Source organism: Bacteroidota bacterium (assembly GCA_005882315.1).
GTDB lineage: Bacteria > Bacteroidota > Bacteroidia > Chitinophagales > Chitinophagaceae > VBAR01.
In genome coordinates this window covers 57,672-156,369 of record VBAR01000005.1, presented here as the reverse complement: position 1 = coordinate 156,369, position 98,698 = coordinate 57,672, and the positions used below count along the sequence as shown (strand labels likewise).

The 98,698-nt window shown below is 38.5% G+C and carries 93 protein-coding genes, 1 tRNA gene and 1 riboswitch (1 of these 95 running past the window's edge); of the genes, 42 read left to right on the top strand and 52 right to left on the bottom strand.

Annotation, left to right across the window (positions count from 1 at the left end):
- The first annotated feature begins 433 nt into the window (after nt 1-433).
- Nucleotides 434-1,759 carry a DEAD/DEAH box helicase gene (locus tag E6H07_18385; GenBank protein TMI61864.1) on the top strand — a complete coding sequence of 442 codons (1,326 nt, stop codon included), beginning with the start codon at nt 434-436 and terminating at the stop codon, nt 1,757-1,759.
- A 14-nt stretch (nt 1,760-1,773) separates the two neighbouring features.
- On the opposite strand, the gene E6H07_18380 is transcribed toward E6H07_18385, so the two are convergent.
- Nucleotides 1,774-1,920: a hypothetical protein gene (locus E6H07_18380; protein TMI61870.1), complete on the bottom strand. Its 147-nt coding sequence runs from the start codon at nt 1,918-1,920 to the stop codon at nt 1,774-1,776.
- Nucleotides 1,921-2,064: 144 nt separating this feature from the next.
- The gene (locus tag E6H07_18375) at nt 2,065-3,252 is read right to left on the bottom strand and encodes a class I SAM-dependent RNA methyltransferase (GenBank protein TMI61863.1); all 1,188 of its coding nucleotides are present in this window, start codon (nt 3,250-3,252) and stop codon (nt 2,065-2,067) included.
- 120 nt (nt 3,253-3,372) lie between these two features.
- On the opposite strand from E6H07_18375, the gene E6H07_18370 reads away from it, so the two are divergent.
- Genes E6H07_18370 through E6H07_18340 form a run of 7 tightly spaced genes read left to right on the top strand, consistent with a single transcriptional unit; the run spans nt 3,373 to nt 6,971 of the window.
- Nucleotides 3,373-3,696, top strand: a complete 324-nt coding sequence (locus tag E6H07_18370) for a winged helix-turn-helix transcriptional regulator (GenBank protein TMI61862.1) — start codon at nt 3,373-3,375, stop codon at nt 3,694-3,696.
- A 5-nt stretch (nt 3,697-3,701) separates the two neighbouring features.
- Nucleotides 3,702-4,166 (top strand): ATPase, encoded by a 465-nt coding sequence (locus tag E6H07_18365; protein TMI61861.1) that lies wholly within the window; start codon nt 3,702-3,704, stop codon nt 4,164-4,166.
- A 6-nt stretch (nt 4,167-4,172) separates the two neighbouring features.
- Nucleotides 4,173-4,577 (top strand): DoxX family protein, encoded by a 405-nt coding sequence (locus E6H07_18360; GenBank protein TMI61860.1) that lies wholly within the window; start codon nt 4,173-4,175, stop codon nt 4,575-4,577.
- A 59-nt stretch (nt 4,578-4,636) separates the two neighbouring features.
- A complete protein-coding gene (locus tag E6H07_18355; protein TMI61859.1) occupies nt 4,637-5,281 on the top strand; it encodes a DUF998 domain-containing protein in 645 nt (214 codons plus the stop codon).
- Nucleotides 5,282-5,286: 5 nt separating this feature from the next.
- The gene (locus tag E6H07_18350; GenBank protein ID TMI61858.1) at nt 5,287-5,772 is read left to right on the top strand and encodes an ATPase; all 486 of its coding nucleotides are present in this window, start codon (nt 5,287-5,289) and stop codon (nt 5,770-5,772) included.
- Nucleotides 5,773-5,805: 33 nt separating this feature from the next.
- The gene (locus tag E6H07_18345) at nt 5,806-6,384 is read left to right on the top strand and encodes a hypothetical protein (GenBank protein ID TMI61857.1); all 579 of its coding nucleotides are present in this window, start codon (nt 5,806-5,808) and stop codon (nt 6,382-6,384) included.
- A gap of 20 nt (nt 6,385-6,404) precedes the next feature.
- The gene (locus tag E6H07_18340) at nt 6,405-6,971 is read left to right on the top strand and encodes a DUF4256 domain-containing protein (protein ID TMI61856.1); all 567 of its coding nucleotides are present in this window, start codon (nt 6,405-6,407) and stop codon (nt 6,969-6,971) included.
- Between the two features lie 99 nt (nt 6,972-7,070).
- On the opposite strand, the gene E6H07_18335 is transcribed toward E6H07_18340, so the two are convergent.
- From E6H07_18335 to E6H07_18325, 3 genes are all read right to left on the bottom strand, one after another.
- Nucleotides 7,071-8,381 carry an OmpA family protein gene (locus E6H07_18335; protein ID TMI61855.1) on the bottom strand — a complete coding sequence of 437 codons (1,311 nt, stop codon included), beginning with the start codon at nt 8,379-8,381 and terminating at the stop codon, nt 7,071-7,073.
- Nucleotides 8,382-8,463: 82 nt separating this feature from the next.
- On the bottom strand, nt 8,464-9,054 hold the full coding sequence (locus E6H07_18330; protein ID TMI61854.1) for a septal ring lytic transglycosylase RlpA family protein: 591 nt from the start codon (nt 9,052-9,054) through the stop codon (nt 8,464-8,466).
- The gene (locus tag E6H07_18325; GenBank protein TMI61853.1) at nt 9,051-10,817 is read right to left on the bottom strand and encodes a hypothetical protein; all 1,767 of its coding nucleotides are present in this window, start codon (nt 10,815-10,817) and stop codon (nt 9,051-9,053) included. The genes E6H07_18330 and E6H07_18325 overlap by 4 nt, the downstream gene beginning before the upstream one ends.
- Here E6H07_18325 and E6H07_18320 point away from each other — a divergent pair.
- Complete coding sequence (locus tag E6H07_18320; GenBank protein TMI61852.1) at nt 10,779-11,801, top strand: hypothetical protein; 1,023 nt, start codon at nt 10,779-10,781, stop codon at nt 11,799-11,801. The two genes, E6H07_18325 and E6H07_18320, sit on opposite strands and share 39 nt — an antisense overlap.
- A 2-nt stretch (nt 11,802-11,803) precedes the next feature.
- On the opposite strand, the gene E6H07_18315 is transcribed toward E6H07_18320, so the two are convergent.
- From E6H07_18315 to E6H07_18265, 11 genes are all read right to left on the bottom strand, one after another.
- On the bottom strand, nt 11,804-12,103 hold the full coding sequence (locus tag E6H07_18315; GenBank protein ID TMI61851.1) for a DUF952 domain-containing protein: 300 nt from the start codon (nt 12,101-12,103) through the stop codon (nt 11,804-11,806).
- Entirely contained in the window at nt 12,103-13,095 is a 993-nt protein-coding gene (locus tag E6H07_18310) for a chorismate synthase (GenBank protein ID TMI61850.1), read from the bottom strand. Before E6H07_18310 ends, E6H07_18315 begins: the two co-directional genes overlap by 1 nt.
- Nucleotides 13,092-14,393 carry a 3-phosphoshikimate 1-carboxyvinyltransferase gene (gene aroA / locus E6H07_18305; protein ID TMI61849.1) on the bottom strand — a complete coding sequence of 434 codons (1,302 nt, stop codon included), beginning with the start codon at nt 14,391-14,393 and terminating at the stop codon, nt 13,092-13,094. Before aroA ends, E6H07_18310 begins: the two co-directional genes overlap by 4 nt.
- Nucleotides 14,394-14,424: 31 nt before the next feature.
- Nucleotides 14,425-15,444 carry a 3-dehydroquinate synthase gene (aroB, locus tag E6H07_18300; GenBank protein TMI61848.1) on the bottom strand — a complete coding sequence of 340 codons (1,020 nt, stop codon included), beginning with the start codon at nt 15,442-15,444 and terminating at the stop codon, nt 14,425-14,427.
- 109 nt (nt 15,445-15,553) lie between these two features.
- Nucleotides 15,554-16,621 (bottom strand): 3-deoxy-7-phosphoheptulonate synthase, encoded by a 1,068-nt coding sequence (locus E6H07_18295; protein ID TMI61869.1) that lies wholly within the window; start codon nt 16,619-16,621, stop codon nt 15,554-15,556.
- A gap of 173 nt (nt 16,622-16,794) precedes the next feature.
- On the bottom strand, nt 16,795-17,502 hold the full coding sequence (locus E6H07_18290) for a hypothetical protein (protein ID TMI61847.1): 708 nt from the start codon (nt 17,500-17,502) through the stop codon (nt 16,795-16,797).
- A gap of 6 nt (nt 17,503-17,508) precedes the next feature.
- Nucleotides 17,509-18,357 carry a prephenate dehydrogenase gene (locus E6H07_18285; GenBank protein ID TMI61846.1) on the bottom strand — a complete coding sequence of 283 codons (849 nt, stop codon included), beginning with the start codon at nt 18,355-18,357 and terminating at the stop codon, nt 17,509-17,511.
- A 57-nt stretch (nt 18,358-18,414) separates the two neighbouring features.
- Nucleotides 18,415-19,605: an aminotransferase class I/II-fold pyridoxal phosphate-dependent enzyme gene (locus tag E6H07_18280; GenBank protein TMI61845.1), complete on the bottom strand. Its 1,191-nt coding sequence runs from the start codon at nt 19,603-19,605 to the stop codon at nt 18,415-18,417.
- Nucleotides 19,596-20,423 (bottom strand): chorismate mutase, encoded by an 828-nt coding sequence (locus E6H07_18275; GenBank protein ID TMI61844.1) that lies wholly within the window; start codon nt 20,421-20,423, stop codon nt 19,596-19,598. The genes E6H07_18280 and E6H07_18275 overlap by 10 nt, the downstream gene beginning before the upstream one ends.
- A gap of 197 nt (nt 20,424-20,620) precedes the next feature.
- Nucleotides 20,621-22,315 (bottom strand): DEAD/DEAH box helicase, encoded by a 1,695-nt coding sequence (locus E6H07_18270; protein ID TMI61843.1) that lies wholly within the window; start codon nt 22,313-22,315, stop codon nt 20,621-20,623.
- 246 nt (nt 22,316-22,561) lie between these two features.
- Nucleotides 22,562-22,744: a hypothetical protein gene (locus E6H07_18265; protein TMI61842.1), complete on the bottom strand. Its 183-nt coding sequence runs from the start codon at nt 22,742-22,744 to the stop codon at nt 22,562-22,564.
- Between the two features lie 135 nt (nt 22,745-22,879).
- On the opposite strand from E6H07_18265, the gene E6H07_18260 reads away from it, so the two are divergent.
- Nucleotides 22,880-23,449, top strand: coding sequence for a sigma-70 family RNA polymerase sigma factor (locus E6H07_18260; GenBank protein TMI61841.1), 570 nt, complete (start codon nt 22,880-22,882; stop codon nt 23,447-23,449).
- Complete coding sequence (locus E6H07_18255; protein ID TMI61840.1) at nt 23,449-24,564, top strand: trypsin-like peptidase domain-containing protein; 1,116 nt, start codon at nt 23,449-23,451, stop codon at nt 24,562-24,564. The genes E6H07_18260 and E6H07_18255 overlap by 1 nt, the downstream gene beginning before the upstream one ends.
- A 52-nt stretch (nt 24,565-24,616) precedes the next feature.
- On the opposite strand, the gene E6H07_18250 is transcribed toward E6H07_18255, so the two are convergent.
- Nucleotides 24,617-25,510, bottom strand: a complete 894-nt coding sequence (locus tag E6H07_18250; GenBank protein ID TMI61839.1) for a nucleotidyltransferase — start codon at nt 25,508-25,510, stop codon at nt 24,617-24,619.
- 43 nt (nt 25,511-25,553) lie between these two features.
- Here E6H07_18250 and E6H07_18245 point away from each other — a divergent pair, with 43 nt between their 5' ends.
- Nucleotides 25,554-26,450: a pyridoxal-phosphate dependent enzyme gene (locus tag E6H07_18245; protein TMI61838.1), complete on the top strand. Its 897-nt coding sequence runs from the start codon at nt 25,554-25,556 to the stop codon at nt 26,448-26,450.
- A 75-nt stretch (nt 26,451-26,525) separates the two neighbouring features.
- Nucleotides 26,526-27,230: a hypothetical protein gene (locus tag E6H07_18240; protein TMI61837.1), complete on the top strand. Its 705-nt coding sequence runs from the start codon at nt 26,526-26,528 to the stop codon at nt 27,228-27,230.
- 33 nt (nt 27,231-27,263) lie between these two features.
- Here the strand turns inward: E6H07_18240 and lipB are convergent, their stop codons facing one another.
- Complete coding sequence (gene lipB, locus E6H07_18235) at nt 27,264-28,001, bottom strand: lipoyl(octanoyl) transferase LipB (GenBank protein ID TMI61836.1); 738 nt, start codon at nt 27,999-28,001, stop codon at nt 27,264-27,266.
- A gap of 136 nt (nt 28,002-28,137) precedes the next feature.
- Here lipB and E6H07_18230 point away from each other — a divergent pair, with 136 nt between their 5' ends.
- The gene (locus E6H07_18230) at nt 28,138-29,196 is read left to right on the top strand and encodes an RluA family pseudouridine synthase (protein TMI61835.1); all 1,059 of its coding nucleotides are present in this window, start codon (nt 28,138-28,140) and stop codon (nt 29,194-29,196) included.
- A 99-nt stretch (nt 29,197-29,295) separates the two neighbouring features.
- Here E6H07_18230 and E6H07_18225 read toward each other — a convergent pair whose 3' ends face one another.
- Nucleotides 29,296-30,246 (bottom strand): hypothetical protein, encoded by a 951-nt coding sequence (locus E6H07_18225; protein ID TMI61834.1) that lies wholly within the window; start codon nt 30,244-30,246, stop codon nt 29,296-29,298.
- 14 nt (nt 30,247-30,260) lie between these two features.
- Here E6H07_18225 and E6H07_18220 point away from each other — a divergent pair, with 14 nt between their 5' ends.
- Entirely contained in the window at nt 30,261-31,046 is a 786-nt protein-coding gene (locus E6H07_18220; GenBank protein TMI61833.1) for a tetratricopeptide repeat protein, read from the top strand.
- 5 nt (nt 31,047-31,051) lie between these two features.
- On the opposite strand, the gene E6H07_18215 is transcribed toward E6H07_18220, so the two are convergent.
- The 5 genes from E6H07_18215 to E6H07_18195 all read right to left on the bottom strand — a co-directional run bounded on the left by E6H07_18215 (nt 31,052) and on the right by E6H07_18195 (nt 35,433).
- The gene (locus E6H07_18215) at nt 31,052-31,630 is read right to left on the bottom strand and encodes a peptide deformylase (protein TMI61832.1); all 579 of its coding nucleotides are present in this window, start codon (nt 31,628-31,630) and stop codon (nt 31,052-31,054) included.
- 57 nt (nt 31,631-31,687) lie between these two features.
- Nucleotides 31,688-32,101: a Holliday junction resolvase RuvX gene (gene ruvX / locus E6H07_18210; protein ID TMI61831.1), complete on the bottom strand. Its 414-nt coding sequence runs from the start codon at nt 32,099-32,101 to the stop codon at nt 31,688-31,690.
- A gap of 8 nt (nt 32,102-32,109) precedes the next feature.
- Nucleotides 32,110-33,036: a 4-hydroxybenzoate octaprenyltransferase gene (locus tag E6H07_18205; GenBank protein TMI61830.1), complete on the bottom strand. Its 927-nt coding sequence runs from the start codon at nt 33,034-33,036 to the stop codon at nt 32,110-32,112.
- A gap of 39 nt (nt 33,037-33,075) precedes the next feature.
- Nucleotides 33,076-33,600, bottom strand: coding sequence for an RNA methyltransferase (locus E6H07_18200; protein TMI61829.1), 525 nt, complete (start codon nt 33,598-33,600; stop codon nt 33,076-33,078).
- A 111-nt stretch (nt 33,601-33,711) separates the two neighbouring features.
- On the bottom strand, nt 33,712-35,433 hold the full coding sequence (locus E6H07_18195; protein TMI61828.1) for a DUF4139 domain-containing protein: 1,722 nt from the start codon (nt 35,431-35,433) through the stop codon (nt 33,712-33,714).
- 88 nt (nt 35,434-35,521) lie between these two features.
- Between E6H07_18195 and mutS the strand changes: the two genes are divergently transcribed.
- Nucleotides 35,522-38,155 carry a DNA mismatch repair protein MutS gene (gene mutS / locus E6H07_18190; protein TMI61827.1) on the top strand — a complete coding sequence of 878 codons (2,634 nt, stop codon included), beginning with the start codon at nt 35,522-35,524 and terminating at the stop codon, nt 38,153-38,155.
- A gap of 78 nt (nt 38,156-38,233) precedes the next feature.
- Here mutS and E6H07_18185 read toward each other — a convergent pair whose 3' ends face one another.
- Nucleotides 38,234-39,451, bottom strand: a complete 1,218-nt coding sequence (locus tag E6H07_18185) for a DUF1624 domain-containing protein (GenBank protein TMI61826.1) — start codon at nt 39,449-39,451, stop codon at nt 38,234-38,236.
- A gap of 139 nt (nt 39,452-39,590) precedes the next feature.
- Here E6H07_18185 and E6H07_18180 point away from each other — a divergent pair, with 139 nt between their 5' ends.
- Nucleotides 39,591-40,094 carry a CHRD domain-containing protein gene (locus E6H07_18180; protein TMI61825.1) on the top strand — a complete coding sequence of 168 codons (504 nt, stop codon included), beginning with the start codon at nt 39,591-39,593 and terminating at the stop codon, nt 40,092-40,094.
- Nucleotides 40,095-40,140: 46 nt separating this feature from the next.
- On the opposite strand, the gene E6H07_18175 is transcribed toward E6H07_18180, so the two are convergent.
- Complete coding sequence (locus E6H07_18175; protein TMI61824.1) at nt 40,141-40,524, bottom strand: SET domain-containing protein; 384 nt, start codon at nt 40,522-40,524, stop codon at nt 40,141-40,143.
- A gap of 84 nt (nt 40,525-40,608) precedes the next feature.
- Here E6H07_18175 and mgtE point away from each other — a divergent pair, with 84 nt between their 5' ends.
- The 3 genes from mgtE (at nt 40,609) to E6H07_18160 (ending at nt 46,267) form a co-directional block, all read left to right on the top strand.
- Nucleotides 40,609-41,994 (top strand): magnesium transporter, encoded by a 1,386-nt coding sequence (gene mgtE, locus E6H07_18170; GenBank protein TMI61823.1) that lies wholly within the window; start codon nt 40,609-40,611, stop codon nt 41,992-41,994.
- Between the two features lie 106 nt (nt 41,995-42,100).
- Entirely contained in the window at nt 42,101-43,939 is a 1,839-nt protein-coding gene (glmS, locus tag E6H07_18165) for a glutamine--fructose-6-phosphate transaminase (isomerizing) (GenBank protein ID TMI61822.1), read from the top strand.
- A 123-nt stretch (nt 43,940-44,062) separates the two neighbouring features.
- A complete protein-coding gene (locus tag E6H07_18160; protein TMI61868.1) occupies nt 44,063-46,267 on the top strand; it encodes a DUF4954 family protein in 2,205 nt (734 codons plus the stop codon).
- Between the two features lie 4 nt (nt 46,268-46,271).
- Here the strand turns inward: E6H07_18160 and E6H07_18155 are convergent, their stop codons facing one another.
- The 6 genes from E6H07_18155 to E6H07_18130 form a co-directional block, all read right to left on the bottom strand.
- Entirely contained in the window at nt 46,272-46,790 is a 519-nt protein-coding gene (locus tag E6H07_18155) for a hypothetical protein (GenBank protein TMI61821.1), read from the bottom strand.
- 221 nt (nt 46,791-47,011) lie between these two features.
- Nucleotides 47,012-49,645: a hypothetical protein gene (locus E6H07_18150; GenBank protein ID TMI61820.1), complete on the bottom strand. Its 2,634-nt coding sequence runs from the start codon at nt 49,643-49,645 to the stop codon at nt 47,012-47,014.
- Between the two features lie 176 nt (nt 49,646-49,821).
- The gene (locus E6H07_18145) at nt 49,822-50,019 is read right to left on the bottom strand and encodes a hypothetical protein (protein TMI61819.1); all 198 of its coding nucleotides are present in this window, start codon (nt 50,017-50,019) and stop codon (nt 49,822-49,824) included.
- Between the two features lie 172 nt (nt 50,020-50,191).
- Complete coding sequence (locus E6H07_18140; GenBank protein TMI61818.1) at nt 50,192-51,499, bottom strand: ribosome biogenesis GTPase Der; 1,308 nt, start codon at nt 51,497-51,499, stop codon at nt 50,192-50,194.
- A gap of 11 nt (nt 51,500-51,510) precedes the next feature.
- Nucleotides 51,511-52,377 (bottom strand): GTPase Era, encoded by an 867-nt coding sequence (locus tag E6H07_18135; GenBank protein TMI61817.1) that lies wholly within the window; start codon nt 52,375-52,377, stop codon nt 51,511-51,513.
- A 118-nt stretch (nt 52,378-52,495) separates the two neighbouring features.
- Nucleotides 52,496-52,570, bottom strand: a tRNA-Met gene (locus tag E6H07_18130).
- A gap of 189 nt (nt 52,571-52,759) precedes the next feature.
- On the opposite strand from E6H07_18130, the gene E6H07_18125 reads away from it, so the two are divergent.
- On the top strand, nt 52,760-53,179 hold the full coding sequence (locus E6H07_18125; protein TMI61816.1) for a lipocalin family protein: 420 nt from the start codon (nt 52,760-52,762) through the stop codon (nt 53,177-53,179).
- Nucleotides 53,180-53,232: 53 nt separating this feature from the next.
- On the opposite strand, the gene E6H07_18120 is transcribed toward E6H07_18125, so the two are convergent.
- The 3 genes from E6H07_18120 to E6H07_18110 are packed head-to-tail and all read right to left on the bottom strand — an operon-like array spanning nt 53,233 to nt 55,445.
- The gene (locus E6H07_18120) at nt 53,233-53,961 is read right to left on the bottom strand and encodes a DUF2807 domain-containing protein (GenBank protein ID TMI61815.1); all 729 of its coding nucleotides are present in this window, start codon (nt 53,959-53,961) and stop codon (nt 53,233-53,235) included.
- Between the two features lie 20 nt (nt 53,962-53,981).
- Nucleotides 53,982-54,701, bottom strand: coding sequence for a DUF2807 domain-containing protein (locus tag E6H07_18115; protein ID TMI61814.1), 720 nt, complete (start codon nt 54,699-54,701; stop codon nt 53,982-53,984).
- A gap of 24 nt (nt 54,702-54,725) precedes the next feature.
- Nucleotides 54,726-55,445 (bottom strand): DUF2807 domain-containing protein, encoded by a 720-nt coding sequence (locus E6H07_18110; protein ID TMI61813.1) that lies wholly within the window; start codon nt 55,443-55,445, stop codon nt 54,726-54,728.
- Nucleotides 55,446-55,560: 115 nt separating this feature from the next.
- Nucleotides 55,561-55,664, top strand: a riboswitch (TPP riboswitch).
- Nucleotides 55,665-55,747: 83 nt separating this feature from the next.
- On the opposite strand from E6H07_18110, the gene E6H07_18105 reads away from it, so the two are divergent.
- A complete protein-coding gene (locus E6H07_18105; protein ID TMI61812.1) occupies nt 55,748-57,916 on the top strand; it encodes a TonB-dependent receptor in 2,169 nt (722 codons plus the stop codon).
- Between the two features lie 53 nt (nt 57,917-57,969).
- On the opposite strand, the gene E6H07_18100 is transcribed toward E6H07_18105, so the two are convergent.
- The 4 genes from E6H07_18100 to E6H07_18085 all read right to left on the bottom strand — a co-directional run bounded on the left by E6H07_18100 (nt 57,970) and on the right by E6H07_18085 (nt 60,761).
- Nucleotides 57,970-58,284: a rhodanese-like domain-containing protein gene (locus E6H07_18100; GenBank protein TMI61811.1), complete on the bottom strand. Its 315-nt coding sequence runs from the start codon at nt 58,282-58,284 to the stop codon at nt 57,970-57,972.
- 10 nt (nt 58,285-58,294) lie between these two features.
- Entirely contained in the window at nt 58,295-59,101 is an 807-nt protein-coding gene (locus E6H07_18095; GenBank protein TMI61810.1) for a PASTA domain-containing protein, read from the bottom strand.
- Between the two features lie 14 nt (nt 59,102-59,115).
- Nucleotides 59,116-60,093, bottom strand: a complete 978-nt coding sequence (locus tag E6H07_18090; GenBank protein TMI61809.1) for a D-alanine--D-alanine ligase — start codon at nt 60,091-60,093, stop codon at nt 59,116-59,118.
- 320 nt (nt 60,094-60,413) lie between these two features.
- Entirely contained in the window at nt 60,414-60,761 is a 348-nt protein-coding gene (locus E6H07_18085; GenBank protein ID TMI61808.1) for a 4Fe-4S dicluster domain-containing protein, read from the bottom strand.
- 59 nt (nt 60,762-60,820) lie between these two features.
- Between E6H07_18085 and E6H07_18080 the strand changes: the two genes are divergently transcribed.
- The 3 genes from E6H07_18080 (at nt 60,821) to E6H07_18070 (ending at nt 64,864) form a co-directional block, all read left to right on the top strand.
- Nucleotides 60,821-61,819, top strand: coding sequence for an acyl-CoA reductase (locus tag E6H07_18080; GenBank protein ID TMI61807.1), 999 nt, complete (start codon nt 60,821-60,823; stop codon nt 61,817-61,819).
- Nucleotides 61,820-61,994: 175 nt separating this feature from the next.
- Nucleotides 61,995-63,518 carry a PDZ domain-containing protein gene (locus tag E6H07_18075; protein ID TMI61806.1) on the top strand — a complete coding sequence of 508 codons (1,524 nt, stop codon included), beginning with the start codon at nt 61,995-61,997 and terminating at the stop codon, nt 63,516-63,518.
- Between the two features lie 119 nt (nt 63,519-63,637).
- Nucleotides 63,638-64,864, top strand: a complete 1,227-nt coding sequence (locus tag E6H07_18070; GenBank protein TMI61805.1) for a 4-hydroxy-3-methylbut-2-enyl diphosphate reductase — start codon at nt 63,638-63,640, stop codon at nt 64,862-64,864.
- 4 nt (nt 64,865-64,868) lie between these two features.
- On the opposite strand, the gene E6H07_18065 is transcribed toward E6H07_18070, so the two are convergent.
- The 3 genes from E6H07_18065 to E6H07_18055 form a co-directional block, all read right to left on the bottom strand.
- Entirely contained in the window at nt 64,869-65,564 is a 696-nt protein-coding gene (locus E6H07_18065) for a hypothetical protein (GenBank protein ID TMI61804.1), read from the bottom strand.
- A 48-nt stretch (nt 65,565-65,612) separates the two neighbouring features.
- On the bottom strand, nt 65,613-67,268 hold the full coding sequence (gene glgP / locus E6H07_18060; protein ID TMI61803.1) for an alpha-glucan family phosphorylase: 1,656 nt from the start codon (nt 67,266-67,268) through the stop codon (nt 65,613-65,615).
- Between the two features lie 142 nt (nt 67,269-67,410).
- Complete coding sequence (locus tag E6H07_18055) at nt 67,411-68,388, bottom strand: hypothetical protein (GenBank protein ID TMI61802.1); 978 nt, start codon at nt 68,386-68,388, stop codon at nt 67,411-67,413.
- 96 nt (nt 68,389-68,484) lie between these two features.
- On the opposite strand from E6H07_18055, the gene E6H07_18050 reads away from it, so the two are divergent.
- From E6H07_18050 to E6H07_18040, 3 genes are read left to right on the top strand one after another with little or no spacing between them, the layout of a single operon-like run.
- Complete coding sequence (locus E6H07_18050) at nt 68,485-69,150, top strand: metal-dependent transcriptional regulator (protein ID TMI61801.1); 666 nt, start codon at nt 68,485-68,487, stop codon at nt 69,148-69,150.
- Nucleotides 69,140-71,026: an iron/manganese transporter gene (locus E6H07_18045; protein TMI61800.1), complete on the top strand. Its 1,887-nt coding sequence runs from the start codon at nt 69,140-69,142 to the stop codon at nt 71,024-71,026. The genes E6H07_18050 and E6H07_18045 overlap by 11 nt, the downstream gene beginning before the upstream one ends.
- 3 nt (nt 71,027-71,029) lie before the next feature.
- Nucleotides 71,030-71,344 carry a hypothetical protein gene (locus E6H07_18040; GenBank protein ID TMI61799.1) on the top strand — a complete coding sequence of 105 codons (315 nt, stop codon included), beginning with the start codon at nt 71,030-71,032 and terminating at the stop codon, nt 71,342-71,344.
- A 1-nt stretch (nt 71,345) separates the two neighbouring features.
- Here E6H07_18040 and E6H07_18035 read toward each other — a convergent pair whose 3' ends face one another.
- From E6H07_18035 to E6H07_18025, 3 genes are all read right to left on the bottom strand, one after another.
- Nucleotides 71,346-71,951 carry a Crp/Fnr family transcriptional regulator gene (locus tag E6H07_18035; GenBank protein TMI61867.1) on the bottom strand — a complete coding sequence of 202 codons (606 nt, stop codon included), beginning with the start codon at nt 71,949-71,951 and terminating at the stop codon, nt 71,346-71,348.
- Nucleotides 71,952-72,024: 73 nt separating this feature from the next.
- A complete protein-coding gene (locus E6H07_18030; GenBank protein ID TMI61798.1) occupies nt 72,025-72,642 on the bottom strand; it encodes a Crp/Fnr family transcriptional regulator in 618 nt (205 codons plus the stop codon).
- 17 nt (nt 72,643-72,659) lie between these two features.
- Complete coding sequence (locus E6H07_18025) at nt 72,660-73,250, bottom strand: Crp/Fnr family transcriptional regulator (protein ID TMI61797.1); 591 nt, start codon at nt 73,248-73,250, stop codon at nt 72,660-72,662.
- Between the two features lie 171 nt (nt 73,251-73,421).
- On the opposite strand from E6H07_18025, the gene E6H07_18020 reads away from it, so the two are divergent.
- From E6H07_18020 to E6H07_17995, 6 genes are all read left to right on the top strand, one after another.
- On the top strand, nt 73,422-74,654 hold the full coding sequence (locus tag E6H07_18020) for an isocitrate dehydrogenase (NADP(+)) (GenBank protein TMI61796.1): 1,233 nt from the start codon (nt 73,422-73,424) through the stop codon (nt 74,652-74,654).
- 433 nt (nt 74,655-75,087) lie between these two features.
- Complete coding sequence (locus E6H07_18015; protein ID TMI61795.1) at nt 75,088-78,099, top strand: glycoside hydrolase; 3,012 nt, start codon at nt 75,088-75,090, stop codon at nt 78,097-78,099.
- A gap of 173 nt (nt 78,100-78,272) precedes the next feature.
- Nucleotides 78,273-79,574, top strand: a complete 1,302-nt coding sequence (locus E6H07_18010; GenBank protein ID TMI61794.1) for a pyridoxal phosphate-dependent aminotransferase family protein — start codon at nt 78,273-78,275, stop codon at nt 79,572-79,574.
- 340 nt (nt 79,575-79,914) lie between these two features.
- Nucleotides 79,915-80,400 carry an RNA polymerase sigma factor gene (locus tag E6H07_18005; GenBank protein ID TMI61866.1) on the top strand — a complete coding sequence of 162 codons (486 nt, stop codon included), beginning with the start codon at nt 79,915-79,917 and terminating at the stop codon, nt 80,398-80,400.
- Complete coding sequence (locus E6H07_18000) at nt 80,390-81,712, top strand: hypothetical protein (GenBank protein ID TMI61793.1); 1,323 nt, start codon at nt 80,390-80,392, stop codon at nt 81,710-81,712. Before E6H07_18005 ends, E6H07_18000 begins: the two co-directional genes overlap by 11 nt.
- A gap of 59 nt (nt 81,713-81,771) precedes the next feature.
- Complete coding sequence (locus E6H07_17995; protein TMI61792.1) at nt 81,772-83,583, top strand: hypothetical protein; 1,812 nt, start codon at nt 81,772-81,774, stop codon at nt 83,581-83,583.
- Nucleotides 83,584-83,636: 53 nt separating this feature from the next.
- Here the strand turns inward: E6H07_17995 and E6H07_17990 are convergent, their stop codons facing one another.
- The 4 genes from E6H07_17990 to E6H07_17975 all read right to left on the bottom strand — a co-directional run bounded on the left by E6H07_17990 (nt 83,637) and on the right by E6H07_17975 (nt 88,180).
- Nucleotides 83,637-84,191, bottom strand: coding sequence for a UbiX family flavin prenyltransferase (locus E6H07_17990; GenBank protein TMI61791.1), 555 nt, complete (start codon nt 84,189-84,191; stop codon nt 83,637-83,639).
- A gap of 347 nt (nt 84,192-84,538) precedes the next feature.
- Complete coding sequence (locus tag E6H07_17985) at nt 84,539-86,716, bottom strand: S9 family peptidase (protein TMI61790.1); 2,178 nt, start codon at nt 86,714-86,716, stop codon at nt 84,539-84,541.
- A 68-nt stretch (nt 86,717-86,784) separates the two neighbouring features.
- Nucleotides 86,785-87,234, bottom strand: coding sequence for an MmcQ/YjbR family DNA-binding protein (locus E6H07_17980; protein TMI61789.1), 450 nt, complete (start codon nt 87,232-87,234; stop codon nt 86,785-86,787).
- Nucleotides 87,131-88,180 carry a serine hydrolase gene (locus E6H07_17975; protein TMI61865.1) on the bottom strand — a complete coding sequence of 350 codons (1,050 nt, stop codon included), beginning with the start codon at nt 88,178-88,180 and terminating at the stop codon, nt 87,131-87,133. The genes E6H07_17980 and E6H07_17975 overlap by 104 nt, the downstream gene beginning before the upstream one ends.
- Before the next feature lie 193 nt (nt 88,181-88,373).
- Here E6H07_17975 and E6H07_17970 point away from each other — a divergent pair, with 193 nt between their 5' ends.
- Together E6H07_17970 and E6H07_17965 are read left to right on the top strand one after the other, a co-directional pair.
- The gene (locus E6H07_17970) at nt 88,374-88,733 is read left to right on the top strand and encodes a hypothetical protein (protein ID TMI61788.1); all 360 of its coding nucleotides are present in this window, start codon (nt 88,374-88,376) and stop codon (nt 88,731-88,733) included.
- Nucleotides 88,734-88,947: 214 nt separating this feature from the next.
- A complete protein-coding gene (locus E6H07_17965) occupies nt 88,948-89,409 on the top strand; it encodes a hypothetical protein (GenBank protein TMI61787.1) in 462 nt (153 codons plus the stop codon).
- Nucleotides 89,410-89,453: 44 nt separating this feature from the next.
- On the opposite strand, the gene E6H07_17960 is transcribed toward E6H07_17965, so the two are convergent.
- A complete protein-coding gene (locus tag E6H07_17960; protein ID TMI61786.1) occupies nt 89,454-90,254 on the bottom strand; it encodes a DUF1080 domain-containing protein in 801 nt (266 codons plus the stop codon).
- Complete coding sequence (locus E6H07_17955; GenBank protein TMI61785.1) at nt 90,251-90,682, bottom strand: hypothetical protein; 432 nt, start codon at nt 90,680-90,682, stop codon at nt 90,251-90,253. The genes E6H07_17960 and E6H07_17955 overlap by 4 nt, the downstream gene beginning before the upstream one ends.
- Before the next feature lie 72 nt (nt 90,683-90,754).
- On the opposite strand from E6H07_17955, the gene E6H07_17950 reads away from it, so the two are divergent.
- Complete coding sequence (locus E6H07_17950) at nt 90,755-91,531, top strand: zinc-dependent peptidase (GenBank protein ID TMI61784.1); 777 nt, start codon at nt 90,755-90,757, stop codon at nt 91,529-91,531.
- 66 nt (nt 91,532-91,597) lie between these two features.
- Here the strand turns inward: E6H07_17950 and E6H07_17945 are convergent, their stop codons facing one another.
- The gene (locus E6H07_17945) at nt 91,598-92,005 is read right to left on the bottom strand and encodes a DoxX family protein (protein TMI61783.1); all 408 of its coding nucleotides are present in this window, start codon (nt 92,003-92,005) and stop codon (nt 91,598-91,600) included.
- A gap of 688 nt (nt 92,006-92,693) precedes the next feature.
- On the opposite strand from E6H07_17945, the gene E6H07_17940 reads away from it, so the two are divergent.
- The 5 genes from E6H07_17940 to E6H07_17920 all read left to right on the top strand — a co-directional run.
- Nucleotides 92,694-93,077, top strand: coding sequence for a hypothetical protein (locus tag E6H07_17940; protein ID TMI61782.1), 384 nt, complete (start codon nt 92,694-92,696; stop codon nt 93,075-93,077).
- A 246-nt stretch (nt 93,078-93,323) separates the two neighbouring features.
- Nucleotides 93,324-96,596, top strand: a complete 3,273-nt coding sequence (locus E6H07_17935; protein ID TMI61781.1) for a peptidase S41 — start codon at nt 93,324-93,326, stop codon at nt 96,594-96,596.
- A gap of 77 nt (nt 96,597-96,673) precedes the next feature.
- The gene (locus E6H07_17930) at nt 96,674-97,963 is read left to right on the top strand and encodes a serine hydrolase (protein TMI61780.1); all 1,290 of its coding nucleotides are present in this window, start codon (nt 96,674-96,676) and stop codon (nt 97,961-97,963) included.
- 156 nt (nt 97,964-98,119) lie between these two features.
- Nucleotides 98,120-98,341 carry a YtxH domain-containing protein gene (locus E6H07_17925; protein TMI61779.1) on the top strand — a complete coding sequence of 74 codons (222 nt, stop codon included), beginning with the start codon at nt 98,120-98,122 and terminating at the stop codon, nt 98,339-98,341.
- A 26-nt stretch (nt 98,342-98,367) separates the two neighbouring features.
- On the top strand, nt 98,368-98,698 hold the 5' portion of the coding sequence (locus E6H07_17920) for a hypothetical protein (protein ID TMI61778.1). It continues 38 nt past the right edge of the window; only the first 331 of its 369 coding nucleotides appear in the window; its start codon is at nt 98,368-98,370; the stop codon falls past the right edge of the window.

Sequence of the window (98,698 nt, the reverse complement as noted above, 5' to 3'; positions counted from 1 at the left end):
GCAGGCTTTCAGTGAAGCTTGTTGAACTGTTCAGCATCGGGTAAGAAAAAGAGCGGGGACTATCATGTTGTAATGGCTTTTAGCCAATGCGGTTTTACGGTCTTATTCCGCTCTTTGTTCTTTCTGAATCCGTTCTTATATCTGTAACTAAATTTATTGAATTGTAAACATAGGACGCAGTTTTGCGTCAGCCGGGCTGACTGGGTCGAGCCCAGCTTCTGTACTACTATCGGCTTCGGTTCGGGCTCGACCCAACGCAACTCATCGACAAAATATGTTCTCAACTTCAGTAACTTTATTCAGCTTCAGTTCCGGGCAGGACATTTTTCAAATGCCCTGCCGAACGCAAAGCTGTGACCGTTGAACTAAATGATTCATCTGTTGCGGAAGATTGCCTCCTACGGGCAAACACAACTAGCTTACTTTTGCCATTATGCCCACAACAAAAATTTCCACAAATAGTATCTTATCAAAACTAAAGATCAAGTCACTTAATGAAATGCAACTTGCTTCCATAGAAGCCATTGATAAAAACAATAATGTACTGCTCTTATCAGCTACCGGGTCTGGCAAAACATTGGCCTACCTTTTACCGCTGCTCAAATTATTAGACCCGGCGAATACAAACACACAAGCCATAATCATTGTGCCATCCCGCGAACTGGCTTTGCAGATCGAATCTGTATTTAAAAACATGGGCACTGATCTTAAAGTTACCTGTTGCTATGGCGGGCACAAAAGAGAAACAGAAGAAAATAATCTAAAGCAGCCCCCGGCATTACTGATAGGCACACCCGGCCGATTAGCTGATCATATAAGAAGAGGAAATATCACTACTGATACAATTGAAACATTGGTGCTGGATGAATTTGACAAATCATTAGAGCTGGGTTTCCAGGATGAGATGTCTTTTATAATAGGTTCCTTAAGATCATTAACAAAAAGAGTACTGATCTCGGCTACTGAAGCATTGGAAATTCCTGGATTTATAAATACAGATGACCTGGTAAAGTTGGATTTTCAAAATGATAAGGATGCTGATACAGGACTTGCGGTTAAGATATTAATGAGTGGTGGAAAAGATAAATTAGAAACACTTTTCCGGTTGATCTGTATGCTTGGTAACCGCTCCACAATAGTTTTCTGCAATCATCGCGAATCAGTAGAACGAACCAGCAAATGGCTGAAAGAAAAAGATATTGTCAATGTATTTTATCATGGAGCCTTGGAGCAACAGGAAAGAGATGCTGCCCTGTGTAAATTCAGAAATGGAACGTCCAATGTATTGGTAACAACTGACCTTGCATCAAGGGGACTTGACATTGCTAATATCCGTTACATCATTCATTATCACTTACCGGGCAGCGAGGATATTTTTACTCACCGCAATGGAAGAACTGCACGGATGGATGCAAGTGGCACTGCTATTCTTATTTTATCCCCCGAGGAAGAATTGCCGGAATATATTGATGCAGAATCAGAAAAGATAGAACTACCGGAAACCAGCACCCTCCCGGATAAACCACAATGGTCAACTTTATTTATTGCTGCCGGTAAAAAAGATAAGGTGAATAAAATTGATATCGTTGGATTTCTATCCAATAAAGGCCAACTAAAAAAAGAAGATATTGGTTTGATCGAAGCAAAAGATTTTTTTTCTTTTGTAGCAGTGAAAAAAATAAAGGTCAGCCACACACTGCAACTGATAAAAGACCAGAAAATAAAGAATAAGAAAGTAAAGATCGCAGTAGCTAAGTAGGGAGAAACTGTTGGCTATTTTGACGGAAGTTTTCTGGGGTTATTTAGATACTCTTTGATAACATCTTCCATATCCACATTCAGCAGATTTGCTAAGGTTAATAACCACATCAACACATCTCCCAGTTCTTCTTTTGCATTTTGATTATCGCCACTGGCTATTGCAGCCGAAAGCTCCCCACTTCTTCATGAAACCATAAGGCAGTGTGATAGATGCCCCTTTCATTATCTGTTTTAAAATACCTGTCTCTTACAATTTTTTGCAATGCTGAAATTTCCATGTTGATATGTTATTTCAATTTATAATTACTGTTCTTCTTTTATTTCTTTTGGCGCTGCCCGGCTTCCGCTATATAATTCATATTCCAGCAAGCGGCAGTCAATTGTACTGGTATAAAATTCTATCCGGCGTTTGGCTTTCAATCCTATTTTTTTAGCGAGGTCAAGGTTACCGGTAAAAACATAACCGAAATATCCACCGCATTTCTGTTTCATAAAATCACCAATACGGCTATAGGTTCCTTCCAACTTATCAACTTCGCCCAATCGTTCACCATATTCTGGGTTTACATAAAAAACACCAGGAACATTTTGTGGTATTTCGGTATCGGCAAAATCACAAACAGCAAAATCGATCAGACCGGCAACACCTGCCGCAATTGCATTCTTCCTTGCATTTTCAATTGCCTTTGCGCTGTAATCTGTAGCAATGATACGGAAACCGGGTACATCAATAATTTGTTTTTCCAATAAAGCATCCTCCTGCAAATAAACCGATTCATCATAACCCTGGAGGTGCATAAAAGCATAATTGGTTCTGAATAACCCCGGTCGCCTGTTAGTGGCGATCATAGCTGCTTCAATGGCAACAGTACCCGAACCGCACATGGGATTTATAAAGGGTGATCTTTTATCCCATTGCGTAGCATAGATAGTGGCTGCAGCCAACGCTTCCAACATAGGAGCCTGGCCCGGTATTTTCCTGTAACCATGCCTGCCTAAAGAATCACCGGATGTATCAATAAATATTTCAGCATTTTCATTCTTCCAAAACAGGTTGATAACAGCACCGATAAGCGCTGAACCCGTTGATGGACGTGTGCCTCTTTTTTCCCGCAACCTGTCCACTATTGCATCTTTAACACGCAGGTTTGCAAACATGCTATTATTAATAGTGGGATTATTTACATTGCTCGTAATGGAAAAATAACCCGGATTGGGTAAAATATTTTCCCATGGATAACTAACAAGATTATCATAAATAGCATCCGCATTTTCTGCTTCAAATTTTTTCAGGCTATAAAGTACCTGGCTGGCACAACGAAGATTCAGGTTTAGTTTTATACAATCGTTAATAGTGCCATAGATGCGTACACCTGTTACAAATGTTTCTTCGGTTATAAATCCAAGCTCCTTTACTTCCTGCTCCAGGAAAGGTGCCAGTCGTTTGGGACAAGTAATAATAATAACCGCTTTGTCTTTAAATAAATTCATGTAGATGCTAAAGATAAATCTTCCTGAATGATACGGGTTTATAATACCTTTTCTTTTAGATTAGAAAAAATTTGTGTAGTTAAATGACTTCATGTATATTTGTAGTCAAATAGCTACACAATGAATTTAAGACGAGACGTATTCCAGGCGATTGCAGACCCTACAAGAAGAGCCATATTACTATTGGTTGCTTCACAATCCCTCACAGCAGGAGCCATAGCTGCAAACTTTGACACAGCAAGACCGACTGTTTCAAAACATCTGCAAATACTTACCGAGTGTGAATTGCTTGAACAAGAATATAACGGTAGAGAAGTTTACTATCACATCAATCCAAAAAAAATGAAAGAACTATCCGACTTTATTGAAGCATTCAGCAAACTGTGGGATGATCGATTTAATAAATTAGAATCCGTCATGAAAAAATACAAATCAAAAAAATAAATATCATGGAACGAAAAACAAAGATCCATGCCGAAGATGGCAAACAGGAATTAACGATCACCAGGGAATTTGATTTGCCGTTAGAATTATTATTTAAAGCATATGAAGAACCCGAAATTGTTGAGCAATGGATGGGAACGAAAGTGCTGAAACTGGCCAATAGAAAGCATGGCAGTTATCAATTTGAAACAACCGATCCTAAAGGAAACAAACACGGGTTCAATGGAACAATTCATGAGTTTGTTCCGAACCAGAAGATCACACGGACATTTGAAATGGAGAATACACCTTTTGGTGTTCAGCTTGAGTTCCTTGAATTTGAAAAACTCTCTGATGATACCAGCAGACTCAATATGCATGTAGTGTACAAATCAGTTGCTCTCCGGGATCAAATACTGAAGTTACCTTTTGCCCAGGGCATAAATATGGCACATAACAGAATACAAGAAATTTTAAACAAATTAAAATAACACGTTATGTCAAAGAGAAATAAGATCATCTATTGGATCGCCACTATTTGGCTTTCGCTAGGAATGGTATCTACCGGCACAGTACAGATACTCAAACTAAAAGGTGAAAGCCCAGGAGGCTTAGATAGTATGGTACATTTAGGTTATCCTGTTTATTTTGTAACACTTTTAGGTATTTGCAAAATATTGGGAGTTATAGTATTGCTTCTACCTAAATTCCCTTTACTAAAAGAATGGGCGTATGCCGGCTTTTTCTTTATGATGTCAGGAGCAATATTTACACATATCGCTGCAGGTAATTCCCCGAGTGAAATATTTCCTTCGTTATTGCTTTTGATCCTGACCGTGATATCATGGTACTTCAGACCAGTTGATAGAAAATTACTTGCCTACCGGCAGGCAGGATTTTAGCTAATCAATAAAAGAATAGAATGAGCCTAAGGTTAATATTTAAGTAAAGCCAGGAAGTAATGAAAATATTTTCTACCAAATTATCCATATTAATGGCCGTGACATACCAGGTATTGTTGCTTATTTTAATTTTCCTGCGACCCGACATTCACCCCTATTCGAACACCATCAGTGAGTGGGCAATAGGAAAATTTGGATGGCTAATGCAAGTTGCTTTTTTCTGCTCGGCATTAAGTTACCTGTTTTTATTTCTTTCCTTAAAAAGAGATATTGATGGCACCTGGGGGAAAATTGGTTTGATTTTACTCTTCATTTGCTTTATTGGAACTATTGGAGTTGGAGCGTTTGTAACCGATCCTTATCCGCCAGACTTTACCATCGCCACAACTTTTATACATACAATCTCAGGAGCGTTGGCAATGGTATTACTTCCGTTTGCAGCACTATTTATCAATCGTAGTCTGATGAGAAATGAGCACTGGAAAGCTGCAAAAAATATTTTAAAATGGACAGCTTTCCTACCGTTGCTCGCATTCATTGGTTTTATTGCCCACTTCAATCTTTTCGTTGCTCCATTGGGAGAAAATGCGGTTGGTGAAAACGTACCTATAGGCTATCCACCAAGAATAATGTTTCTCGTTTATCATATCTGGTTAATCATAATTGCATTAGGTATATTAAAATTTAATAAATCAAAAACTTAATAATCATGAAAGAAAAGACTCGGGTTATTACTGAAAATAACAAACAGGAATTATTCATTATCCGGGAATTTGATATTCCAAGAGAAGATGTTTTCCGGGCATTTTCCGATCCGGATATACTGGTTCAGTTTTTTGCTCCTTTCGATCATACTATGCATTTCAATTATCATGACTACAGAAGCGGCGGTAGTTACAGTTGGTGCAACAAAAACAAAGAGGGAAAGACTCTTTGTACCTTTAACGGTGTAATTCATGAACTCTCCTCCCCCGAAAGAATAATACAAACCTCTGAGTTTATGGAACTCCCGCAAAGGGGAAATGCTATTTTAGAGATCATTAAATTTGAAGAACTTCCTGACAATAGAACTAAGATAACTATTCATGATATTTGTCCTTCGGTGGCTATAAGAGATGCAATGATTAACAGTGGAATGGAAAAAGGTTTAGTAGAAATTTTTAACAAGCTGGACAAGCTATTGAGTAAGTCTTAACTTAACATTTCAGCATATCAATAAAAGAATAACATGAACCCAAAGGTTGATTGGTTTTTTGCCAAAGACACAAAATGGCAGAAGGAATATGAGAAGTTGAGAACGATCATTCTTGACTGTGGCCTGATGGAAGAATTGAAATGGGGTTGTCCTTGTTACACTTTTGAGAACACAAACATTGTATTGATACATGGATTTAAAGAATACTGTGCTCTTTTGTTTTTCAAAGGTGCCTTGCTTAATGACGCCAATGATATTTTGATCCAGCAAACAAAGAATGTACAATCTGCCCGACAGATCAGGTTCACTAATGTTAAGGAAATAGTTAAACTGGAAAAAGTTGTGAAAGCTTATGTTTATGAAGCCCTTGAAGTTGAAAGAGCTGGATTAAAAGTCAAATTAAAAAAGACCTCAGAATTCAAAGTCCCGGAAGACTTTCAAAAAAGATTAGATAAGAACAAAGTTTTGAAAAAAGCTTTTGGTGCATTGACACCGGGACGGCAAAGAGCATACATTTTTTATTTTTCTCAAGCCAAACAACCCAAAACCCGTGAAGCAAGAGTTGAAAAATACATCAAACAAATTCTCAGTGGAAAGGGATTAGATGATTAATCTTTTCTGTTAATCAATAAATTAATAGCATGAAAAAGAAATTATCTCCAGACCAACATTCAACATTACTCAAAACATTGAAAACCCGTTTTGAGAAAAACATGAATCGTCATAAAGGTCTTGATTGGGCTAAAGTACAAGCAAAGCTGGAAGCGAATCCTGAAAAACTGTATTCACTTAACGAAATGGAAATAACCGGCGGTGAGCCAGATATTGTTGGTCATGATAAAAAGACCGGTGAATATATTTTTTATGATTGTTCAGCTGAAAGTCCGAAAGAAAGAAGAAGTCTTTGTTACGATCATGAAGCTTTGGAGAAAAGAAAAGAACATAAACCAGCAGATAGCGCTATTAATATGGCAACTGACATGGGCATTGAACTTTTAACAGAAGAACAATACCAGGACTTGCAGAAACTTGGAAAGTTCGATACCAAAACCTCGAGCTGGTTGAAAACACCTCCAGATGTCCGAAAACTCGGTGGATCCATTTCTGGTGAATTCCGCTTTGGCAGAGTCTTCATATATGCCAACGGTGCAGAATCTTATTTTGCTGCCAGGGGATTTCGTGGCTCAATAAGGATTTAATCCCGATAGCTATCGGGATTACAGTGGCCTCCATAAAAAAATCCCGCCTCAGCAGCGGGACTTTTTTTATAAGATTATTCATTATTAAGTATCAATTCTCTAATCTTTGATCTTAATTTCTATTCGGCGGTTCTTTTTACGACCTGCAGCTGTTTTATTATCTGCTATAGGTTGTTTTGATCCAAAGCCTGATGTGATCATACGGTTGGCATCAACTCCTTTACTTACAATGTATGCTTTAACGGCTTCTGCTCTTTTCAACGAGAGCGGATTATTTATCTTATCTGAACCTGTATTATCAGTATGGCCATCAATAGTAACTATAACACCTTCATTTTTCTTCATATAAGTTACTACTGTATCCAAAACATCTTTTCCTTGCTGTAACAATACAGCACTGCCTGACTTAAATACAACTTCATGAAACTTAATTCCAATTACCGGGCAACCAAAATTATCTGCAGGACCGGCTGTTTTCGGGCATTTGTCTTCTTCATCATTTACACCATCACCATCGCCATCAGGAACAGGGCAACCCTGGTAACGGGCCACACCCGCAGCGTTAGGACATTTATCATCTTCATCATTCAACCCATCATTATCAGTATCCGGAATCGGGCAACCCTGGTAGCGGGCCACACCTGAAACGTTAGGACATTTATCATTATCATCATTGACGCCATCTTTATCTGTATCAGGAACAGGACAACCCTGATATTTTACAGTACCTCTTTCTGTAGGGCATTTATCATCTGCATCATTAATTCCATCGCCATCAGTATCTGCTGGTCTTGGTGGTGGAGGTGGCGGTATTACTACAGGCTCTTTCTTTTTAGTCAATGCACCTGCTACGCCAAAACTATAAAAGAAGTGATGCGCCGTTGTTTCATTTGTTACCGGCACACGATACTGGAAGGTTGAGAATAAATGTGCTTCATCAAATATGCTTATTTTTAATCCCACACCAAGTGGCATTACAGCACCCCAATATTTACCGTACCAGCTTGCACCAACACCTGCAGTGATATAAGGTTGTACAGTATGTTTTTCAGAAAGCATTTTCAGGTTCAGTGATGCATCTGCTTCCAGTAATAAGTTATCATTTGTGAAATTTTTTCCGGGCATGGGATAACGAAGAAATGATCCTGCAAGTGTACCGGCAAAATCAACATGCTTTCTCAATCCTTTGAAATAATGCACAGCAAGACCGCCTTTCATTTCACTAACGTTGGCCCATTTGCCATCACGTAAAATGCCGGCGACATTCGATGCTTTTATTCTCTCAGGGGTAACGAAGTCATTAAAGAAAAAGCTGATTCCTATTGCAGGCCTCCTGATTTCGTCGTCCTGTGCAAAAAGGGCAGATGAAAAAGTACAGAGTGCCAGGGCAACTGCTAAGATTTTCTTCATAAAGCGTAGTTTGGTTTAGTCAGTAACAAAAATAACGGGTTGCTTCTATTTCCGAAAATAAATTATTCCTTTCATATTCACGTCATTGGGCAGGTTTCTTTTTGCCCAAAACCTCCACTTTGACACGGGTCAACCCAGCATTGATATAACCCAACTTTGAGGCTGCAGCCCTTGACAGGTCTACGACACGCTTCATTTTGGTATGAAGCCGGTCATTTGTCTTCACTAGTACCGATTTCTTATTTCGAAGATTAGTTACCCGAATCCATGTACCCAGTGGCAGTACATTACAGGCAGCAGTCATTTTTTTCTGATCGAAAATTTCACCATTAGCGGTCTTTTTTCCATGGAAACTATTGGCATAAAAACTGGCAGTGCCGTACAAAATCCGGTTGGAGGTTTTCTTTTTGTCCTCGTCCTTTTCTTGTTTCTTCTTTTCTTTTTCTTGTTTCTTCCTTTCCTTTTCTTGTTTCTCCTTTTCCTTTTCTTGTGAATACGCAGAATTGATGGTGAATAGCCCTGCAAGAAGGAACAGTATACTGAATTGAAGTGTTTTTTTCACGATACCGGCAACATAACCTTTTTTAAGCACAGGTTGCATCGCAGTCCTTTCATCGTTCCGGGTTCTGTTCAGCATTAATTGAGCCCCCTGTTTTTGAAGCATAGCAATCATTTATGTGAATAATACTTCTGTCGCAGCAATGCATCTTCGCCATAAATATCATCATAAAAAATTATAGTTCCGTTTTTTCCTTCGCAGGAAAAATACCTGAAAAAAACAGGTACTTTATTTTTAAACGAAACCGTATGTTTCTCTTTTTTCTGAAGCCAGACTACAATAGAATCCCTTACGGCCTGCAGGCTATCAGGGTTTTTATAGCGGGTACTATCATTGGAAAGAAAATAATTTGACATTTTACTCCATTCCTGTACACGAACACATCCATGACTCAACGACCTTGCATCACGACTGAATAAATACCTTTCGTTTGTGTCATGCATATACACCTGGTATTTGTTATAAAAATTAAATTTCATTATGCCCAATGCATTTGCATCACCGCTACCCTGTACTACGTTGTAAGGAAGACCTTTCGTGTATTTATACCAGTCAACAGAATCAGGACTTATCTCCTCTCCCTCTTTATCGAACAATGAGTATCCTTTTTTAGCAAGATAGCTGCTGTCACGCCTCATACCGGGTATAATATCTTTTATAACAATGCTGTTTGGTATCGTCCATTTTGGATAAGTGATCATTTCATACACTGAGCTGGTAAGTACCGGGGTTCTTGTCAATGGTTTTCCCACTACTACTTTCGAGCTGAGTTTTACTGTGTCATTTTCAATGATCCGCAATTGATACGATGGAAGATTGACCCAGATATATTTTTCCGGCATTTTCTCCGGCAACATTTTAAACCGATCGAGTGTGATCGCAATACGATGAAATTTTACGTCATCATTATTGTTCAGTAGCCGTATCGTTTCACCACCGGCTTTTCCATCTGCCGTAATTTTTTTATTTAACTGAAACCTTTTTACTCCAGCACGGATCTTTGAAGTATCAGAACCAATAGAGTCGGTGGCGAAATATCCGCCTTCGATCAACCGCTTCTTTAATAACTGCCTGAACTTAACGGTATCGTAGTAAGGAAAAGGCAATTGAGTGAATGAGCGAAAATCTGCGCTGTCTAAAAAATTTTTTAACCCTGCTTTTAATTCATAGTACCCTTTGTGCTGAGGCTCTAATGACTGCAGCACCTCAGAAAGTGATTTTGTTTGTAATACCTCATTCAGTTTTTCATTGATAAATTCATTGGTCAAAACCGAATCCGTTCTTTTCATAACGCTATCATTCTGCAAACGGCCCAATTTTACATCTGAAAAAACTTGTGCTAATGCATCGGTCAATAGAATGTCCGACACAGCCCAGAGGTTAGCATCACTTTTTGAACCTTTACCTGAGGTATCAGCAATAAATAATTGGCGTATAGAATCGAGATCTTTGAAATGATAATTTTGAGGAAACAAACCCCATTGTTTTGCATCACGTATAAAATCAAACAATGAATCACCAATTGGCAACCAGTTTTCTTTACTGCTCCAAAGGGGTTCATTCTTTCTTTGTTCGTATATAAACTCAACCGTTTTTTCCTGGTTGAGTTGTATTGAATCATTCAGCAAGTTTTTATCGTGAATGGCAGATTGAATAAAGTCACTCATCAGCTCAGTTACTTTTTCATCCATCTTTTCAGGATTGTCTACTATTACTGGTTTTGCAGGGCCCTTGCTTCCACAGGAAGCAATAAACAGGCAAAAAACAAAAAATCGGAAAATGTTGAAGGGAGTGTGTGGTTGCATATTCAGCTTTTGCCGTACATTCATTTTACAGCTATGATATATCTGCTCAACAAAATAACTAAAGGATTTCATTATCGGTTTGCAGGGTTGCTTATTTTATTCACATCTTTCACTATTGTAGGTTTTTCACAACCGTTGCCCGGTTTTAAGACGACGGGCAGCTTTGCAGAGCAGGAATTTTATTCTGAAAGTTTTGCAAAAGATGTTATACTAAGTATCAATGCACCGGAAAAGTTTAACAAAAAAGGAAAAACCTACGTCGTATTGTTTGCTTTGCCAAATGGAAACAGCATTGAATGGACAAAAGGGAAAAAGATGAAGCCGGGTGATGACTGGCATTTTGATATTCAGCATATCGCTGCACAAACACGGTTTGTCCGCAATCTTGATAAAAAAAATAATTACATCGTAGTTTACCTGATGGCTGCACAAAAAAGCTGGCCGATGTGGAAAAGAACGACCCCCGATTCAAAAAGAATTATTAAAAATATTGTTGACAGCCTTACCGGAATGTTTTATGCATATGATCCTCAAATTATATTAAATGGACATAGCGGTGGTGGCAGCTTTATCTTTGGGTACCTTGATATTGTTGAGAAAATTCCTGCAAATGTTGAACGAATAGCCTTTCTCGACAGTGATTATGGTTATGAAGACAGCTTGCATACAAAGAAATTTACAGACTGGCTACAGCAAAAGAAGAATAGCAAATTAATTGTGCTTGCTTATAATGATAGCCTGGTAATTTTTAATGGCAAACCTTTAGTAAGCCCTACAGGTGGTACATGGTACCGCAGCCGGTTGATGCAACGAAAACTGGCTGAAACATTTCAGTTCAAAACAGGATCTGATACTTCAATGATAACACATGAAGCATTTAAAGAAAGAATAAAAATTATACTGAAAGAAAATCCCCGCGGCCTTATATATCATACTGTACAGGTAGAAAAAAACGGTTTTATACTTTCATTGCTTTCTGCAACGAAGTTTGATAAAAGAAAATACTTTACCTATTTTGGAGAAAGAGTTTATACTGAACTGATAAGTGAAGAATAAAACTAAATGTTCACCACTTCAACAACTGCATCTGTATTAATAGGGCCGTAAATATGGGGAAATGTATCTTCAACAGAAGATGACCATTCAAAAACAAATCTGCTGCTGAGTTTATCTGTGTCAATAACCAGTTTGACCAGATCCTTTTTACCGCAAAAATATCTTTCAAGCACACCAGCCACCTGGTTTTCTTGTGAGCAATGAATAAAACCTTCTTCAGCTAAAGAAGTTGATTCATAAAACCCTTGTTTTGCAGCATTCGTCCATTCCTGTTTTGTAGTAACGTGGTAAATAATTGGCATTAGAGTATTCGTTGTATTTTATTTTCAAGCATCATAAAATCTGCAAGCACTAAAGCTGTAACCGCTTCTACGATCACCGGAGCTCTTAATGCAACACATAGATCATGTCGTCCTTTAATAGAAAATTTTTCAAGCTTTTCTGTGTCCCAGTTCAAACTTTCCTGTTCTTTAGGAGTTGATGAAGTTGGTTTAATTGCCAAACGAAATACTAATTCATTTCCATTTGTGATTCCGCCGACAACTCCACCTGCATGATTAGTTTTTGTTTTGCCTTCCATATTTTCAATAGCATCATTATGTTGGCTGCCGAACATTTTTGCGGCAGCGAACCCAGTTCCGAATTCAATGCCTCTTACAGCAGGTATAGCAAAAACAATATGGGCTAAAGCTGATTCAACAGAATCAAAATAAGGTTCACCCAAACCAAGCGGCAAACCATTAACACGACATTCAATAACACCGCCAACAGAATCTTTTGCATCAATTGCATTCTGCAATCCTTTTTCAAGATCTTTTTCACCACCGATCTCTACAACCTCCGCATGAATGCGGAGGCCAGTCATCAGCATTTTTGCAATGGCGCCTGCTGCAACGATTCCTGCTGTTAATCTTGCACTGAAATGTCCACCTCCGCGATAATCCTCATTGCCGCCAAATTTCTGATGAGCAACCCAATCAGCGTGACCCGGTCTTGGTATGCTTCTTTGTTTATTATAATCTTCGCTGCGGGTATTTTTATTTTCAAAAAGAATTGTGATCGGGAAACCTGTTGTCTTTCCATTAAAGATGCCGCTTTTAAAAATGGGATAATCTTCTTCTTGTCTTGGTGTAGTTCCTTTATGCTTGCCACCTTTTCTTCTTTCGAGGTCAGCTGCTAAATCTTCCGGCGATAATGATAAACCTGCGGGACAACCATCAATAGTTATGCCTACGCATTCACCATGTGATTCTCCAAAAATGGAAACTCGGAATATTCTGCCGAAACTATTCATGATATTTTGAACTTATTATCTAAAGATACATCAGCACCCAGCATTTTCAAGTGTTCATAAAAATCAGGATAGGATTTATTCACCGCTTGTGCTTCATCAATCACCGTCATATCGTTTGCTTTTAATGCAGCGACGGCACAAGCCATAGCTATGCGATGGTCATGATGCGAATGTACATCGGCGCCTTTTACAACATCACCGCCATGAACGATCATTATATCATCTTCTATATCTATCTGCACTCCCATTATATCAAACTCATCCTGCAATGTAACAGCACGGTTACTTTCTTTATGCACCAATCTTGAAACACCTTTGATAGTTGTCTTTCCTTTACAATAAGCCGCTAATGCAACTAATGGCGGAAAAAGATCAGGACAATCCGTTGCATCAAAATCAAATGCAGTCATAGGAGCCGGATGCAATTTGATCCCTTTTGCTTCTATTGCAATTCCTGCATTTGCTTTTATCAAAGCATCTACAATTACTTTATCTGCCTGTGTACTCATCATATCCAAACCTCTTACCGTTATCGGACCTGCAATAGCACCTGCAACCAATAAGAATGCACCACCGCTCCAATCACCTTCTACTGTGTAAGCCCCCCCGCCCCCCAAAGGGGGATTCTGAGAAGAGTCATTATAATTGAAAATAAATTCTTCATAGTTTTTGTTTTCAGGAACTCTCATCCCAAATTGTTTCATTACATCAAGTGTCAAATCGATATAGGGCTTGCTTTTTAAATCCTTTACTTTAATTGAAACAGTTTTTGCACCTGCTGCTGCATAAGCCATCAGCAGGCCTGTAAGAAACTGTGAACTCAGCGAACCATCCATTTCAATATTCTTTGGTTGCAATGGGCCTTGAATGACAATTGGCAACTTTCCTTTGTTACTTTTGATCTTTACATCTAACTGTGGCAATATCTCATCAAAAAAATCCATTGGCCTTTTAATTAAACTACCACTGCCATTGATGGTAATTTCTTTATCACTTAATGCAACGATCGGTGTAAACATTCTGATGCTTAATCCTGATTCGTCACAATTGATCGAATCTAAAATAGGGTTTACTCCCCCGCTTTCCACTTTCAATTCTCCATCTGCCATTTCAACCCATGCACCTAATGCTTTTATAATTCCAATTGCTGCTTTATCATCATTACTATGACCGGGATTATTTAAAACTGTTTTTCCTTTTGTGAGTAATGCTGCCGCACAGGCTCTTTGCATAGAGCTTTTCGAAGCATTTGCTTGAATTGTTCCCGATAAATTTGACGGATGTATTGTTACTTTCATACCCCTATCCCCTAAAGGGGAATATTAGTTTTTATAGATTTGAAATAATTTTTTCTAATTGAGTCAAGGAAATGCTTTTTACAACTCCCTTTCCTATTTTTTCCAATAACACATAATTCATTTCTTTTCTTTCTCTTTTCTTATCCATCTTCAACACATCAAATACTTTTTGTTTGTTGAAAGATGCATAAGTGGGTAGCCTGTATTTTTCCAGTAGGCTTACTACTTTTTCTGTTTGCTTAAAACCAGTAAGCTGTTCAGAAATATGACAAGCATAGGTCATTCCGATAGAAACAGCCTGGCCGTGTGATAGCTCATACTGATTTTCCAATGCATGCCCAAGTGTGTGACCGAAATTGAGTAAACGCCTTTCGCCTTTTTCAAACTCGTCCCGTTTTACAACTGCAGCTTTTATCATTGCATTTCGCTGTACCAGTTCACAAATCGATTTCTGCCTGCTTTGATAATGCTTCAGTGATCTTGTTTCCAACTCGCTGAACATCGCTGCATCTTTTATACAAGCATGTTTAATGACCTCAGCAAAACCATTTTCCCATTCTGAATCCGGCAAAGAATTCAGAAAAACCATATCATGCAAAATAAAAGATGGCTGGCGAATAATGCCTACTAAATTTTTATAAACTCCCACATCAATTCCATTCTTGCCTCCAATACTTGCATCTACCATTCCCAAAATGGTTGTAGGAATAAAACCAAAACGGATACCACGCATATATACAGAAGCCGCATAGCCGGTAAGGTCTGTAATCACCCCGCCACCTACTCCTACCAGTGTTGTCTTGCGGTCAGCTTCCATTGCTATTAGTTGCTGAACGATATTATCAATGGTTGGCTGTATTTTAAATTCTTCACCAGCCTGCAGCACCATTGTGTTCCAGTTTTTAAACCGCTTTTCATGTGCATTGTAAATATTTTCATCAGTGATGATGATAGTATTTGCAGGATCAGCTATTTTTTTCAAATGGCTGATACCATAAGCGAGGTAAAAATCAGTGGATGAACTGCCAAACTTATAAGTGAGTTTCTTCATACCCCTATCCCCTAAAGGGGAATTTTGATTTTATTATTATCGAACAATACTATTTCACACAAAGCAAAGTAGTCACCAACCTAAATCTCCCCTTTAGGGGGCAGGGGGTTTAACTATCCAACACCTTCTTCTGATGATTGATACTTTCCATATGCACAGCATCAAAATATTTTGTCACAAACTCTTTGCTTAATCCCAGCTTATCACCTTTTATAAATGCCCTTTCAAGAATTTCATTCCAGCGGTTGGTTTGCAGGATGGTGATATTGTTATTCTTTTTATACTCACCGATCTTTTCTGCCAACTTCATACGCTGACTTAGTATCTGCATCAGCTCATCATCCAAATGATTGATCTGCTGGCGTAGTTTTTCCAATGCTGCATGATATTCTTCGCTGCTCACATCTTCCTTGCGCCATATTATATGTTCAAGTATTTCCTTCAAACGTTCCGGCGTCACCTGTTGCTTTGCATCACTCCAGGCATTATCAGGATCGATATGACTTTCGATAATGAAACCATCCATATCAAGGTCGATAGCACGTTGTGCAACATCGGCCAATATATCACGACGGCCACAAATATGTGAAGGATCATTGATCATCATCAGTTCCGGGTTGCGGCGTTTCATTTCAATTGCCAGTTGCCACATCGGCGCATTACGATATTCAGTATTACCATAGCTGCTGAAGCCGCGATGTATCAAACCGATTTGTTTGATACCTGCACGGGCCACTCTCTCCACAGCACCGGTCCAGAGATCCAGGTCAGGGTTCACAGGGTTTTTGATCAACACAGGCACATCAACACCACGCAATGCATCCGCTACTTCCTGTACACTAAAAGGATTCACTGTCGTTCTTGCACCGATCCATAAAATGTCAACATCAAAAGTCAGCGCATCCTGTACTTGTTTACCAGTTGCAACTTCAACAGTCACCGGCAAACCCGTCAGTTTTTTTGCCTGCTGCATCCAGGGCAATCCTTTTGCACCCACACCTTCAAAGCCACCGGGTTTTGTCCGCGGTTTCCAGATGCCGGCACGCAATACATCCACCATGCCTGTTGCGGCAAGACGTTGTGCCGTTTGCAATACCTGTTCTTCAGTTTCTGCACTGCAAGGGCCCGAGATGATCATCGGCCTTTTATTCCATGCCTGTTGTGTGATTTCTTTCATTGTTTGTTCTGCTGTTTGCATTGTACAAATTTAAACCCCCGGCCCCTAAAGGGGAGCAAAGAGGCAGTTTTTAATTTATTTTTTATTTAATGCCCTGCATTACTACTATTTAACTTTTGTTGCGACGCTCCGTTCAGGGTTCTGTTCACTATCGAGCATAATATTTATAATAATTACGCAAGAAAACTCTTTGCTAATACAAAAAAAGTAACCCCAAATAATAAAAAAGACATCACATAAAGCACAAGACTCAATCTTAAACACCTCCTCATCCAAATTCCATATTTTCCAAAATAGTTTTGAGGTACATCTTTTTCTTTTACCGAATAAACAGTCTTAATAACTTGACTTATATCTTCGATAGCCAACTCATACTCCCCAGCGGACCACTGAGCCATTTCCTTATATAACTCTCTGGCCTTTTCATGCTCTTGTTTTTTGGCAAACTCGTCAAACAAATTGTATTCTTCTTGTGTTTGCTCTGGGAAATCTTCTCTAAAAAAATGTGATACCATTTCCGCAGTTTCATCCCCATGAAGTTCTCTAATATGTATTGGATGGAGATATTTATCCAACATGATATCAAGTACTAAACTCAATCGAAGAGCCAAAAATTCTGAAATCAAATAAATTATTCTTCCGAAAATGCCTGATAAAATTGAAGCAGTAAGAAATACAACTACATATTTTTTTGTGCTATCATTTAAAAAAGCGAGTCTATCAGAATTAGTTAACACAAATGCTAAACTTCCTATTGAAAAACCAATTAGCCATACTATTACTTTACTCACATTTTCTGAAAGACGATTGGCTAAGTCTTGGCTGGCCGATAAGGCATTCTTATATGACTCGGCAATTAATTGGTGATGGTTTTTTTTCATAACGTTCTATTTTATTATCCTCCTTATCTTATTCGCATCCTCAATCAACCGCATCAGGTATTTATCATCTTCCTGTTCGATACTTTCTTTAAATCTTGTCAGCTGTGCAATATGCTCTTTCAACACATCCAGCACATTTACTTTATTCTGTAAAAAGATCGGCACCCACATGGCCGGGTTACTTTTTGCCAACCTCACTGTACTTTCAAAACCGGCTGATGCCAGTTCAAAGATTGCGTTCTCTTCTTTTTCTTTTTCCAAAACTGTATTCGCTAATGCAAAAGATGTGATATGCGAAATATGACTTACATAAGCCGCATGCAGGTCATGCGATACCGCATCCATTTCCAGTAAATGCATGCCAATCTTTTTATACATATGTTTTGTCCACTCGAGAGCATCAGTATCACTCTCTTCAGCATTGCAGATAATTACAGCTTTATTTTCATAGGCGCCACGCACTGCCGCTTGTGGTCCGCTGTATTCGGTACCCCACATCGGATGCGTGGCTACATATCTCCCCCTTTTGGGATGATTTTTTATGAGTTCCATCAATTGCGATTTTGTTGAGCCCAGGTCTATTACGATTTGCTTATCAATTTTATCGAGTATGGCAGGCACAACTTTCAACATTACGTCAACAGGTATTGCTAATACAATGACATCTGATTGGTCAATTGCTTCATCGAGGTTCATTGTTTCATCTACCAGTTCCAGTTCTACTGCTTGCTGTGCATGTTCCGGATTTGCATCTACGCCAATTAGTTTCGATGAAAGCTTTTTCTCATGCAATTGAATTGCAAGTGAACCGCCGATCAAACCAACTCCTACTATTGCTATTTTCTTTCTTTCCATAAACCTTTATTTTTTATCTCCAGCCTAAAGGCTGGAGCAAGTCATGACAAACCTCCATCACAAATTAGATTCACTTTTTATTCTTTCGATTGCTTCTTCAAATTTTTCTACAGGGCTGCACAGGCTTACTCTTATATAATCATTTCCTGCACTACCAAAAATTCCTCCGGGTGTAATAAACACAGCACATGTATAGAGTATCTCATCGCTTAGTATTCCACCTCTTCCTAATTGATGACTCTTAAGCCCCTCCTTTGGAGGGATTGGGGAGACCTTTGCCCATACAAACATGCCCGCTTGCTGTTTTGAATATTTACATTTTAATAGATCCAGCAATTCAAAAACTCTTATCCTTCTTTCATTGTAAACTTTATTCACTTCATCGTGCCAGTCTTTGCCTAGTGTCAGAGCTTTTGCAGCAGCGAACTGTACCGGTAAAAACATGCCGCTATCCATATTACTTTTAAACCGCAGCACTTCTTCAATTCGTTCTTTTGCTCCGCAGAGCATTCCTACCCGCCACCCAGCCATGTTCTGTGATTTGCTCAATGAGTTCAACTCAATCACACAGTCTTTCGCCCCATCAATACTCAACAAACTCATGGGATTTTCATTTAATATAAAACTGTAAGGATTATCATGAATGATCAGGATTTTATGTTTACTTCCAAATGTTACTAATTTTTCAAATAATTCTTTTGATGGTAACTGGCCAGTTGGCATTTGCGGATAGTTGACAAACATCAGTTTCACTTTCTTCAGTTTGCTTTTTTCCAGTTTATCAAAATCAGGTTCGTAATTGTTCTTAGCCCTTAATTTATACTCCACGCATTTGCCACCTGCTAATTTCACAGCACTTGTATAAGTTGGATATCCGGGATTTGGAACCAGCACTTCATCACCCTTATTTAAATAAGTCATGCAGATATGCATAATACCTTCTTTGCTTCCTATCAATGGCAGCACTTCCGTATCTGGATTCAAATCCACTTCATACCATTTCTTATACCAATCACTCATTGCCTTTCTCAGCACAGGGGAGCCTTTGTAAGATTGATAAGCATGAACATTTGGTTTTGCAGCTTCGTCCTGCAATGTTTTTATCACATCGGGGTGTGGCGGCAGATCAGGGCTACCAATACCGAGGTTAATGACATTCCTGCCTTGTTTATTCAGCTCATCTATTTCTCTCAGCTTTTGAGAGAAATAATATTCAACAATACCTTCTAATCTTTTTGCTATTTCCATAAACCTCTTTTATAAACTCCATAAATTTTTATTCCTGCTGTTAATGGTTTTATTTCTTCGATCACTTTATTAAACTGTTCTGCTGATTCAAATTCCATATCTGCATGAAAACTGTATTTGAAATCACTACCTGGAATTGGAAAGCTTTGCAGTTTGCTTAAGTTGATTCCACCCTCGGCAATTTTAGTCAATACCTTTGCCAGGCTTCCTCTTGAATGGTCTGTATGAAAATTCACTGATGCTTTATCCGCATTTGCAACAGCCTGCACGACATCTTCCCGCTGCAAATACAAGAACCTTGTATAATTGTTTTTCAGTGTATGAATATTCGGCGCAATTACATCAAGGCTATATAACTCAGCAGCCAGTTTACTTGCAATGGCTGCAATATGTTTGCTCTTATGCTGGTGAACATGTTTTGCACTCAAGGCCGTATCATCAGTTTCTACCAGTTTCCATTTATGTTTATCCAAGAAATCATAACACTGCTGTAAAGCCATCGTATGCGAATGCACTTCACGGATATCTTCCAGCTTCACCCCCGGGTTTACTAATAAGTTTTGCCTTATTTGTAAATAAATTTCACCGATAATTTTAAGATTACTTTTCTGCAGCAAATTATAGTTGGCAAGAATGCTTCCAGCAATTGAATTTTCAATTGCCATTACGCCGCCATCACTTTCTTTCTTATTGGAAGCGATCTTTACTACATCCCTGAATGTATCACAGCAGATCACCTGCACTTCTTTACCAAAGAAAAGTTGCGCAGCCACCTGGTGAAAACTGCCTTCATAACCTTGTATTGAAACTTTTGCCATAATATAAAAAAAGAGTCCCGGCGTTTTGCCGGGACTCTTTATATTGATTTTGGTTTACCTTATCTATTAATCAACAAAAGCATTCCCGGCTTCTTTCCAAAAAAGAAGTAATAAAAATAATAACCGAAATATGCTCTTCCTGTGTTCATGCTTCAAATGTAATCAGCAAATGCTGAGATTCAAAATTTAAATTGAGATTAATTACGACGGCCACCACCTGATTCAGCATCATTCATTCTTATTTTTCTGCCACGGTAATTCTTACCATCAACGGCTTTGATCATTTTCTTAGCTGCACTTGCCTCAATCTCTACCCAACTATTCATCTCCTTCATATCTATTTTTCCCAATACTTCTTTCTTCAAGTCACTCATATCAAGAATGAATTGCAGGAAACTTGCTTTATAAAATCCATCCTTCGTTCCAAGGTTTACAAACAAACGTTGATAATTTCCGTTGCCGGCAAATGATCTTCTGCCTGATTCTCTTGAAGAAGAATCTTCTCCACGACTTGATCTTTCCCTTCTATCTCCGCGTTCGCCTTTTCTATCTCCACGTCTGTCCTCCCGGATATTTAAGTCAGCTGCATTTTCATAATATCTTAAGAACCGATCAAACTCCAATGCCGCCACACGTTGCAATATTTCTTCTTTCTCAACGCTTGCAAATTTTTCTTTCAGATCAGGTAAGTATGTTTCATAATCACCGTGACTGATATCTGCTTTCAGCATTTTCTCTATAAAATGGAAAAACTGTTTACGGCAAACATCTTTACCGGCAGGTATATCCATTTTGTGAACCCTTGAATTCAATATTCTTTCTATCTGCTTCAGCCTGTATGTTTCTTTTGGTGTAACAATTGAAACAGATATACCGCTTTTACCAGCACGGCCGGTACGACCACTACGATGTGTGTACACTTCCACATCATCAGGCAATTCGTAATTTATAACATGGGTAATACCCGTTACATCAATACCACGTGCCGCTACATCCGTAGCGATGAGCAATTGGATGCTTTTATCACGGAACAAGCCCATCACTTTATCACGTTGCTGCTGTGTCAGGTCACCATGTATCGCATCGATATCATAACCTTCTCTTGTTAAACGTTCAGCTATATCCTGTGTATCCATTTTTGTCCGGGCAAATACGATTCCGTAAATGCCGGGATTAAAATCAATAATTCTTTTTAAAACCTCGTACCTGTTATGATGTTGTGTTGCGTAATACTGGTGATCGATGTTGGCAGCTCCTGCATTTGTCTTACCAATTGTAATTTCAAAAGGTTTATCCATATACCTTTTGCTTACATTCCTGATCTCCGGTGGCATGGTAGCGCTAAAGAGCCAGGTGCTTTGACGGTTAGGTGTATTCTTTAATATAAATTCTATATCATCTTTGAAACCCATATTAAGCATTTCATCTGCTTCATCCAGTACTACGTAATGAATCTGGTCAAGATTAATTGCTTTACGTTCGATCAGATCAATTAAACGGCCAGGGGTAGCGACAATAACATGCGTTCCTTTTTTCAGGCTTCTTATTTGTTCGCCGATAGATGCGCCGCCATAAACTGCGGTATTAGCAATATGGTCTTTCTTGTTTTTAAATGAATCCAGGTCTTTGGTGATCTGGAGGCAAAGCTCACGGGTGGGGCAGACAACTAATGCCTGCGGAAAGCGGTTTTGCTTATTTATTAATTGTAAAAGCGGTAAGCCGAATGCGGCTGTTTTGCCGGTACCGGTTTGTGCCAATCCTACAAAGTCTTTTGTCCCTTGTAATAAAACCGGGATTGATTTTTCCTGTATCGGTGTGGGTTGTGTAAATCCTAAAGCTGAAATGGAATGTAAGAGCCCTTCTTCAATTCCTAATGACTCGAATGTGATCACTTATTATTGTTTTAATTGATTTCGCTGGTAGCTGGCAAAGGTAGCCAGATTTGCCTGTATGACTAGAAAGTAATTATGAAATGAATAAGCCCAGCTAAATCCTTATTAATCCGATAATCAGTGAAAAAAAATAGTCACCCCGGAAAACCGGGATGACCTCTAACGATTGCTTGCCATATAGAAATTCTTACCGGTTGTGCTAAATAGTTGCAAGCCCCTATTAAGCCCGACTCAATACAGTACTAATTACTTCTTAGTAGTATCAGTTGTAGTTTTGATAGTTGTATCTGTGATAGTTGTTACAGTATCAGAATTTGGAACTGTAGTAACAGTAGTATCAGATTTTGTTTCAGTCGTAGTTGCTTTTTCATCGTTGTTACAAGCTGCAAATACGCAGGCAACTGCCATAGCTAAAAGAAGTTTTTTCATGTTTTTTGTTTTAAAAGTTTAAAATCGATTTGGAGTTAATACCCGGTCCCCTGAAAAGTAACCCCAGATTTAAATATTTTTTTTAGAGCCGTGCCGGGTTACTATTTTTAGAAAAAAGTATAAAACTCAGGATAAGTGAAAGAAGAGATCAACGAAAAGAGCCTTTTGCAAGGATTGGCCCGAAACGAAAGGATTGCTGCTGAAACCATTTACCGCGACAACTTTAATATGGTTCAGTCGTTGGTTATCAATAACAATGGCACGTCCGAAGATGCCCGTGACATTTTCCAGGAGGCGATGATAGTTCTTTATGAGAATGTAAAAAAGAGTGATTTTGAGCTAAATTGCCAGATCAAAACCTATGTTTATTCGGTATGCAGGCGGCTTTGGCTCAAGCGTTTGCAACAAATTGGCCGGTATTCAATAGATGTGAACAGTATGGATAACCTGGTTCCGGTGGAAGAAGATGTAGAAAATCACGAAAAACGAAATACCGAGTTTGAAATGATGGATATAGCCATCAGTAAACTTGGCGAGCCTTGTAAGAGTCTTATTGAAGCATTTTATTTACAAAAGAAGAATATGCAGGAAATAGCAGATGACTTCGGGTACACCAATGCAGACAATGCAAAGAACCAGAAGTACAAATGCCTGATGCGGTTGAAAAAAATATTTTTTACTCATTATAAAAATAGTGATCAGTGATGAATGAAGTAACGACTTTAGAAACGATTGAACGCTATCTCCGCGGTGAAATGACCCCGGATGAAAAAACATTTTTTGAGAATCTGCGTAAAACTAATCCTGAAATGGATCAGCTCGTGGTGGAGCATACACTTTTTCTTCAACAGATCGACAGTTTCAGCGATCGGAAGAATTTTAAAGCAGATCTACAGCATATTCATATAGAGCTTACCGAAAAAGGTGATATAAAACCAGCGAAACTTGTGGGCAAGGCAAAAGTTGTTTATTTATGGAAACGCTATAAGAGAGTTGCCGCTATTGCAGCAAGCATTGCCATCATTACTACGTTGGGAGTTTCTTTACTGGTGAATTCACTTATGCCACGAGCTAATAAATCAGAACTGCAGGACCTGAGCAGGGATGTGAATAAAGTAAAAGAAGAGCAAAAAGTTCAGGGACGTGAAGTAAAGAACCTTAAGGACAAAATGAAAGATGAAACGGTTGGAACAAAAATACCTTTCCGCACTGCCGGTACCGGTTTTATGCTTGACGGAAAAGGGTTTTTGGCTACTAATGCACATATCGTAAAGAATTCAAGAAATATATTTGTCATTAATAGCCAGAACCAGCAGTTCAGAGCAATTGTAGTTTTTACTGATCTGGCAAAAGACATTGCTATATTGAAAATATCGGATGATGATTTTAAACCGATGACCAATATCCCTTATGGAATTCGCAAATCATCAACAGATGTGGCTGAAGCAATTTATACCCTTGGATTTCCGAGAAACGATATTGTATACAGCGAAGGTTACCTAAGTGCTAAAACAGGTTTCAATGGTGATACCCTTAGTTGCCAGTTAGGCATTGCAGCTAATCGAGGAAACAGCGGTGGGCCCGTTTTTAATCATGATGGTGAAGTAATTGGTATACTCAGTACCAAAGAAGCAGATGCAGAAGGTGTAGCATTTGCCATTCAGTCAAAATATATCTTCAATGTAATTGAACAGTTGAAGAAAAATGATACAGCCTTTCAGCGTATAAAACTGCCGGCAAAATCATCCCTGAACAGCATGAACAGGCAACAGCAGGTTAAGAGGATCGAGGATTTTGTTTATATGATCAAAGTAAATTGATAATTCGTACTATCAGCATAAAGAAAAGCCCCGCAATTGTGGGGCTTATTTTTTACCAAAGTCTTTCGGGATATTCTCCATCAGCGATCAGTTTATCGAGACTTTGCTTTACACCCGGTGCATCTTCCTTATAGGTTACGCCAAACCATTGCGAAGTAGTTGGTATCACCTTTACGACTCCACCATCTTTGATAAATTGGTCGGCTACAATTGGAATAAAGAATTCTGATTTAGGTAAATGAATATTTTCTGCAAGAAATTCAGTGAACATTTTTTGAGTATAACCAAATACTGCGGGATGAAAACACCAGAAATTCATAGAAACACTTGTATCTAATGAAAGCTCTTTAGGTTCCCATTCATCATCACATAAGATCTTCCCATTTTTCATTGAGATATTAATCCGCTCCTTAATGCCTGTGAGATTTCCTTTACCGTCTTCTGTACATACACCCCTGTTTACTGTTCCATGGGGTGAAAGTGTTTTCAGCAAGCTATACCCAATTATGGCAAAAAGATCTTTAGATGCATCATTGCGGAGAAATGCGGCAGCTTTATCAAATGCATCATATCCATAAAAATCATCCGCATTAATTACAGCAAAAGGCTCATGCACGGCAGGTCTTGCACATAGAACAGCATGTGCTGTGCCCCATGGTTTGCTTCTTTCCTTGGGTATATTAAAGCCCTCTGTAAACGCATTCATTTCCTGGAAAACATAAGCAGTTTCAATTTTCCCTTTCAGTTTGGGCTCGAATATTTCTTTAAAGTCAGCAGCAAATTCTTTGCGAATAATAAAAACAACTTTAGTAAACCCGGCGCGGATTGCATCATAAATAGAATACTCCATTATCGTTTCTCCACCGGGACCAAAACCCTGTACCTGCTTCATACTGCCGTATCTTGAAGCCATGCCAGCCGCTAATATTACCAATGTTGATTGCATCTGTTATAATTAAGGACACGAAAATAAATAAATTCGCAGTTGAATGCGGGATTTAAACTTCAATAATATTAAAACACAACCAGTCGTTAATGAATTATTCAGCGCCAAAAACATTTTTACTTTTGTGTTAAGACTCGATAGCCTGCACCCTGTGATCTCCGGTAATAAATGGTTTAAGCTGAAACATTATATTGAAGAGGCAAAAAAACAGAATAAAAAGACAATCGTTACTTATGGTGGGGCATGGTCTAATCATATTGTTGCCACCGCCTGTTCCTGTTCACTTAATAATTTAAAATGTATTGGCATCATACGGGGAGAAGAGCCTTTAGTTTATTCTGACACTTTGAAAGCTGCGCAGGAATATGGAATGCAGTTTTATTTTATCAGCCGCAATGATTACAGAACTAAAGAACTTCCTGCTGGCATAAATGCTGAAGATGTTTATATTATTCCTGAAGGCGGGTATGGAGAAAAAGGAGCAGCCGGTTTTGCAACTGCACTTGAATACTGTGATAAAAACAACTTCACTCATTTTATTTGTGCTGTTGGCACCGGCACCATGATGGCCGGAATTATTAAAGCCGTTTCAGACAAGCAGGAAGTAATTGGCATTCCTGTTTTGAAAAACAATCCTGAACTGTCACCTGCAATAACTCATTTACTTACCAGCGAAGAAAAACAGAAGAAATTTAAATTGATTGAAGGTTATCATTTTGGTGGTTATGCAAAACAAACACCGGAGCTGACAGGGTTTATGAATTCGTTTTACAACGAATCAGGTATTCCGACCGACTTTGTTTATACCGGCAAATTATTTTATGCAGTGGATCGGTTGATACAGGAAAATTACTTTGGGCCGGGAAGTAAAATACTGATCATTCATAGCGGTGGTTTGCAGGGAAACGCATCTTTACCGAAGGGAACGTTAATATTTTGAGAATGGTTTTGCCAGAGCCTTATCTTTGCGGGCAATAAGAAAAGAAATCCAATACTGAATCCGTTATTATCAGATATGAAAAAATTAGTACCTGTTATTCTTTTACTCATCATTTATTCATCCGTTACTGCGCAGGATACGTTGCCAAAATTTACTGTAAGGAATATTGGTTCCAATAAAATTGTGATCAGTTGGGTAAATACTTTTAAAAATATCCGCCAGATAAGTATTCAGCGTTCATTTGATAGCTTAAGAGATTTTAAGACCATAATGACTGTTCCCGATCCCACTGTACTTGAAAATGGTTTCCTCGACACCAAGGCATCAAGTGATAGAATGTTTTATCGCCTTTATATCATGCAGGAAAAAGGCGTTTTTTTCTTTGGCTCATCAAAACGACCTGTATTTGATAGCATGGCTGCAAAAAAAAGAATGACAACAAATGGAAAAATGGAAAAATCCCCTGGTACTGATTCTGTGTGGGGACCAAATCCTTCATTGAAAGAAAAAGACAAGGTAAATACGTTTGTAGCTTCCAAATATGTTTATACCCTGGGAGATGGTTATGTCCGCATTAATCTGCCTGAAGGAACAAAAAAATACAGCGTTAAATTTTTTGATGAGAAAGATGTTCAGGTTTTTGAAATAAAAGAAATACCGCTGAAGAATTCTAAACTGGATAAATCCAATTTTTATCACTCAGGCTGGTTCCGGTTTGAGTTATATGAAGATGGCAAGTTGTTTGAGAAACACAAGTTTTTAATACCGAAAGAGTTTTGATGGCGAGTGGCTAATAGCAAGTAGCTAGTGGCGCTAAATAATTTCTACGTCAAACACTTTTGCAAAGTTTTTCTTGACTTTTTCTTTTGCTTCTTCATAATCGATCTTGCGACCGAGTTCTTTTTCAATTGAAGTGACCTGCTTATCCTGGATGCCACAGGGAATGATATTACCAAAGAATGATAGATCAGTATTTACATTGAGTGCAAAACCATGCATAGTGATCCAACGACTGGTGCGAACGCCTATTGCACATATTTTTCTTTCCTTACCTTTTATGTCTGCATCGATCCACACCCCTGTTTCGCCGGGTGAACGGCCCGCTTCAATTTCATAATCAGCTAGTGTAAGAATAATTGTTTCTTCAATATTGCGGAGATATTTTCCAATATCTGTATAAAATTTTTCAAGATCCAAAATAGGATAACCAACGATCTGGCCGGGACCATGGTAAGTAATATCGCCGCCGCGATTGATCTTAAAATACTGAACTCCTTTTTCTTCCCGCTGATGTTCATCAATCAGCAGGTTGCTTTCATTACCGCTTTTGCCCAAAGTGTAAACAGAAGGATGTTCAACAAATAGCAAGTGATGCTCTGTCGTGAGACGTGAGTCGTGAGTCGTGAGTTCGGATTCGTCAACTCCTGACTCTTGACTAAAAACTAACGACTTCCTTTTCACATTTTCCTGCAATAACTTCTCCTGGTAATCCCAGGCAGTTTTATAGTCCATCTGGCCGAGATCCTGGAATATGACTTGCTGTTTTGACATACGAATCTGCAAATTTAAGATTGTAGCGGCACATGGTTACTTTTGCGGATTATGACGATAAGAATTACCGGAAGATGAACGGAGCGTCGCAAGGGACTTTCAATAGCAGCAATGCAGTTGACCTAACAAAAAAACTATGACAGACGAACTGAATAAAAATATAACTGAGGAAAACGACAGCAGCGATGATCTGTATGAACGATTTGCTTTTACGATCGATAGAGGACAGGAACCATTACGCATTGATAAATACCTGATGGCAAGAATTGAAGGGGCGACCCGTAATAAGATCCAGCAGGCCATCAATGCGGGTTTTGTAATGGTGAATAATAAAACGATCAAACAGAATTATAAGATCAGGCCCGCTGATTCAATTGTTGTGTACAGCGATATGCATCCCCATGAAACGGATGTAGTGCCGGAGAAGATGGACCTGAATATTTTTTTTGAGGATGCTGACCTGATGGTGATCAATAAACCAGCCGGAATGGTAGTACATCCTGGCAGTGGAAATTATAATGGCACTTTACTGAATGGCATAGCATGGTATCTGCAACAGCAAAACCCAGGTCTGAGTGAGGAACTATTGCCGCGGTTTGGATTAGTACATCGCATTGATAAAAATACAAGTGGCCTACTGCTGATCGCAAAAACAGATACGGCGATGCGGCACCTGGCTAAACAGTTTTTTGATCATACCGTAAGACGGCAATATGTTGCATTGGTTTGGGGTGATCTGAAAAATGATGAAGGAACCATCGTGGCACATGTAGGCCGTCATCTTCGCTTTCGAAAATTATTTGAAGCTTATCCCGAGGGTGATCATGGTAAAGAAGCGATCACACATTATAAAGTGATCGAACGTTTTGGATATGTAACGATGGTAAGCTGTATACTGGAAACCGGCCGTACTCACCAGATACGTGTACACATGAAATATCTGGGTCATCCATTATTTAATGATGATTTTTATGGTGGTGATAAAATTGTAAAAGGAACGGTGTATACCAAATACAAACAGTTTGTTGATAATTGCTTTGAAATTTGTCCCCGTCATGCATTGCATGCAAAAACATTGGGCTTTACCCATCCTACTTCAGGAGAAGAATTATTTTTTGAAACCGAATTGCCTGATGATATGCAGTTGATGATCGAGAAGTGGAGAAAATATGTGAGTGTGAAAGATAATAGATGATAACTGATAGTTATTAGTGCTCTCAATTCAAACTCTTATTAAACTATCAGAAGCATCCGGATTTAAAGAACTATCATCTATCATCTTTTCACTGTCATCTCATTCGCTGTTCTTAAAGTCAAAGAGAGTTGCAGTAAACACGCCTCTTTCTCTTTTCTTGAATGCAACATCCCATGTGCCGACATAACGCAGTGTTTTTGGTAAAAGATACTTACCAAAATGTGTCATCTGTACTTCCATATGTACATTAAAGTCATATACACCGGCATTATAACTCATATCGTATTTGCGGGCCACCACTTCCATCGTTCTTGCATTGAACCAGGTGATCATGGAGTCAATTACAATTTTATCCTTCTTGCCTGATCGTAACCCTTGTTTTGCTTTTATAGTAAAAACGTAACAGGCCTGTCCTTCATAATCATCATAATCGATCAGGAAATCATACAACTCAGCCCGATCAGGATCGAAGATGTCGATCTTATCTCCCATCAGCGGAATACCGGATATCTTTTTACCGGGATTAAAGAATAGCATTTTGAGCTGCTGCTTATGTTTTTCTATTCCTTTCTGCGATCTAGGATTGAGTTCAATGCCTTTTACTGTATTTGTTTCATTGCAGATCTTTCCATTGGTGAAAAATAAACCTGCATACAACTCAGCTGTATAATAGTTATAGTTTTTTTTACTATCATAAAAATTGCCGGTTGCTTTTTCATTCACCACTTCCATCGTCCTGCAATTATCCTTCCGGTGCTGGATGGTTTTACTTTGCAATGAGGCAATCACATTATTATTCTTATCCCGCATACGAATATCGTTGAGCGAGGTAAACCCTACAAGGTGAAGACTGCGGAATGCTTTGTAAAATGTAGTATCTGTTTTAACCCGTTCAATAAACTTTGCCACATTAATATCAGTGCGGACAGTTACCGGTGTCAGGGTCACCATTTTTGCAAGCCGTTCATTATCCAGTGAATCGTTCTGTGCACATAAAGCCCCTGTATAAACCACAAAAAATATAAATACCAACCGTTTACTCATTAGCATGCAAATTATACTAAATGAAATGCTTTTCAATTGCCGGAAATCTTATTTTTACTGAATACTCAACCAGCGTTATTATGAAAAAATATTTTCTGCTTTTTGGTCTCGTTGTTTTATCAGCTCATGCTTTTGCACAAAATGACAATCTGAAATCACATTACCTGAAAGTTTTTCATAATGCGATGGCCTATAATGACCCGGACGCAGCCATCAATGCATTACACGGATATATTGCTATTGATAGTAATGTTGCTTATAAAGACACATTGTCGCTTTTATACTTTGTACGTAAATCCTACTACAGTGCATTGATACTTGCCGAAGAAGTAGCAAAGACTGATAAATCGAATATAGAAGCCTATGCCAGGGCAGCAGAATGTTACCAACAGCTGGGCGATTTTAAAACAGCAGTAAATTATTTCGAACAGATCAGTGCCGCCACAAAAAACCCTTATCATTTTTATCAATTGGCCGTATCTCAATATAGCCTGAAACGAATAGCAGAATGTGAAGCTAATTGCAGAAAAGTTTTAGCTGACACCAACAGCAGCAAGATCGGGGTGACGTTTAATAATGGAGACGGTACAGAACAATTAGTTCCTGTAAGTGCAGCAGCATTGAACCTTTCAGGAGTGCTACAGATGGAAGCAAAAAATTATGTGGAAGCAACTAAATTATTCAAACAGGCTACAGCGATCTTCCCCAATTTTACAGGCGCCTTGCAAAACATAAAAGTGTGTGAAGAGAAAACTGCCAAACCAAAAACACAGGCTAAACCTCCAGCAACAAAACCCAAGACATAGTTGGCTTAACGCGGAAAAAGCATTTTATAATCAACTGTGATTTTGCCTTTGGTAATATCATTCAGTTTGCCCTTCATGAGTTTCCTTTTTAGCGGGGTGATGTAGTCAATAAATAATTTCCCTTCAATATGATCGTACTCATGTTGTATAACACGGGATGTTATTCCGTGATAGGTTTTAATATGCGAGTTGAATTCTTCGTCGAGAAATTTTATTGTTACTGATTCGGGCCGCATTATATCTTCCCTTATTTTAGGAATGCTGAGGCAACCTTCATTATAAGGCCATTCCTTTCCATTTTGTTCTACTACGTGTGCATTTATAAAAACCTGTTTGATACCCGGCACATCCGGATACTCTGCCAGCTCTTTTTCATCCATACCTTCGAAAATGCGATGACTGTCTACTACAAAAAGGCGGATATCCTTGTTTACTTGTGGCGCTGCAAGACCAACCCCATTGCTCATATACATCGTGTCCCACATATCGGCAATGAGTTTTTCCAGTCCCGGATGGTCAGGGAAAATATCAATACAAACCTTACGTAAAACTGGGTGGCCGTATGCTACAATCGGAAGTGTCAAATTATTAAATTATTTAAGTGTGCAAATTTAGCCCTAAACTGTCAATTGGCCAATGAACTAATCAAGAGACCGAAGGTATTCCTGCAGCATGATCGTAGCGGCAATTTCATCTACCAAAGCCTTATTGCGGCGCTGCATTTTTTTCATACCCATTTCCAGCATTGCGTCTTTAGCCATTTTAGATGTATAGCGTTCATCTACTCTTTTAATAGGAATATTAGGGAAATTCTTTTGAAGGTCTTTGATGCATTTTTCAACTAACGGGGTAGCATGTGTATCCGAATCATCCCAGTTCTTTGGTTCGCCGATGATAATAAGTTCAACCGGTTCTTTGGAAAAATAATCCTTTAAAAAAGGAATAAGTTGTTTTGATTCAACCGTGGTTAAACCGGTTGCAATGATCTTTAACGGGTCAGTAACTGCAAGTCCTGTTCGTTTGAGGCCGTAGTCTATTGAAATTATGCGGGGCAATTGAATAATTAATTATTAAAAAACAAATCAGCAATAACAAAGATGGCGAAAACGACTGATGCAATTCCATTAGTGGTAAAAAAAGCAAGATTTACTTTTTTTAGATCAGTTGGTTTTACAAGTGTATGTTGATAAACTAATAAACAAACAAATAGTGCTGCGCCGAAACAGTACAACAAACCAAAATTTCCATACCAGCCAGCAAATACAACACAGGCAGCACTCAGTAAATGCAGAATTCTTGAAACAGTAAGAGCTCTTGTTTTTCCCAAAGCAGCCGGTATTGAATACAATTTATTTTCTTTATCAAATTCTTCGTCCTGTAATGCATAGATGATATCAAAACCACTAACCCAGAATAAAACAGTAAATGAAAACAGAATAGGTAATAAAGCAAATTGACCCGTTACAGCTAAATAAGCGCCAATCGGCGCTAGCGATAAACCTAAACCAAGTATCAGATGACAAAGCGGTGTAAATCGTTTTGTATAGCTATAACCCAACACGACGAGCAAGGCAACTGGTGAAAGATAGAAGCATATTTTATTGATGAAAAAAGTACAGGCAACAAACATTATGCAATTCATAATTGTAAACAAAAGCACTTTGTCTGTTTTTAGTACACCAGCAGGAATTTCTCTTATAGCTGTTCTCGGGTTCCTTGCATCAAAACTTCTGTCGAGATAGCGATTGAAGGCCATGGCGGCACTGCGGGCAAAGACCATGCAGAGGATAACGAGAAGAAATAATTTTGCGCCATGCCCTAAATAAAGAATATCTCTTGTTTCCGCGTCTATACCGGGATTAGCGGATTTTATATTTAATTCAAAAAGCCCGGTTGACATACCAAGAAAAAACCCAATCATCGCAAAGGGCATTGCGAAAATGGTATGAGAAAATTTTATTAAGCTTAAATAACTCCTGACCTTACTCATTTAAAATAATTAATGTTCAATTCTTCCTTTTACCGGAGATTATTTAGTTCTGACCAATTCCCATAATACTACACCTGCAGCCGTTGCAATATTTAAGGAATGTTTCATTCCAAATTGAGGGATCTCGATACACCCTTCACATAATTGAATGGTTGATTGTTCTACACCCGTCACTTCATTACCAAAAACCACTGCTATCCTTTCATTTTGCTTAAAGCCTGCCGAATGCAGTTTGTAACTATTTTCTGCTTGTTCTACTGCATACACTTTATATTTTATGTTTTTTAATTCATCAATTGCCTCAGCTGTTGTTTTAAAATATTTCCATTCAACGGAGTCTTCTGCGCCCAATGCCGTTTTCTTTATTTCCTTATGTGGGGGTTTGGCAGAATAGCCAATGATATAAATAGCTTCAATTAAAAATGCATCGGCTGTTCGAAAGACAGAGCCTACATTATAAGCGCTGCGGATGTTTTCCAGCACAACAATGATCGGGTTCTTATCGGCCTGCTTGAATTCATCCACCGATTTACGGCCCAACTCTTCCATTGACAATTTTCGCATGTTTGCAAATGTAGGATAAGAGGATAAAAGAGAGAAGACCTGCCTGCCGGCAGGCAGGGAAAAGGAGGTCAGATTTCTCTTTATCTCCTTTTCTCTTTTAAATTCTTAGTCCTATTTAAGGTTTACGATCTTCTTATCCTTCGGATATTTCACCGAATAGGTAAATCTCACTTTCTTACTTTCTCCCGGTTTCAGGTTCAGCTTCCAGGTTATTACTCCTGTTTCTGAATTTACAATTGCATCACCACTGTCTTCAAGATTTACTTCCACTTCTTTTATCGTACTCATTGGAAATTGATCTTTCAGCAACAAGTTAATATCAGTTTGCTTGTTGTTTTTAATTACCAGTTCGTATGTAAAACTCTGTTTAGTTGTGCTGCCACTTGTTTTCAGGCTACTCAATTCTTTTACCAGCGAACGTTTTACTACTACTCTTTTATCTCTCCCTAAAGATAGATTCAGTGTATCTGCGATTGTATTAGGATCGATCAGCGATTTACCGATATAAGTATCATCCATTATAATGTTTGCATCGCCGGGTAACAGGTCAAGGTTTTGCCAATCGGCTACTTCTGCCATCAGATAAGTTTCTTTATCCATCCGCGGTACTGCATAGTTTTTAAGTGTACAGACAATTTCTTCTTCTTTAATTGCAATACTGTTCATTTTACCGTCGCTTTCGATATCATAAGGCAACTCAATTTCATAATTGGTATTAAGCTGACCTTCGTTCAATGTTGTATAGGCATTCATTGTACTCGGATCAATTGTTTGTGAATAGCCGAGTTCTTTAAATATTTTTTTCTCGCCAGGAGCAGTAGTCATTACTTCTTCTTTCATTGCATTATCATCATTCATTGACTGAATTGTATTCCGCTGTGCATTTATTCCTGCTGCTCTGCCTTGTAAATCCTTATATAACTCCGGTACATACAATTGCAAGAACCAGGGAGAAAGAACAGGAGCTGTCACGCCGAAATTGGGAGTACCTGTACTTAATGTGAGTTTTGCTTTCTTCCAGTCAACCCCGCTTGTTTGCGTAAGTGATGCTTTATAGATCAACTTTACTTTATTTGTTTTTGAATTCACCCGTATATCATATACAGGCACCCATCCTGCATTACGTGTATAGTAAGAAATGGATACCGGAATTTCTCCTGTACGCTTGGTAAATACCTGGAGGAATAATTGGCCGTATGATTTTTCTCTTATTACATTCACCGGCTGCAATGCAGCAATTCTTTTCCTGATCTCTTCTGCTTTCTTTGTCAATTTTCCTTTTGTCTGTTGATGATTATAAATATTGGTTTTTGTTTTTTCAATTTTTGCATTGTAATAGTCTACCAACTTTAACACTTCAGCGCTGAGTATTTGTTTGTTCCCGTTATTAGTCATTGCAGATTCTATCAGTGTTCCTGTTTTTTGTAAAACTTCTGCTTCAATTCCGATCAATGATTCCACTTTACCGATCTCTTCCCGGATCGATTCAATACTGTCTTCCATTAATACAGCTACTGGCGGCTTTACCCAAACCGGTGCTGGTGGAGTAAACAAACCAAAACGATGCGAAAGCAACGCTACATCCTCCGGCACACTTATCTGTAAACTGTTCAGGTCAATATTTGTTCCCAGCCGGTTAATGACAATGATCTTTGTATTGTTATTGAGCTTTACCTTGGATTGATGTGTCAATTCTGCGCCATAACCGAAATAGACGGTAGCATTGGAAATTTCCGCATCAGTACGGGTTGTATCCCCGTTATCACGGGACTGGCTCTGTGCATTTACGTAAATTGATAAAAGAAATGTTAAGGTGAATAATAACTTCTGCATAAATTAATTTTATTAGGGATGCAGAAGAAAGTAGAGTTACATAAACAGTTCCTTATTTTTGTCGCCTGCCGGTAAATCCGGGTGAACAATGGCAAAGACTACGACTTCTGATACCCCACTAATGCAGCAGCATAAGGCTATTAAACAAAAATATCCTGATGCCATTCTGCTCTTCCGTGTAGGGGACTTTTACGAAACCTTCGGGCCTGATGCAGTGATTGCTTCGCAGGTCCTGGGTATTACACTTACAAAAAGAAATAATGGCGCTGCGTCTTCTTCTGAACTTGCAGGTTTTCCTCATCATGCACTTGATACTTATCTGCATAAACTGGTAAAAGCCGGTTACCGTGTTGCTATTTGCGATCAGTTGGAAGATCCCAAGCTGGCAAAAGGAATTGTAAAACGTGGCGTAACGGAAATGGTAACTCCCGGCACTACTACAAATGACAAATTGCTTGAACATAATAGCAATAATTTTTTAGCCGGAATTCATTTTGGTGAAAACGATCAATACGGCCTGGCCTTTCTCGACATTTCAACCGGTGAATTTTTTATTGCCGAAGGCGACCGTGAATATGCAGACAAACTCATACAGGGTTTTAAACCGGCCGAAGTTGTTTTCCAGCGTCACAAGCAAAAAAATTTCAAAGAAAATTTTGGAGCAAAAGTTTATTCCTACACATTGGATGAATGGATCTTTACCGAAGCCTATGCAGAAGATACCTTACTGAAACATTTTCAAACGCATTCACTCAAAGGTTTTGGAGTGGATGAAATGAGAAAAGGGTTGATAGCAGCATCAGCGATCTTACATTATTTAAAAGAAACAGAGCACCCCAACCTGCAGCATATTATTGCGCTACAAAGAATCGATCGTGATGATTTTTTATGGATGGACCGATTCACCATCAGGAACCTGGAATTAATATCAAGAAATTCCGAAGCAGGACATACACTATTGGATGTTTTAGATAATACAGCTTCACCAATGGGTGCAAGATTATTGAAACGCTGGATCGTTTTTCCGCTAAAAGATATTCAGAAGATAAATGAACGACTTGATACAGTTGAGTTTTTTATAAAAGAAACCGACCTGCGCAATAAGATCTCACAACATATTCGCCAATGCGGTGATATTGAAAGATTGGTTTCAAAAATTCCATTAAAGAAGATCAACCCCCGTGAAGTATTGCAACTGGCAAGAGGTTTAAAACAGGTTGAGATCATCAAACAACTTTGTTTAAGTTCTTCCAATGAATATTTGAAACGTCTCGGCGATGCGCTAAATCCCTGCCCTTATATCGCAGAGAAGATTTTTAAAGAGATCATTGATAATCCTCCTGCATTGGCTGTAAAAGGCGGAATGATTAATAGTGGGATCAGCCATGAGCTGGATGAGCTACGAAATATTTCACATTCCGGAAAAAGTTATTTGGTCCAGTTGCAGCAGAAAGAAGCTGAAGCAACCGGCATTTCATCATTAAAGATCGGTTTCAATAATGTGTTTGGCTATTATCTTGAAGTAACACATGTACATAAAAACAAAGTGCCGGCCGAATGGATGCGCAAACAAACACTTACAAACGCCGAACGTTATATCACACCGGAATTAAAAGACTATGAAGAAAAGATCACCGGTGCTGAAGAAAAGATATTAAAATTAGAACTGGAATTATTTGAAGCATTGCTAAACGAACTAATGGATTACCTGCAACCGGTGCAGGCTAATGGAAATATTTTAGCTACGCTTGATTGTATTAGTTGTTTTGCCAATAATGCTTTGCAGTTTCATTACCGCAAGCCGCAATTACATAATGAACCTGAACTCATCATCAAAGAGGGCCGTCATCCTGTGATCGAAAGAAATTTACCGATTGGCGAATCATATATTTCAAATGATATTGAGTTAAATAAAACTGAACAGCAGGTTATTATTCTTACCGGGCCAAATATGAGTGGTAAATCTGCATTGCTTCGTCAAACGGCATTAATAACATTAATGGCACATATCGGGAGTTTTGTTCCTGCAGCTGAAGCAAAGATTTCTTTGACAGATAAAATATTTACAAGAGTTGGTGCTTCCGATAACCTCAGCGGTGGCGAATCCACTTTTATGGTGGAAATGAATGAAACAGCTTCTATCATAAATAACATCACAAGCAGGAGTTTGATCTTGCTGGATGAGATCGGAAGAGGCACTTCTACTTACGATGGCATTTCCATTGCGTGGAGTATTGTTGAACATTTGCACGCAACAGCTCATCAACCCAAAACTTTATTTGCTACTCACTATCATGAATTGAATGAACTTGAAGAAAAACTACCACGAGTAAAAAATTATCATGTCACCAATAAAGAAGTAGGCAATAAAATTATTTTCCTGCGCAAATTGGCAAGGGGCGGAAGCACTCACAGTTTCGGTATTCATGTAGCAAAAATGGCAGGTATGCCGCCTTCATTGATTGATAGAGCTAATGAGATTCTTAAATATTTAGAAGCAATACATGAAGTCGGGAGTTCGGAGTCGGGAGTCAAGAATACGGAGTCATTAGATAAAAAAATAAAGAACCTTTCGCTACCGCAAATGCAGCTTTCTATTTTTGATGCACATAGCGAAACATTTGACGAAATAAGAAAATTACTCGGCGATATTGATATCAATCGCCTTACCCCGGTAGAAGCATTGCTGAAGTTGCAAGAAATCAAGAGCAAACTGAAATAGATAATAGTGGATAGATGATAACTGACAATGATAAAACTCCCTAAACTATCATCTATCCACTATTATCTATCATCTAATCTATATATAACTCAGCCACCACTTCTCTTTTGCATGTGCAGTTTTATACTTGTCGTATTTTTTACAAACAGGATATAATATTGCAACTACAAAAATCCAGATTGCATAAACACCCAACAATCCAAAACCCAGATCCGGTGTCTTGAAATAAAAAGGAGCTCCTTTTGGAATAATCTCATTTGCCCCATGACCTTGCCTGTAAAATTCGACTACAAGGAGCAGATGAATAATATAAAAATGCAGGATATAGTAAAGCATCGGCACACGACCATAAACATTCATTATCCTCGTAAATCCGTTTTGTATTTTTTCAATAAATGCTAAAAATAAAATGCCAGGCCCAATGGTCATGCAAAGAAACAGCAATGATGGCGGGTATTTATTGAGGTTAAGAAATGATAAAAATGTATAAACACTTCCTCTCGGCTGCGAACTCCACGGAAGCGGGTCGCCATACAGATTACTGAAACGAAGAATTACAAACAATATCACCAACCCACCACCAATTCTAAGTAACATTTTTCTTCGCCATATTGCATCAACTCCCTGTTGATATAATTTTCCAAAACAATAACCCAGCAACATTACTCCTGTCCATGGAAGAAATGCATATACGATCAGGAAATAATGGCCATCCCAGAGTTTATAGATTGAAAAATTGGAGAAATAAAGCAGGTCGCCTAAAACCGTTCCCCTTAATCCCGAGCCAACTGAAGAAATATCTGTTAGATTATGCCCGGCAACTATCAATAAACCGATTGCAAAAATTATTTTGTAAGGCAGCAACACAAGAATGCCCATCAGGATCATGCTTACTCCAATTGCCCAAATGACTTGCATTATAAAAAGGTTGAAAAAAGGATTGAATGTCCATCCAAATGTTATAATAATGAGTTCAACAAAAACCAGCCAGAAGCCACGTTTAATTAAAAAGCTGCTGATCGCTGCTTTTGACTTTCGCTGACTCATTAGATAGATAGAAGTTCCAGCCAGGAAAACAAAAATGGGTGCACAGAAATGCGTTATCCAGCGGGTGAAAAAAAGTGCAGGATAAGTGGTTTCCATATTTGTTGGGTCCATTGCCGCATCGGCTGCCTTTCCCAGGTCTGCTTTGTAAAAAAAATCACGGACATGGTCAATTGCCATAATCACCATTACAAGCCCTCTTAATATATCAATTGATTGAATGCGACTACGGGAATCGGTCAGTTGATTCATAATAATTGGTTTTGGTAACCGTCAAGTTACGATTTTCATTTTCCCATCTTAAAAACCCTTTTTCCACAACCCTTAAACCCTCGTTTTAAAAATATTGCCATTTCAAAAAACTTCTTATTTTTACTCAAATTCTGCAACCATGACTAAAATGAGACTAACTGCATTTCCCATTATTATTATTGCTTTTATTATTACCCTTGCCTCCTGCCGTCGCGATGATGTAGAACATCAGAATCTGTACATGAAATCAGATATTGTAATGAGTGGAGCACAGGAAGTTCCTGCCAATCCATCTAGTGCATTGGGCAAGTTGAATGTGAGCTATAGCAGGCTATCCAAAACATTAACTTATAATTTTTCCTGGACAGGCTTAACTGGTCCGGTAACTATTTTTCATATTCATGGTTTGGCACCTGTTGGTTTTTCAGCTCCGGTATTTCAAACATTTACTGCCGCAAGTATCGTTCCTTGTAAAGTAAATGGCGTTGCTGGCCCTACTAGCTGCGGATCTTACAGCGGCACCTTATTTATCGACGGTGTGGCAATAAAAGAAGCGGATCTGTTAAATGGAATGTATTATGTAAACATTCATACTGCTACTTATGGTGGTGGCGAAATAAAAGGGCAGATCAAGTTTGAATAATAAATTTTATATAGAAAGTTGAGTCCCGGCCGAAATGCCGGGATTTTTATTTTGCATCAAACCAGATAGGTTTGGCATCATCCCAATCGCCATTGTAATTAATAAACAGTTCTTCGCCGGGTTCAATATCACGCATAGCTTTTACAGCAATGGTCTGTGCTTCAAAATCCATTTCATATTCACAGTTGGATAAATAGGAATGATTATATACTGGCACCCAACCCAACGCCATTGCACAATGTGTTCTGTCATCACCCCATTCAAAAATATAATCATGCAGCAATGTCTGATCAAGCAATTTTTTATTTGCCGCATTCATTACTATCACAGGAGCAATTTCTATCACAGTTCCCTTCTCAATTTTTTCATTGGTAAAAACACCTCTTCCTTTTCCATCTGACATACTAATATGAATTGCCGGGTGTATCATTATCTACAAAAATATAAAACAGGTTTTCAGTGAAGCAACTTAAATTTGAAGCCCTGCCTACCGGCAGGCAACCTTGAAATTAATATGTCAGAAATCCTTAGCGGAAATATTATCAATCATTTTGAATACCTGCTGGAATCAGGTAATGAAATTGCTTCACGGGAGTTTTTAGATCATCAGAACATCAGTGATGTGGCCGACCTGATCAAACATTTTCCCGACCAGGAAGCCTATATCATTACCCATATGAAAATAAACAGGGCGTCCAATGTATTTAAGATCCTTGACCTGGCCGAGCAGAAAAAAATAATTCATGAACTGCCCCCTTATAAAACTGCAGAATTACTTAATGCACTTTCACCAGATGACCGTACTGATTTTTTGGAAGAACTGCCCAGCAATGCTGTAAGAGAACTGATAAAACTTCTTAACCCTGAAGAAAGAAAAACAACATTATCGTTATTAGGCTACCCGGAAGATAGTATTGGAAGGCTGATGACCCCAGACTATGTTTGGGTGTATCCGCATAATACAGTAGAAGAAGTTTTTGCCACTATACGCAAATACGGAAAAGACAGTGAGACCATCAATGTGATCTATGTGATAAATGAAGCAGGCGAGTTGCTGGATGATATCCGCATCCGTGATTTTATTCTCAGTAATCCAAAAACAAAAGTTTCGGAGCTGATGAATAACCGGGTAACAAAGCTGAATGCATATGATGACCAGGAAAAAGCCAGTGAAGCATTTAAAACCGAGAACAGGGTGGCACTGCCAGTGGTGAGCAACAGCAATAAGCTACTCGGCATTGTAACTATCGACGATATACTCTGGGTAGCCGAAGAAGAATTTTCTGAAGACATGCAGAAGATGGGGGGTACTGAAGCGTTGGAAGAACCCTACCTGGAAGTGCCATTAAAAAAACTGTATAAAAAAAGGATCATCTGGTTGTTGATATTATTTGTGGGTGAAACACTGACAATTGCTGCTATGTCGAGTTTCCAGGCAACACTGGAACAGGTTTTAGTGCTATCCACTTTTATCCCATTGATCATTTCAAGTGGCGGCAATAGTGGCTCACAAGCTGCAACACTGATCATTCAGGCAATGGCATTAAATGAAATCAAACTAAGCGATTGGTGGCTTATTGCACGAAGGGAAATATTCACCGGTTTTATGATGGGTGCAACGCTGGGTGTATTTGGATGCCTTATTGTTATTGGTGGTCACGAATTTTTTGGCTTGTTTGGAGAACATTTCGTTCGCATCGGTATAGCCATTGGGATTGCAATAATTGGCGTAGTAATGTGGGGCACAATTATGGGCTCCATGCTTCCGCTTTTATTGAAAAGAATGGGAGCTGACCCTGCCGCTTCCTCCACTCCTTTTGTGGCAACATTGGTGGATGTAACCGGCCTGCTTATTTATTTTGGCACTGCTTTCCTGTTACTTAAAGGTGTTCTTCTCTAAAGGATAAATCATCCTTTGCCATCTCCCCTATTTTTATGACTTTCGTGTTGCAAAAATTCAATCTATCCGGGTTGCTATCAGGATAATCACAAAAACCAAAAAGCCCATGTGTGGAATAGTAGGATATACCGGCCCTAAAGAAGCTTATCCGATCATCATTAAAGGACTCAAACGCCTTGAATACCGCGGTTACGATAGTACCGGCGTAGCACTAAATAATTCAACCGGTCTGAAAGTTTACAAGAAAAAAGGAAAGGTAGCCGAGCTTGAGGATAGCATCGTTGGTAAAAACCTGCATGCTCATATTGGCATCGGTCATACCCGCTGGGCCACACATGGCGAGCCGAATGACCGCAATGCACACCCCCATCTTTCAAAAAGCGGTAAGCTGGCCATGATCCATAATGGCATCATTGAAAACTATGCACAGCTTAAAAAAGAACTCATCAGTAAAGGATATGAATTTACCAGCGATACGGATACAGAAGTATTATTGAATTTTATTGAAGAAATAAAAAATAACAACCAGTGTAGTCTTGAAGAAGCATTAAGAATAGCACTGAAAAGGGTAACAGGAGCGTACGTTATTTTATTGATCGATGAAGACAGTCCCGATACCATCATTGCAGCAAGAAAAGGAAGTCCTCTTGTAATTGGTATTGGAAAAGGCGAACATTTTTTGGGTAGTGATGCATCGCCAATGCTTGAGTACACAAAAGAAGTAGTTTATGTAAATGATTATGAACTGGCCATTGTAAAACCAGATGAACTCATCTTAAAAAATCTTGGTAATGAAAAGCTGACGCCATATGTTCAGAAGCTGGATATAGAATTAGCAGCAATTGAAAAAGGCGGTTATGACCACTTCATGCTTAAAGAAATATTTGAACAGCCGCAAACTATATATGATTGTTTAAGAGGAAGATTGGATCCTGCAGCAGGCACCATTACTATGAGTGGCATTCAGCAATATGCAGAACAGCTTCTTCATGCAAAAAGAATAATTATGGTTGCCTGTGGCACCAGCTGGCATGCGGGATTGGTAGCAGAATATATTTTTGAAGAACTATGCCGTGTGAATGTAGAAGTGGAGTATGCATCCGAATTCCGCTATCGTAATCCGGTGATCAATAAAGGTGATATCATCATTGCTATTTCACAAAGCGGTGAAACGGCGGATACATTAGTGGCTATTGAAAATGCAAAAGCAAAAGGCGCCATAATTATGGGTGTGGTAAATGTGGTAGGGTCTTCCATTGCCAGGGCAAGTCATACCGGAGCCTATACACATGCCGGACCGGAGATTGGTGTAGCATCTACTAAAGCCTTTACTGCACAGTTGGCTGTGCTTACCATGATAGCTCTGAAAGTTGCACATATGAAAGGAACGATTGATGAAGAAAGATATTTGCATTTATTAAATGAACTGCAGGAAATACCGGAGAAAGCTGCATGGGTATTAAAATCAAAAGACCATATAAAAGCCCTTGCTGAAAAATATAAAGACGCAAGAGATTTCCTTTATCTCGGCCGTGGCTATAATTTCCCTGTTGCACTCGAAGGCGCCTTAAAGCTTAAAGAAATTTCTTACATACATGCCGAAGGCTATCCTGCAGCAGAAATGAAACATGGTCCTATTGCATTGGTGGATGCAACCCTGCCTGTTGTTTTTGTTGCTACAAAAGATACATACCATGAAAAAACAGTAAGTAATATGCAGGAGATAAAAGCAAGAAAAGGAAGAGTGATCTCTGTAATTACTGAAGGCGATGAAATGAGTACCTCATTGTCAGAAGACGTGATGATAGTACCGGAAGCAGATGAAATAGTAGCCCCTATGCTTAGTGTTATTTCGCTTCAGCTTTTAGCGTATTATATTGGAGTAGCAAAAGGATGTGATGTTGACAAACCGAGAAATTTGGCAAAGAGTGTTACCGTTGAGTAGTTGCTGGTGGCCGATTACTTGTATTTTCAATCCGAAAATTTATTTTCTTAAACTACGAATGGAGAAATATATAAACAAAAAAGATTGTTTGCTTTAACAGGCAGCAAGGAAGTAACAACCAGCATGAACAATATCATTAAAAAACCAATTGCTTCGCTTGGCTACGGTTTTATCCCGAAAGAATTTATTCCCAAAGGTAAAAATGAATATCACCTGCGTAATCTTCAAAACCGCAGTGGAATAAAATACCGCAAGCTTACTACATTGGAAACAGAAGTATTGATCCGCAACAGGAATAGTTCGGATAACTGGGATAAAGTTTTCGTATCCGACGCATTTAACCCTGAACTGGTAAAAGGCTGTAAATTTTATGGACTAGTAAGAATCGGTAAACTAGAACCTTTTTTTCTTGAATTCAACAATATTCGCCTGGCTGTTGGCTTATATAACAGCACCATCATCAGTTGCGATTTGGGCGATAACGTGGCAATTGATAATGTTAACTACTTATCACATTATATAATCGGTAATGAAGTGATACTGGCCAATATCAATGAAATGGCAACTACCGATCATTCCAAATTTGGAAATGGTATAATAAAAGATGGTGAATCAGAGTCTGTTCGGATCTGGATCGAGATATGTAATGAAAATGCCGGCAGAAAAGTAATGCCCTTTAACGGAATGCAACCAGGTGATGCGTGGCTATGGTCAAAATACAGGGATGATGAAAAGCTATTGCAGAAATTTAAAGAGTTTACTGAAAAGCGGTTTGACAAACAAAGAGGTTATTACGGTAAAGTTGGCGATCGTACTGTTATTAAAAATTGTAAAATAATTAAAGATGTATGGATAGGATCTGATGCTTACCTGAAGGGTGCCAACAAATTAAAAAATCTTACCATCAATTCTTCTCCCGAAGCAAAATCGCAGGTTGGTGAAGGTTGCGAGATCGTAAACGGAATTATCGGGTTTGGCTGCCGGATATTTTATGGTGTAAAAGCAGTTCGTTTTATTCTTGCATCCAACTCACAGCTTAAATATGGTGCAAGGCTTATTAACTCCTATCTCGGCGACAACTCAACTATTTCATGTTGCGAGGTTTTAAATTCTCTTATTTTTCCAGCTCATGAGCAACATCATAATAACTCTTTTCTATGCGCCGCAACCGTGATGGGTCAATCCAATATGGCAGCAGGCGCCACCATCGGCAGTAATCATAACAGTCGTGGTGCAGATGGTGAAATTGTTGCTGGCCGCGGGTTCTGGCCAGGGCTCTGTGTAAGTCTTAAACATAATTCAAAATTTGCTTCTTATACTATAATAGCAAAAAGTGATTTTCCTGCTGAGCTGAATATTCCGATACCTTTTTCATTGGTGAATAATGATGTGAGTAATGATAAATTAGTTATCATGCCTGCGTATTGGTTTCAATACAATATGTATGCACTGGCAAGAAATGCAGGTAAATATGTTGACAGGGATAACCGCACCGATAAATCGCAACATATCGAATATGATTATTTGGCGCCGGATACTGTTAATGAGATTTTTGATGCCTTAACACTGCTCAAAAAGATCACAGGCGAAGCCTACCAGGTAAAAATCAAAGAAACAATACCTCCCAAAGAATTATTGAAAACCGGAGAATCGTTGCTTGAACTGAATGAGGTTTATGCTAATAAACTTGAATTGCTTGCCCCGGGTTTCGAAAATGCAAAACGTAAAACAGAAATTGTAAAAGGGGAAGAAAGCTATCATATTTTCAAACGTCTTATTATTTATTACGGCGTTGTACAATTGATCGAGTTTATTGATAAACACAAAATAAATAAGTGGAAAAAATTATATGCGGCCCTGCCATTCCAGGCAAAACGGGCTGCATGGATAAATATCGGTGGGCAATTAATACCTGAATTATCAGCCGGTACTTTGATCAGAAATATCAGGACTGGAAAGATCCGCAGTTGGGATGAAGTCCATTCCTTTTACCGGAAAAACAGTGTAGCCTACCCGGAACAAAAATTCCAACATGCATTTGCTTCATTGCTGGAGATATTAAAAATTTCTCCAAGCGCATTTTCAAAAAAATTGTTTGATTCATTGCTTCAACAAGCAACCGAAACAAAAGAATGGATGGTAAAATCGATCTTTGATTCAAGGGCAAAGGACTATCAAAGCGATTTTCGTAAAATGGTATATGACAACACCACCGAGATGGAAAAAGTAATTGGCAAACTGGATAAAAATATTTTTATCAACCAGCAAAAAGATGAATTAAAACAATTTAAAAAACAAGTTGAAAACCTGGTTAAGATCTTTCAATAACAGCTTATACTTTTTTATACTTAAATGGAATGTAGCTAGCAGACCAACCAACCTGGTAACATAGGGTATAAAAAAGAAAATCTTTTACATAGTAGCCAAAGCGTTTTTTCTTTTCCCCTATTTTAATTACGAGGGCAGTGGTCAATGCACTTCTACTAATAAAATTATTCAGGTGATATTGATCTGTAAACATGATCAGCACAGAAGTGGATAAAGGAAAATTAGCACCATTATTAGGGTTACCATCCTCGTACTTATTTCTCCAGCTTATAGCAGGATTAAACCAATCGGGGTTAGCATCAGGGAAGGCTTTTTTGAAGCTTTTCCAATGAAACTGTAATGTTTCATTAAATCCTTTTGCAGTACCTCCGACAAGTACCAACCCACCCGTCAGGTATTTATTTTTATCCAATTTCCATTTTTCCCGTGTGCCTTTTTCATTTTGGGCAGGCAATATATTTGTAATCATTAGCAATAACAAAATTGCAAGCAGTTTCATTTTAATTCCGGATTGTGTTTTCATAAAGTAGGTTACGGCCTATCATTAGGAACAGGATTTCAACCGGCTTTTCAATCGATAAAGAATTTCTAAGGGGAGTTTCAAAAAGGATAGCTGTAGAAGATCGCCGACACAAATTACATCGGAGTTTATTCTATTCAAAGCTTTAGAGATTTAAATTTTAAAGGCTCGTAAAAATACCTTTCCAAATATTGAGAGGGCTCAATAGAAACGATTGATCGGGCTTACTGTCTTGCAAACTGGCCAATAAATATAGTTTTAGATCCATTGCTGATGATGATAGTGAAAATACCAACCGCTAAATGATCCAGTTTAAGTTCCGTTCTATTATTGCCACGTAACACTTGTAACTGTTTTTTAGAAAGTACCCTTCCATTCATATCTGTTATTATATAATCAAGCAGTTTATTTTCTTCAGCATTAATATCAAGAGTAGCAGTAGACAGTACAATAGATGGATATAGCCTTGCTGAATTAATAACAGTTTTTTTATTCAGTATCATTATAACTTTGCTATAAGTGATCTTGCCATTTTCATCAGTTATTTTAAGCCTGTAATAAATCATGCCCTCGGGCAATGAATCGTCTTCAGTTTTATAAAAACGGTTTGTTTCACTTCCACCAACAGTAATTACTCTCATAAAACTGTTACCATCAATTGAACGTTGTACTTCAAAACTTGCATTGCGGGAGCAACATACTCCCAACTCCCATAAAATTTCTGAAGACGTATTGTTTCTTTTTACTGCATTGAATGAAAGCAATTGAACCGGCAATGCCCATCCGCCATTTCTTCCCACTGAAAAAGGTGTATTAAATGAAGTAACAGAATTTGCTGTTACAATAAATGGATCTGAACCAACCGGACTTAAATTGGTCGCAATCACATTCCATACCAGTGATACATTTTTTAATAGCTCCATTGGCTGCGGCTGTGGTAATACCCCTACGTTGCAATGCGCCGCGTCATACTGAAATTTGGTTATTACGCCAGTGGATGGCACTGCAGAAGTATTAATGACCCATGTCCTGTTTACAGCATAAGCAGGAAATGCAATTGATGGACTGATACCCGATACTATTCTTACATCAAAATCGATGATTGTACCTGGGTTTGAAAAACTTACCGGGTTGTATGAAGAGATTGAATGACCGACCGGAAAATCAACCTGTGTTATCCCTACATTTTTAATTTTAAGAAAGCCGGTTGCGTTCGTTATAACATGACTGTTGTTAGCACCTCCTGCGATAGTTCCAGTTACTGTCAGAGAATTATTTCCTAACTCAACATAAGAATCACTTAAAAGAAAAATATTACCGGTCACTGTTTTATTTGAGATCATGGTCACATAAGAACTGGTTCCAATTTCCAATCCACCAATAGCCGGTACTGCAAGATTTCCACTCCCTCCTAATTCTGCAGTCGTTCCGTTAATAATGAATTTGGCAGTACTAGCACTTGCATCTGCAACAACATTTCCGCCACCCCTGATCCCATTTCTGAAAATCTTATTCCCTCCATTCTCCCAGGTGAATAGTCCTGTACCATTTGCTTCGAATACACCATTGATCGTAGTAGTTGTATTGGCGCCAACAGTTAATGCGCCGAAATTAACTGTACGAAATACAGGAATTGTTGCAGCATTTACATTTGGAAAATAAGTTACCCCGGCAGTTGAAAACCCAATACCTGTCTCAAGTATTGATTGATCCTTATAAACTATATTATTTGAATTGACACCTATACCGGCATCTGTCATTCCATCTGCATTTACCTTTAATATTCCGCCTCCGCTGACATTAAGCACTGCGCTTGCATCACTAAAATTAGGCGGTGTATTGGCAATAGACAAATGCATAGCACCTCCATTCTGAATGTTGACATCATCTCCGGGTCCGTCTACAATTAAAAAATTACCATTGACTATATCGAGTACGCCGCCATTGGCAATCGTTAACTCATCCACACCTATTATAGCAGCATAAGAAACCGTATGGCTATTACGTATGATTATTGTTTCTGCATGGGCAGTGGGTATTGTAGTTGCAGGCAGCCATGATATATTATCTGGTGAAGATTCCCACGTATTCAAATTTATCCAGGCACCTGACTGTACTGTTCGAAAATGTTCTGTACTGTATGGATTAAATAGGAATGCAATATCAACATTATCTATAGCTAGGCCATCATCATTTCCAGTGGCATCAAAATCCGTCCATTTTATAAAAAATGATGAACCTTGTACTATAAAAAGATTTTGGATAATATAAATAGCTGTGGTTTGATTAGCTGGATCATTACCGTTAAGAGGGCCCGGTATACCGACGTTTACTGGAGCAATAAAATCCAATGCATCTGCATCAAACCAGTTTCCATTATTGAGACTTGTTGCGTTGGCACTATATTGAAAATCGAGTTTGTCAAGCCTGCCTGCTTCACCTAAACGCCATTGCTTACCAACGAACCTTACAAATAATCTTGTAATGGTAAAACCGGTGTTATTTGTAAAATAAAAACCAAATGAAGAATTCAATGTGCCGGTTTGCAGTAAACCTAAAGAACGATCGGAACCAAGATTTGCACCATAGTTATAACTATCTCCGTTAGCATTGCTGCCATCATCAGCAGTCATCGTAGTATTCTGATTTGAGCCCGTTTCTTCAAAATACCAACCAGTTAGTGTCGCATTATGGCTTCCAAGATTACCCCCTACAGCAGTAATACTTCCAGTCCCAAGGGTGTTGAGATTTTGAGAATAGGTTGCAGAACCCATCACAAATTGGGCTTCAGCCTGTTTAATAAAACAAACCAAACTAATAAGTAAGCACGGAGAAATTAAAACCCGAAACCTTTTCATACATCATTTTTGCCTCATAGAACATCCCGAAAAGGTTTTCAAAGAAAGTGGATTGAAGGAAGGACAAGATAACAATTACTTGAGAAAAGCTATAGTAAAGTCATTAAAATAAAATCCCCCAGGCTTGGACCAAGGGGACCTTCTTGCAAGAAGATTAATTGTAAAAAGTACAACGATTACTTCTTAAGAGTATCTACAACAGTTTTAAAAGTATCCATTGCAGCTTTTCCTGTAGTATCTGCAGCATTAGCAGCTTCAGTTGCAGCATTTGAAATAGTATCACCAACCACTTTTGTTTCCTCAGTAGTTTTCTTTTCGTCACCACAAGCAACTAAAACAGTAGCGATTGCAGCGATTGCAAAAAATTTCTTCATTGTACTTTGTTTTTTTAAGGTTAAAATTGAAGGCGCAAAGGTAGCCGCCAAAAGGAATTGACCAAATTTTTCACAATTGAAATCTCAGGTAAAGTCAACTATTGATTTCAAGCAAACATGTCTTCTAAAAGCGAACATTTGCAATCAATAAAAGACCCTAATAAAGCCAGATCTATTTTTTTCTAAAGTATATACGGATGGGTACCCCTAAAAATTCGAATTGCAGCCTTAACTGATTTTCAAGATAATTACGGTAAGGAGTTTTAATATCATCCGGAAAGTTGCAAAAGAAAGCAAATGATGGAATAGGAGTAGGCAATTGAGTCGCATACTTTATTTTCACCGGGTTTCCTCTTACTACTGGTGGATGATAAGCTTCAATTGCTTTTTGAATCACGTCATTCAACGCTGATGTTCCTATTTTTCTTCTCCTGTTGTCAGCCACTTCCAATCCTGTTTCGATGGCCTTGAAAATCCTCGTTTTTTCTTTTGCTGAAATAAACAAAATTGGAACATCGTTAAAGGGTGCCAGTCTTTTCTTTAATTCATTTTCATAATCACGGGCTGTGTTGGTTTCTTTTTCATGCAAATCCCATTTGTTTACCAGCACTACTATTCCTTTTCCTTTTTTAGCAGCCAGTGAAAATATATTCAGGTCTTGTTGAGTGATCCCTTTTTCTGCATCAATTAATATTAAGCATACATCTGCTTCATCCATTGCTTTGATAGCACGTATCACTGAATAGAACTCAAGATCTTCATGCACTTTTGTTTTGCGGCGTATACCAGCCGTATCAATCAAAATGAAATCTTTATTGAAAAGATTATAATATGTATGAATAGTATCCCTTGTTGTGCCAGCTATATTACTTACAATTGTACGCTCCTGCCCTACCAGCGCATTCAGCAATGATGATTTGCCCACATTAGGCTGACCCATGATTGCAAATTTGGGAAGATCTTTATCATCAGCCTCTGTTTCTGTGTCAGGAATTAATTCAGCTACTGCATCCAGCAATTCACCCGTACCACTTCCGCTGGCTGCAGCAATAAAAAATATTTTTTCTAACCCCATGCTATAAAATTCTGTTGCCTCAAGCATACGGTCGCTATTATCAACTTTATTAACTACAAGGAATACTGGTTTTACTGAAGTTCTTAACAAGGCCGCCATTTCATCATCCAATTGAGTGATCCCGGTAGCAGCATCTACCATAAATAATATTGCATTGGCTTCTTCTACCGCAATCAATACTTGCTTCGCAATTTCTTTTTCAAACACATCTTCGCTTCTTGCCACAAAACCGCCAGTGTCAATTACGTTGAAAACTTTTCCATTCCAGTCTGCAATACCATATTGTCGGTCACGGGTTACACCGCTTACATCATCCACAATTGCTTTCCGTTGTTCAAGCAAACGATTGAATAAAGTGCTTTTTCCGACATTCGGTCTTCCTACTATCGCTACAGTAAAACTCATAATTTTAAAATTTAATAACCATATTCTTTCAGGTACAGATCATTGTCCCGCCATTTCTCTTTCACTTTTACAAACAACTCCAGGAAAATTTTCTGTTGAAGAAATTTCTCAATATCTAATCGTGATAATGTACCTATCTTTTTTATCATAGCTCCTTTATCACCCAATATGATCGCTTTTTGCGATTCCCGCTGCACAATTATATCAGCAGTGATCTTAACTAGTGTTGTTTTTTCTTTGAATTCACGAACCAGTACAGTTGCCTGGTAAGGTATTTCATCTGATATCAGTTCAAATATTTTTTCACGAACTATTTCGCCAACAAAAAACCTTGTGTTCAGATCCGTCATTTCATCTTCAGCATAAAATGGTTCACCTTCTGGCAGCAATTCCAAAATAGGTTTTAAGAAAGATTTTTTATTGATACCGCTTGTTGCTGAAATTGTAATTGTATTGGTACAATATTTCTTTTCTTTGAAATATTTGATCACCTCTGCTATTTTTTCCTGACTGGCCCTATCAATTTTATTGACCACAACTATCGCCGGCACTTTAAGTTTCAATGAAGAAAAAATTGAATCACACTCCTCTATGTTTTCATTTACATCTACGATCAGTAAAGCAATATCAGCATCCTCTAAAGCATTCTTTACTGAATGCATCATTTTTTCATGCAGCTTATATTTAGGCTCAATGATACCGGGTGTATCGGAAAGAATAACCTGATAATCTTTTTCGGTTAATATTCCTTTTATACGATGCCTTGTTGTTTGCACTTTGGATGAAACAATTGCAAGCTTTTCACCGATCAATGCATTCAGAAGGGTGCTTTTACCGGCATTAGGCCGTCCGAAAATATTTACGAAACCTGTTTTCATGAAAAAGTTTAAAGCCGTTGACTTCAAACTGCAGGAATGGAGGAGGTAATCAATCCTTATGAGTTGAAGTTCAACTGCCAGGAAAATTAAGGCCATCCATTTACGGACGGCCTTTCTGTAGTTGCGAAGGGGAGGATCGAACTCCCGACCTTTGGGTTATGAGCCCAACGAGCTACCGCTGCTCTACTTCGCGATGTGGGGTGCAAAGGTAACCGGATTACACATTGCAGCCAAACAAATATCTACTCAATTATGAGATGAAGAATTACTACACTAAAAACGTATAATTAAGTTTGAATAGAGATATATGTGATAACAATTGCCGGGCAGGAATCTAATTGCTAATTTCGCTACCTTATTAATTTTTAACTAAAATCATATCATGAAAAAGCTTTTATTCTCTGTTACTCTTGCAGCATTAACCGTTATTTCCTGTAAAAAAGACAAAGATGAATGTACCACAAGTACAGCTTCACTTTCCGGAAATTACCGCCAAACTGCTATCAAATACAAACAAACATCCAGTTCTGCTGAACAGGACTTTTTTGCAACTTTAGATGCCTGTGAAAAAGACGATATTCTTGTATTGAATTCTAACGGTGCCTATAACTATCAGGATGCGGGTACAGTTTGCACACCCAACGGCAGTTATTCGGGTACATGGTCTTATAGTGGAAGCACAATTACTGTAGATGGGGATGTTGCAACCATTCAGAGCTTCGATTGTAAAAGCCTCGTAATTTATATTACAGATCAATTAGTTCCCGGTGACAGGATCACTACAACTCTCGTTAAACAATAAAATAAAAAGAAAGGGTTCCACTGGAACCCTTTCTTTTTATTAGTTTTTAATAGCTAAGATCTGTTTCTTGATACACTACTTGCACCATTTGTTTTGATATCACGTATCAATCCATCACCCTGGTATCTTAGATCGCTGGCACCACTTGCCCTGGCAGATAATTCTTTGTTTACTGTAATTTTTATACTGCTTGCACCGCTTATATCGGCATCACAATAATCTGTTTTAAAATCATAACCCTTGAATGAGCTGGCACCGCTTGCTTTAATATTTAAATTAGAAGCCGATCCTGTTACTGTCATATCTGAAGCACCACTCAGATCAATATTCATTTTTTGTACATCAAACTCTCCCTCTTTTGCCCTTATATCGCTGGCGCCGCTTAATACTATTTTGAGATTCTCCTCCTTTATTTTTCCCTGTATGGAAACATCACATGCGCCTGAAACATCCAGCTTATCAATGCTTTTAAAAGAAATATAAGCACGGAGTTTCATTTTGCTACCATTCCATTTTTTTGTCCAGCTGGATTTTTTTAATCCGATGAACAAAACACCTCCTTCTACTTTCACTTCAATTTCATTTCTGTATTTCACATCAGAAGCACTCACAGCAACAGATTCTTCATTGCCTTGTGTGATATACACATCAAATGCACTGGAAAGTTTTATAGCATGAAAATTCTTTGCTTCCCTTATTTCGGCATTCGCATCATTTATTCTCTGACCAATTGACAGCATTGAAAAAAATAACCCTGCAATTGCTATTGAAAACTTTTTCATATTCGTTAATAATTTAAAACTTATTTTGAAATTTTCTTTACACTGCCGCCACCGCTGCTTTTTATTTCACGGATCAGGCCTGTTCCTTTATAACGGACATCACTCCCACCGGTAGCATCAACGGTTAATTCTTTATTTACTGTAATAGAGACATCGCTACCACCACTGGCATCTATATAACAGTTTTCAACAACCAGATCAGATCCCTTAAAATCACTGCCGCCACTTGCTTCAATATGAATTGATTTTGCAGAGCCTGAAATAATAATATCAGAGCCGCCACTTGCATCTGCTTTTACTTCGCTTGCCTCAACCCTTCCTTTAAAATCACTGCCACCCGATACCTTGAGGTCAAGTTTATCAGTTTTGAAAGTTCCATCCACGATCACATCTGAACCACCCGATGCAACTAAACCATCCAATGTTTTTGCAGATACATAGGCCTTCATTTTGTGATTGCCCCACGAAATACGAATATTACCTTCCTCGTGTTCATACCATATTTTCAATACACCATCCTTCACTTCAGTTCTTATTTTATCCCGGTATTTCGTTTCTGATGCACTTACGGCGACAGCCTCATTGCCCTGGCTGAGATAGAGATCAATGCCACTTGCAATATGAACGGCATGAAACCCACTTACTTTTCTTTCAACTGCATTGGCATCGCTAATTGTTGTTTGTGCCGATGCCGATATTGTTAAGAACGCCGCAGTAACTATTCCTATAAGTTTTTTCATGATTTAAAATTTGGAGTTGAATAATTAAATGCGGCTTACATGACCACCCGTATTTGTTTTTATATCCCTGATACCAGCTTCACCTTTGTACTTTACATAACCACCTGTATTGGCCTTTACATTCATTTCTTTTTGAACACTTATATGTACACCTGCCCCGGTGCTTACAGTTATATCACATGATGATGTTGCAAGTTCTTCTCCCAAAAACCTGCTTCCTGTATCACCCTCAGCTTCAAGTTTATCAACTTGACCACTTAGTGTAATTCGGGAGCCTGTATTCTGATCTACTTTAAGTGTTGTAATATTTACTTCTCCATTAACAATTCCACCGGTATTAGCTTTTAAATCAAGTGTTGGAGATTTAAAAACCCCTTTGATCCTTAGTTCAGCACCAGTAGTTACTGCCAAATAATCGAGGCTTTTATAAGAAACATAGGCTTTAAGCCTTTTGTTTTCATATTTCTTGTTGATGGATCCTGTTTTTGTTTCATAATGAATTTTCAAAATGCCGTTTACCACTTCAGTCACTATTTTATCACGAAACTCTGTTGTGGATGCACTGACAGCAACAGCTTCTTCAGAACCTTCTGTAAGAATCAATGTGATGCCTGTAGCTACGTCAACGCCATGAAAACCACTGACATTTCTTGTGGATGCGTTAGCATCATTGATAACCTCCTGACCCAAAATGGAAACTAAAATACCTGTCAATAACAGAAAGGATAAGATAACTTTTTTCATAAACCCTGGTTTTTTTGTATAATACGAAGGGTGGCGTAGAAAAGTTACACCCTCTAAAAGATTTTTCCTCTTTATTTTTGCACCAGTTCTTTAAAAAAGCTAAAAGCTTTTAGTTTCAGTGTTCCCGGGGTGCTGTCCGCCAATTGGCCGGACGGCTGAGAAATACCCGTAAGACCTGATCAGGGTAATGCCTGCGCAGGGAAGGATAGATCGTTATGTTATCTCCTTTCTTAACAGCATTTCCCTCTTTATTTATTTAATTAATCTGTCCCGTTTATAACGGAACAACAAATTTTTTTAAAATGAAGAGGATTGCATCTTTTATCATTTCAGTTTGCCTGTCACAGTTTGTCAACTCCCAGGAAAAAGAGATCACACAAGACAGTTTTTATTTACTGACACCAGTAGAAGTTAGGGCCATCCGTGCCGGAGAAAATTCTCCTTTCACAAAATCCAATATCTCAAAAAAGACATTGGAAAAAATTAATACCGGCGTTGATATCCCTTTCTTGCTGAATCAAACTCCCGGAGTAGTTGTAAACTCAGATGCCGGTAATGGTATTGGTTATACAGGCATCCGCATCCGTGGTACTGACGCATCAAGAATTAATGTTACACTGAATGGAGTTCCGTTCAATGATGCAGAAAGTCAGGGAAGTTTTTTTGTTGACCTGCCTGATTTCAGTTCATCAACCGGAAGTGTGCAGATTCAAAGAGGTGTTGGCACCTCTTCAAACGGCGCAGGAGCATTTGGTGCTTCAATCAACTTCAGCACAAACGAGGTAAATGATAAACCTTATTTTGAGTTGAATAACTCTGCAGGTTCATTTAATAGTTTTAAAAATACATTGAAAATCGGAAGCGGATTAATAGCCGGCCATTTTACCACCGACCTTCGGCTTTCAAGGATCAGCAGTGATGGTTTTATTGACAGGGCTTCCAGTAACCTGAAATCAATTTATTTTTCCACTGCTTATATCAATAAGAAGTCTTCGCTACGTTTAAATATTTTTTCAGGTAAAGAAAAAACTTACCAGGCATGGTATGGAATTTCTGAAGCGGATCTAATTGCAGGTAACCGTACTGTTAACTATGCAGGCACCGAACGACCCAACGAGCCTTACGATAATGAAACAGATAATTATAAACAGGACCATTACCAATTTTTTTTCAATCATAAATTCTCTTCAAAATTCAATTTCAGTACTGCTTTGTTTTTGATAAAAGGTAAAGGTTACTACGAACAGTACAAGGCTGACGAAGATTATGCTGATTATGATCTCCCCTATCCTGACATGAATACAACCACTTCGGATCTAGTGAGGCAATTGTGGCTGGATAATGATTATTATGGAAACATCTTTTCATTAAATTATAAAGACAAAGCAAGCGATATCACATTAGGAGGTGCTGTTACACAGTACGACGGAAATCATTTCGGAAAAGTAATATGGGCAGAAGAAGGATTGCCTTATATAAAAAATTACTATGACCTCGATGCCGTAAAAAAGGATTTTAATATTTACCTAAAACAACAAACACGGTTTGCCGACTACTGGCACTTCTTTTATGATCTGCAATTCCGGCAGGTGAACTATGATATCAACGGATTTAGAGATAACCCAACACTGATCATTAATAATGGTTACAGTTTTTTTAATCCAAAAGCCGGTATCAGTTTCAATAAGAATAAATGGAAAGGCTACTTATCATTTGCAGTAGCCAATAAAGAACCGAACAGGGATGATTTTGAAGCAAGCGAAATACAACAACCCAAACCAGAAAAATTGTATGATTGGGAAGCAGGCGCAGAATTCGTAAAACTGAAATGGAATATATCAGCAAATATTTATTACATGAGCTATAAGGACCAGTTGGTACTTTCAGGAAAAATAAATGACGTTGGCGCTTATACAAGAACAAATATTCCAGAAAGCTATCGGAAAGGCATCGAAATACAAGGGGCTTATAAGTTTAATAAATGGATAAATGCAACTGCAAATATTGCGTTAAGCAAAAACAAAGTTGAGAATTTTACTGAGTATGTAGATGATTATGATAATGGCGGGCAACAAACATATAATTACTCCTCACCAGATATTGCCTTATCGCCTTCTGTAGTGAGTGGCGGTTCACTTAATATTTTACCTATGGAAAACTGGGAGATCAGCTTGCCGTTTAAAGTCGTAAGCAAGCAGTATCTTGATAATACTTCAAATGATGCCCGCAAACTTGATGGATTTTATACCCAGGATCTCAGAACGATCTACACTATAAAAGGCAAAAAGAAAGCCGATAGCCATCGGCTTGAAACCAGTTTCATTTTTCAACTGAATAATATCCTGGATGAAAAATACGAACCGAATGGCTATACATTCAGTTATATCTATGGAGGAAGTATGACAACAGAGAATTATTATTTTCCGATGGCGGGAAGAAATTTTATGATCTCAGTGAATTTTAAATTCTGAGATAGAAATAGATAGTCGTTAGTCAAAACCATTGACCGCTGACTAGCGACTAATTATTTTCCACTACCAAATTTCGTCTGCCAATCCAGCACACCGCCAACAACGTTTACAGTATTGGAGAAACCGAGTGTTTCTAAAAACATACAGGCAGTAACGCTGCGTTTGCCGCTGCGACAATGAACAATTACCTCTTCATCTTTCAAATCATCGATTTCTTCAGTCTGCATAGATTGGATCATGCCTAATGGTAATAATTTACCACCGATATTGAATTCAGCATATTCATCCGGCTCACGGCAATCGATAAGGTTAACTTTTTCGCCTGCATCCATCCGGGCCTTCAATTCTTCAACTGTAATGTTGTTCATATAAATTCTTTTAAAGTGGTAGTTGTTTGGTCGCCGTGTCAATAACTATTCTTTCCCTACTAAGCCACACATTCATCATTTGGCCTGACCTGATTTTGATCTTTTTGCCTTCATCATCAAATTGTGAAGGCTCCTGTTTATAAATGAAGGCATTCATAGTATCGGTTATATCTGCATCAACCTGCATCAATTCAATGACGAGTCCATTTGATTCCAGCATTCCTTTAGCTTGTCCATAACTCAGTCCTCTTAAATCTGGAACCGAAAACTCAAGGTTGCCGACACCACTTGCAAGCACAAGATCGATCTTACTTCCCATCCTGATCTTTGTACCCGGCGCAATAGGCGCCCCATTATACCATTGTTCCATGACTGTATGCTTGTCAAATCTCGGTTTGAAGGTTGTATCTCCCAACCTTAGATTATTATTTTTTAAACCCATTTCAGCACTGCGAAAACTATAATTAACAAGGTTAGGCATTTCAACCATTGGGGGAACAGCACGGTTTACTGTGATATAAACATTCCGGTTTACTTTCACGACTGCATCAGGAGATGGAAATTGTTTGATGACGGTAAATTTCGGAAGCGTATCAACATAAATGGAATCCTGTACCGTCACATCAAAGCCCTGCTTTTTCAGGATATCCATTGCTTCATCGAAATTTTTTCCTACTACAGCGGGTATAGTTTTTGATTTGCCATGATTGGTGAGCCAGTTCAATGACAAAATAAACACTGTGAAAACTCCTATGATCAATAATAGACCAACGAGCAGGTTTACCCAAAGTGGACGATGTGTGATTTGTTTTAGCACTCTGTTATTTTCGTTTATAAAATTTCTTCTACCAGTTTTGAATAAAAATCTTTCAGGTCCCAGCCAAGACTCTTTACTTGCTGGGGTATAATGCTTGCATCAGTTTGTCCCGGAATAGTATTTACTTCCAGCATAAACGGTTCGCCGACCTCTTCATTGTATATAAAATCGATCCTCACCACTCCCCGACAGTTAAGAACCTGGTAAATTTTTTTTGCCGCATTGCGAATCTTATTTGCAACCGATTCATCAATTTCAGCAGGCGTTACCTCAGATGATTTTCCCTGGTATTTTGCTTCAAAATCAAAAAAATCTTTTTCTGTCATCACTTCAGTGATCGGCAATACGGTTATTTCGCCTTTTGATTTAAAAACGCCAACTGTAAATTCTCTTCCTTTCACCATTTGCTCTACCAATACCTGGTCATCTTCTTTAAATGCTTTTTCTATTGCTTCTTCAAGATCTTCTGGCTTATGCACTTTGCTCATGCCAATACTGCTGCCGCCATTATTGGGCTTTACAAATACCGGCAGTTTCAGTTTGTTTAAAATTTCACTGGTATTATAGGCAGTATGACGGAACAGGTGAACTGATTCAGCAACATTGATGCCACCCATTTTGGCAACCGCAACAGTATATCTTTTATTAAAAGTAATAGCAGATGTTGCTGCATCACAACAAGTGTAAGGGATCTTCAACGTATCAAAAAAGCCTGGCAGTTTTCCATCCTCTCCGGGTGTGCCGTGCATGCCAATGAACACAGCATCAAAATTTATTTTCTTCCCATTGATATTAAGTGAAAAATCGTTCTTATTGATCTCTGTCTTACTGCCATCCGGCAAATCATAAAACCAACCTTGTGGGTTGATATCAATTTTATATACTTCGAATTTTTCCCGGTCAAGGTTTTTATCAATGGTAACTGCACTTTTATAAGAAATCTGTGCCTCCCCGGAAAAGCCACCTGTGACAAGAGCTATTTTTTTCTTCATGGAATAGTGTGTGATTTTGGATGCACAAATATTCACTAAAAAACCAAGACTGGGAAACCTGAATTGCTAAAATAAATTTATAATAAGCTGTTTCTTACGTCTTTTTAGACCTGCCTGCTATGGAGAATGGGGATAGAAGCTAAATAAGAAAGGTGAAGACTGTGTTGCCCTCACCTTTTTACTGACGGGAAATATCACCCGCCATTTTAATTGCGGCTTATCGCCGCTACATTATATATTTTAACCTGTACTAAAGGTATTAACTCAAAAAGGCATTGACAACTTTAAGTCTTGATTCTTTTGCACACGAAAAGCACAAATTAAATGTGCAACTTTCCTTTTTTAGCCAGTAAATCATCAACTGTTTCCTGGTACATTTCATCGGGTACACAACAATCTACAGGGCAAACAGCAGCACACTGAGGTTCTTCATGAAAACCCTGGCATTCTGTGCATTTATTGGGTGTGATATAGTAAATATCATTTGATACGGGGGCATTTTTCTGATCTGCATCTACAACTGTGCCGTCCATCAATGTATAAGAACCTTTTACAGTTGTACCATCACTTACGGCCCATTCCACGCCACCTTCATAAATCGCATTGTTTGGACATTCGGGCTCGCAGGCGCCGCAGTTTATACATTCTTCAGTAATCTTGATTGCCATAAAAAATTTATTTAAAGGGGTTGCAAACTAAATTTGTGCCTCAAATATAAAATACAGGAATGAATTTACAATACAGGATTAATTTATTATCAAGACTGGGAGAATATATTTTATCGGGCAACGAACAGTGGGCTGAAGCCAAAATAAAAGCCGGTCACGTCAATGGTTGGTTCATCCCTGAATTTACCAACCTCGCTTCAGAAAATATAGCCCGGCGTTTTTTGCAGAAGGATTTACTTGAACAATGGGCAAAAGCGTATGATCTGAAATCAACCCTTGAAAACCCAAAGATGGTTGGAATAATCATGGCAGGTAATATTCCAATGGTCGGCTTTCATGATCTGCTTGCAGTATTCATAAGCGGACATAAGGCTTTAATAAAATTATCATCAAAGGATGAAACGCTAATTAAACATCTTACAGATAAACTCATTGAATGGGAACCAGAGACATCTTCTTTTATCAGGTTTGAAGAAATGCTGAAAGGCTGTGATGCCTATATTGCCACAGGCAGTAATAATAGCTCCCGTTATTTCGAATATTATTTTGGTAAGTACTCCCATATTATCCGCCGTAATAAAACTTCAGTCGCAATACTTTCCGGCAATGAGACCACCGCCGAACTTGAAAAATTGGCAGATGATGTGTACCTGTTTTTTGGTTTGGGCTGCAGGAATGTGACCAAGATCTATGTTCCGGAAGGTTATGATTTTATTCCCTTACTCGAAAGTTTTAAGAAGTACAACTGGCTGGCCGATCATTATAAATACAAAAACAATTATGATTATAACCTCGCTATCCATATTCTGAATAGTAAATATTACATGAGTAATAGCTCACTCCTCCTTGTGCAGGAGTCTTCTATCTTTTCGCCTATCAGCCAGTTGAACTATGAATTCTATTCTGACCTGGATTCTGTGAAAGCCACATTGAATATGAGCCAGGATCTGCAGTGCATCGTAGGCAAGGATTTTGTTCCCTTCGGCCAGGCACAATTTCCCGGGTTGGATGATTTTGCCGATGGGGTGAATACAATGGATTTTTTACACAACCTATAACCCAGGTTACCGTATATCTGAAATGATGATTAAATTTGAAATATCAAAGAACTACGAAGCCTTTAGTAAAGGCTTTGTTAAACTAAACTGACGGTATTACATTTGAACTGACGCTTTGGTAATTTGCAGGACATAAGGAACAATTTTTGAAAACACATTTTAAAAACCCATGAATATGAAATTGAAACAACTTTTACTGATTGCAGGCATCAGCGCCTTTTCAGCAATTGGAAGCGTATGGATTTATGGAAAAATCATTGGCAAAAACCCAGTGACCTTTGTACAACAAACCGATTCAGGTAAAATGCCGGTAAACTATGTTGGCTTTAATGAAGACGGTACACCTACGGCTACCATTGATTTTACAAAAGCATCCGAAGCAGCTGTACAAGCTGTTGTTCATATAAAAACAAAAATTCCTGCAAAGCAGGCGAGTAATAGCCTACCACGTAGCAGGGGTAATAATATGGACGATTGGTTTGAGAGGTTCTTTGAATTTGGCCCACAAGTAATCCCGGAACAAAAAGCATCTGGCAGCGGTGTGCTGATCTCCGAAGATGGTTATATAGTAACCAACAACCATGTAATTTCTGATGGCGGCCAGGGAATAGCTGAAGAAATTACAGTTACACTCAATAATAAAAAGGTTTATAAGGCCCGGCTCATTGGCCGTGATCCCAGCAGCGATCTTGCTGTATTAAAAATTGATGGCAAGAGTCTTCCTTTTATGCTATATGGAAATTCAGATAATGTAAAACTCGGTCAGTGGGTATTGGCGGTAGGTTATCCTCTTTCGCTGGAAACAACTGTAACTGCAGGTATTGTTAGCGCAAAGGAAAGAACAATTGGTATTAACAGTCGTCAAAGCCAGACGCCAATTGAATCATTCATTCAAACCGATGCAGCCATCAACCAGGGCAATAGCGGTGGTGCGTTAATCAATACGGATGGACAATTGATCGGGATTAATTCTGCTATCAATGGTGGTTATTCCGGCAGTTATATTGGCTATGGTTTCGCTATCCCTGTAAATATTGTAAAGAAAATAGTGAACGATCTGATACAGTATGGTGATGTTAAACGCGGATTTTTGGGAATCAGCTATATTCCCAATGAAGATCTGAATGAAAAAGAAGTGAAGAAAGCCGGAGTAAATGATGGTTCGGGTGTTTTTGTAAGCGCAGTACCTAATGATGGCGCTGCTGCCTCAGCCGGAATTAAAAAAGGTGATGTGATCACTAAAGTAAATAACAGCACCGTTTCAAATGGTTTGGAAATGAGCGGACAGATCGCACAATTTAAGCCCGGTGATAAAGTACCGGTGACTTATATACGTACCGGCAAGGAATATGTAACAACAGTTATCCTGAAAGAATCTGCAGGTAAACTGGAAGTGGTAACTGCAACAAACATTCAGGAGAAATTGGGTGGCACACTGGAAAGTTTTCCGAAAAGCCGGGCAACTGCCTATGGTGTTGAAGGCGGTGTAATTGTAAAATCCTTAAGAGCAAATGGCGCATTGAAGGCTTCGAAGATGGAGGAAGGATTTGTTATTACAAGTGTGAATGGAAATGAAGTAACAACTGTTGAAGAATTGAGCAAGTTACTTTCCAATGTAACAGGCACCGTTGAGCTTGAAGGTTTTTATCCGGGATACAATGGTACTCATACCTACCCACTGAACCTTGGAGATGATTAATAGAGATTAATAACTAATAATAATTTAAAATGCCGCTCAGTTGAAGCGGCATTTTTAGTTAGGAAGAAGGAGCATAATGCACAATCTTACCTCAAAAATCAAATACCTAAATTTGCAGTGTGAAGCAATTTGATGTTCCTATTATTTATCGCAGTCCATTAATTACCGCTATTAAGAAAAAGCGGAAAGAGCAGGATAAAATGAAAAAAGATTTTACTCCTACTCTACTCGATTTTGGTCCGCTGCAAATTTTCCTTGCAAGACATTTTGGATTTTGTTATGGCGTTGAAAATGCCATTGACATTGCATTCAGAACAGTAGAAGAAAATCCCGGTAAACGGATTTTCCTGTTAAGTGAAATGATACATAACCCGCAGGTAAATGCTGACCTCCAATCCCATGGTGTGCAGTTTATGCAGGATACTTATGGAAAACAGATAATTTCCTTTAATGAATTGAAAAAAGATGATGTAGTTATCATTCCGGCATTTGGTACTACACTGGAAATAGAAGCATTACTGCATGAAAAAGAAATTCAAACAGAAAAATACAACACCACCTGCCCATTTGTAGAAAAAGTATGGAACCGCAGCGAAGTGATCGCAAAAAAGAATTATACCATTGTTATTCACGGTAAACCTAAACATGAAGAAACAAGGGCAACATTTTCCCATGCTGCATCTAATGCTCCGTCCGTAGTAGTAAAGGATATGAATGAAGCAAAAGAATTAGCAAAATATATTACCGGGGAAAGATCTGTTGAAGAGTTTTATACAGCATTTGATGGACAATACTCGAAAGAGTTTGATATAAAGAAAGACCTACAACGCATCGGTGTGGTAAACCAAACTACCATGCTTGCGAGTGACACACAGGCCATTGCTGATTTTCTGAAGCAAACAATTCAAACACATTATGGTTTGAATGAATCAACTATTGAGGAACGTTTTGCCGATACAAGAGATACGCTTTGCTATGCAACGAATGATAACCAAACCGCCGTTACAGGTATGCTGCAGACAAAGGCAGACCTTGCAATTGTTGTTGGCGGTTATAATTCCAGCAACACTTCCCATCTCGTTGAGTTATGTGAAGAAAAACTTCCCACCTATTTTATCCGCGACGAAGAAAAAATTATTTCAGTCAAAGAAATATTAAATTATAATTTCCACACAAAAGAAGAATTACTGACAGTAAACTATTTACCTGACAAAAAACCATTAAAAATTTTGATCACAAGCGGCGCCTCTTGCCCGGATGCATTGGTAGAAGGAGTGATAAGAAAACTGGCCGGTTATTTTGAATCAGAAAACAAGATCGATAAACTCGTTACCGGTTTCAGCTAAGCAGTTATTTTGAATTAATAAAATCTACTATCCGTTTCATATCATCTTCCTTATTACACTTTAGATCGTTAGTTGAAATAAAATCCAGCAAACCTGCTTCGTTTTTAAATGCGTCAGTTAATTGACTACAGCTTTTATTCTGTCTTATCAATTCGTACTTCACATAAAAATAAAACTCATTCTCTTTTTGAAATTCCTTTTTTGCTTCTTCAAACATAGCTTTGGTTTCCCAGACTATAACTTTTACTTTTTTCAGTAACATTACTTTTTTCCCGTCGGCCATCATTTGAAAAAAAGCATTTTTTTCTTTTTCAAAACCTGAAAAGAAAACAGTACCATTCCACGATGAACTGTTATCGATGATCTTTATTTCTTTAAATTTTCCAATTGCCTGTAATTCTTCGCCATTCTCATCACGATAATGCACTTTGTTCTGATAAGTATTTATTTTAATACGGATACTATCCACTTTTTTATCGTCCATAAAACGAATATTGGCGAGCAACCAATCATCAAAAATGAAAGGCGAACCTCCGATCCCTGATCCTTCACCGATCTTTACCGGGGTGGTAAAATAATCCCTCAAAAAAAGAGGTTGCGCCGGCGCTATTAAGGGAACTGGTATAAGCGGAGCATTCCCCTGTGCAAATGCAAAACTTCTGCAGATAAAGAATACTGCAATTAAAAAATAGCTTTTCATCCCATAATTTTTAAGGTATCCTAAAATTAAGGAATAAACTAAACCAAATTACCTGTACAGCAATTCATAGTATTCATGCGCCATCCGGTTACTATCGAACTGGAAACGAACATCCTGCATACCATTCTTCATGATGGCACGCCAGGTATCATAGTTGTTGTAGTATAAAGGCAGTATCTGTTTCTCCAGTATTTCATATAAGTGATTCAGGTCGTACTCATCCTGTTCATGCACCGCCATTTTTCCGTAATCGGCTTTTGGCACCACAAAACCATTATGTCCATGATTGATAAACTCTGGTATCCATCCATCATCAGTAGAAAAATTTACTGCACCATTCATTGCAGCTGTCATACCACTTGTGCCTGAGGCTTCTCTTGGTACACGGGGATTATTCAACCATACATCTGCAGCTTGTTTCATCCGTTTGGATAAAGCCAATTCATAGCCAACTAATACAGCTACATTTTTATAATTCTTACTCAAATGAACAAGATTATTGAACTCCGATATAGCAGGATAATCAACCGGGTAAGGTTTACCTGCCCAGAGTATCTGTACAGGATATTTGCTATTTCCCAGCAATCTTTCAAAACGTTTTTCATCCGTCGTTATAAGGTTCGCTCTTTTATAACCTGCAAATCTTCTTGCCCAAACAATTGTGAATACATTGGGATCAAACAATTTTCCGGTTTGATCTGCAACAATTTCAAATGCCCTTCTTTTCAAATGTTTTTTTCGATCATCAAATCCCCAGTCATTACCTTCTTCCATAAAACGGTACATCTGTTTATCAGCCCAGTATCGCCAGTTTTGTGAATTGGTAATAGATATGATCGGGCAAACATTTTCATAATTCTTCCACATTTCTCTTGATACCACACCATGCAATTGCGATACACCGTTTGCCAGTCTTGCAAAACGTAATGCTGCAAGTGAGTGGTTAAACCGATCATCCGGTAACCCGCAGAGTTTTTTTACTTCATCTACTGTCAGTCCACAGAAATAACTCATCTTATGACAGAGATAAATATCATGTTTTTCATTGCCTGCTTCTTCAGGTGTATGCGTAGTAAACACTAACCGTTTTTTTACTTCATCAAGATCTTTGTTGAATTTATTATAAAGATAAAATGCCGCTGACACAGCATGTGCTTCATTCAAATGGTAACGTTCGGCAGTAAAACCGATCTCATCCAGCAGTTTGGCACCGCCTACACCAAGTAAAATAAACTGTGCTACTTTGGTAGCCACATTTGCATCATACAGCCGATGAGAAATTGTTTGTGATACATAATCATTTTCCGGAAGATCTGTTGACAACAAAAACATCGGAGCTGTCTTGAATGTTTCGGGGTTCAGGTAAAAAGCTTTTACCCAAACAGGATGTTCATGTACGGTGATCTGAAATTTTATCCCGGTATCTTCTAAGAAAGCAGAATTTTTTTCCATCCAGGTTACTTGCAACGTTTGATCCTGGTTACGGGACTGATCATAATATCCGTATTTCCATAAAATACCAATGCCGATTAAATTCTGCCTGAGCTCATAAGCGCTACGCATATGTGAACCGGCAAGAAAACCTAAACCACCACTGTAAATTTTTAATGGCTGGTGTGTAGCAAATTCCATGGAGAAATAGGCAACGGATTTTGAATAACGGTCATCAACCTGGTACGGAATTTTGAAATTTTGAAAACTCATCTTAATTGGTTTTAGTAAGGTGTCGCAATATAACTTCAAATAATAAAACAGCTGTTCGTTTCACCGTGGATTTCAGTTATAAATATTAACAAAAGGGGAAAATTAAAGGCGCAATCGTTTGAAAAAAGATCAATAAATGAGGTTACCTCTTTTTTTTCTGCGTTACAGGCTTTACAGGTTTCTTTTTGGCAAAACTTCCATCGAATGAACAACGCAATCCTCTGTGTGCAGCACAGCCTTCCATTTCTTTTAGTGAAACAGAAGTTGCGGAGAATGTGAACTGCATTACACAAGGATCGCCGCCAAGACGGTAAACAGCCGTGTTCTTACCGGTGATAGTGGCTTCACCCTTTAACTCTCCATTACACTCACCTTTATTTTTTTCAAAATGGATAAAGAAAATGAAACGATCGGGTTTGCTGCCATCACGTACAGATACAAGATTATTTTTTCCATTCAGGTAATCTGCAGAAAATTTTTGTTTGCGGGGTAATGTATCGATCGGGTTGATCAGTTCGGCGAGTTTCTCATCCAGTTGTTCAGTCAGGATAAGCATAAAGTTTCCCGCCTCTTCATTTAAAATAAAAACATCTCTTCCATCAGCAATACTTCCATCAGGATTTTTACGGGTAATGCTTTTTGCAATATTAAAGTTTTTGTCAATAGTAACCATTTGGGTAGTTGCAGGCGATTGATCCGGTTTAAGTAAATTAATTGCACCGATCAGTTTTTCATCTTTATCGAAACAATAAAGAATGATATTGCGGGTTTCATTCGCCACCGTTTTCATCAGCAGGTAATTCGTTTTGTTATTATCCTCCATACGACCCAGCGGAAAACTTTTTGGTTTCAACCCTTTTCCAAAAACTTTTGCAATTATTGAGTCGGGAACAAACTTTGAAAATGTTGTATAACTCACCGCTAATGAATCCTTTTCCTTCCGATTAAGAACACTGTCACTATATTGAAGTGAAACAGCCGGTTGCGGAAAAAATTCAATCAGGTCTTTTACTGCTGTTATCTCATCACCGGTCACGGGTTTCTTTTTGGATTTGCAGTTTGCCAGTAATAATCCTGCACACAGAACCATGATTATAGAAAACATTCGCCGTTGCGGCATAGGTTATTTTTTACCGAATGTATAATAATTTTCTTTGGGCTGCTATTTGGCAGTTTGGAAAAGGTTTTTTAGGTTTGTCTAAATTTTTAATTAGACATGCTTAATTTTTCGACCAGTGAAGAGAACTATATCAAGACCATTTACCACTTGCAGCAGCAGGATGGTACGGTAACCACCAATGAACTGGCTGATCGGCTCCATACCAAACCCGCTTCCATCACGGATATGATGAAAAAGCTAAAGGTTAAAAAACTGGTGAACTATCAACCTTACCAGGGTTTTCGTCTCACGGCAGAAGGTAGTAAAGTTGCACTGGGTATTATCCGCCGTCACCGGCTTTGGGAATATTTCTTAGCAGAAAAACTGAAGTTTAGCTGGGATGAAGTACATGCTGTTGCCGAAGATATGGAGCACATAAGCAGTAAAAAATTGATTGATAAACTGGATGAGTTTTTGGGTTTTCCAAAATTCGACCCTCATGGCGACCCGATCCCTGATGCGAATGGAAAACTGGAAACAGGAAAAAAATTTGTATTAGCTGAAATACCTGTTAACAAACCGGTTATTGTAAGCCAGGTAACTAACCAGAGTACCGAATTACTTGAAGTACTCAAACATCAAAACATTTCTATCGGCACACGTCTTGAAATAAAAAGAAAATTTGATTTTGATAATTCAGTTGAAATAAAAATTAATAAACAGCCTACGATCACTATCAGTGAGCAGTTGGCAAAAAATATTTTCGTAAAATATGAATCGTAAGCATGATATATCTGTTTCGTTAAGCGAAGTACATGGAAGTGTGGATACAAATGCCAGGAGCAAACCCCCATGGCGCAGAATGCTTTCATTCTTTGGCCCGGCCTATCTGGTAAGTGTGGGTTATATGGATCCCGGTAACTGGGCAACTGATTTAGCTGGAGGTAGCCAGTTTGGATACAAACTCATTTGGGTATTATTGATGAGCAACTTGATGGCCTTATTGCTTCAGAGTTTGTCAGCAAGATTAGGAATTGTAAGAGGAAGAGACCTTGCACAAGCCAACAGAGAAACCTATCCCAAATATGCCAACTATGCATTGTATGGTTTGGCAGAAATTGCGATCGCTGCAACAGATCTGGCAGAAGTATTAGGCATGGCGATCGGTATTCAATTGCTTACCGGCATGCCATTGATATGGGCAGTTGCAATAACTGTTCTTGATACATTTCTTTTATTATTGCTGCAGCGATTGGGCATTCGTAAAATGGAAGCATTCATCATCGGGTTGGTATTTATTATCGGCGCATCGTTTCTTATTGAGATCATTATTGCAAAACCAAAATTATCCGAAGTGATAACCGGTTTTGTACCCGGCATTCCCAATGATACTGCATTATATATTGCAATTGGCATTATCGGAGCAACTGTAATGCCGCACAATCTTTACCTGCATTCTGCATTGGTGCAGACACGAAAGATCAAGAGAGATACAGCAGGTATTAAAAGAGCATTAAAACTAAATTTCATTGATAGCGCCATTGCACTCAATCTTGCTTTTTTTGTAAATGCGGCCATCCTGATCTTAGCAGCCACTGTTTTTTTCAAAAGCGGAAGAACGGATGTAGCTGAAATAAAAACAGCACATGAATTGCTCGATCCATTATTAGGAAGCAGCCTTGCACCAAAACTTTTTGCTATTGCATTAATTTGTTCCGGCCAAAGCTCAACTATCACAGGCACATTAGCAGGACAAATCGTAATGGAAGGTTATCTCCGATTACGCATCAACCCTGTGTTAAGAAGATTATTGACGAGGGTAGTTGCTATCACACCCGCCATCATTGTAATTGTTATTAATGGAGAAAAGAATATTGACAGCCTGCTTATTTTAAGCCAGGTAATTCTAAGCCTGCAATTAGGATTTGCAATTATCCCATTGATCCATTTTGTAAGCGATAAAAAAACAATGGGGCAATTTGTCATTAACAATCTTACCAAAATACTGGCATGGCTGATCACCGTTGTACTTGTTTACCTGAATATGCGGATGGTAACAGAGCAAGCCGTTGGGTATTTCGAATCAGGCGGTACCTGGTACTGGAAAGCCATTATTATTCTTAGCGGATTAATTTTTGCCGGCTTGCTTGTTATGACAATATTTTTTCCCTGGCTCAAACGGTTCAGAAAAGAATCTTCTTTTGAAATGCATCCGGCTAAGGAAGGGCTTGAGTTGATAGAGGCTCCGGCGTTTAACCGTATTGCCATAGCATTGGATTTTAGTGAGAATGATTCGAAGCTATTGGCATTTGCAATCGGGCAAAGTAATCCAAGCTCAAGATTTATTCTTATACATGTTGTAGAAAGTGTACCTGCAAAATTCTATGAACAGGAAAGTTTTGATTATGAAACGCAGAAAGATAAAGAACGACTTGAAAACTATGCTGCGCAATTAAAACAAAAAGGGTTTGAAGTAGCAGCACAACTCGGCTTCAACAACAGGGCAAAAGAAATTGCACGATTATCAAAAGAAAATAATGCTGATATGCTGGTGATCGGGGCACATGGCCACAGCGGTGTGAAAGACTGGGTGTATGGAGAAACAATTGACAAAGTAAGACATGAATTAAAAATTCCTGTATTGATAGTAAACTTATAATGTATGTGGTTTGAAATTGCGATCATGGCATTGTTCTTTGCAGTCGGCCACATTTATTTTGGTCATTGGGAAGAAAGAGCACCTAAGTGGAGAAAATTATTGAAGCTCATCCTCTTTATTGGCCTTACGATCCTTATTACTTATTATACAGGTCGCACTGGTTTCTTTATTTTCCTTGGCATAATGCTTTTATTGGTACTTGTTGTTCATGCCTGGTGGTTACCTAAAAATGGAATTAATGGATGGACAGGAGAACCAAAAGAAAAATATTATGAACTGCGTGGATGGAAGACAAAACCTCAATCAGACAAAAAATAAGCTAGTATTTCCTGCTGGCATCCTTTAGCAAATGTTTGAACCGGCTAAAGGTTTCTGGTTTGATACTTAAAAAAGATGCCAGGAATTTCTGTGGCACCCGTTGTACCAGTTCGGGGTTTTTAATTATAAATTTTATAAATCGTTCTCTCGGGGATAAAGTGACCATCTGCGTTTGCCACATATCTTTTATTGTCATAGCCGTAGTAATAATAAGCCTGCCCATATGTTCCATTTTGTGCGAAGCCGCATAAGCTTTTTCCAGGTCATCATAGGTAATGGAAAGCATTACTGTTGGCTCAATTGTTTCAACCGTATACTCTGATATTTTGCGGCTGTGAAATGATTCCTGTGAATGAATGATCTGGTCTTCAAATGAGATCTGGGTATTAATCTCCATTTTTCCTTTTTTATAATACTTACGGACAAGGCCTGATACTATAAAATTGATATAGTTTTCCATTTCCCCTGCGTGGTGTACGATAACCTTTTTGTCAAATTTCCGAACCTGGACATAAGGCTTCATTAACTGGTCATACTCCTCTTGTGAAAAGGGAAGAAATTTATTCAGGAACTGAATAAATCGCTGGTCAGTTTCGGTGCTACTAATCATGGGTGGTCAAAAAAATAAGGTGGTGACCAAATGGACGTAACAATATACAAAAAAAATAATTCGGTGAAAACTAAATATTCTTTGAAGGTTTCAGCAAATGCTTGAAGCGGCTGAATGTTTCGGATGTGATATTCAGGTAAGAAGCAAGATATTTTTGCGGCACCCGTTGCAACATATGTGGGTTGCGTTTCATATAATCGAGAAAACGTTGTCTTGTAGATTTCGAAAGCATTTCATAACGACGTTCATCTTTTTTTACATACATACCAGTCATGATCAGGCGACCTAATCTTTCTCCTTTTGGAAAGCTGGCCAGTGCATCTTGCATTTGTTTGTGACTTACTGAAACCAGTGTGGTAGGCTCAAGCGTTTCAAGTATCACCTGTGAAGGTGTTTGAGTCAGGTAAGATATTTCAGAATGAATAACATGGCCTTCGGTAGCCAATTGCAGTATTGTTTCCTTCTTCTTCACCTTTACATATTTCCTGACTAACCCGATCAATACCATGTTCAGGTAATTATCTACCTCACCTTCACTCACTATTTCGACTCTCTTGTCAAACTTTCGGATACTACAGTAAGGCAGCAAAGCTTTTACATCTTCAACAGAAAATGGCATGAACCGCTGCAGGTAATTACTCATATATTGCAATGAGTTTTCATTGATATTATTAAAATCTATTAACATTGTGCGACGTGGAATTTCTATACTGATTTAATTGTTCGGTCATATAACAAATGCTTCATCCTGCTGAATGTCTCCTGCTTGATGTTTAAATATGATGCCAGTTGTTTTTGAGGCACTTTTTGGATGAGCTCAGGATTTTCATTCATAAATTTTTTAAATCGTTCTCTTACTGTAAGCCGGATATTATCCATTAACAATTGCTCCTGCTGCAGGAGAAAATGAGTAGTGATCACTCTTCCAATTTTTTCCCATGTATTGCCAAGGCCGTAAAGTGACTCAAGGTCATCGTAGGTAATGGATACCGTTTCTGAAGGCTCCATGGCTTCGAGAATATATTGTGAGGGCTTGCGTGAAAAAAAAGAAGCAGTTGAACTGATGATGGTTCCTTGTTTTATTATCTGTGTAATAACTTCTTCATTATCCCTGTAAAAAAATTTCCGGATTAATCCTTTACTGATAAAATGCAGACGATCTTCAACCTCTCCAATCTCAGTAAGTCTTTCTTTTTTATTATAATTCCGGGTCGTGACCTTGCTCATCAGTAATCGGAAATCATCTTCCGATACAGCTGTATGCTGATTCAGAAAATTATAAACACCTTCAGTCATGGGCGCAAGGTAAAGTACAATTAGTAAAAAATACACTTAATTGTATTTTTTTCAACTAACAACTGATTTTTTTTCAGACTGACAAAATGCATCAATTGACTTTGCCCGATTCCATCAATTCCTGTAGGTTTGCGACTCAGAATATTTTCACAAAATTTTAAAGACATAATAATGGCAGCAAAAATCAAAGTAGCTAACCCAGTTGTAGAACTGGATGGCGATGAAATGACAAGAATCATATGGAAGTTTATTAAGGAAAAACTTATTTTACCTTATTTGGATGTAGATATTAAATATTATGACTTAGGAGTAGAATACCGTGATGAGACAAATGACCAGGTGACAGTAGATGCCGCAAATGCTATTAAACAGTATGGTGTAGGTATCAAATGTGCTACCATCACTCCCGATGAAGCAAGAGTTACTGAGTTCAACCTGAAGCAAATGTGGAAGAGCCCGAACGGAACGATCCGTAATATTTTAGATGGAACTGTTTTCCGTGAACCAATTGTCATAAAAAATATTCCAAGACTGGTAACTAATTGGACAGCACCAATTATTGTTGGCCGTCATGCATTTGGTGATCAGTACCGTGCTACAGATGCTGTTTTTAAAGGAAAAGGAAAACTGACTATGACTTTCGCACCTGAAGGTGGTGGCGAAGTACAAACCTTTGAAGTTTATAATTTTAAAGGTGATGGTGTTGCATTGACGATGTATAACACGGATGAAAGCATCACAGGTTTTGCAAGAAGCTGTTTTAATATTGCCCTTAGCAAAAAATGGCCACTCTATCTTTCTACAAAAAATACCATTCTTAAAAAATACGATGGCCGCTTTAAAGATATTTTTGAAGATATCTTCCAGAAAGAATTTAAAGCACAGTTTGATGCAGCAGGTATTGTTTATGAACACCGCCTGATCGATGATATGGTGGCGAGTGCACTAAAATGGAACGGTAATTTTGTTTGGGCTTGTAAAAATTATGATGGTGATGTGCAAAGTGATACTGTTGCGCAAGGCTTTGGCTCACTTGGTTTAATGACTTCTGTTTTAATAACTCCTGATGGAAAAACGATGGAAGCAGAAGCAGCACACGGAACTGTTACCCGTCACTATCGTGAACATCAGAAAGGGAAACCAACATCAACGAATCCTATCGCTTCTATTTTTGCATGGACAAGAGGTTTGGCCTTCCGTGGAAAACTGGATGGCAACCAGGCTTTAATTGATTTCAGCAATGCTCTTGAAGCTGTTTGTATTGAAACTGTGGAAAGCGGAAAGATGACAAAAGATCTTGCCGTTTGTGTTCATGGTAATAAAGTAAATCATGGTGAACATTATTTATATACAGAAGAATTTTTGGATGCAATTGACAGCAATTTAAAGAAGAAACTAGGATAGGACGCCGACATCTAAATCTATCCTCAGCATTTTCGGTTATAAAACAGGTTTTTAGCATAATAAAAACCTGTTTTATCCCTTTTCTCATTCGTCTTACTGCCTTACATTTGTGCCCGATTCAAATCTTTCTAAAAGCCACAGATTTTACTGTTTCGATCCACGTCCGTACTCCTGCTGGAATTCCAACCATTTTTTAAAACTTTAAAATGTCTGTGCATGAAAAAAATTTACTCTTATTTACATGAGCCTAATGTTCGGGGTTATTTGGTCATTGGATTAATTTTTACAGCAGTTGTAGTAGTTACTATACTTACCTGGGGAAAATAAACCAGAGATTTCTTCCCTGGTTATTAAAAATCTTAAAAGCAGCCGTAAAAAGGCTGCTTTTTTTATTGACTTCTTTCTATTTCATACCTTCCCTAAAACTTCTTACATGAGAAAGCTGCTTTTATTATTTGTCATATTGGTTTTTACTTCCCAATTATTCAGTCAATCTTTCAATGCAAACTATTTTAATGAAATGAAATGGCGCTGCATTGGTCCGCATCGTGGCGGAAGAACAGTGGGTGCCGTGGGTGTGCCACAGCAACCCAATGTTTTTTATATAGGTGTAAACAATGGTGGTGTTTGGAAAACCACTGACTATGGCAGAACATGGTTTCCCATTTTTGATGATCAGCCAACCGGTTCAGTTGGTGATGTAGTGGTATCTCCATCGAACCCTAATGTGATCTATGTTGGTTGCGGTGAAGGTTTACAAAGACCTGACTTGTCTGTTGGTGATGGAATTTATAAATCAACTGATGCAGGTAAAACATGGACATTTCTTGGTTTAAAAGATGCACAGCAGATCGGTGGTCTTGCTATTGATCCAACAAATGAGAATCGTCTATTTGTTGCAGCATTGGGTCATCCTTATGGCCCGAATGAAGAAAGAGGTATTTACAGAACAACCGATGGCGGCAAAACATGGGAAAAAGTTTTATATAAAGATGAAAACACTGGCGCAGTACAAGTAACGATCGATCCCAATAATCCGAATATTGTTTTTGCTGATCTCTGGGCAGGACGCCAGGGACCTTGGGAGAATGGCGCATGGAACGGAAAAGAAAGTGGTTTATTTAAAAGCATAGATGGGGGAACTACATGGAAAAAAATGACAATGGGTTTGCCAACAACCGACCAGGGTCTTGGAAGAATTGGCTTTTGCATTGCACCAACTGATTCAAAAAGAATGTATGCAACAGTAGATGCAGGAAGAGATGGCGGCATTTATCGTAGTGATGATGCCGGCGAATCATGGAAAAGAATGTCAAGTGATAACCGCTATTGGGGAAGGGCAAGTGATTTTGCAGAAGTAAAAGTAGATCCAAAGAATGCAGACATTGTTTATTCTGCAAACGTAGTTACATGGAAAAGTATTGATGGCGGTAAATCATGGGATGCATTTCGTGGTGCCCCGGGTGGTGATGATTATCATCGTATCTGGATCAATCCAAACAACACAAATATAATTTTAATTGCAAGTGACCAGGGTGCAATCATTACCGTAAATGGTGGTGAAACTTTTTCAAGCTGGTACAATCAACCGACTGCACAATTCTATCATGTAAATACAGATAATGCATTTCCATATAATGTTTATAGTGGTCAGCAAGAAAGTGGCAGCGCCATGGTTGCATCAAGAAGTAGTGATGGGCAGATCACTTATCGTGACTGGCGACCGGTTGGAGCTGAGGAATATGGCTATGTTGCTCCCGATCCGTTGAATCCAAATATTATTTATGGCGGTAAAATAACCCGCTATGATAAACGAACCGGGCAAACACAAGATATTTCACCCGAAGCAGTTCGCAGTGGCAAGTATCGTTTCTTAAGAACAGCACCGGTTTTATTCAATCCCATTGATAAAAAAACATTGTACTATGGCGGTAATGTTTTGTTCAAAACAATGAATGGGGGTAATAGCTGGCAGATCATCAGTCCAGACCTTACAAGAGAAACATATGATATACCTGCAAGTGTTGGCATTTATACCAGTAGTGATATGAAAACAATGCCACGACGTGGTGTTATTTATACTGTGGCCCCATCATATAAAGACATCAACACCATCTGGTGCGGAACAGATGATGGACTAATACATGTAACAAGAGACGGTGGAAAAACATGGAAGAATGTAACGCCACCCGGAATAACATCATGGAGTAAAATTTCTTTAATGGATGCAAGCCATTCGAATGCTAATACTGTGTATGCAGCCGTAAACAGGATACGTTGTGATGATATGCGGCCACATATTTATAAAACTAATGATGGCGGCAAAACATGGAAAGAAATTGTAAACGGTTTACCCAATGACCCTATCAACGTAGTGAGAGAAGACCCGTTAAGAAAAGGATTATTATTTGCCGGAAGCGAAAGAGCAGTTTATGTTTCTTTTGACGATGGTGAAAACTGGCAAAGCTTACGTTTGAATATGCCTGCTACTTCGATCCGTGACCTGGTTATAAAAGATGATGACGTTGTTGTGGGTACACATGGAAGAAGTTTTTGGATCTTAGACAATATTACCTCATTGCGCCAATTGACAGAAAAGTTATCGGCTTCACCAACAATTTTATACAAGCCACAACCTGCTTATCGCATCCGCTGGAGTATGTACACTGATACACCAGTACCACAGGAAGAACCAGCGGGTTTGAATCCACCTGATGGAGCAATGATCGATTATTATTTAAATGAAGAAGCAAATGATGTGACACTTGAAATCATTTCGAAAGATGCTGCCGGAAGAACTATAAAACTAAGAACCTATTCAAACAAGGACACACTTTACAAAATCGGAAACGTAAATATTCCGCAATATTGGATCCGCCCACAACAAATACTTTCAACTAAAGAAGGTCACAATCGTTTTATGTGGAACATGAAATTAGATCCGTTGAACATTCCGCCATCCTATCCTATTTCCGCCATTTATAAAAACACTGAACCCAACCAAACAGCACCATGGGTTATGCCCGGTAATTATATTGTTCGTCTTACTGTTGATGGAAAAGTACATGAACAATCAATCACTATAAAAATGGATCCAAGGGTTAAGACATTTGCAAAAGATATCCAATTGCAATACGATCTTTCATATCAATGCTATGCTGCAAGAAAAGAGTGTATGAAAATTCTTGATGAGATAAGGATCTACCGGGCAAAACTTTCCGGCGATCAGAATACCCCCGCAATAAAAGAAGTTGCATTGATAGAAAATTCGCCACAAGGCAGTACTGAGCCAAGTTTTAGCAGGTTAAATAACTCATTCGCTTCTCTCTTTAATGTTTTGCAGGATAGTGATATGCCACCCACGACGCAAATGATAGCCAATGTAAAAGAAGCAATGAAAGCTTTTAATGAACTAAAAATAAAATGGGAGAAGTTGAAGAAATAGCGGAGTTAAAATATTGGATGAATGTTAATCTCTGAAGGTTCAGTCTTAAAGGATTGGTAGTTAAGTATTTTGACTTGTTCACAATTACTATTTGCTATATCAACTTCACTCTGAAATGCCTTTCAAACCCTTACCTTTGCGCCATTCATTTATCAACCAATTTAAGTAGCATTATGGCAGACATATTTGAAAGATTGCTAAAGAATTCTGGCCCAATCGGCCAGCACCGCGAAAGGGCACATGGGTACTTCGCTTTCCCTAAATTAGAAGGTGAGATCAGCAGTCGGATGATGTTCCGCGGAAAAGAAATGATCGTATGGAGCCTTAATAATTACCTGGGCCTGGCCAACCACTCCGAAGTAAGAAAAGCAGATGCGCAAGGCGCTGCAGATTACGGTCTGGCTTACCCGATGGGTGCCCGTATGATGAGTGGAAACAGTAACCTGCATGAACAATTAGAAGCTGAGCTGGCAGCATTTGAAGCAAAAGAAGATTCAATTTTATTGAATTTTGGATATCAGGGCATGGTAAGTATCATTGATACGTTGTGCAGCCGCCATGATGTTATTATTTATGATGCCGAAAGCCATGCATGTATCATTGATGGTCTGCGTTTGCATCCGGGGCATCGTTATGTTTTCAAACATAATGATCTGGATGATTGTGAAAAACAATTGCAACGTGCCACTGTATTAATTGAAAAACAAAAAGCAGGTGGTATACTGGTGATCACGGAAGGTGTATTTGGTATGGCCGGCGACCAGGGTAAACTGAAAGAAATAGCAGCGATGAAATCTAAATACGAATTCCGTTTGCTCGTAGATGATGCACACGGTTTTGGTACGCTAGGTAAAACAGGAGCCGGTGCCGGCGAAGAACAAGGCTGCCAGAATGAAATTGATTTGTATTTCTCCACGTTTGCAAAATCAATGGCAAGCATCGGCGCATTTGTTGCCGGTGACAAAAAGATCATTGATTATATCCGTTATAATATCCGTTCACAGATTTTTGCAAAGAGCTTACCAATGCCGTTAGTAGTAGGTAACCTCAAAAGATTAGAACTGGTACGTAATCACCCGGAGTATAAGGAAAAGCTTTGGAGCAATGCAATGAAACTGCAGAGCGGATTAAAAGAAAGAGGATTCGATATTGGTAACACCGATTCAGTTGTAACACCTGTGTACATGGACGGTGGCGTGGAAGAAGCCACACAAATGGTAATGGATCTCAGGGAAAATTATGGAGTTTTTGCTTCTATTGTTGTGTATCCTGTTATCCCAAAAGGACATATTATTTACCGTCTCATTCCTTCAGCTGCACATACGGATGAGGATATTGAGATCACATTGAATGCATTTAGTGATACTAAAAAGAAACTGGATGCAGGTGCTTATAAAGCTGAAGCAATACCGGATATGGCTGAGTACAGCGGTAAACGTTTTGATTATATGATCGATAAGCCAAAAAACAAATAAAGAAATACTTCAAAATATCAAAAGCTCCGTACGGGGCTTTTTTAATACCCGTCATTTATTTTTTAAGTCTGATACGTCACTCATTCACGCTATGTAGCAGAAATAATTTGATAAAAAAATCCTTCAAACTCAGCATACTACGATGGTTGATTCTCTATAAGACCAATACTTTGTAACTTGTAACACACAAAGGCAACCGGTAGCCTACGAATACCGTTTAATTATCTGAAAACAACTGCGTTTGCTATCACCCGATGAACTGACACACCATGTCGGAGAATGTGCTCTGAATAAACGAGAGAGTCAAAAGGCTATTTATAACTCTTTCTATGGCTATGCTATGGCTATTTGCGACCGCTATGCCAAAAACCAGGATGATGCGCTGGAGATCATGAATGACGGGTTTTTGAAAGTGTTCAAAGAAATGCATAATTATAAACCGGCCTATGCAGATGTGGTGGGTTCTTTTAAAGGCTGGGTAAGAAAAATCATGGTATACACAGCTATTGATCATTTTAGAAAATCGCAAAAACACCGTGTAGTAACAGAGCTGGATAATATCGTTTTCCAAATCCCTTCAGTAAGCGAAACAGCGCTGGATAAAATTTCACATGAAGAAATAATCCGTGCTATACAGGAATTGTCACCGGGATATCGTACTGTTCTGAACTTATATATTATTGAAGGATTTACACACGATGAGATAAGTAAACGATTGGGTATATCGGAAGGAACATCAAAATCGAACCTGGCCAAAGCAAGAAAGCAATTACAGAAAATATTATTTAGACAAAACGAAATTCAATTAGCCAAAAATGCAGTTTGAAGAAACAGATAAAAAAATAACCGAAGCTGCTGAAAACCATCATCCTTCCTACGACGAGAAAGCATGGGAGAAGATGAACATGCTGCTTGATAAACACATGCCAGTAGAGGAAAAGAAAAAAAGAAGGGCAGCCTACTTGTTACTCTTATTCTTATTTGCTGGTGGTGGCGTAGCTTATTTATTTTTTAATGGTGATGCCGATAAAAAAATTGCATCTGCCACAACTAAACAATCTTCCAGCGGGCCAACTAAAACTGATAATGCGACTCATAACCCAACTGAAAACGTTGAATCCATTAAACCAACAGGAACTGATCTGTCTGAAAATGAAAAACCAGGTAACGAGGTAAAAGCAACACCTGTTATTTCTTTTCCAGCTGTAAAAACGCCAAATGAAAACAAGAATAAAAGAAACCAGCCGGCAACTATTCCTGCAAAAAGAACAAAAGATCAGGATATGACAAACGGTATACCTGCTAATCAAAATCCTGGTTCACCTCTTACTCAGAATTCAACTTTTAATCCGGATCCTTCAATCAATAAATCGGACAATGTATCAAACGCAAATCCTGACCCGGTAACACAAAACAAAAGCGATATCTCTTCTGCAAAGAAAGAAGAACCTGCTGATGTTTTGAGCCCGGCAAAAACTCAACCTGTGAATGCTGAAGTTCCGGAAGCATCAGCAAAATCTTCAAAAAAGAAACAAGGGAAAGGGAATGGTTTATTCATTTCAGCTTCTGTGGGGCCAGATGTGGGAGGAGTTGGAGGCAATGTTGGAAAAATAATGCCGGTCTATGGATTGGGTCTGGGTTATGCTTTTAACGACCGTATTTCAATACAAACAGGTTTTTATTCTGCCCGTAAAATTTATACCGCGGATGCTGAGGATTATAATGCTCCGGGCTGGTGGTGGCAGTTTTACCCAACACTTGAAAAAGTAGATGCTGATTGCAAAGTGTATGAAATACCACTTTTATTAAACTATAATTTTTCAACTAATAAAAAAAGAAATTGGTTCGGCACATTTGGTCTTTCATCCTATATCATGAAGGAAGAAAAATATACCTACCATTATAAAACCGGAACGGGTCAGCCTGCAGTAAGGAATTGGGAATATTATAATGAAAACAAACACTATTTCAGCGTCATCACACTGGCAGGTGGCTATGAAAGAAAGATCAGTAATAAGTTTTCTGTTTCCTTAAGCCCTTATTTAAAAATACCCTGGGAGGGTGTAGGCTTTGGGAAAGTTAAATTGAATAGTGCCGGTGCCTTATTGAGTGCTAATTTCAAACCATTTGCTAAATAAAAAATTAAACACATCCTGCGCTTTTTAATTTTTTAAAAAAATCAAATAAAGAATCAAATATGAGAACGCAGACCTTCAGCAGGCTGATACAATTATCAGCCATTATGTATCTTTTTGCTTTTCTGTCCTGTAATGGTGGTGGAGATCCCCCACCTCCTAATAACCCATGTACGGGTGTAACAGTTAGTGTTACCGGTACAAGTACAAACCCGACTACACCAACCGGCACTAATGGTACGATCACAGCATCTGCTTCAGGGGGCTCAGGTTTTACTTTTAGTTTAAATGGAGGGGCTTTTCAAGCAACCGGCACTTTTACTAATCTTGCAGCAGCTACTTATTCTATAACTGCAAAAAACAGTAATGGTTGTACTGGTTCCAATTCATTTACATTAACGGCACCAAATCCCTGTGCAGGTGTTACTATCACCGTAACCGGCACAACTACAAACCCGACCACACCAACCGGCACTAATGGTACGATCACAGCAAACGTAAGTGGCGGAGTTGCTCCTTATACTTACAGTATTAATGGCACTACTTTTCAAAGTTCCAATGTGTTTAATACATTAGCTGTTGGTAGTTTTACAGTTACTGCTAAGGACGCAAACGGATGTACAGGCACAGGCAACTTTACTTTACTAAGTCCATGTGCAGGTGTTACTATCACCGTAACCGGCACAACTACAAACCCGACTACACCAACTGGCACTAATGGTACGATCACAGCAAACGCAAGTGGCGGAGTTGCACCTTATACTTACAGCATTAATGGTACTACTTTTCAAAGTTCCAATGTATTTAATACATTAGCTGTTGGTAGTTTTACAGTTACTGCTAAGGACGCAAACGGATGTACAGGCACAGGCAACTTTACTTTACTAAGTCCATGTGCAGGTGTTACCATTACTGTGAATGGCACACTCACTCACCCAACTACACAGGGCGGAACAAATGGTAGCATTGCGGCATCAGCATCAGGTGGTGTGGGGCCGTATACTTATAGTTTAAATAACGGCACTTTCCAGGCATCAGGCACATTTAGTAATCTCGTTGCAGGGAATTATTCAGTAGCTGCAAAAGATGCAAATGGATGTACTGGTACTTCAAACTTTACACTGTTAAGTCCATGCACGGGAGTTACAATTACAGTGCAGCAAACAATAGTACTTAATCCGAATATCCCCGGTAGTTCAACAGGTTCCATTACAGTAAGCCCAATTGGTGGTACTGCTCCTTTCACTTACACTAATAATAACGGGGCACCCCAATCTTCATCTACTTTCAGCAACCTGTTTGCAGGTACTTATACAATTGTTGCAAAAGATGCAATAGGTTGTACAGGTTCTACTGTTGTGACCTTAACCGATCCTAATCCTTGTGCTGGTATTACAATCTCGCAAAACATAAATCCTACAGCACATGTTCCTTGTACAGGTGCTAATAATGGAATTCTCACCTCACTTGCAGGTGGCGGATTGTTCCCTTACACATATAGTTTAAATGGAGTGAATTTTCAATCATCAGGAACATTTAATAACCTGGCTCCTGGTAATTATACAATAACTGCTAAAGATGCGAATAACTGCACTGGTGCTGCTAATACAACGGTAGGTACAGCTACAGCGGGTCCGCTTTTTTCACAGGTCAGAGATCTGTTGCAAATGAATTGTGCCATCAGCGGTTGTCACAATGGAACCCAGGCGCCAAACTGGACTGTTGATTGTAATATTGTAGCTAACGGCGCATTGATTCAGCAAAGGGCTGTAAACGCAAATCCATCGGCGATGCCGCCAACTGGTTTGCTTCCTCCAGCGGAGAGACAAAAAATTACAAACTGGATAAATGCCGGCGGGCAATATAATAACTAAGTTTAACTGCTAATGCTTGCAATGCAAAGGGTGCCGCGTAACAGGCGCCCTTTTTATTTTCCCCACCTGAATGTAGTAATATCAAGTCCAGCAAGATCAAGTACACGATCAACCACTGTAGAAGCAGCTTCTTCAATGGTTGTTGGTTTGCTGTAAAATGAAGGTGTAGCCGGGCAAATGATTCCGCCGGCAAGTGTGATCGTCTCCATGTTTTTTATATGAATAAGATTATACGGCGTTTCTCTTACTACACAAATCAATTTTCTTCTTTCTTTTAATACCACATCAGCAGCTCTTGTTATCAAATCATCAGAAACACCAGATGCAATGCGACCCAATGTTCCCATGCTACAGGGAATTATGATCATAGTATTGTATTTGCCCGAACCCGATGCAAAGGGAGCCATAAAATCATTCTTAGAATAAAAATTAACCGGCCAGTCTTTATAAGATTCATCACCGAGCTCAGTTTGCCAAACCAATTTTGCATTATCGGTCATTACAATGCTCAATTGTTTCCATTGACTTTTAATATGTAGTAATTTTCCTACTAAAAGCTTAGCATAGATTGATCCACTGGCCCCTGTGATTGCTATAACTATATTCATGTTTATTTAAATTTGATGTAGAACTAATTCTACAAACAACTGTTTTATGTCATGCAAACCTAGTATGCATACCACAAAAATATTGAGTTCAGTCAAAAATTAGCAAAAAGGACAGTTTGTGCAATACAAATTCTAAAAAAAAGTTGTTGGTCTAACATATTTGTCGAAATTAGCGATTAGAATTTTCATAGGATAAGGTTTAATGGTTAATGGTTTTTGATTACACCCCCGGTTTCTACCGGGGGTATCTTTTTATAATAGGGTCCCCTGAACAACCACAAACAAAATACCTGAAGAAAAAAAAATCCTGCCTCTAGCAGGACTATCCAATTCACTATTGACAAATATTAAAAAGGCTTTGGCACTGTAGTTTTTCCAACCGGGCCCTTGGTATTTTCATTCCCCATATTGGTCAAAATCCAGTTTGTCATCTTACTCCAGAGATGAAAGGTTGTATTATCCTGCATACCACCAATACCATGGTTTTTATTGGGATAATAAGCACTTTCAAAATCTACATTTGCTTTCACCAATGCTGTTATCATTTGTACACTATTTTGGAAATGTACATTATCATCGGCTGTTCCATGTATCAACAAATATTTTCCTTTAATTTCTTTTACATGATTGATAGGAGAATTGTCATCATAGCCCGAAGGATTCTCCTGCGGAGTACGCATATAACGTTCTGTGTAAATATTATCATAGTATCTCCACGATGTAACCGGCGCAACGGCAACAGCAGCAGTAAATACATCAGCTCCTTTTGTTATAGCCAGTGAACTCATAAAGCCACCATAGCTCCAGCCCCAGTGACCGATATTGTTTTTATCTACATATGGCAGCTTCGCAAGATATTTTGCCGCATCTATCTGGTCTTCTATTTCATACTTGCCTAACTGCAGGTAAGTTTTCTTTTTAAACTCTTCACCTCGATAACCGGTGCCTGTATTATCTACACTCACAACAATAAATCCTTTTTCAGCCAGCATCTGGTGCCAGAAACTTACAGCACCAAAGCGATTACCAACCTGCTGTGAGCCGGGTCCACCATAATTGCAAAACAATACCGGGTATTTTTTAGTAGCATCAAAATTCATTGGCTTCAGCATCCAGCCATTAAGTGTATCACCTTTTGTATTGGGAACTTTTATCAATTCTGCCTTACCAATTGCATACTCTTCCATTTTAGCTTTCAACTTTGCACTTTCATTTATCGTTTTTAAAAGAGTGCTTGCAGGGTTTCTCTTTTTATCAAATACCAGGCTGTGCTGTGTAACTACCTGTGGCGTATTCAAATCAGATTTAAAAAGAAAATACTTTGAGTAATCATCATTGAACGAAATCCTGTACCATGCGTTTCCTTCCGTAAGCGGGAAGGTTTTGCCGGTTTTATAGTCGCTTACAAAAACATTCCTGTCAACCGGCCGCGGATAAGCCATTGTATAATAAATACGACTGTTGCTTTCATCCACCCCATTTATTTCAGCCATGTCATAGTTGCCGCTGCTTATTTGTTTTTTTTCTTTTCCATCAAGGCTATATAAGTAAATATGATTATAGCCATTCATTTCACTGGTAAAAACAAAATGTTTTTTATCATTTAAAAACTGCAGGTTGTCATTGATCTCGATATAGTATTTATTTTTTTCTTCATACATAACATTGGCTTCACCCGTTTGTGCATTGGTGGCAAGCAGTTTCAACTGATTCTGGTGACGGTTCATCCAGAACACACAAAGAGTATTATCGTCTTTTGTCCATTTAATCCTGGGAATATAAATATCGCCTTGCTCGTACTGCGCTTTTACTGTTTGCCCGGTATTGATGTTATAAATAAAAATTTCAACCTTCGAATTATCATCACCTGCTTTGGGGTATTTATAGCGATACTCCTTATTGTGACTGTCATCATACATAGTCATACTATATTCCTTCACATTTGTTTCATCAAAGCGATAATAAGCGATATAATTTCCGGCAGGGCTCCATTGATAAGCCTGTGTAAATTCAAATTCCTCTTCATACACCCAATCACAATTGCCATTGATTATATAATTCCATTTACCATCGGCAGTAACAGCTTTTACTGTATTTGTAGTTAGATCTTTCAGATAAAGATTATTATCCTTTACAAAAGCCAGTTTGCTTCCGTCTGGTGAAAAGGTTGGATGCAGGATTTTTTCTTTATCAACTGGTATAGTTTTTTTTGAGGCCAGTTCATACACATACGCCAGTCCTTTGCTGCTGCGGCGATAAATAGGTTCAATCGCTGTGCGAATAATATATTTCCCGGGAACAGTCGATGAAATAATTATATCCTGTATTTGTCCGATGGGTTTTCCATCTTCATTTTTTACATCTTCAGGTTTTATTGCAGCTGTTACATCAATGGTATCGAAAGAAGCACGGACCGGTTCGCCACGAAAAGTACCGGTCTTGTACAAATCTTCAAGAGTAATTAACTTCTTCTGTGCCAGGGAAAATACAGGCACCAACAGAAACAGGATTATCAACTTACGCATAGAGTATTTATTTATGAGGTAAAAATAAGTTAATAGGGCTCATAAAGCCGACCGTATAAATAATTTGACTATTCATTGTCAAAATGTTGCTTAACAAGCTTTGGCGGGGCTGTATTCTTCCATGCACAGGTAAGTGCATCCAGCAACATTTGCTTTTTGATCTTTTTCAGGTCAAAAAAAGTTGCCCCTTTTTTACCCCAGCCACCTGGCACAGGAAAAATAATTTCCCTATCAAAAGAACAAAACACGGATTGATCAACTGCTGATAGTTTGATCATCATATAATTCTTATCTAAATGAAGAGTAGCAAAAATTTTATTCTTTACCCGGAAATCCGGAATATGAAAATGAGATCTCTCCTCTGCTTCTGGCAATGACAAGGCAGCCTTGCGTGCCGATTCTATGGTAACCATTTTATAACTCAAGAATTTTAAATACAGATTTTCTGACCTCATACAGATCTTTTGGTGTGTTGCAAAGTATAACGTAGAAAACATTTTTTGCAGGCACCCAAACATAATCGGCCCTGAAACCTCCTTGTGAACCAGTATGACCGATCAGTTTGTTGTTTTCAAAATTTGTCATAAACCAGCTTAGCCCTAATTCCGATGGATTGGAACCGCTCCAGTTTTTATGTTCGAATACTGTTCGTGATTTCTTTATCCAACCTCTATCTAAAAAAACAAATCGCTGAACAGCCTGCTCATACTTCCACAATTCTTCCACCGAACTCCAAACACCTCCATTGCCTGATGCGGGAAATGTTGGTTCCTCGCCATAATCTTTTTCTAAATAGTTTTTGCCATCATACCAATACGCATGACTTACCCCTGACTCAGGATATGGGCCATCTTGTATAACAGATATTTTCATACCGGCAGGTTTCATAATGTTTTTTTGGATATACTCCTGCCATTTCATTCCGCTAACTTTTTCTATTATCAAAGCCAGCCCGTTAAATGCAATATTGGAATAAGTATATCGTGAACCTGGTTCAAACTCAAGGCTATCGGCCTGGTAAACTGGTTCCCAGTTTCCTTCATCTTTTGCAGTCAGGTAAAACACACTATCCTCATTTATCTTTCTTAAGTTAGGCAAACCTGAAGTATGCGTAAGCATATGTTTCAGTTTTACCTTATGAGGGATCGTACTGTCTTTGAAATTGGGAAAATATTTATATAATTCATCATCAAGAAATAGTTTACCCTCATCTGCCAGTTTTAAAATTCCAAATGCAACGAAAGTTTTACTAATAGAGCCTACATTAAATAAAGTAGCCGGAGTAATGCCTTCTTTTGTTTTAATATCAGCAAGACCAAACCCTTTTGAGAAGATCGTTTTCCCATCTTTTGCAATGAGCACAGCCCCACCGGGTTCATCTTTTTTGAACAGGCTATCAAACAATTTATCCAGTTTGCTTTCAGTTGCCATTGGTTGCTGGCAGGAAGAAAGAAATAATAACATAGCAGAAAAAGTCAATGCGATCCTTATCATAATAGTTTTATTATTTTAAACATGTTTAAAATTGTTCAAATGTTTCTTGCAGCACACTCACAAAAGCTTTTCCAAGTTACTTAAATCATCCTGAAACAAAACCGCTCAGATAAACTGAATTTGATTTACCTTTTCTTTTTATTTATTTCCAAAATCAACGATTATGTCACCCGCCGCCAAATCAGTTTATTATTTTGGTTTCTACCTCTACCTCACAGGACTTACATTGATATTTGTTCCCAATCTTTTTTTAAAAACACTCCAGTTGCCCCAAACCAATGAAGTCTGGATACGTGTAGTTGGCGTACTTGTTTTCTGTATCGGTTATTATTATCATCGCACCGGGGCTGAAAATATCAAAGCAGTGCTAAAACATACTATCCCGACAAGAATATTCGTATGTATTGCTTTTACCGCATTTGCTGCGCTGGATTATGTATCGCCTGTCCTGGTTGTCTTTGGAGTTATAGATCTACTCGGCGCTTTATGGACGTGGACTACACTTAGAACAGAAAAAGCCTGATATGCCAGTGAGTTATCTCGTATATGGTTCTACAGGTTTATTGATCATAACAATGGTCATTTACCTGATCAATTCAAACAGGCGAAAGAAATAGCTGCTGCACGTCAGGCTGACCCTGCATTTCATCAAACATATTTTATCCCGGCTCCTGCTGTAAGTTTATTTGTATTGTCAACAGAGTTTATCTCATTTATCAAACAAAAAATTATCAGTCATGAAAAGTTTATTTAAAAAAACAACAGCCTGTTTTACACTGGCTTTTGCAGCCCTTAGTCTTTCATCATTTACTTCTCCTGCTGGCGGTGAGTGTTTTGAAATTTACCAGGATAGTAAGCTTGTACTACAGCGTTGTGGTAAAGACATCGAAAAAGTGCAAACCATCAGTCTCAGTAATACTGCAGGCAGCGAATTGACTGTAAAATACTTTCATTGCGGCCAGGCCGGTAAAGACCGTGTACTTGCTTTAAAAAGCAGCGATGGTATATTGCTGAAAGAATGGAAGTTTACCAACACATCAGATAATAACTACTCTATGAAATGCGGTGTTAAAGAGATCTTCAGTGTTAAGGTTGCTAATCAATCTGGTTTGAAGCTGTATTACACATCTGCCGAAAAACCGGAAGGTAAATTACTTGCTATCATTAATACTACAGGAAGCAAAACAACAGCGCCATAAATAATAAAGCGGGGACTGTAAGTTCCCGCTTTGCTTTTCCGATGCTATTTCTTTTCCAGATTCAGCAACTGAATATTCCTGAAATCAATCGGCTGCCCTTCGCTTTGCAAAGCAATATATCCATCCTTCAATAACTTTCCATCGATCTTAATAGCCGGATCAAAGTTTGCAACCACATTGCCCCCTATTTGTGGTTTTGAATATTGAAGTACAGTATCGCCATTAATGATATGAGAAACCAATGAATCTCCATAAACAACCAGTTCGGCTTTTACCCATTCATCTTTACCAAATGTTCGGGAAGAAGATGTAATGCAATGCCGCACATCGAGTACACCTTTGTATACAACATTTGTTCCTGGCGAGCACATACTCCCTGTAGGCCTTGATTTACCATCACCCAGCCCTGCATTGAACTGAAACTCGATTGAAATCGGCCAGTTCTGTTCTTTTAATATTGTAAAGGGACTTTGCGAATGAAACATTACACCACTATTTAAGTTGGCATAACTTGGTGCATCTTTTCTGAATTCGCCTGTAAAACGATATTCCAGTTTCAGTTTGTAATAGGAGTATGGTGTTTTATAAAATAAATGTCCAAATCGTTCATTAAAACTTTCATACTGGTCATAGCGGACTTTTATCATCCCCTCTTCCACCCGAAAAGTATTTCCATAATTATCTCCCGTTTCGTGATGATTGATCTTAACAACCCAATCATTAATATCCTTTCCGTTAAACAGATCAACCCAACCTTCTGCATCCGGATGATTTGTTTTTGCAAGTTTCTTATTACCCGTGCAGGAATTGATAAACAGAAATATCAGTAACCAATATTTGATCATTTTAAAAGTAGTTTAGTAAATTTTTCCAGTTCTGATAATTCAGCGGCCAAAAGCGTTTCATTATTATCAAATTTTGTTTTAAAAAATAAAACCCTTTTGTGCGCAGGATATTTTACAAGTAATGCATCTATCATTTTTCCTGCGGTTTCATTCTTTTCAAATAAAGGCCCCGCCTGTACCGGCGCAGTCGTTTTTGTTTTTTCATGCTTGCGTAAAATGATCGCTTCCAGTGTAGCCAGCTTTGCTGAAGGAATTGAATTTATCTTTTGCGCCTTTCCTAATAATCCTTGTAATTGTTTTTTGCTCAACCCGCCTCTCTCCTGGTATTGATGATACAGGCTTTGTGTAAACGATGATTCAGGCTGCACTTTCAGCACAGCTTCGAGAATGTCTTTAATGATATCAAGATCGGGTCTTATTCCTTTCACAAAATTGTTTTAATAAATATCAAATCTACGCCTTCAGTCAAAACCAAACCTCAATATTCTTTAAATTGCAGGATGCACCCTTTTGTTTTGTTCATGGCCATCCTGGCCGGCTTCATTTTATTTTCACTCATTTATTTTCAGCGGAAAAAGAAGCCGCCTTTAATAAAAAGTTTTCCCGATTCATTTCGTAAAATACTTAATGAACAGGTTCCTTTTTACCAGCAATTAAATGCAGAAAGAAAAAAAGAATTTGAAGACCGTATGATCAATTTTCTTTCACATGTAAAAATTACCGGCGTAAATACAACCGTGGAAGAAATGGACAAGGTCTTTGTTGCAGCCAGTGCTGTTATTCCCATTTTTGGTTTCAAAGAGTGGGAATATATAAACCTGAACGAAGTGTTATTATACCCTGATTCCTTCGGCGATGAGTTTGAGCAGGAAGGTCATCACCGCAATACACTCGGTATGGTTGGCAGCGGCGCTATGAATCATATGATGATACTTTCACAATATGAGCTGCGGCAGGCCTTCATCAACAAAACCGGTAAATCGAATGTGGCCATTCATGAGTTTGTACATTTAGTGGATAAAACAGATGGCGCCGTTGATGGCATCCCTGAATTTTTGCTTGAAAAAAAATATATTCTGCCCTGGCTAGATCTGATGCAGAAAAAAATCGAAGATATCATTGATGATAAATCAGACATCAACCCTTATGGAGCCACCAACCAGGCTGAATTCTTTGCAGTAGTCTCAGAATATTTTTTTGAACGACCCGATATGCTGAAATCAAAACACCCCGAACTGTATGACCTGCTTAAGAAAATATTTCATCCCCCCACTTAACAAAACACAACTTACTGTAACACCTGTATCAACAAATACTATAGTAAGTTGCGGAGCATAAAAAAATTAATCACTTTCTTCGAAGTGCAAATGCTGGTGATGGGCGCCAGCAGCTATATGCAATGCAAAAGCTGCTATGGCAGTATCTTTTAAAATATTTATTAAAGCAAGTTGCTTCATTTCTTTGTCACCTGCATCCATATAATTGGGCACATGGATGGTGATTATAAAAACAACAAGTATCAGAAATAACAGGTATCCCGTTATTTTCACAAACTTATTGGTGAGGAAAGAAATTCCCACTACTATAAAAACTGCACCGATAATATAAACCCAGTTAATGCCTCCAGGCAATGAGGCGGGGACGAATACAACCAGATCCCTTGGATACATAAAATGAAAAATACCAAAGCTGATGAGTACGATGGATAGCAAATAAATCGCTACCCTCGAAATAACGTGATAGCGTGTCATAAAATTGATTTTAGTATGTAAAAGATATGAAAATGGAATAGGATAAAAAAGGATTGCGTTCGTATATTTTCATAATGGTTAAACTTTTTCTTTCTCTGTCGCATTATTCAATGAACCGGCAAAGTCATTTTGGAGTAAGAAAATTAGAAATACACCTAGGAAGAATAGGCCATCGTTTTATCATTTTCCCCAATGAAAATCCTGTTTTAACCTGTCAGCTCATCATTTTTCTACTCGGGCTGGTAAGGAAATGTGAAAAACTGGTAGCACTAAAAACGGTGCAGAGATCAGGTTTGTACAGTCAAATAGCTGCTCCAGGGGCAAGCAATTATCACCCAGCCATCCTTCTTAACTCATGTGAACAGCATACAGAAGTTATAAGTATATAATCAATTGTGTTACCCCAAAAGCCTTGTTGGGTAAGGGTTTTCTTGTGAATCTTAGCCAATACATAACTGCCAATGTAATCTTTAAAAAAGCAAATTCATTTTCTATTTCAGTGAAATAACAAAGCTATATTCAACATAGCTCATAGGGCAACCGATAGCTTGCACCCTGCAAAAGCAGGTTTTCCAGAGGGAGAATGAGGATAAGAAAAATTATGAATTATATTTCTCTATTGTGAAAAACTCTATATTTGATTCCAGAAAAATAATGACATCCATTAAAATTCTAAATTAAAAACATTATGGCAACAAAGAAAAAAGCTAAAAAACCCGCAGCAAAAAAACCAGCTAAGAAAGCAGCTAAGAAAAAAGCAGCTCCAAAAAAGGCAGCTCCAAAAAAAGCAGCTAAGAAGCCAGCTAAGAAAAAAGCAGCTCGTAAACCTAACCCTGCCTTCATGAGACCACTTACTCCAAGTGCAGCATTGGCAGCAGTAGTTGGCAGTGCAGGATTACCCCGTACTGAAGTAGTAAAGAAAATGTGGGTTTACATTAAAGCAAAAGGTTTGCAGGATAAAGCAAACAGACGTATGATCAATGCTGATGACAAACTGAAACCAATTTTCGGTGGTAAATCACAGGTATCTATGTTTGATATGGCTAAGCACCTGGCGAAACACCTGAGCTAATAAACAGGCTTTCCAAAAAAAAATTACGGGCATCTTTTACAGATGCCCTTTTTGTTTTTAACCCAATTATCGATGCAACAATTTCCGGTCATCATTTTTTTTGATTGTTGTTCTGAAAAAATCTTAAGTTTAGTTCCCTTTAAATGATAAATGAAAGCCGCCATACCACCAGGTTTTCTTCTCTCGTTAAAAAGTTATCCGTTCCTTAATTATTCTTTTCATTTCAAATAATAAACTGCTATTACCATGAAAAAAAAATCTTTTGTGTCGCTGTTAATGGGTTTCGGTTGCCTGCAATTATCTGCACAGATAGATGCGGGCCTGTTTCGCTTCCCGGATGTATCGCAATCACAAATTGTTTTTACTTATGCCAACGATGTCTGGATTGCTCCTAAAGAAGGCGGTACAGCAATTAAACTAAGTTCGCCAGCCGGTGTGGAAAGTTTTCCTAAATTTTCTCCCGACGGAAAAACAATTGCTTTTTCCGGTAACTATGATGGTAATCTTGATGTGTATTCGATGCCGGCAAATGGTGGTGTGCCGCTGCGTTTAACACAACATGGCCTTCCCGATCGTATTGTTGATTGGGCACCTGATGGCAAACGCATTTTATTTGCATCAGGTCGCGAAGCAGGTCGTGAACGTTTCAACCAGTTTTTTACAATCTCATCTACCGGTGGCGCTGCGGAAAGAATGCAGTTAGCTTATGCAGAGTTCGGCAGCTATTCTCCTGATGGAAAACAAATGGCGGTTACTTTCCGTTCAACGGTTTTCAGAACATGGAAACGCTACCAGGGAGGTTTGAGTGCAGACATTCATATTTTCAACCTGAAAGATAACAGCTCAGAAAATATTTCAACAAAAACAGATTTTGCAGATGAATTACCAATGTGGCATGGCAATCATATTTATTTCATTACTGATCGTGGCCCCGAAGTGCGGATGAATCTTTGGCGTTATGATGTAAATAAAAAAACTTTTGAACAACTGACTAAATACACTGATTATGATGTGCACTGGCCTTCACTCGGGCCAGAAGATATCGTGTATGAAGCCGGCGGCAAACTGTATTTGTACAATCTTACTTCACAAAAAGCCAAAGAAGTAAAAATAAATGTGGTAACCGATAAAGCTGGCTTGAAACCCGGTAACGAAACAGTAGATAAATTGATTCAGCATGCAAGCATCAGTGCTGATGGTAACCGTGTATTAGTGGAAGCAAGAGGTGAAATATTTTCTGTGCCAGCTGAAAATGGTTTTGTAAAAAATCTCACCCGTTCTTCCGGTTATGCAGAACGAAATCCTGCCTGGTCACCTGACGGAACAACACTGGCTTACTGGAGCGACCAATCCGGCGAATATGAATTATGGACAATGGATCCTAGTAAAGAAAATTCAGCAAAGAAGCTGACTAACTACGGACCTGGCTTCCGTTATAATTTATTCTGGTCACCCGACAGTAAGAAGATCGCATTTATTGATAAAGCAATGCGGATAAAAGTGTATGATTTCAGCACTTCACAAACGTATGATGTTGATAAAGGTTTACGGATGAGCCATGGTCAGCTGGAAGGTTTCAGATGCGACTGGTCGCCTGACAGCCGCTGGCTTACTTACAGCCGCGACCTTGAAAATTATCACACCGCTATCTTCATTTATGATATGCAGAGTAAGAAAACTCAACTGGCAACAAGCGGGTATTACAACTGCAGTTCCCCTGCTTTTGATGCCGATGGTAAATATCTTTTCCTGCTTACCAATCAGAATTTTCAACCTAGTTACAGCAGCATTGATAATACTTTTATTTATCCAAATAGCGGGCAACCTGCATTCATAAGTTTAAAGAAAAGCACCCCATCATTGCTTAGCCCCAAGAATGATAAAGTGGAAATAAAAGTTTCAGAAGAGAATGTTGATACTGCAAAAAAGAAAGATGCAGCACCAGTTGCAGCTACCCCAAAACCAAAAGTTTCACCGGTCGAAATAGACTTTGACGGGTTTGAATCAAGACTTACAATTCTGCCTGTAAAGCCCGGTGTGTATGGAAATATTAATTCAGTCAAAGGAAAGATCATTTATCAAACATTTCCCAACACAGGCGCAGCAGATGGTAAGACTGCAATTAAGTATTTTGATATAGAAAAAAGAGAAGAGAAAACAATTATTGAAGAGGCTAACCGCTATTTGCTGGCTGCTGATGGTAAAAAAATACTGGCACTCCGTGGTAATACCAATACATGGGCTGTTATAAAGCCGGAAGAAAATCAAAAGTTTGAAAAACCTTTACGCATCAATGAAATGACAATGACAGTTAATCCTGTTCAGGAATGGAAGCAACTATTTATGGATACCTGGAGACTCGAAAGGGATTTCTTTTACGATGCAGGCATGCATGGTGTGGATTGGAATTTGGTGAAAGAACGTTACCTCAAAATGCTGGATGGAGCAACTTGCCGCGAAGAAGTAAATTTTGTATTGGGAGAAATGATCGGTGAGCTAAACTCATCACATACCTATCGTTCCGGCGGTGATGAAGAGCAGGCGAAGAGTGACCCTGTTGGTTATCTCGGCGTTAATTGGGCAGCAGAAGGCAATTATTATAAGATCGATAAAATTATTCGTACTGCTGCATGGGATGCAGAAGTACGTTCGCCACTTGATAGACCCGGTGTAGATGTAAAAGAGGGTAGTTATATTCTGGCCGTAAATGGAATTCCACTTACTACAGAACAGGAACCTTTTGCCGCATTCCAGGGATTAGCGAATAAAGCTGTAGAAATAACTTATAACAGCAAACCATCATGGGATGGTGCAAAAACGGTAGTTGTACAAACGATGAGTGATGAAGCCCGTCTCCGTAATCTTGCGTGGATAGAAAGCAACCGTAAACGAGTTGAAGAATCAAGCAATGGTGATATTGGTTATATCTATGTACCCAGCACTGGCGTAGATGGACAGAATGAACTGATGCGACAATTCAATGCACAATGGGATAAAAAAGCATTGGTAATTGATGAACGTTTTAATAGCGGTGGACAAATACCGGATCGTTTTATTGAGGTACTGAATCGTGAGCCCCTTGCATTCTGGTCTATTCGTGATGGTGAAGAATGGCCATGGCCGCCATTTGCACACTTTGGCCCCAAAGTAATGCTGATGAATGGATGGAGTGGTTCTGGTGGTGATGCATTCCCTGATTATTTCCGTAAAAAGAAATTAGGGCCATTGATTGGTACCAGAACATGGGGTGGTTTAATTGGCATTAGTGGTGTACCCGGATTGATAGATGGCGGCAGCATTACAGCGCCAACATTCAGAATGTATAATCCTGATGGAACCTGGTTCAAAGAAGGACATGGTGTTGATCCGGATATTGAAGTACCGGAGGATCTGACTTCAATGGCTAAAGGTGTTGATCCGCAACTGGAAAAAGCAATTGCTGAAGTAAAAGAACAAATGAAGACAAAAGGATTTACAAGGCCGAAAGCACCGCCTGTTGAGTTTAAAAAAGCATTTTAAATTAGAGCCACCCTCGGGTGGCTTTTTTATTTCAAATTCTTTTCATCCGGGTGATATGAATTATTATCTTCATCAATATGCTAACAAAATATCTTATCATCTCACTCCTTCTTGTTTCATCCGGTGTACATGCACAACCAAAAACAGATGCATTACTTAAAAATATTTTAGCGGCTGAACCTGATAGTTTGTTGCAATCTGTATTAAAGAACCCTGATATTTACCGGTATCAGATTATCTATACCGAGATAAACAGGGATAAAAAAAACAAGCCTTCTTTTAAAAACTATTATTACAATTATGATTCATTGCAGTATTTTAATCCTGCTTCAACTGTGAAAATGCCACTTGCTTTTCTATCTCTTGAAAAAATAAACTTACTCAAGAATGCAGGTGTAAATAAATACACAGCTATGCGATTTGACAGCGGATATTCAAAACAAACAGTTTTATATAAGGATAGCACAGCTAAAAATGGATTGCCATCTATTGCACAATTCATTCGCAAGGCATTCCTGGTAAGTGACAATGATGCTTATAACCGTATGTATGAGTTTATCGGGCAGGAAACTATTAACCGACGCCTGAATAATATGGGGTATCCTGACCTGCGGATTACCCGGCGGTTTATGCGAATGAATGCTGATGAAAACCGGCACACTAATCCAATAAGTTTTATAAACGAGGATGGTTCGACGATCTACCGTCAGGCAATGGCATTCAACACAGATTCATTTGATTTTAGTCATATAAATAAAATGGGAAATGCTTATCTAAATGCTGAGGATAGCCTGATCAATGGACCCATTGATTTTACAACAGCTAATAATGTTACTGTTCATCATCTGCAACAACTATTGCAATCTGTTTTATTTCCTAAATCAGTTCCTGAAAAGCAACGATTTTATTTATCCAAAGACGATTATAATTTTTTGTACCGTTATCTCTCACAATATCCTTCTGAAACAAGTTATCCTAAATATGATACCAGTACTTATTACGACAGCTATGTAAAATTCTTTTTCAAAGAAGGCGGACACAATATGCCCGACTATGTCCGTGTGTTTAATAAGGTAGGCTGGGCCTACGGCTGCCTCACGGATGTTTCGTATGTAGTGGATTTTAAAAACAAAGTTGAATTCATGCTTACTGCAATCATTTATGTAAACAGTGACGGAGTGTTGAATGATAATAAATATGATTATGAAACAATCGGTTGGCCTTTTCTGTACAAGCTGGGACAAACGATCTATAAATATGAATTGAATCGACCCCGAAAAAATGTCCCAGATCTTTCACAGTTTAATATGCACTATGAAAAAAGAAAGGAAGACAACCGTCCGGCAATAAAAGATGCTGATAACTGATCCCTTAATCTGAAACTTTATTCCGAGCCGGATATTCTTTAATTCCATCCTGATAACTCTCAATTTCATATCTGCGCTGGGTCATACTATTTCGTCTATTTACAGGTTAAATTTGAAATGAAGAAATTAAAACAATAACATTTTAAATAGACAATTATGAAAAACACATCTAAAATCCTGATTGCCATGGGAGCTGGTCTTGCAATTGGTGGTATACTGGGCGTTTTATTTGCACCTGACAAAGGTTCTGAAACAAGAAAAAAAATTTCAGACACTGGCAAAAAACTTGCGGATAAAATTACCCGCAAAGTAAAATTGGGTAAAGAAAAGCTGGAAGAAGAATTGAGCAAAGTGAATGGTGAAATGGAAGAAGTTTAGTAAATTAAAATTCTAACGACAAAATTATGTCAGAAGAATTCAAAAAGATCGAATCATTGGTTGACCGGCTCAGGGAGTATGTAAACACCAGGGTTGCACAGGTAAAATTATCAGTAGCGGAAAAAATTTCGAAAGTGGCCGCTCTGATGATTGCCTTACTGATGGCAGCGCTGGTGTTTTTTTTATTTTTAGTATTAGCAAGTGTTGCTGGCGCCATTGCTATTGGTCAGCAATTGGATAATATGTGGCTTGGCTTTCTAATCATGGCTGGAATAATTTTATTTTTTGGAATATTTATATGGATTTTAAAAGATAAGCTGATCGGGGTACCGATCATGAATGCATTGGTAAAAGCCT

Excerpts from the sequence above, each read along its gene's own strand:
- mgtE (TMI61823.1), top strand. The coding sequence starts at position 40,609 with ATGTCAGAAATCCTTAGCGGAAATATTATCAATCATTTTGAATACCTG.
- E6H07_18265 (TMI61842.1), bottom strand. The coding sequence starts at position 22,744 with ATGAAAAAACTTCTTTTAGCTATGGCAGTTGCCTGCGTATTTGCAGCT.
- E6H07_18100 (TMI61811.1), bottom strand. The coding sequence starts at position 58,284 with ATGAACAACATTACAGTTGAAGAATTGAAGGCCCGGATGGATGCAGGC.
- E6H07_18135 (TMI61817.1), bottom strand. The coding sequence starts at position 52,377 with ATGAAAACAGGTTTCGTAAATATTTTCGGACGGCCTAATGCCGGTAAA.
- E6H07_18085 (TMI61808.1), bottom strand. The coding sequence starts at position 60,761 with ATGGCAATCAAGATTACTGAAGAATGTATAAACTGCGGCGCCTGCGAG.
- E6H07_18350 (TMI61858.1), top strand. The coding sequence starts at position 5,287 with ATGAAAGAAAAGACTCGGGTTATTACTGAAAATAACAAACAGGAATTA.
- E6H07_18255 (TMI61840.1), top strand. The coding sequence starts at position 23,449 with ATGAATGAAGTAACGACTTTAGAAACGATTGAACGCTATCTCCGCGGT.
- E6H07_18115 (TMI61814.1), bottom strand. The coding sequence starts at position 54,701 with ATGAAAAAACTTATAGGAATAGTTACTGCGGCGTTCTTAACAATATCG.
- E6H07_18220 (TMI61833.1), top strand. The coding sequence starts at position 30,261 with ATGAAATGCTTTTCAATTGCCGGAAATCTTATTTTTACTGAATACTCA.
- E6H07_18000 (TMI61793.1), top strand. The coding sequence starts at position 80,390 with ATGCAGTTTGAAGAAACAGATAAAAAAATAACCGAAGCTGCTGAAAAC.
- E6H07_18275 (TMI61844.1), bottom strand. The coding sequence starts at position 20,423 with ATGGCAAAAGTTTCAATACAAGGTTATGAAGGCAGTTTTCACCAGGTG.
- E6H07_18080 (TMI61807.1), top strand. The coding sequence starts at position 60,821 with ATGAATTTACAATACAGGATTAATTTATTATCAAGACTGGGAGAATAT.
- E6H07_18090 (TMI61809.1), bottom strand. The coding sequence starts at position 60,093 with ATGAAGAAAAAAATAGCTCTTGTCACAGGTGGCTTTTCCGGGGAGGCA.
- E6H07_18175 (TMI61824.1), bottom strand. The coding sequence starts at position 40,524 with ATGATACACCCGGCAATTCATATTAGTATGTCAGATGGAAAAGGAAGA.
- E6H07_18365 (TMI61861.1), top strand. The coding sequence starts at position 3,702 with ATGGAACGAAAAACAAAGATCCATGCCGAAGATGGCAAACAGGAATTA.
- E6H07_18075 (TMI61806.1), top strand. The coding sequence starts at position 61,995 with ATGAAATTGAAACAACTTTTACTGATTGCAGGCATCAGCGCCTTTTCA.
- E6H07_17950 (TMI61784.1), top strand. The coding sequence starts at position 90,755 with ATGCACCCTTTTGTTTTGTTCATGGCCATCCTGGCCGGCTTCATTTTA.
- E6H07_17995 (TMI61792.1), top strand. The coding sequence starts at position 81,772 with ATGAGAACGCAGACCTTCAGCAGGCTGATACAATTATCAGCCATTATG.
- E6H07_18200 (TMI61829.1), bottom strand. The coding sequence starts at position 33,600 with ATGCGAAAATTGTCAATGGAAGAGTTGGGCCGTAAATCGGTGGATGAA.
- E6H07_18150 (TMI61820.1), bottom strand. The coding sequence starts at position 49,645 with ATGAAAAGGTTTCGGGTTTTAATTTCTCCGTGCTTACTTATTAGTTTG.
- glmS (TMI61822.1), top strand. The coding sequence starts at position 42,101 with ATGTGTGGAATAGTAGGATATACCGGCCCTAAAGAAGCTTATCCGATC.
- E6H07_18290 (TMI61847.1), bottom strand. The coding sequence starts at position 17,502 with ATGAAAAAAAACCATCACCAATTAATTGCCGAGTCATATAAGAATGCC.
- E6H07_18385 (TMI61864.1), top strand. The coding sequence starts at position 434 with ATGCCCACAACAAAAATTTCCACAAATAGTATCTTATCAAAACTAAAG.
- E6H07_17965 (TMI61787.1), top strand. The coding sequence starts at position 88,948 with ATGAAAAGTTTATTTAAAAAAACAACAGCCTGTTTTACACTGGCTTTT.
- E6H07_18125 (TMI61816.1), top strand. The coding sequence starts at position 52,760 with ATGAAAAAGCTTTTATTCTCTGTTACTCTTGCAGCATTAACCGTTATT.
- E6H07_17930 (TMI61780.1), top strand. The coding sequence starts at position 96,674 with ATGCTAACAAAATATCTTATCATCTCACTCCTTCTTGTTTCATCCGGT.
- E6H07_18310 (TMI61850.1), bottom strand. The coding sequence starts at position 13,095 with ATGAATAGTTTCGGCAGAATATTCCGAGTTTCCATTTTTGGAGAATCA.
- E6H07_18160 (TMI61868.1), top strand. The coding sequence starts at position 44,063 with ATGAACAATATCATTAAAAAACCAATTGCTTCGCTTGGCTACGGTTTT.
- E6H07_18325 (TMI61853.1), bottom strand. The coding sequence starts at position 10,817 with ATGAAATCCTTTAGTTATTTTGTTGAGCAGATATATCATAGCTGTAAA.
- E6H07_18335 (TMI61855.1), bottom strand. The coding sequence starts at position 8,381 with ATGAAGAAAATCTTAGCAGTTGCCCTGGCACTCTGTACTTTTTCATCT.
- E6H07_18230 (TMI61835.1), top strand. The coding sequence starts at position 28,138 with ATGACAGACGAACTGAATAAAAATATAACTGAGGAAAACGACAGCAGC.
- E6H07_18050 (TMI61801.1), top strand. The coding sequence starts at position 68,485 with ATGCTTAATTTTTCGACCAGTGAAGAGAACTATATCAAGACCATTTAC.
- E6H07_18225 (TMI61834.1), bottom strand. The coding sequence starts at position 30,246 with ATGCTAATGAGTAAACGGTTGGTATTTATATTTTTTGTGGTTTATACA.
- aroB (TMI61848.1), bottom strand. The coding sequence starts at position 15,444 with ATGAAGAAACTCACTTATAAGTTTGGCAGTTCATCCACTGATTTTTAC.
- E6H07_18055 (TMI61802.1), bottom strand. The coding sequence starts at position 68,388 with ATGCCGCAACGGCGAATGTTTTCTATAATCATGGTTCTGTGTGCAGGA.
- mutS (TMI61827.1), top strand. The coding sequence starts at position 35,522 with ATGGCAAAGACTACGACTTCTGATACCCCACTAATGCAGCAGCATAAG.
- E6H07_17940 (TMI61782.1), top strand. The coding sequence starts at position 92,694 with ATGGCAACAAAGAAAAAAGCTAAAAAACCCGCAGCAAAAAAACCAGCT.
- E6H07_18285 (TMI61846.1), bottom strand. The coding sequence starts at position 18,357 with ATGGAAAGAAAGAAAATAGCAATAGTAGGAGTTGGTTTGATCGGCGGT.
- E6H07_18180 (TMI61825.1), top strand. The coding sequence starts at position 39,591 with ATGACTAAAATGAGACTAACTGCATTTCCCATTATTATTATTGCTTTT.
- E6H07_18020 (TMI61796.1), top strand. The coding sequence starts at position 73,422 with ATGGCAGCAAAAATCAAAGTAGCTAACCCAGTTGTAGAACTGGATGGC.
- E6H07_18280 (TMI61845.1), bottom strand. The coding sequence starts at position 19,605 with ATGGAAATAGCAAAAAGATTAGAAGGTATTGTTGAATATTATTTCTCT.
- E6H07_18110 (TMI61813.1), bottom strand. The coding sequence starts at position 55,445 with ATGAAAAAAGTTATCTTATCCTTTCTGTTATTGACAGGTATTTTAGTT.
- E6H07_17925 (TMI61779.1), top strand. The coding sequence starts at position 98,120 with ATGAAAAACACATCTAAAATCCTGATTGCCATGGGAGCTGGTCTTGCA.
- E6H07_18315 (TMI61851.1), bottom strand. The coding sequence starts at position 12,103 with ATGCCAATTATTTACCACGTTACTACAAAACAGGAATGGACGAATGCT.
- E6H07_18330 (TMI61854.1), bottom strand. The coding sequence starts at position 9,054 with ATGATTGCTATGCTTCAAAAACAGGGGGCTCAATTAATGCTGAACAGA.
- aroA (TMI61849.1), bottom strand. The coding sequence starts at position 14,393 with ATGAAAGTAACAATACATCCGTCAAATTTATCGGGAACAATTCAAGCA.
- glgP (TMI61803.1), bottom strand. The coding sequence starts at position 67,268 with ATGAGTTTTCAAAATTTCAAAATTCCGTACCAGGTTGATGACCGTTAT.
- E6H07_17960 (TMI61786.1), bottom strand. The coding sequence starts at position 90,254 with ATGATCAAATATTGGTTACTGATATTTCTGTTTATCAATTCCTGCACG.
- E6H07_18375 (TMI61863.1), bottom strand. The coding sequence starts at position 3,252 with ATGAATTTATTTAAAGACAAAGCGGTTATTATTATTACTTGTCCCAAA.
- E6H07_17985 (TMI61790.1), bottom strand. The coding sequence starts at position 86,716 with ATGCGTAAGTTGATAATCCTGTTTCTGTTGGTGCCTGTATTTTCCCTG.
- E6H07_17980 (TMI61789.1), bottom strand. The coding sequence starts at position 87,234 with ATGTTTGGGTGCCTGCAAAAAATGTTTTCTACGTTATACTTTGCAACA.
- E6H07_18155 (TMI61821.1), bottom strand. The coding sequence starts at position 46,790 with ATGAAAACACAATCCGGAATTAAAATGAAACTGCTTGCAATTTTGTTA.
- E6H07_17970 (TMI61788.1), top strand. The coding sequence starts at position 88,374 with ATGTCACCCGCCGCCAAATCAGTTTATTATTTTGGTTTCTACCTCTAC.
- E6H07_18065 (TMI61804.1), bottom strand. The coding sequence starts at position 65,564 with ATGAAAAGCTATTTTTTAATTGCAGTATTCTTTATCTGCAGAAGTTTT.
- E6H07_18205 (TMI61830.1), bottom strand. The coding sequence starts at position 33,036 with ATGAGTAAGGTCAGGAGTTATTTAAGCTTAATAAAATTTTCTCATACC.
- E6H07_18045 (TMI61800.1), top strand. The coding sequence starts at position 69,140 with ATGAATCGTAAGCATGATATATCTGTTTCGTTAAGCGAAGTACATGGA.
- E6H07_18240 (TMI61837.1), top strand. The coding sequence starts at position 26,526 with ATGAAAAAATTAGTACCTGTTATTCTTTTACTCATCATTTATTCATCC.
- E6H07_18005 (TMI61866.1), top strand. The coding sequence starts at position 79,915 with ATGGCTATTTGCGACCGCTATGCCAAAAACCAGGATGATGCGCTGGAG.
- E6H07_17935 (TMI61781.1), top strand. The coding sequence starts at position 93,324 with ATGAAAAAAAAATCTTTTGTGTCGCTGTTAATGGGTTTCGGTTGCCTG.
- E6H07_18120 (TMI61815.1), bottom strand. The coding sequence starts at position 53,961 with ATGAAAAAGTTTTCAATAGCAATTGCAGGGTTATTTTTTTCAATGCTG.
- E6H07_18185 (TMI61826.1), bottom strand. The coding sequence starts at position 39,451 with ATGAATCAACTGACCGATTCCCGTAGTCGCATTCAATCAATTGATATA.
- E6H07_18295 (TMI61869.1), bottom strand. The coding sequence starts at position 16,621 with ATGAAAGAAATCACACAACAGGCATGGAATAAAAGGCCGATGATCATC.
- E6H07_17975 (TMI61865.1), bottom strand. The coding sequence starts at position 88,180 with ATGTTATTATTTCTTTCTTCCTGCCAGCAACCAATGGCAACTGAAAGC.
- E6H07_18105 (TMI61812.1), top strand. The coding sequence starts at position 55,748 with ATGAAGAGGATTGCATCTTTTATCATTTCAGTTTGCCTGTCACAGTTT.
- E6H07_18355 (TMI61859.1), top strand. The coding sequence starts at position 4,637 with ATGAAAATATTTTCTACCAAATTATCCATATTAATGGCCGTGACATAC.
- E6H07_18030 (TMI61798.1), bottom strand. The coding sequence starts at position 72,642 with ATGTTAATAGATTTTAATAATATCAATGAAAACTCATTGCAATATATG.
- E6H07_18360 (TMI61860.1), top strand. The coding sequence starts at position 4,173 with ATGTCAAAGAGAAATAAGATCATCTATTGGATCGCCACTATTTGGCTT.
- E6H07_18250 (TMI61839.1), bottom strand. The coding sequence starts at position 25,510 with ATGCAATCAACATTGGTAATATTAGCGGCTGGCATGGCTTCAAGATAC.
- E6H07_18140 (TMI61818.1), bottom strand. The coding sequence starts at position 51,499 with ATGAGTTTTACTGTAGCGATAGTAGGAAGACCGAATGTCGGAAAAAGC.
- E6H07_18195 (TMI61828.1), bottom strand. The coding sequence starts at position 35,433 with ATGCAGAAGTTATTATTCACCTTAACATTTCTTTTATCAATTTACGTA.
- E6H07_18145 (TMI61819.1), bottom strand. The coding sequence starts at position 50,019 with ATGAAGAAATTTTTTGCAATCGCTGCAATCGCTACTGTTTTAGTTGCT.
- E6H07_18345 (TMI61857.1), top strand. The coding sequence starts at position 5,806 with ATGAACCCAAAGGTTGATTGGTTTTTTGCCAAAGACACAAAATGGCAG.
- E6H07_18245 (TMI61838.1), top strand. The coding sequence starts at position 25,554 with ATGCGGGATTTAAACTTCAATAATATTAAAACACAACCAGTCGTTAAT.
- E6H07_18015 (TMI61795.1), top strand. The coding sequence starts at position 75,088 with ATGAGAAAGCTGCTTTTATTATTTGTCATATTGGTTTTTACTTCCCAA.
- E6H07_17990 (TMI61791.1), bottom strand. The coding sequence starts at position 84,191 with ATGAATATAGTTATAGCAATCACAGGGGCCAGTGGATCAATCTATGCT.
- lipB (TMI61836.1), bottom strand. The coding sequence starts at position 28,001 with ATGTCAAAACAGCAAGTCATATTCCAGGATCTCGGCCAGATGGACTAT.
- E6H07_18040 (TMI61799.1), top strand. The coding sequence starts at position 71,030 with ATGTGGTTTGAAATTGCGATCATGGCATTGTTCTTTGCAGTCGGCCAC.
- E6H07_17945 (TMI61783.1), bottom strand. The coding sequence starts at position 92,005 with ATGACACGCTATCACGTTATTTCGAGGGTAGCGATTTATTTGCTATCC.
- E6H07_18010 (TMI61794.1), top strand. The coding sequence starts at position 78,273 with ATGGCAGACATATTTGAAAGATTGCTAAAGAATTCTGGCCCAATCGGC.
- E6H07_18370 (TMI61862.1), top strand. The coding sequence starts at position 3,373 with ATGAATTTAAGACGAGACGTATTCCAGGCGATTGCAGACCCTACAAGA.
- E6H07_18025 (TMI61797.1), bottom strand. The coding sequence starts at position 73,250 with ATGACTGAAGGTGTTTATAATTTTCTGAATCAGCATACAGCTGTATCG.
- E6H07_18320 (TMI61852.1), top strand. The coding sequence starts at position 10,779 with ATGATATATCTGCTCAACAAAATAACTAAAGGATTTCATTATCGGTTT.